This is a genomic window from Photorhabdus laumondii subsp. laumondii (assembly GCF_003343245.1).
GTDB lineage: Bacteria > Pseudomonadota > Gammaproteobacteria > Enterobacterales > Enterobacteriaceae > Photorhabdus > Photorhabdus laumondii.
In genome coordinates, this window is the sequence record NZ_CP024901.1 from 1,787,815 (window position 1) to 1,903,157 (window position 115,343).

Here is a 115,343-nt window from a genome sequence, read left to right on the forward strand (position 1 = left end):
AAGCGGTCTATTGTTCTCTCTAACGCCACGTATTAAATGATGGCTATTTTACGCTGTCATTTTTTTACCACGGAACAGACCGGCGCTATTTAAAAGAGCCGCATGTAATGACTCGCTTAATAGCCTCTTGCGTTATCCCCGTTGCAGGATAATGGTTCAATTATGTAGGGTTTCAAATATGGATGGATTAGTTTTCACCTGCCGAATTGGCGTACTGCCCCAAACCACCTTTCAGGTAGCGCAATTTACTTTACAGGAAGAACTGTCGCAGCTTTATCGCCTGACGTTAAAGGTGGTGAGCTCACGTGATGACATTCCCCTGAATGAACAGCTGGGGGACAGCGCGTCACTGACCATTACCCGCAATGGCGTCACCGAACGGACCATTAATGGCATGATAACCGGCGCTGAACAGGGTAATACCGATGGCCGCAGCACTTTTTATATTTTCACTGTCCGCCCCAAAATGTGGTTGATGACGCTTAATCAGGATAGCCGTATTTTCCATCGGAAGTCTGTACCGGAAATCTTAACGATCCTGCTTAAAGAGCATTATATTTTCTTTGCCCGCGATACGCTCTATAAACGCCATGTCGAACGGGAATACACCACGCAAAAACGCGAATCCGCCTATGATTTCTGGTGCCGGCTGGCGGCGGAAGAGGGCATTATCTTCTGGTTTGAGGAAGAACAGACGTTGTTCTGTGATTGCCGCCTGGGCATGCAGGCGGACATCGATCTGACTTACAATACGCATCCTGAAACGGACGAGACCGATACCACGGCGTACCAGTGGAGTTATGGCGAATACCTGTGTTCGAATGGCACGATCCAGAAAGACCATAACTTTCTTAACCCCAAATATTCTCTTGAGCATCAGAAGCAATCCGACGATAGCGGGCACCATTCGGTGTTTGAAAGTTACGGGCGTTTCCAGTGGGACGAGGAAGGAAAACCTTTTACCCAACTGCGGCTGGAACAGTTACGAAACTACAGCAAAGTCGGCACCGCCAAAACCAATTGTATCCGGCTTCGGCCGGGCAAAATTTTTACCCTGCAATCCCATCCCATAGAGGCCATGAACGCCCGCTGGCAGGTGATCTCTGTCACGCATCATGGGTGGCAACCTGTCGCGTCAAACGACGGAGGCGAAGGGACAACACTGACCAACGAGGTCGCCTTTATTCCCGGAAACCAGGACTGGCGGCCCCCTTACCGCTACAAACCCCTGGCGGACGGTGATGAAGTTGCCACGGTGGTCGGGGTGGGAAGCGAAGAGATTTATGTGAACGAACACGGCGCGATACGGATTCATTTCCACTGGAACCGTTACGATAAAGCGGACGACAACGCGTCTTGTTGGGTACGGGTGGCACAAGGCTGGAACGGCAACGGTTTCGGTTTTATGGCGATACCGCGCGTCGGGCAGGAGGTGATCGTCAGCTATCTCAACGGCGATATCGACCGTCCGATTGTGACGGGGTGTACCTATAACGGCCTCAACCGTCCGCCTCTTGATTTACCGCGGGAGAAAACCCGTACCACTTTTAAAACCCGGACTCTTGGAGGGCAGGGATTTAATGAACTGCGCTTTGAGGATAACAAAGGAAGAGAGGAAGTGTTTATTCATGCTCAGCGGGATATGAATAGCCAGATTCTCCGGGATAAAACCACGCAGATAGGCCATGACCAGCAAACAGAAGTGGCGCATAACCGCACGGCGATAATTAAAAACGATGATGATGAAGCCGTACAGGGCGGCCAGACGCTTGAAGTCGGTCAGAATCAAACGGTGACTATTAAAGGTCAGCAAGCCATTTCCATTGGTAAAAGCCATCAATTAAACGTCGCCGATAACCAGCAAATTACCGTGGGTAAACATATCACGGTGCACTCTGAAAGCGGGCAAATCATCATTGGGAACGCAGGCGGGCAGATAGTTATTGACCCGATGGGCAATATCCGTATCGAAGGGGTCAGCATCACCATGACTGACCATATTACCGGCAAGAAATCCGCCGGTGCGCTGTTTGACTACTCCGCCCGCTATACCCTGCTCAGTGAACAGAGCGGTAAGCCGCTGGCGCATACCCGCTATACCATTACCACTGCTGGCGGTCAGACCCTTTCCGGTAAAACCGATGCGCAGGGCAGAACGGTGACTGTACAGAGTGAGGCGGAAGAAAATCTGCAACTGAGTTCACCGGAAGCCTCACCGAAACCGAAGAAAACCTTATGCGAAGTCGGTGATAACACGCCGGTAGAGTATGTGATGGAATTTATGGAGGAATAAGTATGACGATATCCAACAGCGGCAAGATGTGCCCGGCCGTGACCTCAATTAACTGTACGATGGAAATAGGGGTCTTTCCTGCCGATGAAGATCCCTGTTATCTGGCGAGAAAAGCCGAATACGCTCTGCGCCTGCCGGCAATGATTATCACCAAACTGGGCGCTATTCGCTTTCTTAATCAAGTCATTATGAGTGGGTTGATTAAGGTTGAGGAGCTTAAGCATGACTTCCTGTGGCCCTATAAAGCAGAAGTGGTGTTTGCTATCCGAGGGCCTAAAGATGTACCTCTGCCCATGCTGGCGACCAGTCTGGCCTCTAAACAGCGTTATAGTGATAACTTACCGCAATCCAGTAACCCATTTGCCCGGCCTTCTGCCGACGATGTAGAAAAATTTGGTGTTAAACGTATCCGTCGGCCCGATATTATTTTGGTTAAAGACGAAGTTCTCCGTTGGCCAGGTAGAAATGCTACTTACTTTGATGGCTCCGTACACCCCGATAACCTAAAAATGTTGATTGAGGTGAAATTTCCGGGGGATAAGCTTAGTGAGGATCAAGAAAAAGATTATATCCGGATTGCGACCCGCTCTCGCTTCGGGGTGATGCGTGTCGACGATAACCGCACAGAAGAGCAAAAGCAGTATGATGAAGCATGGCGAAAACTTTATCAGCCCAGTTCCCAACACTATAAAAATCCGATCCCACTGGCCCCGCTGCTGCCCGGTTCGCCTCCTGATGATGAAGCTTTACCCGCTCCTCCCGCAGAGGGTATGCCGGGGACTATTCCGCAGCCGTTGACAAAAAAACTCCCGCTGGTCAGTACTTCTCCCTGGTCTTTTTTACCCAGCTATGAAGACTGGGTTATCCTCGGGCAGGAGGTGGCTGGCCTAACAGAACAAGGGTTGGATTATATCCGCGACAGTACCCGCGAACTCCTTGCTCAATTTGGAGCATGGTTAAATCAAGCTGGGAAGTGGGTGTGTGAAGAGATTATTGACCCGATAAGCCATCAGGCCAGCTATGCGTTTTCCTGGGTCAGTGCACAAACGGGAAAAATCGTGACCTGGACGGAGAGTGAGATAAAAGCCCGGTGGCAGACTGTGCAACAGGGTTCGGACATCACCCTGGAAGAGCTAAAAAACATTAGCTGGATGCAGATATTAAAAGAGGTGGGTGAAGGAATGCTGGAAATGGTAGTGATTATTGCCGGTGTTGCCATTGTTATCCTTGTCACCCTTGCCGTCGCTGCCGCGCTGATTGCACTGGTGGAAATTTTAGCCGCTGCTGCTGCGGTAAGCGCCGCTGCATTGGCCACCGTCTTGGCAATATTGGCGAGTGTGACATTTGCCACCGCTTCATAATTAACGGAGAAAATATGGAAACTGTAGATTACTTTGCCCAACTGAGATCACAACTGACCTCTTTTCTTTTTCTCAATGGCGATGGACTGACTGTTTCCCGCCTGGGTCTCTCGATAACCCTGTTTTTTAAACAGGGTTATACCCAGGAGAAAAAACAGCGCATTCTGGCCTGTTATCACCGCTTTCGCGAAGAGTTTGGTACTCATCTGCGTTTTCACAGTCATTCACTGAAAGGGTTAAGCAAATATTCACCGGAAAATATTATTAAGGTAGAGGAAGGCATTCTCGCCAGGAAAAAAAATCAGCCTTGTGGTTGGGTCGTCAGTGATGCTAAAAACGAAGATGAAGCGCCTCGTTATCTGATGCGTTATCTGGATTCTGATGAGGATGATGGTGACGATAGTAGCGCCTACCTGAGTCTAGTGCTGCCCTGGGATTACCTGAAAGAACAAGAAGGCATGGCTCGTTTTATGGCCTGGCTGGATTTTCTGTGTGAACAGCTTGAACCTGACTGGGGAGATTGTGGTTACTGTCTGGTCTTACCCAAAGACTACTATGATTATTTTCCCCTGGAGTACCAACTGGCCCTGCGCTACCCTTCCCTGCAAGTCAATTCCACTGTTCACACCACACTGGACGATTATGCCCATTCCATACGAAGCATGAATTGGATCACCCTGCTGTCCAAACGATTTGTAAACCGACTGGGTGGAGAATATTGGATACGCTGCACGCTGGCACGCTACCCGGATGTGGTGATCAGTTCTTACTCCAATGGTCTGATAATCCGCGCAGGCAAATACCCTGACTTAACGCCACTACCGGGTAGTGTCCCGGAGAGTTATTTTGCCATTAACCAGTTGATACGCCCGATACGTTTTGTTCCGGGAGAAGGTGATTCACTGCATTTTTATGGAGAAGGTCATTTTGATGATATTTCCACACTGGCTTGGTATGCCCGTTATGACCGGGGACCGCTGCATGTAACCCCTTTGAGAGGTGATCATCCGGCACTGGTCAGCGGGATCTGGCAAACCGAGAGCCTGCCGGGCAAGCAGTACTTCTTTGCTCAGGGGGCGATGGCTTTTGATGTTGAAGGTGCAGAGACAGGTACAACTATCTGGCATCTGATACGGGAAGCGGCAAATATGTGGGAATAACAGATTATCCACCGACTCATCACTTACGGAGAAAATGATGGAAACTGTAGATGACTTTGCCCAGTTGAAATCACAACTGGCCGCGTTTACCTTCCTCAATGGCGATGGGCTGACCGTTTCTCGTCTTGGGATTTCTATCACCTTGTTTTTTAAACAAGGCTATACTCAGGAGAAAAAACAGCGCATTCTGGCCTGCTACCGCCGCTTTCGCGAAGAATTTGGTACTCATCTGCGTTTTCACAGTCATGAGCTGGAAGGACTAAAAAAATATTCCCCGGAAAATATTGCCAAAGTGGAAGAGGCCATTCTTAATCAGAAAAAGAATCAGCCCTCTAGTTGGGTAGTCAGTGATGCTAAAAATATCTATGAAGCCCCTCGTTATCTGATGCGTTATCTGGATTCTGATGAGGATGATGGTGACGATGATAGCTCTTACCTAAGCCTGACACTGCCTTGGGATTATCTAAAAGAACAAGACGGCATGGCTCGTTTTATGGCCTGGCTGGATTTTCTGTGTGAACAACTCGAACCGGACAGTGGTGACTGTGGCTACAGCTTGGCCCTACCCAGAGATTACCATGACTACTTTCCTTTAGAGTACCAGCTAGCGCAACGTTACCCCTCCCTGCAAGTCAATTCTACGGTTCATACTGCGGTATTACAGTATGAACACTCCATCCGTGGCATTAATTGGATCACCCTGCTGTCCAAACGCTTTGTAAACCGACTGGGTGGAGAATTCTGGATACGTCAGGTGCTGCGCCCCTACCGGGATGTGGTGATTACTTCTTACCGTGATGGCCTGATTATCCAGGCCGGTCAATACCCGGACTTAACGCCACTCCCGGGCAGTGTCCCGGAGAGTTATTTTGCCATTAACCAACTGATACGTCCGATACGGGTGATACCTCGTGAAGGCCATTCATTGCACTTCTATGGTGAAGGGCATTTTAATTCAACTTCTACCCTGGCCTGGTATGCCCGTTATGACCGGGGACCGCTGCATGTAACCCCGTTGAGAGGTGATCATCCGGCACTGGTCAGCGGGATCTGGCAAACCGAGAGCCTGCCGGGCAAGCAGTACTTCTTTGCTCAGGGGGCGATGGCTTTTGATGTTGAAGGTGCAGAACCGGGCACAACTGCATGGCATTTAATACGAGAAACGGAAAATACAACGGAGTAAATAATGCGCAGTGTAGTGGAAAGTAAAAAAGTTATCCTTAAAGGTGATACCACAACAACCGGAGGTGAGGTTTTAAAGGGTTCCGATTTGGTAAATCAACAACTATCGGTTGCCTGTAAAGGTGACCCGGTGTTTTGTCCCGCCTGTAAACAAACTGGCGCTGTTGCGGAAGGTTCTAACTTGTTTAATATACAAGGAATACCTGTCGCGCTGGAGGGGCATCTTGTTAATTGTGGTTGCCCGACCGGCGCTTGTCGATTAAAGGTACGGTCATAACTATCAAATGCTAAAGCCTTTAATTGAAATACCCATAAAACCGGAGCAGGTTTTAAACTGTGATTAAAAGTTATTTTTTTAACCTATGATTTTAATCGGTATCTGGTTTTAATCTTTTTTTATCTTTTGGATATTCGATTTTTGCTAAATTTAAACATTATGATATATCGTGGTTTAACGTTTAAACGAACGTTAATCATATCCGATTTATTTTTACTGGCACTGTTTTACCGACATTGTTTTACTGACAATTCTGTGGGTTTTTATAGAACATCACCCTTTGTTTTTTCTTTATTAAATCACTAATAAATAGTTTTCTAAATAACTTTTCAAAATAGTAGAACACTTGGAGGGAACTCAGTCCAATTTTTGCAATCTGATCAATTGTAGATAATCCCAAACCACTAAACGGACTGAGTTATGCCTATCATAGCACCTATACCCCGCAATGAACGACGCCAGATGAAAAAAATTATCCAGAACACCCGAGATAAAGATTATGCTCGCAGGCTCATGGCCATATTGATGCTGCATCGAGGCGAGTCTGTCTCTCTGGTCGCCAAAACCCTTTGCGCCAGTCGTTCTTCTGTCTATCGCTGGATAAACTGGTTGACTTTATATGGTCTGGAAGGACTCAAAAGCCTGCCTGTGGGCAGACCCGCTGTCTGGAATTTAATCCCGCTTTATCCTTTACTGTCTTTTTTATTGCAATATTCTCCCCAGCAATTGGGCTGCCTGCGTTCTCGCTGGAGTCTTGAGTTTTTTATAATTAAAATCAATGAATTATTAAACATAAAATTATCCATCAGTACCTTCTATCGTTACTTACATAAAATGGGTATCGTGTGGCGAAGGGCAGCCCCGACGCTTAAATTACCCGATCCCGAGTACCATGAAAAAATGGCGAAAATTACCGAGGCATTGTCAACGTGTTCAGAAAAACATCCCGTTTTTTATGAAGATGAAGTCGACATCGAGCTGAATCCAAAAATCGGGGCTGACTGGTATTTAAAAGGGCAACAGAAACGTATAGTGACACCAGGAAAAAACCAAAAACATTATTTTGCAGGTTGCCTGAATGTTCAAACGGGAAAAGTGACTTATGCTGACGGGTTAAATAAGAATTCTCAGTTATTTATCAATGTATTGGAAGAACTTGAACGCCAGTATTGTCATGCTGAAACCCTCACTTTGATTTTGGATAATTACAGTATCCATAAAAGCCGACGGGTCAGAGATTGGCTGGCTTGTCATCCTAAATTTAATCTGTTGTTTTTACCTGTTTATTCACCCTGGCTGAATAAAATTGAGCGTCTGTGGCAATCCTTACATGAAACGGTGACACGAAATCATGGCTGTCAGTATATGTGGCAATTGCTTGAGAAAGTGAAAACGTTTTTAAATTCATGTCCCTACAGGAATAGCAGAGAATAAAAAGAGTGAGTGTATTATAATTATGAAAAGTTATTTAGTATAGAGATACCATTAATGTTTTTTTAGGATAAATCCTTTTTAGTGCTTAAATTCAGCTAAATTAATCGTTTTATCTCTTCTTTAATCGCATTTTTATTGATTGCTTCGTAAAATGATAGTGAGAAAATACTTAAATGTCAGTTTATTCTATTGATGTTATTTCACGTTATTATTGCTTTTCAACTCTCGGTTAATGATTAGTAAATTTCGATTAAATGTCATTAATCACGCTACTGAAAAATTTGATTCATTGTGTTAAATCAGTCTGTTGAATGAAGTATTTAACCTCTCCCTGTTTGTGTTTTTAAATAGTCATGGTTGGTTAAGTAAATATAAAATAAGTGAAGGGCAGTATTACTGATTTACCGATATACCCGTCATCTTTCAAGTTACGTTTTCTCTTCCAATGTCAGCATGACATCGGACTTTTTACCCGCTTTTAAAACCACGCTGATAGATAAAAAAGGCTTTTTTTAACAATTGCCTCGTAAATCCTGGCCTAATGCGAGGGTGTCGCAAAAGGCCAGCATTGAAAATAAACCCGCAGAGATTTATTGCCTGTTATTGGAACTCCAGTCTCTGGATGCTACGTAAGGCAGAAAATGCCGCTCTTTCTCCGCATGATAAATAAACCGCAATTTTGGGTAGATTTTTCTGACATCCGGTGTGAATGGAAAGCATCAGTTGTCGTAAATGTCGTCATGAAGGAACCGCGTTTGGAATGGGAGCCTCAATCTTAGCTGATAAAGGAGAGCTTTTGCGGTACCTTCTTTACGGAGGGAACGTCACCCAAGGTTTTGCAGGGTATTCTCTAACGCCTGATGCAATAATTCACGGTCGTGGCGATAGGGAACATCCTGTGCTTCGAGTATTTGCTGAGTAATAATCCGGTCGTTAAGCTCGCTGATATTTGTGCACGGGCCAACAATTACCGCATCAATTATCCGGCTGCCAATTTTGTTTTCCATTATTTCCAGCTTATCTTTCAGTGTCAGTTCAGCGGCCGCGGCACTGAGTTCTTTGCCAAGGTTACCGATATAAATCATATTGGCGTTGCTACGGCGCAGTGCTTGGGTGAGATCTTCAAGCAGAAGCAATGGCATCAGACTGGTGAAGAAGCTGCCAGGGCCGATAATAATCAGATCTGCTTGAGTGATAGCATCCAATGCCTCTTTTGTTGCGGCCGCAGGTGGATAAAGCATCAACTCCTGAGGAATACAATTCAATTGATCAACATTAACTTCGCCATAAATGGTGTTGCCTTGATCATCTATCGCCATCAGGTCAACGGGCTGCTCAGACATTGGAATAAGATGAGCATTAACTTTCAACAAACTGCGGATTAAATTAATTGCCTCAAGGGGTCTGACACTTAGATGATCTAACGCTTTAAGCATCAGATTCCCCAGATTATGCCCTGCCAGTTCGCCATTGCCACTGAAACGGTATTCGAACATTGCCGACGCGACACTGGGTTCGGTAATAAGCTGATTTAAACAATTGCGGGTATCACCCCAGGCAATACCACCTTCTGAACGCCGGATCCTGCCGGTTGAGCCGCCATTATCTGTCGTGGTGACAATGCCTGTTAGGCGAGAGCCTAGTGATGAAAGAGAGGACATAACGCGTCCAAGGCCATGACCTCCGCCTAAGGCAACTACCCGATCTAAATCGGCTAATGTGCGGTTTCGCATAGAATTCCTATTACTGACTGAGCATATATTCGCTGAATAATTTTAGCGTAATTTATTATAAAACACGATTAACCGAACAAACGTTATGATTGGGTACAATGTTTTAACTGATCACAAATAGAAATTGTCCTTGGATTTGCTCCCTTGCTGTCGCGATGCATCTTGAAATCCATAAGGTATATATTCAATTATATAACGAAAGTAGGTATTCGCATTTTTCTTTGTTAAGCGCTAAAATCCATATCACAGAAGGTCGTTTTACATTAAATCATATACCCTATGGAATTAACTCCTAGCCTCTGCATCTAAGTCACTTTTTACACAGCGATATGATGTTTTGGCCGTGACCACTGAGTCACCAGGATGTGAGGCAGAAATGCCCACGTCTCCCATGTTTGGAAAGGTGTTATGGTGAAACAACTCACAGATGCTTTTGCCCGCAAATTTTACTATTTGCGGCTATCAATCACCGATGTATGTAATTTTCGGTGCACTTATTGTTTGCCGGATGGTTATAAACCCCGTGGACATCACTCCTTTTTGACATTACCCGAAATCCGTCTTGTTGGCCGGGCATTTGCCGATCTGGGTACCGAGAAAATCCGTTTGACGGGGGGTGAACCGACCATGCGCCGCGATTTCACCGATATTATTTCCGTCATACGTGAAAATAAGTTGATTAAAACCCTCGCGGTAACCACTAACGGTTATCGAATGGAGCGAGATATTGCTAAGTGGAAAGAGGCGGGTTTAACCGCAGTGAATGTCAGTATGGATTCGCTTGATCCCCGCCAATTTCATGCGATTACCGGGCAGGACAAATTTTTTCAGGTGATGCGTGGTATTGATGCAGCATTTGCGGTGGGTTTTAGTAAAGTGAAAGTCAACGTGGTGCTGATGAAAAATGTTAACGATATCAGCCTGTCGGCTTTCCTGCATTGGATAAAAGATCGTCCGATTCAACTAAGATTTATCGAATTGATGGAAACGGGTGACGGTGGTGAAATGTTTCGCCAATACCACATTTCGGGGGAAATTATCCGGGAACGCCTGCTGCTCGATGGCTGGCATTTGCTTCAACGTTCACGCAGTGATGGCCCTGCACAGGTTTTTAGCCATCCTGATTATCAGGGAGAAGTGGGTTTAATTATGCCTTATGAGAAAAATTTTTGTCAGAGTTGTAATCGATTACGTGTTTCTTCAATAGGTCATCTTCATTTATGCCTGTTTGGTGAACAGGGGATACCACTGCGTGACTTATTGGCGAGTGAAAAACAACTCGATGATCTGAAATTGCGTATTCAGGATGGATTGCGGCATAAACGGGAAACCCATTTTCTTCATCAAGGTGACAGCGGTATCACGCCAAATCTTTCCGTCATCGGCGGTTAATTTACCGTCTGGATATTGTTGTTTTTTCAGGAGCTGAGAATGTCTCAATTAACCCACATCAATTCTACCGGTGAAGCGCATATGGTTGATGTTTCTGCTAAAGCTGAAACATCACGCGAGGCACGGGCAGAAGCGTTTGTTGGAATGAAGCCGGAAACACTGGCGATGATTATTGAAGGTCGCCATCACAAAGGTGATGTATTTGCCACCGCGAGGATTGCGGGTATCCAAGCAGCCAAGCGCACATGGGAATTAATTCCGCTGTGTCATCCATTACTGCTCACTAAAGTAGAAGTCCAGTTGGAAGCTCAGACAAAATATAACCGGGTCAGAATTGAATCCTGTTGTCGTCTGACTGGGAAAACCGGTGTTGAAATGGAGGCCCTGACAGCGGCGTCAGTCGCGGCTTTGACAATTTACGATATGTGTAAAGCGGTACAGAAAGATATGGTCATTGGGCCAGTGCGTTTACTGGAGAAAATCGGTGGTAAATTAGGCCATTTTAAGGTGGAGCAATGATTAAAGTCCTGTTTTTTGCTCAGGTACGTGAGCTGGTAGGTACTGATTCACTGGATCTCGATAATCGTTACACAACCGTTGACAGTTTGAGAATGGCGTTAATATCAAAGGGAGAACGTTGGGCTTTGGCATTGGAAAATGGAAAATTGTTGTCAGCGGTAAACCAATCTCTGGTTCATGGCGGGCACCGATTACAGGATGGCGATGAAGTGGCCTTTTTCCCGCCGGTGACTGGGGGATAATAAATGGAAAACACCCGCATTTTCGTTGGGCCGAAGAATTTCAAGCTAGGGGATGAATATCAATGGCTTGCTCAATGTGATGAAGATGGTGCTATTGTCACTTTCACCGGCAAAGTCCGCAATCATAATTTGGGAGATAATGTCGGGGCGCTGAGATTGGAACACTATCCGGGAATGACGGAAAAAACATTACGGCGTATTGTCACCGAAGCACGCAGTCGCTGGCCGTTGCAGCGAATCAGTGTTGTCCATCGGGTTGGTACATTGTATCCGGGTGATGAGATCGTGTTTGTGGGTGTGACCGGTGCTCATCGTCATATGGCTTTTGAAGCGGCTGAATTTATTATGGATTTTTTGAAAACGCAGGCACCTTTCTGGAAAAAGGAGTTCTTGCCTGATGGTGAACGTTGGGTTGAATCCCGAGAGAGCGATCAGGAAGCCGTGAAACGCTGGTAATGAAAGTATTGGTTAAATTCTGCGAAACGCTTCGAAAAAGGATTGAATAAAAGGATTACTATATGAGTAATTATTGAATAGTGAATTGTTTTGTTTATATTCTATGATAATGTATAAAACTTGAGTGGGTTGTTGGTACTGAACAACCTAGGTCTTTAATATCGTTATAAAAGGTAAGCTTCATGGATCGATATCCACGCTCTAATGGTTCGATAATCCAGCAAGCTGGAACCGGCCTACAAACTTATATGGCCCAGGTTTATGGTTGGATGACTTGTGGTCTGTTGTTAACCGCGTTTGTGGCTTGGTATGTGTCACAAAATCAGAATGTTGTTTTATATATTTTCTCAAATTCAATACTATTTTATGGGTTGATTATTGCTCAGTTTGGGTTGGTTTTCGTCCTCTCTGGCATGATTAACCGCATAGGAGCTTCGTTAGCCACAGGGTTGTTTATGCTCTATTCAGCTCTGACCGGCCTGACGCTTTCCAGTATTTTCGTTATCTATACTATTGGCTCCGTTGCGAGCACTTTTGTCGTGACGGCCGGGATGTTTGGTGCGCTGAGTTTTTATGGCTATACCACCAAACGTAGCCTGAGTGGCCTTGGTAGCTTCTTATTTATGGGGCTGATCGGCATCATTTTGGCTTCTCTGATTAACTTATGGTTAAAGAGTGAAGCGTTGACGTGGGCGGTAACCTACATTGGTGTCGTTATTTTTGCGGGCTTAACCGCTTACGACACTCAGAAGCTGAAAGAGATGGGTGAAGATTTGGATGTGAATGACAAAGAGAATTTGCGTAAATTTTCTATTGTTGGTGCATTGACGCTGTATTTAGACTTCATCAATATGTTCTTGATGTTATTGCGTATTTTTGGCGATCGCCGTTAATTGATATTTTCAGTGTAGCTAAAGTAACTTTAGCTACACTGAGTTTTAGGCTTATTTTCTAATAACAAAGAATTATATTGCTTTATTGATCTAAAAATTCACAATTATACCCTATGGATTTCAAGATGGATCGCGGCGGCAAGGGAGCGAATCCCCAGGAGCATAGATAACGATGTGACCGGGGTGAGAGAGTGCAGCCAACAAAGAAGCAACTTGAAAGATGACGGGTATATATTTTTATGAATTGTGCTGGCGCTTATATTAAAAAAGTATTTATGGAATTAATAATATCTGAATAACAGGTATGGTTATTTTGCATACCGAGTGATTCTTTTAAATTGGTTTAACAGTTGATGGTGAGAAATATCTATGAAGCATGTCTTGAATGCGGATTAACTCCACGTAATTCATATTTAACCTCAGCTTTGTTTAAAAATATCGATATCACAATCCCGTAAATTCAAGCTCGGTTTTTTTAGGTTGGAATGTATAAGCAATTTTAGACATGCCTGAGGATCTCCACTATTTTGTTTTCTTTAGCAAAAGCTTTGATCGTGTCTCAGGCGCTTAATTCCCTTCTTAAGCAAATCTCAGGTTATTTACTGAGACATTATTACTTCAAATATAATAATGTTTTGTTATTATTAAATAAGTAGTGTAATTATAATGGTTAATATGGATTTTATATAAATTATTTATGATTAATTGATTTTTGATTCATGGTAATATAAATTGCTACAAAGGGAAGGTTTATTATATAGGAGCCATGATTCACGATATTCTTACAAGAGAATTCAATGGGGTTTATTATATGAACAATAATAAATTTATAAATTACAAGAAAATTATTAACATCTCAGAAAGTGATTGGGAAAATGCAGAAAATAATAAGATATCAGGTTTAGATGTAAAGGTATCTGGTATAAATTATATGACAGACCAATATGGCCGAGAGTTTCATCATTTCTGTACTACATCATATCTTGGTCTGGATTATCATAAAGATATATTAAATGGTGCTATAGACGCGATAAAAGAAACTGGGTCACTTCGTATACCTAACTCGAAGAATAGGTGTAAACTTTCCATCTTAGAAGATTATGAACGGGAATTGTCAGCGTTATTTAATGCCGAATGTTTAAGTACATTATCATGTAGTTCTGCAAGTTCAGGTATATTGCCTTTGCTTGCATCGGGTGTTTTCACTGGAAACGTAAACCCTGTGATGGTATTTGACAAATATTCTCATTATTCTATGAATCATTTAAAACCATCATGTGCTGATGAAACAGAGGTGATAACAGCCCCACATAACGATATGGGTTATCTTGAAGATATATGTAAAATACATAAGAAAGTGGTTTATGTAGCAGATGGTGTATATAGTATGGGAGGTGTTGCTGACATAAATTCAATAATGTATTTAAAAGAGCGATATGGGTTATTCACCTACTTGGATGATTCACATGCTTTATCTGCTATAGGAGATAAAGGCTGTGGATATGTAAGGTCACATATTAAGGAGCTGGATGAGGACTCCATTATCGTTGCTTCTTTGGCTAAATCATTTGCAGCCAGTGGTGGTTTAGTCATGTTGGGTAGTCGTAATCAAAAGAAACTCATTCATCGCTATGGTGGCCCGAGTAATTGGTCTCAGAGCTTAAATTCAGCGGCAATAGGAGCTGGAAGAGCTTCAATTAGGATACATTACAAGCCTGAGCTTAAAGAGCTTCAGGAAAAATTGAAAAAAAATATACAATTATTTGACAGTTTAATAACTACAGATCAATTTGGCAGTTCGACTGCAATACGATTAATTCAATGTGGTGATGCTTCGTTGGCAAATAAAACGGCTGCATTTCTAGCTGAAAATGGCTTTTTTACATCGTCAGTTTTTTTCCCTGTCGTTCCTCAAGGGCGGGCTGCAATTAGAGTGACTCTCAGAGCTGATATGGATAGTGATTTAATTAAACGATTTTGTTATTTAATTACTGATTTCTTAAGAGAGTCCTTATATCAAGAGAGTGCCACTTTAAACTCCCTAATAAGTGTAGCGTAAAGAAGACAATTTTATTGTGGGGAGGGGATAAAAATCTCATACCCCATATTAAATCTTCTTATTAAAATTATTTTCCAAGTGTACAAGACAATTATCGGTTAATAAAAATGAAAAAAAATTTATTATTAATACCATGTATATCCATTTTTATAGCCCAACTTGGTATGACCATGTATCTCCCTGCTGTACCTGAAATCGCGTCAGATTTACACTTAAATATAAACCATACTTCATGGATGCTTTCATCATACTTAATTGGAATGGCTTCATTAATGCTGGTGTGGGGCGGAATATGTGATATTTGGGGGGGAAAGAAATCAATGTTTTTTGCTCTTATTATATTATTTGCATGTAGTGTTGGTGTGACGCTATCAACTAATATTTATTCTTTGATTTTAATTAGGTTCTTTCAGGGTGTTGGCGCTGGTGGAGTTTCTGTTATTGCCCGATCAATTTTGCGTGATAATTTTAGAGGAGATGAGTTGGCAAAAGCATTATCTTACTTATCTATAGCATTTGTCATTTCTTTGGGCATTGGGCAATCGATAGGTTCTGTTATACTGACTATTCTGGGATGGAAATCTATATTTTATGTTTTGGCTTTTGGAGCATTAATCTCAATGCTGTTGTTATCAGCAAAAAAATATAATCATAGTAAAAATGAAAAAAATTCAGTATATAAATATATCAATTTGTTAAAAAATAAATATTATATATATGCGGTTTTCATTGGTGGAATTGGCTATGGTGCAATTATATCATTCAATATTATGGCTCCATTGATTTTTAAGTTTAATTTTGGTTGGTCGGAAAGCCAATATGGTATTATAGGCATTCCAATCAGTATGTCTTATTTACTTGGAGCGATAATTTTAAATCGATACATAGTATATTGCGGTAGAGCTAATCTCATGAAAATAGGAATAATTTTAATTCTTATTGGTGGTGTGGTTATGTTTGTTGGGAGTATTGTGGGGGGCATTCTGGAGATAATACTATATAGTGCTTATTTCTTAGTTGTTCTTGGACAAGCGATAAACTACCCGATCAGTTTATCTATTGCCTCAGATAAAACACCTGTAACAGGTTCTTCTGTGATGGCATTAATTGGTTTTATTCATCAAATCATAGCCGCGTTTGTTGGTGGTATAACCGGTCTTTTTTCATATAAAGAATCTTATATTCTGCCTTTAACGATAATAGTGTTATCATCATTTTTACTATTTCTGTTTTATAAAGTTAATAAAAAATCTGAGAAATGATCATTGTCATGTATACCCTATGGATTTCAAGATGGATCGCGGCGGCAAGGGAGTGAATCCCCGGGAGCATAGCAAACTATGTGACCGGAGTGAGCGAGTGCAGCCAACAAAGAGGCAACTTGAAAGATGACGGGTATAAGCTAAAGTCTGGTTTCTCCTTAATATCAGCCCAATTGGCTCAATTGGTTAATATCTGTATAAAAATACGCTGACTTTTCGTAGGCTTACAGGTGTCTACCACCGATATTTTGGTGGTAGGTTATATATTTCATTTCTATTCTTTGACTTAAGCAATCTTCCGTCTAAATAACCAATAGGCAAGATTACCGGTTGTGGCAGTAATGGCTAAAAGAGGCCATAGACTTCTCCAGATAACCGTGAAATCGGCATCTTTGAGATAAATTTGCTTGGTGATGTCGTTAAAGTGCCAGATAGGATTAATCCAGGTGATGTCTTGTAACCATCCGGGCATATTTTCAACCGGAGAAATATAACCGGAGATTAAGATAGCGGGCATGATAAAGACAAATACGCCAATAAACGCCTGTTGCTGAGTGTAGCAAAGGGAAGAGATTAACAGGCCAAATCCCACTAGCGATAAACTGTAGATCAGCATAGCGCAGTAAAACAGCGCCAGTGAACCAGAAAAGGGAATTTGATAGCAGAATATGCCAATGGCGAGCACTAAAGTTGCTTGAAAGGTAGCGACAATCACCGCAGGAACGGCTTTGCCAATGAAAATCTGCCAGGTGGTCATGGGTGAAACGAGTAATTGATCCAGCGTTCCCTGTTCCCTTTCGCGCGCAATTGACAGTGCCGTGACTGTTAATATCCCAACCGTAGTAATCAGTGCCACCAAAGAGGGCACGACAAACCATTTATAATCCAAGTTAGGGTTATACCAGTTGCGGATCACCAACTCGCTATTATTGGCTTTCGGCAGGTTACCCATCAGCTCCTGTTGATAGTTAAGGACAATTTCTTGGATATAGCCCGCGGCAATTTGAGCGCTGTTAGAGTTGCGCCCATCCAGCAATACTTGGAGGGAAACCGGGTCATGACTGGCAATTTTAGCACTGAAATCTTGTGGGAACCGTACCAGTAATAAGGCTTTTTGGTGATCGATTACCGGTTGTATTTCTTGTGAATGGTTCAGTAATAGCACGTCAGGAAATGCTTTTGATTTTGCCAACCGTTGGGTGAGTTCAATAGAGGCTTTGCCTTTGTCTTCATCAAAAATAGCAATAGTTGCATTAGTCACATCAAGGGTTGCGGATAAAGGAAATAAGATCATCTGGAAGATAACCGGCATAACTAAGATAGCCCGTGTTTGCGGATCTCTGAGTAGAGATTGCAATTCTTTAATAATCAGAGTGTAAAGACGATAAAACATGCTAATTCCTTCTTAATCCAGACGCCGCTGGGTTTTCCATGCTGTCAGGCCAATAAACACAATAGCGGAGGCGATCAGTAATAATAGATTTATCACCAGTACCGTACTGATATTTCCAGCCAGAAAGAGAGTATGCAAACTACTGACAAAATAACGAGCCGGGATGAAATAGGTCACTACCTGAATAAAGGCAGGCATGCTGTTTATTTCAAAGATGAAGCCGGAAAGCATAATCGCAGGCAGAAAAGCGACATTCAGCGCTATCATTGCAGCATTAAATTGGTTGCGTGTCACCGTAGAGATCAAAAGCCCAATACCAAGGGCCGTAGCCAAGTAAAGGCTAGTGATTGCAGACAATATCCATAACGAGCCTCGGTAGGGGACATCCAGCACAAATATTGCCACCAGCATACAGAGCAGCATGGAGAATGATCCAAGCACTTGATAAGGCAAGAGTTTAGAAAGCAGTAATTCGGTGCGGGTAATTTGAGTCGAAAGCAGGGCTTCCATCGTACCGCGTTCCCATTCACGGGCAACCACCAATGATGTCAGAATGGCACCAACCACGGTGATGATAATGGTTATTGCGCCGGGAATGATGAAATGTTGGCTAATTGTTGCTGGATTGAACCAATAACGAACCTGCATATCAATTAACGGATTAACAGCGTTCCCCTGATCTTGCCCTCTTTGTTGTAGCCAAATCTGCCACACTCCTTTAGCATAATTTTGTACAAAACTTGCTGTATTGGGTTCACTGCCGTCAGTAATGACTTGAATTTGTGCTTTACCATCAGGACGAGCAAGTTGCGCATCGAAATTAACAGGAATGACAACCAGTCCACGTATTTCTCCTGATTGCATCATATTAATTAATTGCTGACGATTATCGCTGATTTTGGGTTCAATATAGGGTGAACCGGCAAAAGCCTGTATTAATTCACGAGCATCTTCACTTTGCTGCTCTACCAGAATACCAAGGCGGACGGTACTGGAGTCGAGATTAATACCGTAACCAAAGATAAACAGCAGAATCAATGGAATGACAATAGAAATTAATCCGCTGGTGGGATCACGTAAAATCTGTTTTGTCTCTTTTACACAAAGTGCTTTCAATCGCCACCAAGAGAAGCGGACAGCTTGCTGTGGAGCATGTTGCGTTGGGCTACTCATTGTTGTAGCTCCTCATCATAATTAACGACCAGATCAATAAATGCCTGTTCCATTGATGGGTCAGGATTTTCATCAGTAGCAACCAATTGTTTCAAGTCATCAGGCGTTCCGGCGGCAATTAATTTACCGCGGAATACCAACCCTATTCGGTCACAATATTCTGCTTCATCCATAAAGTGGGTGGTCACCATAACGGTAACGCCTTTATCTACCATGCCGTTGATATGTAGCCAGAATTCCCGTCGTATCTGCGGATCAACCCCCGAAGTTGGCTCGTCCAGGAACAAAATATCTGGCTCATGCATCAGTGCGCAGGAAAGGGCAAGACGCTGTTTATATCCCAGAGGCAATTGGTCGGTGGTTTGATGTAAAACAGATTTGAGATTGAAAGCGTCGATCATGCCATCAATTTTTTCTTTTTGTTTGCGCCCTTGCAGGCCGTAAATGCCGGAAAAGAATTTCAGGTTCTGTTCAACCGTCAGGTTGCCATACAGAGAAAATTTCTGCGCCATATAACCCAAATGTTGGCGGGCTTTCCCAGAGCTGGTTTTTAGATCCATTCCCAATACCAGCGCCTTACCGCCAGTCGGCACCATGAGCCCGCACATCATTTTAAACGTGGTGGATTTACCGGCACCGTTCGGGCCAAGCAGACCAAAGATTTCTCCACGTTTCACCTGAAAATCAACATGGTCAGTGGCAGCAAAATCGCCAAATTTCTTAGTTAAATCCTGTGCTTCAATAACTGTTTCTGCCGGGTTAGCAGCAATTCGTGGCATGATCTCTGCCAGTTCCGAATGGCGGGTGGAACCCCCACCGAGTAAATCGATAAAAGCATCTTCAAAACGGGGGGCGGCTTTAATGATTTCAGCATCTGGCAGTTCAAGCTGATTAAGTAATTCTTGCGGAGAGGCATCAGGTTTGAGAATAAGACGAACATATTTCCCCTGAATCACGCCATCGGTTACTTGTGGCAAGGTAAGAGCGTGTTGCAGCATTTTTCTACGGGAATCCTGTTTGGCACCAAGCAGAAAAGAACGCCCGGACATCTTTTGGGTCAGTTTTTGTGGTTGTCCGCTGTAGAGCAGTTTTCCTTGATTAAGTAACAGGACATCACGACACTGTTCAGCTTCATCCAGATAAGAAGTACTCCAAAGGATTAGCATCCCATCATCTGCCAGTTCGTGAACCATCCGCCAGAGTTCGCGGCGGGCTATCGGGTCAACTCCAACGCCGGGTTCGTCCAGCAGCAGAACTTTGGGTTTGCCAAGCAGAGTACAGGCAAGCCCCAGTTTTTGCTTCATGCCGCCTGAAAGTTTGCCCGCCAGTCGCCCGGTAAAACGGGTCAGATCAGTAAACGTAAGGAGTTGCTCATAGGTTTTTTTACGCTCGTCACCCAGTACGCCACGCAGATCTGCATATAGATTCAGGTTCTCTAATACGGTTAAATCTTCATACAGGCCAAATTTCTGTGGCATATAGCCCAGTTCAAAACGCACTTGTACGCCATCTTTTATCGGGTCAAGCCCCATTATCTCAATAGAACCGCTATCGGGTTTCAGTAAACCCGCTAACATGCGTATCAGCGTAGTTTTTCCTGCTCCATCCGGCCCGACAAGGCCGGTAACGGAGCCACCGTAGATCTCTGCGGTCAGGCTGGATACCGCAGGATTATTCAGGCTGGGAAAAGTTTTTTCGACTTTCTCTAACCTTATCGTATATGCAGAGCTGCTCATGACAGCCCCTTATTTATCTGAATCAGAAAAATGCAGAGTAACTGGCATACCTTGACGCAGGGCATCATCCGGGTCGGTGACAATAATGCGCAACCGATAGACTAGATCAGTACGTAGATCGGGGGTCTCTACATTCTTTGGTGTAAATTCGGCGGTGGGTGAAACAAAGCCAATTTTGCCGTGATAAGGTTTATCTTTGCGGCTGTCGGTATAAAGTAAAATTTCACGCCCTGGCGTTGCCTGTCCGAGATGGCTTTCAGCGATATAGGCTCTTACCCAAACCGGATCAGTCAGAGAAAGGGTAAACACCGTATTGCCGGCTGACAGCATAGTGCCTGGTTCAATGGCGCGGGTCAGGATAGTACCGGATGAGGGGGAAGTCAGTTGAGTATCTTGTAAGTCCAATTCAGCCTGAGCAACAGCCGCTTCGGCTTGAGCAAGCTGGCCTTTAGCTTCTGCAATTTCTTCTTTACGATAACCGGTTTCGAACTGGTTCAGTTTATCTTTAGCGGCTTGTAAAGCCGCTAATGCTTGATTGTGATTCGTTTTAGCATCATCTAATTCGTTAGCCGAAATAACTTTGCTTTGCCACAAACCTTGCTGGCGTTTGAAGAAACTATTAGCGAAATGCCAGGCAGCCTCGCGTTGTGCCACTTCCGAACGGACTTGGGCAATTTCTTCCGTGCGATAACCCTCTTCCATCATGGCTAAACGTGCTTTAGTGCTATCACGAGTGGCTTTTGCTTTATTGAGGGCGTTAGTAAATGGCCCATTATCCAGTTGGCCGATGACTTGATTGGCCGCAATGGTATCGCCTTCATCAACTTGTAGACTAGCGAGTTTACCACCAACCCGGAAACTAAGATTAACAGTACGTATATCTACATTGCCATAGAGGGTCAAAGTTTTATCACTTTTACCTTGATAATAGTAACTGCCTAAAATGGCACTAAGAATAATTGCGGTCACCAATATTGCCAGAGTGAGTTTTTTGTTGTACATGATATTCCCTGTTATTTTATTTATTCAGATTATGTTTTTTCAGTCCATTCAGTAATAAATCGATATGCTGGATAAGGATCTGATCAATCAATTTATATTCTTCGGGCCCGATATTATTCCAGCCTGTCTGACGTAATAACGTTTCCCTCGCCATGCGGAAAGTGAGAACTTCTCCCATTAAAGCATGAGTGTGTAGCATGGTAGAAAGCTGATGTTCATCGGCATCGATATAGCTGGCAATCAGTTTATTTAATCTGCTGTGAAGAGGTACAAGTGCTTGCTTATGGATTAGGGTATAAGCATCCGTTGGTGCAAGTTGTTCTCTGGCCATTATCCGGCTGATATTAATACTCTCTTTTTCAATCATCAGGCGGTTAATGCCAAGGAATCCTTCATGAATCATCCTCAATATATTTTCTGCTGAGTACGGGGCTGATGATGAAAAAAAATCATCAATTTCCTTAAAAAGATGCGTGAACTCAGTCTTAATTGTGTCAGTAATATGCTGGGCAACTGCCTGATAAAGCCCCTCTTTAGAGCCAAAATAATAAGCTATGGCGGCAATGTTTTGTTGAGCATGTAATGCAATTTCCCTAGTCGTTGCACCGGTCAGTCCTGATTTACCGAAAATTTCAAGGGCTGCTTCGAGTAGCTGTTGTTTGGCTTGTTCGCCTCTGGCGGTTTGGGTGTTGTTGACTGACATCGACATGAATCCTGTTGCAAATAATCAAAAGACTTAAACAAAATATCAATCATTAGTTAACTCTATACTTATAGTAAATCAATGTAAATTGCATAAAAATGTTATGGATCATGAAAATTACCGGGTAAATAGCTATTGTTTTAGTTGCATCATCAGAAAGTATATCTGGTATAATAGCTAAAATATGGAGCATTGCAGTTGTGTTTTTTCCTTTGTGGTATTTACCACGTCTGATTTTCTTCCCATAAAACTGCCCCTGAATAGCGTTCAGGAATGGTGAAGTCTGGAGCATTTCTTATTTATGAATTTCAAATCACTTGGCTTAAGTGCTGATATTTTGCGTGCCGTTGAAGAACAGGGTTATTCAGCGCCGACACCAATCCAACAACAGGCAATTCCTGTTGTATTAGCAGGTAAAGATTTATTAGCGAGTGCTCAAACAGGCACAGGTAAAACCGCAGGTTTTACCTTACCCATGCTGCAACGGTTAAATGATTCCCCTATTCAGATGAAAGGGCGCCGGCCAGTCAGAGCATTAATCCTGACTCCAACTCGTGAATTGGCTGCTCAAGTGGGTGAAAATGTCCGCGACTACAGTAAATACCTCAGACTGCGCTCTCTGGTTGTTTTTGGCGGTGTCAGTATTAACCCTCAGATGATGAAATTGCGTGGGGGTGTGGATATTTTAGTCGCAACACCGGGGCGGTTACTGGATCTTGAACATCAAAATGCGGTTGATTTATCCCGGGTAGAAATTTTGGTATTGGATGAAGCTGACCGGATGCTGGATATGGGGTTTATTCATGATATTCGTCGAGTGCTGAATAAATTACCACCGAAACGGCAAAATTTACTGTTTTCCGCGACTTTCTCTGACGATATCAAAAGCTTAGCCAGTAAGTTATTGCGTGATCCCGTCAGTGTTGAAGTTGCACGTCGTAACTCTGCTTCTGAACAGATTGAACAGCTTGTTCACTTTGTCGATAAAAAGCGTAAAGGTGAGCTGCTCTCTTTCTTGATCGGCAGCCGTAACTGGCAGCAAGTTCTGGTATTTACCCGAACCAAACATGGCGCGAACCGTTTGGCAGAACAGTTAAATAAAGATGGTGTAACGGCTTCGGCTATTCATGGTAATAAAAGTCAGGGGGCGAGAACCCGTGCACTGGCTGATTTTAAAGATGGCCGGATCAGAGTGCTGGTAGCGACAGATATTGCGGCCCGTGGTCTGGACATTGATCAACTGCCTTATGTGGTGAATTTTGAATTGCCTAATGTCGCTGAAGATTATGTCCACCGTATTGGTCGTACTGGCCGAGCAGATGCAACAGGGCAGGCACTTTCTCTGGTCTGTGTTGATGAGCATAAGCTGTTGAAAGATATTGAGCGTTTGTTAAAACGGGAGATTCCCCGTATGGCAATTCCCGGTTATGAGCCAGATCCAACGATCAAGGCTGAACCTATCCAAAACGGTCGTCAGGCACGTGGCGATAATCGGCAGAAAAATAGCCATCGCCGTTCTGGGGCACCTTCGCGTCAGCGTAGCAGCAGTCATGATGTATCCCATAAATCGCCTAACGTCAGAGGTTAATCGATGCGGGTTTTACTGGCTCCGATGGAAGGTGTGCTGGACTCTTTGGTTAGGGAACTTCTGAGTGAAATCAATGAGTACGATTTGTGCATTACGGAATTTTTACGGGTTGTCGATAGCCTGTTGCCGGTAAAATCTTTTTATCGACTTTGTCCTGAATTACGTAACCAAAGCCGGACACCATCCGGCACATTGGTACGGATTCAGCTTTTGGGTCAATATCCACAGTGGCTGGCGGAAAATGCGGCACGAGCGATTGAATTAGGATCCTATGGGGTTGATTTAAATTGCGGTTGCCCGTCAAAAACGGTCAATGGTAGCGGTGGCGGAGCAACGTTGCTAAAAGATCCTGAACTGATTTATCAGGGAGCGAAAGCGATACGTGAAGCGGTACCTGCTCATTTGCCTGTGACGGTTAAGGTTCGCTTGGGTTGGGATAGCGGTGATCGGCAATTTGAAATTGCCGATGCGGTACAACAGGCGGGTGCGACGGAAATGACAGTTCATGGGCGAACCAAAGAGCATGGTTACCGAGCGGAGCGTATTAACTGGCAAGCGATTGGTGAAATTCGTCAACGTCTCTCTATTCCGGTTATCGCTAACGGTGAAATTTGGGATTGGCAAAGTGCGCAGAATTGCCAGAGTGTGACAGGCTGCGATGCGGTCATGATTGGGCGGGGTGCGCTTCACGTTCCTAATTTGAGCCGAGTGGTGAAATATAACGAACCAAAAATGTGCTGGCAGGACGTTGTTCAACTATTGCAAAAATATATCCGATTGGAAAAGCAGGGTGATACCGGGCAATATCATGTTGCTCGGATTAAACAGTGGCTTGGTTATTTGCGTAAAGAATATGAAGAAGCAACAATGCTGTTTGAAGAGATAAGAAAGTTAAAAACATCTGCTGATATAGCGCATGTGATCTCTTTGGTATGATATACCCGTCATCTTTCAAGCTGCCTCTTTGTTGGCTGCACTCGTTCACCCCGGTCACATAGTTATCTATGCTCCCGGGGATTCTCTCCCTTGCCGTCGCGATGCATCTTGAAATCTATTGGGTATATACCCGTTATCTTTCAAGCTGCCTCTTTGTTGGCTGCACTCGTTCACCCCGGTCACATAGTTATCTATGCTCCCGGGGATTCACTCCCTTGCCGTCGCGATGGTAGTTAGTTATTTCTATTCCACTCATCACGAGTTATTTCCCATGTTTCCGAAGGCATTCTTCCGCTAACAAAGTCTCTATTTTCTAGTCTTATTAATCGCATACCACTTTTAATTGATATTTTCTTTGAGGCAATATTGTCGCTGGATTTAGGCGCTCTGAGTACATTGCGATTTAGGGTATTAAACCAAAAATCAGTAACGACTTGGACCGCCTCAGTCATAAATCCGTTCCGGTGCCATTGTGGGTCTAGCCAGAAACCTCTATTATTATTTTCTTGATCATATAGCGATATCATTCCTATTATTATTGATGGTTCATCCCTCCTTCTTATAGTCCAAAACCATGCATTTCCTTTTGCCATTGATGGTAGCGCGATCTTATTTATATATTCCAGGGCACCATCATCTGGGTAGGGCCACGGGGTGCTTGCTACAAGATAACGAACAATTTCCCACTGAGGAAAGATCTTTTGAATTTGTATATAATCCTTACTTTCTAAAGGATGTAATATTAATCTTCTGGTTTCTAACTTTTGGGGTTCCATGTTGGTTTCCTTTTGTGATGTTTTTTTATAAAGAAGTAGCAAAGGATGTTAATTGAAATAATTAATGATATCAATATAGGGAAATATATCCATCCAAAATTCTCAGTGATTAACGCGATTAACGGTATCACTATTACTGCTATCAGCCTTGTAATTGTAGATATGAATGAGTCAAATGTTGATCTTAATTCTGATGGTATTATTTGGTGGTAGTTGGATCTTAATGATGTTGTCATTACTTGGTTTGCTCCAAACATAATAATCGTCGATATGGTGGTTATATGGTTCTTTTCATATACACCATAAATGCACGTTAAGCTACATACCAATAGGATTACTATACTATAAAGATGGTTTTTGTTGTTGTCTTCATTTTTTGAGATTATCCATCCTGATATTGATTGAGATAATAAAATTGCAGAAAATACAATCCCGAAAAAGATGCTGACACCAAGCTCTTCTATGATGTAATTTATTAATGGTTGCCAATATTGGAGGATAATTTGGAAATATAGCAGAGAGGATGATAGAGAAATAGATGTTATGAAAAGATAATTTTTATTATCTTTCAGCATTGCTATTGATGTTTTTATTTCTTTAAGGAATGATAAGTTTGGTTGTCTATTTTTAGTAATTGATTTTGGTAGGAACCATGAAAGGCTTACAGATAGAATAATGCATCCAGAGCCTGCTATTAGCCATACTAATCTGTCATCAAAATCAGTTATTAGAGATCCTATTATTGAGAATATAGCCATGAATAGAAATTGTAATTTATTGCTTTCTCCCAATATTTTGTGGGTGTCATTATCGTTTAATGAGTTATCTATTAGGTATGAATAGAAAACCCCTCCTAATATAGTTAAGGATATTGAATTAAATATTTCTGCGATATAAAATAAATATTTTGAATCTGCAATGCCCGTTATTATTAGCCATACACCACCAAAAGTGGTCGATAAAATAATAGCGAATTTCCTACCAAATTTGTCAGCTAGATATGATGATGGAATATCAAATAAAAAATATATAAATGATTGGATAGTCTTCATCAATCCAATATCAACTAGAGTAAGACCATGATTTAAGATAAATATTGTAGATGTTGCACCCACTAACATCCGCATGGAATTAAATATGACATTATAATATATTATAATTTTTGTTTTTGAGAGCATACGTCACACTTATCATTTTTATGTATTGATTGTTCTTCAATTTTTATGCTTAGTGAGTGTATTCCGATTCTTTTATTAGTACTGAGAATGTTACCAAAGCTTCCAAGGTATTTCATAATATCCCCAAAAGCATAAGATGCTGCGACACCATTAACGCTAGGGAATGTTGCTGCTTTAAAGTCTTTGTTTACATTTTCTATATGCTCTAAAATGTCATCTTTTGGGTGATACTCTGGCATAATGTTTTGACATTTTATGCAGGATGTTTTATTTGGTATATAAAATGGTCCAATAACGGAGATATCATTAATATAACCAATGTTTATATATGCTTGTCGTTCTTTAACACAGAATTCATTAATCCAGTTAATTAATTCAAACGGGTGGTCGGCTGAAACTATGAATAAATCAGAACGAGGTATTTTATATAAATCATTAATTGATGATATGAACATATTAATTGTTTCTATATTTGTTTCAGAATTCCTTTTATTTAATTCTCTCTCTAAAACTTCTGTTTTTTTTCTCCCTATATCATTTTGTGAAAAAAGAACTTGTCTTGTTAAGTTGCTTAGCTCTATTGTGTCATCATCAATAAGTGTAATTTTTCCTACCCCTGATGTAGACAGCAGATATGATATATGGTTTCCAATCCCACCACATCCAATTATAGTAACTGTTGATTTCTTTATTCTATCTTGAACTAAACTAGGTATTGCCCCTGCATATCTATAAAATAAATAGTTCCTACTATATCTGTCATTTTGATTGTATTCATTAAAATCCATCAGAGCATGGTTTTCATCTAAGAATGAGATTATTTCTTTTATTTCATTATCACATATCTCGGGTAAATTTGATTTAATTGTTTCTGTGATTTCTTTTTCGTGAGTCGGTAACTTCAAAAGGCTAGAAACCTTAACTAAATTCTTCCATTTTAAATAATTTTCTATAATTTGTTGTTTCGAACCAACTCCAAAAATCCCACCTGATTTATATTTCCCTACTTGAATATAATTTGCTATTTTCTTCATGATGTCCTCTGTTTCTTTATTCATAATTTTGTCTCTTTTGTGGCGGGGTATTTAACATACCCCGCTGAATTTTTTTAGTTAGATCCACTGCTAATCATCTCGATTCCTCCTATTTTGTTGGGTAATAATGAATTTTACTACCACTGTGTGATTTTTTTGTCAAGAAAAAATTTCATTTGTGTGATAATGGTTACGATAAACGATTTTGGCAGAGGAATGACTCATTAGTAATAAGGTAGGGCAGTAAATGGAACCTTTAATCAAGGTTCCATTTGGTTTAAATTAAAGCAAGAGGCAATACGATGAAATTATTGGATATTATCTTCATCTTGAATAATAGATGAGAAAAGTTTTCTAATATTGCGAGATTGACCATCGTTAATGACAACAATATCATAATCAGTTGGTGGATTAGCACGATCATTAACTACAATAAAACTCATGCCGTACTCTTTGGCATAAGCATCAATATGTTGAAGTACGAGTTTTTCAATTAAACCTGTAGAAGGTTTTAAATCAGGTGCAGTAAAAGGTAAATCAGGCGTAAGTTGAGTGTAATTCTTATCTTTAACGACTGAAATAAAACCGTTAACAATTAAAGTTGATATTGGATAGAGAACCTTGATTTCTTCTAATCCTTTTACGCTCCAGGCTAGGGTAACGATATCTTTACGATTATGGACCCGGAGAAAATGACTTTCATAGCTAGATAGTAATGTTCCATTAAAAACAGATTCACTATAGGATGCAAAAACATCATTACCGGCAGTTGGGGCAGCAAAGGAGGAAATATGAATACGAATATTATTGTTTCCTTTATCAATATAACGTCTCTTTAAATACAGACCAAGCGTAGAGGCCATTACACCGCCTAAACTATGTCCCGTAAGAGTAATATTATGTACTCCTTCTTCCAGAGCAATTTTATCAATTGCCTCAATCAATGATTCTCCATAACCGGGAGGGTTATTGCTCTTTATTTGGTTGATAACATAGTCTAAAGTTATATGGGTTCCTTTTGAAATTTTAGCGTCTTTGGGGGCTTTTGAATCCCAAATTGACCAGTTTTCAGTTGTGCCTACATTGAAATTCTCATCAAACCAGTTCGTCATGGACCATGAACCACGAATAACGATTCGATAATCATTTGGATTTTTGAGATCTTTTACAATGAATAAAACGTGATCATCTTTTTTATCTGTAACGCTTGTTTTATTATTAACACTACCGACACGAAAAACAGCAGGTCCCCAAATGATAGAGAATCTATTTGCTGTCGCTTTACTATTTGCTAATGATTTTTGAATATTTTCTGAAACGATAGCCGGTTCTGGTTGATTCGTTATTATACTTCCCGAGTTAATAATAAAGCCTAACGCAAGATTTATTTTTTGATCTTCAAGAGAAATTGTCATTTTTGTTTCCAATTTTTAATATAATGAATGCTGATCTGATGTGTTAACGCTTAAACACCAATGATCAATACTTTGGGTTTTTATTTAAATAACAGAGTGAAAGTTAATAATAATCTTTAAATCTGTTAAATGAGAGTATATAATTTTTTAAAGTTATTTTATTTAACAAAATAAATTATCTATTATGAACTTTAAAATAAGTGACAAAAATTATGCTATGCCTTTGTAAGATTATATTAGCATTGGTAGTGATAACGTGAAGGATGTAGCTATGGAAAATAATTTATATTGGTATCTACAAAAGTGAGTGATAGTGAATTGCTGTAATTAGTGATAGGCAGGGAAAAATAATTTATTGCAATTAATGGAGCCTTTAATAAAGGCTCCATTTAAATCAAATATATACATAATAAGATAACGTTATGTAATATCGATTTTACCTTTGGTTAGAGACTCGAAGAGATCAATAATCCTTTCGGATAGGCTATCATTAACCACAACGATATCGTGATCATTCGGCGTCACTGGAGCATTCTCAGTTCGAATGAAACTCATGCCATAGCCTTCGGGATATGCATCGATATGTTGATAACCTATCATTTTAGATAAGTTGTCAATGGTGCCTAGAGTCTTTGTAATAGTAAAAGAGCAATCTGGAAAGAGCTGGGTGTAATTTTTATCGAGGACAAAAAGAATAACAGCATCAACAAGTAATTTTATTTCTATATGTGGATAGATATCCTGAATTTTATTCAAGTCTTTGATAGCCCATGCTAAGGGAACGATATCATGGTTATTATGAATTCTCAGAAAATGACTTTCATAAACGTTAGGGCTTAATGTTCCTTTAAAAACAGCGTCAGAATAGGAGGCGAAAATATCATTGCCGGCAGTTGGGCCTGCGAAGGAGCAAGCGTGAATACGTATATTGTTGTTGTTGATGTAGCGCTTTTTAAGATATAAACCAATAGTAGAAGCGAGTAAACCACCCAAACTATGCCCCGTGACGGTAATATTCAGTATCTTATCTTTCCCTTCTTCTGCGATAATTTGTTGAAGAGCCTCGATTAGCGATAGTGAGTCGGTATCCTCATTATTAGGTTTGTCCTTATCAATAGGTTTGCCATTAATAAGCGTGTTTAATGCTAAGTCTGTTCCGTGGGAGATCTTAGCGCCTTTAAATTCTTGAGGGATATCTGTGTCCCACTTTGACCAGTCTACAGTTTTAAATACACAGAGATCTTCATCAATCGCATTAATCTTAGACCAGGTTCCTCGAATAACAAGGCGATAATCATTTGGATTATTTTTATTTTTCACAATCATGACAACGTGATCATATTTTTTGTCATGGTGTTTTTCCTTAATATTGAACACCTCCGGTCCCCAACAGATAGAGAATTTATTTGCCGTTGTCTTACTGCTGTTAAGTGATTTTTTAATATCAGATTTAATGGTTTCTATTTCGTCTGGTTCGCCGTTAATTTCTCCAGAGTTAATAATAAGGCTTAACGCGAGATTTAATTTTTGATCTTCACAAGATATAACCATTTTTACTCTCCATTTTTCATCTGGTAAATGTTGATCTGATGCTTTGGCTAACATATCTAGGGTTTAATTTTTTTGAGTCTTTCGTTTAAATAAAAAATATAGTTAAGTTTAAAGTTAATAATGAATTTTGAATCTGTCAAATGTGTGGAGAGGATTTTTTGATATTATTTTATTTGGTAACATGTAAATTATTTATTATGAAATTAAAGATGGATGATAAAATGAGGTGAAAAATAATTCTACAAAAATACCATTACTTATTTGAACGGTTAGATAAGTTAATTTGTATATAATTCTGTTTATGGAAAGTCATTTATTGCAATGAATGGAACCTTTAATAAAGGTTCCACTTATGTGATAAATAATAAGGTTATGTAATATTGATTTTATCTTTGGTTAGAAACTTGAAGAGATCAATAATACTTTCGGATAGGCTATCATTAACTACAACAATATCGTAATCAGTCGGTATATTTGAATTATCATCAATGGTGATGAAACTCATATCATACTCTTTGGTATAGGCATGAGTATGTTGATTGCCAATATTAGCCAGTAAATTGTCAAACGATGTTATTGGTGAGATTGGAATCTGTGAATGAATAGGGAAATCTGGGAAAATTTGCGTGTAATTCTTATCAAGGACAGAAAGGATAAGACCATTAATTGTGACAGTTAACACGGGATAGATAGCTTTAACTTCCTCCAAACCTTTTATATGCCAGGCTAGGGGAACCACATCTATACTATTATGAATTCTCAGGAAATGACTTTTATAACCGGCTACTGATATGTCATTGAAAATAGATTCGGAGTAGGATGCGAAAGCATCATTACCCGCAGTTGGGCCTGCAAAAGCACAAACATTAATCCGAATATTATTGTTTCCTTTGTCAAGATATCGTCTCTTTAGATATAAACCAATGGTAGAAGATAGTACACCACCCAAACTGTGTCCTGTGATAGTAATATTTTGTATCCCTTCTTTCAGGGCAATTTTATCGATCGCATCAATAAGCGATTCTCCATAACCCGGAGGATTGTTGCTTTTCATTTGATTAATAATATAGCCTAATGCCATGTCAGTTCCGTAGGCTATCTTGGCATTTTCAGGTGATCTTGAATCCCATCGTGCCCAATCTTGAGTTTTACAGACAATAATATCTTCATTAAGCCAGTTAATATCGGACCATGATCCCCGAATAACCACGCGGTAGTCATTTGGATCATGGCGATTTTGCGCAATGAATAGAACATGATCGTCCTTTTTGTCTATAACGCTTTTTTTCACATTAACGTCGTCAACGCGAAACACCGCGGGGCCCCAGATGATAGTGAATTTATTTGCTGTTGCTTTACTGTTTTCTAATGATCTGTGGATATTTTCCGAAACAATGCTCGGTTCTGATTTGCTAGTTTTGATTCCTCCAGAGTTAATAACGAAGCTGAGCGCGAGATTTATTTTTTGATCTTCACGAGAAATAGTCATTTTTACTCCCTATTATTTCATGTAATCAGTGTTAATGTGAGGTATACCCGTTATCTTTCAAGTTGCTTCTTTGTTGGCGGCACTCTCTCACCCCGGTCACATAGTTATCTATGCTCCCGGGGATTCGCTCCCTTGCCGCCGCGATGCATCTTGAAATCCGTAGGGTATATTGGTTTAAATATCAAGATTTAATTCTTTTGCTCTTCCATTTGGATAAAAACAGAATTTAACTTAAAGTTAATGATAACTTTCAAATCTGTCAAATAAGTACATGGGGTTTTTTGATATTATTTAATTTAACAAAAATATAAATTATTTATTTATAAATTAAAAGTAAATGATTGGGGTTATATATTGAATAATTACATGTTAATATTATTGCTATCTTTTGTTATTATATATATTACTTAATGGTAGTGATATGTAAATATCTTTGAGATTATCTCTGTGAATAATATTTTTGGGAATAATTATAAATTGGTGATATTCTAAATGATATATGTAAAAGTGATCTTATTATTATGTTTAAATAATTTTAGTTTAATGGAGCCTTTGCAATAAGGCTCCATTGAATTGAGATAAAATATAATAAATTTATGAGATATTAATATTGTTATCAGGCAGAGATATCCGTAAGAAATAAGCGACGATATCTTGAGATAGATTACTATTAATAACCACAAGATCATCAATAGGTGGTTGAGTACCGTCATTAACCTCCACTAAATTCATGCCATATTGGTTGGCATAGGCTTTAATATGTTGAAAAACAACTTGCTTATTGAGATCCAGTTCTGCAATAGGTGCTGTAAAAGGTAAATCTGGTGTGAGTTTGGTGTAACCTTTATCTTGCACGAGAAGAACAATCTTTTTAAATCTGTCAATTAGTTTCTCATCTAATTTAATTAATGGTTCATAGATAGTTGGGATTTTTGCTAATCCATCCAGATTCCAAATGAGGGAAATAACATCTTTACGATTATATATCCTTAAAAAATGGCTCTTATAGCTAGTTGCTGACGTGTGGTTGAAAACAGATTTAATGTAAGAGGCAAAAACGTCATTACCGGTATTTGGGTTAGCAAAAGAACAAACATGAATACGAATATTGTTATTCCCTTTATTAAGGTATAAGCGTTTTAAATATAATCCAAGGGTAGAGGCGAGAATACCACCTAAACTGTGCCCGGTAATGGTAATATTATGTATGCCTTTTTCCGAAGCAATTTTATTAATTGCGTCAATAAGTGATTCTCCATGACCAGGAATATTGTTACTTTTTACTTGATTAACAATATAGTCTAATGCTATGTGAGTTCCATAAGAGATCTTAGCGTCTTTAAACTCTTCCGGGATATTTTGATCCCAAAGTGACCAATTTACGGTTTCGTGTACAGCAAAGTTTTCAACCTGCCAGTTAACATCAGACCATGATCCTCGGATAACGATGCGATAATCATGGGGAATTTTGCGATTTTTTACAATGAATAAAACGTGGTCGTCCTTATTATCTTTACTGTTTTTTCCATTATCAACACGAAAAACAGCGGGCCCCCAAATAATAGAGAATCTATTGGCAGTTACTTTACTCTTTTCCAATGATGCTTGAATGTTTTCCGCAACCATAGTCGGTTCTGGTTTTTCGGTTATTATACTTCCAGCACCACTAATAAAGCTGAGCGCGAGATTTATTCTTTGATCTTTAAGAGAAATAGTCATTTTTACTCTCCATTTTTATGATATAAATGTTGATATTATGCTTTGGTGAATACATTAATATTCAACTCTTTCAGTACTTAGTGCATTAGGATGTTTTATTTTTCTTGCTTTATCATAAAGAGTTTCAATACATCTTGGGATTGATCTCCTCACATGTTGCTCATGTCCACGATTTATTGACAAGAATGGCGTGCAATATTAGTGCCTATTGGAAAGTAGCTTAATCTTATTTTTAAATAAAAAACAGAGTCGAATTTTAAGTTAATAATAATAATATTTGAACTTACAAATATATTTATTTCATTATTTTATGTCACTCTGATTGATAAAAAATAGTATTGATTGAAGAATAGAGAATTAAATTAATAAATAGGATTGTGAAATATAACGATACGGGAATTATTTGATTGGCTGTTATCTGGGGATCGAAAAATATATCTATTTGTTTATACCCTATAGATTTCAAGATGCATCGCGGCGGCAAGGGAGTGAATCCCCGGGAGCATAGATAACTATGTGACCGGGGTGAGTGCAGCCAACAAAGAAGCAAATTGAAAGATAACGGGTATATATTGAATAATTAAAGGGCATAGAGATGCCCTCAGACCGCTGACAAACCCCATTGAAAATAATGGGGTTTGTTCCTTTCATTACGAATCATAATACAACTCATTTTCCTCATTGACCCGATTCAATCGCCCGTCAGGGCGTTATTTTCGCTTCGCGGGCATTGACTGGCTCGCCCTCCAGAGATAAAAACAACAAAGCATCGCGACCAGCAAGGCTATCTTCTTGATATTTTGGGCAGTTGCCGCCAAAAGACACTGTATTTGCACCTTCTGCAACCCGCGAAAATGGGCATAACGGTGCCCGTGATGTTGCTTCGCATCCGCAAAACTGCGCTCTATTGTTTCCTTTCGTCGCTTGTAAACTTTTTTACCCCATTCCGTTAGCCGGTTTTCTCTGGCCTGCTCTTTACTGGCCTCCCAGATATGACGGGTTATCGTTTTTCCGCCTTTCGCGTGCGTGCAGGCATCACGCTGCGGGCAACACTGGCAGATAGCCGCCGGGGCCTGATAATGCCGGTATCCCTGACGGTCGGTTGTGGTATAAATCAGTTTTTCTCCCTGCGGGCAGACATAACAATCCTGTAGCTGGTCATAGGTGAAATGTTTCTTCTGAAAGGTATTTGGTCCCTTATTCGGCCGGCGATAACCTATGATGGGGATAATGCCTAACTGTTCCGTCAGATAACAAACCGGGGCCGTAAAATAGCCCGCATCCAACCCAACCGCGAGGGGATTGAGAGCAAAACGCTCTAACTGACGCGTCAAACGCTTGATAAAAGGCTGGCTGTCGTGGACATTACCCGGTGTGGCGTAGGTATCGGTGATAATACCGACTTGCCCATCCACGGTACGGTGGTCAAGGTAAAAGAACCCCCTGGGTTTGTTGGTCCGGTGCATAAACCCGCTTTCCGGATCGACGGTACTGACCTTCGTCTTTCTCTGCCGTTCCTTTAGGGCTGGCTTCAGGCTTTTTTTCCAGCTGCCGCCCGGTCTTGAGTGACGGCTTTATCCAGTGCGTCAACATAGGCGCCGGGGGGAACCGACCGCATGACATTCTCCGATTTATGCGGATTGGCACTGGCTTTCAGGTGGGTGCTGTCGGTATAGAGTACGTGTCCGCCCACAAATCCTTTGGCTATCGCCTGTTCAACAATGTGGTCAAAAATCTGTTGGAAGACCGCGGTATGATTGAAACGGCGGCGGCGGTTCTGGCTCAGGGTTGAGGCATCAGGGACCTTTTCTGTCAGTCCGAGGCGCAGAAACCAGCGGTAAGCCACATTAACCTGAATTTCCTGTACCAGACGGCGTTCACTGGGGACGCCAAACAAGTAGCCGAGTAACATCATTTTAATCAGCATGACCGGATCGATAGCAGGACGGCCATTATTGTGGCAATACAACGGGGCGACTAATTCGCGGATAAATTCGAAATCAATGGCAGCATCGACTTGACGGACCAAATGATTTTTAGGGACCAGCTCGTCAAGCGAGAGCGTTTCTGGCGGGAAAGTCTGGAGAGGGGGGGGTCTTAACATGGTGGCAAGCTCCGTTGAGTGAACGGAACTTAATTAAAACAAAATGCCGGATAAAAAACCAGCACTTTGTCAATAATCTGAGGGCATAGAGATGCCCTATAGCATTTAATTATTTTTCAAGTGGTAAGGCTTCATCTGCTCCCCATTCAGCCCATGAGCCGTCATATAAATAAACATCTTTCTTGCCGATGATATCTAAGCCCAGTACCAAAACGGCAGCGGTCATTCCCGATCCACAACTGGTGATAACCGGTTTGTTTAAATCGACGCCTTGTTTATGGAAAATATCGGTAATTTCAGTTTCTGATTTAAAGTGGCCATTCTCTACTAACATGGTCCACGGAATGTTTTTACTACCGGGAATATGGCCCATTCTTAATCCGGGACGCGGTTCTGGGGCCTTAGCTTGAAAGCGGTCTGTCGCTCTAGCATCGACAATTTGGATTTGTTGATCATTTAGCGCACCCAGAATTTGTTCCAGTGATTTCACTTTGTCGGCATTGAAATCGGTATTAAAGATTTGAGGATTGCGCTTCACTTCCCCTGATGCTGTTGGAAATCCTGCCTGTTGCCAGCCTTGTAAACCGCCATCAAGAATACGGACGTTGTGGCTACCGAATATCTTAAATGTCCACCATGCGCGAGGAGCGGAGAACATATTGCCTTGGTCATAAATCACGACTAAATGATTTTCACTAATGCCCATTGCGCCAACAGCCTGACTAAAAGTTTGCGGATCGGGCAGCATGTGAGGTAATCCACTTTGATGATTGGCAATTTTGTCTAAATCAAGAAATTGGGCACCGGGGATATGGGTATTCAGCCAAAGTTTATGACAATCAATTTGTTGAGGTGGTGGTGGGGCGGTTGCATCAAGGATGACGAGATTCTTATCATCAAGATGATCTTTTAGCCATTGTGGAGTGACAAAGTATGCGTTATTCATGAGGTCCCTCACTTGATACAAAGATAAAATATGCCACAGCCCGTTATTGTTGTTGTACCGGTGCCGTGGTGGTTTCTGGTTGTTGGCTGGTTAGTGATTCTATCGGTGTGGTCGAACGGGTATACATATTAAGGCCCGCTAAGAATACGCCGCCAATTGAACCAAATGCAAAGATAGCGATGAAAATGATAAGGAGCTTTTTCATTATTGTTCTCAGGTGTTGTAGAAAATAGGAAGTATGTTGTAGAAAATAAGAAGTATATAGCGTTCTGAATAGCTGACAAGGTGCTCACTAATTTAACGAGCGAGTTGACTGATTATTGCCTCGACATGGAGCTGATTTCATTTCTGCTCTGTGGGACAATAGCGCTCCGATTTCATAGCAGTAGAATCCAATGGCACTTTCCAATTCAATAAAAAATCAGATAAGTCAGTGGTATAAGATATTACCTCAACATATTAATGGTTTTATTTCTCGTGCTCCGCAGCGGCAGATGATTGCCGAAGTTGCAAAAACACTTGCGGATCAGGAAGGTCGTCATTTGGTTATTGAGGCACCAACGGGAATCGGTAAAACCCTTTCTTACCTGCTACCTGGCATTGCTATCAGTAGAGCGGAAAGTAAGCCATTGGTTGTAAGTACGGCGAATGTTGCTTTACAAGATCAGATTTACAGTAAAGACCTGCCACTGTTGCGCAAAATTATTCCCGATCTGAAATTTACCGGTGCTTTTGGTCGTGGTCGTTATGTTTGCCCTCGCAATCTTGACGCTATCTGTGCAACCGATAGCGAACAGATTGATCTTATGTTTTTGGTTGAGGACAAAACAGAGCTTGCCAGTAGTGAAGAGCGGGAATTGTGTCGTCGGTTGCGTAGTGATTACACAACCTTTGCCTGGGATGGGTTGCGTGATCACCATAAATTGGCTTTGTCCGATGCTTTGTGGGGGAAAGTGAGTACGGATAAAGCAAATTGTCTGGGACGTAACTGTCAGTATTATCATCGTTGCCCATTTTTTATTGCTCGCCGTGAGATAGAAAATGTCGATGTGGTGGTGGTTAACCATGCGTTAGTGATGGCGGCATTGGAGAGTGAATCGGTACTGCCTGATGCTAAAAATTTGTTATTGGTACTCGACGAAGGGCACCATATACCGGATGTTGCCAGGGATTCTCTGGAAGTTGAAGGGGAAATCACCCTGTTTCAACTTAATGGTCAATTGGATACTTTTGTTCGTCATGTTGAGCAATATCTGGTGCAATTCCATCCGGCAAAGCCACCACGCTTAGCGAATGCCAGTCGCCTGAATGAACACAGTGAAAAATTACGGGAATGCTTTAGAGAGCTCGCAATTATCACTCAGGCGTTTTTACCGGAAAAGAATGAAGTCGATGAGTATCTGTTTGAGCGGGGTAAATTACCGGATAACTTGCTACTTTGCTGCCAGCAGCTATTTAAACTGACTGATGGTTTACGGGGTTTGGCAGAAGCGATACTGAATGATTTGACTGAGCGGACGGCTAAACAGGATATTGTCAGATTACATCGGTCTATTTTGCATACCAGTCGTGCGCTTGGATATTTTGAAAATATGACTAAGTTGTGGCGTTTGGCAGCGTTGGAAGAGTCATCCAGTGCACCGATATCAAAATGGCTTAGACGCCGTGATGAGAAAAATCAATCGCACCTCTATTTCCATTGTGCCGGTATCAGAGTCAGTGAACAGCTTAATCAACTGCTTTGGCGTAGCATTCCTCATGTGGTCGTGACATCGGCAACGCTTCGTTCTCTGAATAGTTTTTCTCGTATTCAGGAATTGACCGGGTTAACTGAAAAAGCCGGGGACCGTTTTGTCGCATTGTCATCACCTTTTGACCATGTACGGCAGGGTAAATTGGTTATTCCCAAAATGTCATGGGAACCGACACTGCACAATGAAGCCGCTCATTTGCAAGAGATGGCGGGTTATTTCAGGGCTCAATTGCTGAGTCAGCAACATAAAGGCATGTTGGTTTTGTTCAGCAGTCAGAGAGCGATGGATATCTTTCTCTCTTATGTAACGGATTTACGCCTGATGTTACTTGTGCAGGGGGATCAGCCACGTTATCGGTTAGTGGAAACACATTGTCAGCGTATTAATGAAGGGCAATGTAGTGTACTGATTGGATTGCAATCTTTTGCGGAAGGGCTGGATTTAAAGGGAGATTACCTGTCCCAAGTTCATATTCAAAAAATTTCATTTCCGCCGGTGAATAATCCGGTCATTATTACTGAAAGCGAGTGGTTGAAATCACTTAAACGTTATCCTTTTGAAGTGCAGAGTTTACCAAGTGCTTCTTTTAGCCTTATTCAGCAAGTAGGAAGGCTTATCCGTAGCCATGAATGTTATGGTGATGTGGTGATTTATGACAGGCGCTTACTGAGCAAAAGGTATGGCCCAAGATTATTGCAAGCGCTGCCCGTTTTCCCCATTGAGCAGCCGGAAGTTCTTTCAGAGGCGGAAATTGGGGACATGAATACTCTTTTGCAAGGAAGGCAATAATGAAGGCAAATTCAGAAGAGTTAACAATTTTCGTGTCAGTCGTGGAAAACGGGAGTTTCAGTCGTGCGGCGGAACACCTGCAATTAGCAAATTCCGCCGTGAGCCGTTCTATAAAAAAACTGGAAAAGAAACTAGGCGTGAGTCTGCTCAATCGCACAACACGTCAGCTTAGCTTAACCGAAGAAGGTGAGCGTTATTTCCGCCGAGTTCAGCATGTTCTACAAGAAATGGCCGCCGCTGAAACTGAAATTATGGAATCTAAACACACTCCAAGTGGTTTATTGCGTATCGATGCTGCAACACCCGTCGTATTACATTTACTGATACCACTGATTAAACCTTTTCGCGAACGCTACCCAGAAATAACGTTATCACTGATTTCTTCGGAAACGTATATCAATCTGATTGAACGCAAAGTGGATATTGCCATTCGTGTAGGCAACTTAACCGACTCCAGTCTACGAGCTCGACCACTTTTTTCCAGCTATCGAAAAATCGTCGCCTCTCCTGAATATCTGAAAAAATATGGCATACCGCAATGCATTGAGGAGTTGAAAAACCATATTTGTCTTGGCTTTACCGAACCGGTATCACTGAATACCTGGCCGATAGCTTGTCAGGACGGACAACTGCATGAAATAACCGTGGGACTTTCTTCCAACAGTGGTGAAACCCTGAAACAACTGTGTGTAACGGGTAATGGTATCGCGTGTCTGTCTGATTATATGATTGATAAGGAGATTACCAGTGGTGAACTTGTTGAACTACTGGTTGAAAAACGTTTACCCGTCGGGATGCCTTTCAATGCCGTATATTACAGCGATCAGGCTGTAAGCACCCGAATCAGGGCATTTATCGATTTTCTGAGTGAATATGTCAATGACTCCCGTAAATACTTTGGTCGTTAAAGCAAAAATTAATCTTTATAAAGATGATTTCAAGATGCATCGCGACGAGAATCCCCGGGAGCATAGCCGAACTATGTGACCGGGGTAAGTGGGTGTAGCCAACAAAGAGGCAACTTGAAGGATAACGGGTATATTAGTTTATAGCCAAATAATCGGTATAACCTTCCATATTACCACCGAAAAATTTTTCTTTTATCGGCGGGTTTAGCTCTAGCTTATTAGCAAGACGATAGGGTAAATCTGGGTTAGCAATAAAAGGGCGACCAAATCCGATCAAATCCGCCCAGCCTTTAGTTAGCGCTTCTTCCGCTCGTTCCAAAGTGTATTTACCGGAATATATCAACGTGCCGTGATAAAGGAGGCGAAAAGCTTCTTTGAAGGTTACTGGCATGACGGGAGCGTCTTCCCAATCCGCTTCGGCAATATGAATATAGGCTATGCCGATATCATTTAGCACACTCGCGGCAGCCAGATAAGTGGCTTCGGGCGTATCATCTTTTGAACCCATCAGGGTTGTGAGTGGTGCCAGGCGAACACCTAGCTTATCTTTCCCTATCGCGCTAGCCACTGATGTAGCGACTTCTCTCAAGAAACGTAAACGATTTTGTAAAGTTCCACCATATTCGTCATCTCGTAGGTTAGTCTGAGAATCAATAAACTGATTAATAAGATAACCATTCGCCGCATGAAGCTCTACACCATCAAAACCTGCTGCAATAGCATTATTTGCTGCTTGAACATAATCATTTACGATATCTGGAATTTCATCAAGTGTCAGTGCTCGTGGCTGCGAGTGTTGTACCATTTCACCGATACCATGTTCAGGTCCACGGCCTGCCACATCCAGAAAAACTTTTACACCTTTTGCTTGAAGGGCAGAGGGAGAAACCGGCTCAGAATTATTGGGTTGTAGAATCGTGTGTGAAACACGTCCTACATGCCATAATTGAGCAAAAATTTTGCCTCCTGCCATATGTACCGCATCTGTTACTTTTTTCCATCCTATTATCTGCTCAGGCTTATAAATACCTGGCGTCCATGCATATCCTTGCCCCTGTTGGCTGATTTGTGTACCTTCGCTGATAATTAGTCCTGCACTGGCACGTTGTGCATAATATTCAGCCATCAAATCAGTCGCTATACCGTTTGTTCCAGCCCGTGAACGAGTCATCGGTGGCATAACAATACGATTAGATAACGACAGACCATTCAGAGAATAGCGTTCAAAAAGCATAATATTTCTCACTCTTTATTATTCATTGATTTTGATTTGTGTATATGGAGATATTATGCTTCGCAAACTCTTTCTAAAAAGGCTTATTACGACAAAAGACTTTTGCTGTAAGTGTAAAAATGTTCGAGTTTTCTTATTATCTAAGATAATTAAGGGTAATTTGTAAAATCGATTTACTAAGTGAAAATGGAAGCAGCTCCCGAAGGAGCTGAAATAAGCAAGTATGTTTCTGCAAAGCGGAGAGATTACTGAGTTTATTAAGAAGTGGGAGTCATTAATTATCCCATTGGGGAGCAAGTCCTTCTGGATTAACGAGACGTTCGTTGTGATCAAGTGTGGCGATCGCCGCCATGTCGTCTGCATCAAGTTTAAGCACGGAGGCTCTCAGATTACTTTGTAAATTTTCGCGCTTAGTTGAAGATGGGATCACGCTATAACCCAATGCCATCGCCCAAGACAAAATCACCTGCGCAGGCGTGGCTTGATGTTTGGTGGCTATGCGTCTGATAACTTCATCTTGAAGAGCTTTACTATAAGCGAGGGTCATATAGGAAGTGATATGAATTCCATGATCTTTCGCCCAAGCTGTCACGTGGCAGTTTTGTAGATAGGGAGAAAGTTCAATTTGGTTCGTGGTGATGTGTTCAGCACCTACTGCATCGATAGCCTGTTGCATGAGATCAATCGTAAAGTTTGAAACACCGATTTCACGTGTCAACCCCATATTTTTAGCGTCCAGTAACGCATTCATTGTTTCATCAACACTGACAACGTTGTGTGGTGATGGCCAATGAATTAGCGTCAAATCAACATAATCAGTGCGCAGCTTCGCTATACTCTCTTTAAGACTTGGTATCAATTTTTCTTTGCTTAAATTTTCTGTCCAGATTTTTGTCGTGATATAGATATCTTCACGAGCTACACCGCTTTCTTCTATGGCTTGTCCTACTGCGGCTTCATTCTCATAAATTTGTGCTGTATCAATCGCACGATATCCCAATTCAAGGGCATTTTTTACCGATGTGATCACAACATCATCTTTCAGACGAAAAGTACCTAATCCAAATGCAGGAACAGACATAATAAACCTCATGTATACCCGTCATCTTTCAAGCTGCCTCTTTGTTGGCTGCACTCACTCACCCCGGTCACATAGTTATCTATGCTCCCGGAGATTCGCTCCCTTGCCGTCGCGATGCAACTTGAAATCCATAGGGTATAATATTTAATTAAGAAAGGCTTTATTATCATGAGATAAATTGCAATAAAAAAGAGCAGTAAATGCAGAAGTCTTTTGCTGATATGACAAAAATATAATCTATACCCGTTATCCTTCAAGTTGCCTCTTTGTTGGCGGCACTCGCTCACCCCGGTCACATAGTTATCTATGCTCCCGGGGATTCGTTCCCTTGCCGCCGCGATGCATCTTGAAATCCATTGGGTATATACCCGTATTCTAGTTTTTGTGGACGATGCAATCAGCCACCTTATACAACTGCGCTTTGTTAAATCTGAATTAATGTTTACCTACTTCGAGGCTACTCGTGGATATCTGGAAAAACATGATAAACCACGGGTACCTCTGATGCTGTGCCACGACAGTCTGGAGGGATGTAGAAGATGGCGATTACAGGGAAGAGCAGCCTTAAGTTGCTGCTTATACCCGTTATCTTTCAAGTTGCCTCTTTGTTGGCTGCGCTCGTTCACCCCGGTCACATAGTTATCTATGCTCCCGGGGATTCTCTCCCTTGCCGTCGCGATGTATCTTGAAATCCATAGGGTATATATCATCGCCATCCAGACTTTATCATTCCAATCAATCAAAGACTAAGCTATCGTAGCAATATGCGAGAATTGGAACCCTGTTGCTGCAACTACGCTACGCAGAGTTTTGAGTGTTGGATTGCCTTTCGGCGACAGTGTGCGATACAGTGTCTCACGAGAAATGCCTGCTTTTTCAGCAACTTGAGCCATTCCTCCACGCGCCTCTACTACGTGGCGCAATGCCATTAGAAACGCTTCCTGCCCGCCTTCTTCATCCATATCAATAAAAGCCTGATGCAGATAATGCTGCGCAAATTCAGGGTCTTCGCGGAGAAGCGGCACCATCGCATCATCTACAAGCACGATGGTGTAAAGAAAGACGTCTCTTCGCCGGAAAAGAAAATCTCCGGCGAGCATATTTTTCATCATTTGGTTTAAATAAGGTTTTTTAAATCTTCGAGAATGGTGCCTAGCTGATCACGGGGCTGACCTGATAATGACTTGAGTGGAAAGGGAAGACAAGGGGCGGTTACTTTGCCCAGTAACTCAGCGGCGGCTGCGGTGACCCTGAGGCTACCATAGGTTTTGAAGAGCCTCCAGACAGGTTCAAGGGTAGCCGACAACATCTGTACCGTTTTTGTATCATTATCCTTTGCTGCGCGAGTGATAGCCAGTGCAGTTCGCGGAAAAAGTCCACCCATGACAGAGAACCAGACATCACATCCAGCGCAGAGGCCCGTCGCCGCTTGCCAGTCCCCGCTGATTCCGAGCGAAACGTGGCTGGGAAGGCGGGAACGAAGCGCATTCACCTGTTGTGTAGCCAGAGACAGTGCCTGCGGCAAGCGAGCAAGTTTGAGCGAGCTGACAGACGGTAAATTGGCAATGTTAATCAGCAGCTCATCGCTAAATTCAAAACCTGTCGTTGCAGGATTATCATAGACGCAAAGCGGTACGGATAGATAACGGCTGACTTCTTCATAGAGCGAATACACCTCGTCCGGTGTGGGACGCTGGTAAGAAACAGGTGCCAGCATTACGGCGCTAACACCCGCGTGTTGAGCATCTTCAGCAAGGCTGAGTATATCCGCTACACGCAGCGCTCCAATGCTGACCATCACCGGTATACTGTTCGCATGTTCAACAGCCAGTCGGGCGACATGCGCGCGCTCCGATAATGTAAGATAGGCGTAGCTACCCGTCGATCCCAGTGCGCCGATAGAATCCACTCCAGCTTCAACAAGATTTTCAATAAGCGAGATAAATGTCTTCTCATCTACCTTGTTGCCATACAGCGGTGTTAAAGGAAAAGCACTTAGTCCGGTAAACATTCTTTTCTCCTGTTTTTTAATAAAAGAAAGCAGAAAGATCCTTTGAAAATCTTAATGGATCTTTAAGCGCTAAGAAGTGATCTCCATGCTCTTCCCGACCATAAATTATAATTTCCCCTTTTGGTACAGTAGATGAAATCCATTGTTGGCTTTCTATCCAGTCGCTGTTTTCACCTGAAAAAATTAAAGTAGGAACGGTTATTTTATGGGAAATAACATCTCGCCAATCATTTAAAATATGTTCAAATAGTACTGATTTCAAATCATCTATACTTTGTGGAACAAATTCATTGGCAAAGGTTTGTGAATTGAAAAATGCGGGTGCTCCTTCTGTTGTATAATATTTAAGTATATCAGAATTAAAGAACATTTTATTCCCGGGAATTTTTCCACTATAGACGTCTATCAAAGCTTCTGGCGAATTTGTAAAAGCTCCTGCTTTAATTCTTTCTTCCTCTGACCAATCTGCGTGGCAATAAATAGAAGGTGGTTCATCAATCAATGCTATTTTTTTTATTACTTCCAATCCGAAAAGATCAATGTAGCTCCATAGTACCGAACATCCCATAGACCACCCACAGAAATATGCTTTCTTTATATTAACAGCAACAATAAATTCATGAAGATCAGCAGAAAAACGAGAAATTCTATTTCCATAATTTACTTTTTGAGATAAACCATGATTACGCTGATCCAATACATAAACTTCATATTTCTTGCTGAGAAGATATATTATATTTATATATTCTGCACCATGTGAGGACCAACCGGGGATGAATATTAAAGTTTCTCCTTTACCGGCCTTCCAAAAAGAGAGAGATACCTCATCACTTGTTTTAAAAAAACCAATTTCAAGATCTTTCAAATCGGATAACTTCTCTGGAAGTTCTTTAATTGTGTGGGGAAATTTGAAATCACGACCAAAGAACTCTAGAGCTTTATTGTATGTTAACATATTCTAACTTCCGTTTAATTTAACTGTTTGATATGTTGAAATAATATCATCGTGCATAGATAGGTTAACTCATATTTAACCACTCGATGAGCGCTTTGTTCACTTCTTCTGGCTGCTCAAGTGTTGTGGCATGTCCACACCTGTATAATTTAATTAATTTTGCGTTTGGTATCTTTTCAGCCATTTCTTCTGAATATTCAGGTGGAGTTATGGTGTCACTGTCACCGACAAGAACCAATGTAGGTACACTGATATGGGTTAAAATATTTCGATTATCTGTACGATCACCTAAAGCCTTGGATTGACGAACATAAGCATCAAAGCCAGTTTCTTTCCCCATGCGAATAATAGTATTTATAAGATTTTTATCGTGCTGACGAGATTTGTGCACTCCTGTGGTAGCCATATTTTTTAAGATTTCTTCGAAATTTTCCAGAGTGGTTTTATTTAGTAAATTTTCTCTCATCTTTTTTTGCTCTTCTGTCTCTGGACGCGCAGAGCTATTAAGTAAAGCTAATCGGCTTACGCGCTCCGGAGCTAACTTCATTATTTCCAGACAAATGAAACCTCCCATAGACATGCCAGCAAGAGAAAAATAGGAAGGTGCCTTCTGGATGATATCTTTCGCCATTTCTGTAAGACTACTACCTTCCAGTATTGATGGTATTGTAACGGAACTATGCTTCCAAAGATTAGGTATTTGGTAGGCAAATAACTCGGATGTGCATAAATGACCGGGGATGATGATTGTTGGTTCCATATTGGATTTCCTTGCATTAATATTACTGTTTTTTTATACAGTACGGCATATAAAAAGTCAACTTTTTAGTATTTATTAGAAAGCAGTAGCATGCCTACGGTGTGAGCTAAAACGCTGTAAGAAGAGTGCGCTATATTGAGATTGAATGATTTTATAAAAAAATATTTATTTGTTTGGGGATGATTTTAATTGTCCCTGTTTTATTTGTGAATGTTAATTTTTTATATGAGAAAAATTAAAAGACATTAGATTGCCTTAACGATAGTTATAAGCATAGGTATAAAGAAAGGGGGGCGTATCTGTTAGTTCGCTTCGCTTACTGCTTAACAAGGTTGCCCCTGAGCAGCCCTATCCCCCCTTTTTTATCGGCAAATTCAGTAAATAAAATCGATAGAAAAGGCGACTTATCCTACTTTTTTCAGAAAACAGGTTTTCAGTACTAACCCTCTGATTTTATCTGCGTTACATTCGATTTCATCTTCACGATGGGTAAGACGGATATTTTTAATCAAAGTGCCGCGTTTTAACGTTGCTGATGTGCCTTTTACTTTTAGATCTTTGATGACCTGTACAGAATCGCCATCATTAAGTAGGGTGCCATTGCTGTCTTTTACTTCGTTGTCCATTTTGCTATTTCCTCAAGTTATTTCTGAAAATAAGTGTGGATTATAGACAGTTTGTACTGATTTTTAAAGAATATGACGAAATTTATCCGAATGGAGGGCATTTTATGATGTTTTGCCGTGTCGGATCTTGGTAATGAAAGGCTAATGTAAACAGGACCCTGTGTTAATAGGGGCCTGTAAGTCTCAGAGCTCTATACCCGTTATCTTTCAAGTTGCCTCTTTGTTGGCTCCCTTGCCGCCGCGATGCATCTTGAAATCCATAGGGTGCATAATATGGTGGCTCTTTATATTTTACTGCTCAACGCTTGCTTCAATAAACCATAAGAATTTGTCGAGATCACGGGAGGCGGCGGTTAACATATCTGCGGTGTTTTCATCTTCAACTTCGTTCAGCGCTTTGCGGATATCATTAGCGACAACAGCATAACGGTCGGCCAGTGCTTTTAGATGGTCCTGCACGTCATGGATATTTGTTGGGTAGCTTTTCAGTGCTGTGTGTCTATTAACTTCTTGTACGGTGCCGAGAGCTATTCCACCAAGTTGTACGACTCTTTCTGCAAAGATATCTGAATGTTCAATAATTGTGGCACGAAAGGTATCCAGCATTTCATGGATGGAAATGAAATTTTTGCCACGCATGTTCCAATGTGCTTAATAATTTCCCCTGGATGTTAATAATGAGTTTTTCGTTGGCGAGATGAATGTAACTCGATATTAGTCTTAAATCATATAGTTTATTCCTATTAAATCAATAGTTAATTTTTATAGGGAAATATTCACTATAAAATTCTTAGATTAATATTGAAAAGTATAATAATTTATCAGGTAAATCTGCGTGAATAATTTTGTTATGAATGAGTTTCTTTATTTATAAAAAACCGGAGAATGACTTTACTCCTCCGGCTTCTATTTCATTTCGATTAAATAAAATGATTAATCAACTTCGGTGATTTTAGGTTTTCTTTTTATTGTTGATGTAGAACCGATGGAGGCAAAAATAATACAGAACAGCGCCAGCCATTGCGTTATAGTTAAATGTTCATTCAGAAACACAATACCAGATAGCGCACCCAGTGCGGGTTCAAGACTCATTAGAGTACCAAATGTTTGTGCAGGTAAACGGGTTAGGGCAATCATTTCTAGTGTATATGGGAATGCAGTAGACAGAATCGCAATTGCCAGTGCCAGAGGGAGAATTGACATATCAAATAATAGTTCTGGCCCCGTTTGTATTAAACCGACAGGGAAAAATATCATAGCAGCGATAAATGAACCAATAGACACCGTTGCTGCTCCATGACCTGCACCGGCGCGTTGGCCGAAAATAATATACAGTGCCCAGCAAACACCTGCGCTGAGTGCATAAATAATCCCTATAGGATCTAAACTATTAATATTATTATTGCCAATGGGGAGTAGGAAAGCTAAGCCGGCGATAACCAATGCCACCCAAAGAAAATCTATTGGTCGGCGTGATGAAAACATAGCTACAGCCAATGGGCCGGTAAATTCAAGGGCCACGGCAATACCTAAAGGAATAGTTGTCAGTGCCATATAGAATGTATAATTCATCGCGCCAAGAGCAATACCATATGTAAGCAGTGGCATGATGGATTTTCGGCTAAAACGCAGGCGCCAGGGTTTAAAAATAATAAACAGAATGAGAGTTCCAAGACCTAGGCGCAGTGCGGTAACACCCGGTGCACCGATGACCGGAAACAGCGTTTTGGCAAGAGAAGCACCGCCCTGAATTGATGTCATAGCCAGTAGTAACAGTATTACAGGTATTAATGGAAAGGCACTCTTTTGGAGCTTGGAAGGAGACATCCGGGCAAAACCTCAATTAAAATCAAGTGATCTGACCGATAATCTTCGCAGTGAAATGCAGATAACTCAATAGGTTTAGAGAATATAATTTTAGCGAAATATTTTTCATTTATTAGACTATTTTATATGTTTATAGTGAGATTAAATTTCATTATTGGTGTATAATTCTGGTATGGATTTACATTGTATTTTAATATGTTGATAATTTAGGAATTACAAGTGATGAAGGTATTTATTATCATCTGATTGATGCTTGATTTCATATCATAATATACCCAATGGATTTCAAAATGGATCGCGACGATAAGGGAGTGAATCCCCAGGAGCATAGCAAACTATGTGACCGGGGTGAGCGAGAGCGGCCAACAAAGAGGCAACTTGAAAGATAACGGATATAATTAAGAATAAGTTATGATTAATGCTAATATTGAATATGAAAGAAACCGTTTTTATTTTGTTTTCTTGGTATCAGTTTTATAAGTGAGTTGTATGATTGTGATACTAACGTATACCCTATGGATTTCAAGATGGATCGCGACGGCAAGGGAACGAATCCCCGGGAGCATAGCAAACTATGTGACCGGGGTGAGTGAGTGCAGCCAACAAAGAAGCAACTTGAAAGATGACGGGTATATAATCCTATTTTTCATGTGAAGGTAAAGTAACAGGAGCTAAGATAATGAAAAGTATTGCTGTTTATTGTGGTTCAAGTCTGGGTATATCTGAAATCTATAAAGAAAATGTCATTATCTTCGCAAAGGAATTGGTTAAACGTAATCTTACGCTCATTTATGGTGGCGCAAGTGTGGGCATTATGGGAACTGTTGCTAATACGGTTTTGGCAGAGGGTGGGAAAGTCATTGGTGTTATTCCAACATTATTGGAGTCGCGGGAAATATCACATAAAAATCTGACAGAATTATACGTTGTTGAAACTATGCATCAGCGTAAAAACAAAATGATTGAGTTAGCTGATGGTTTTGTTGCTTTGCCTGGGGGTTTTGGCACATTGGAAGAGTTCAGTGAGGTATTTACCTGGAGTCAGATTGGGTTACATACGAAACCTTGCGGTATTCTTAATATTAATAACTTTTATGATCCGTTAATTGCGATGATTAATAAAATGGCTGATGAACAATTCTTACATGAAAAATATCGTCATATGGCAATAATTGAGCAAGATCCTGCTATCTTACTCGATCGTTTTAATACTTATCGGTCGCCATCTATAAAAACATATTAAAATCAATTTCATAATAAAAAAGCGATATCATTGTAATGTGTAAATAAGAAACCAGAAAATAGAATTTAAACTGATAAGAGAATTAAAAATAGTGGCTAGAAGTCACTATTTTAATCAGGTTGAGTTGATTGTATTAGCCAGAATGGAGATATGATCCACTTTAATAAAAGAGAGGGTGGTACAGAAATAATCAGCATTTACCTTTAATTAAGGTAAATAAAAATGTTGTTTCTCGAAATAAATAAACCATTCCTGTTGTATAGATATTAATTAAAATATCTTCTCACAGGAATGGTTGTTAATACTAGTGATTAAGTATTAGCTTACAATCATATATTCTACTACTGGATTATTACCGCCATCTGCTGTATAGGATAAATGTAAATCATCACCTAAATAATCGGTTGAGATTGAATAGCTGCTGCTGCCAATCAAAGGGTTACTCCATGTAATATAGATACTATAGATTTCGCCTTTGCTATCCACAAATACATAAGTACAGCGCCCTGCAACACCACCTATCAGGCTGTTTGAATCACTTCTCCAAATCGCTTTTCCAGGTGTGCTATCATTGCTTCTATTAATGACTTGAGGAGGAAGAGTAGTCCACTCACCTTGATCCAGACGAATAGAATCCTGGATAAGTTTAAGTTTATATGGTGATTTGTTAGTTACTTTTGCAATAACGCTAATTGGTGCTTTTAAAGAAATTACTTCGATCTCTGACATAATATTACCTCTTGTGATTGATTTTAAAAATATAATTAATAAATTCCAGGATTTTAATTCAACCTGTTATGGTTATATAAAATCACTTGGGGTGGAACTAACCTTCTTAGCTATATTGGATAGCTTATTTTTACTTCTTATTAGAATTCCGTTTCTTTATGTTTCCTAAAAGTCAATTTTTATATCTGAGTCTTTTTATTTATCGTTATCACCATTTTATTACCATTTTTAATAATTTTAATAATTTTAATCTTTTAAAATATTAAAATTAAAAGCAAGCTATTTATTCATTGGTGTAGATAAAAAGATTTATTTTGTCTCGATGTTTTTTAAGATACCTTTTCTCTCAGATAAAAGTCAATTTTTTTGATCTTGGTGTTTTATTATAAAATAACAACCGGTTAATTATATTTTCGTACTTAAAAACGTAGATATAAATGATAAAATATGTCTATGTTTTTAATAACTAATATATAAAACAACTATAATGACAAACAAAAATAGGCCGCTGGGTCTATGATGAATGATAATAATTTTATTATTTTTTTGAGCATTAATTCATCATTATATTGATGAGATGTTAATATGTTGTAATATTGAATGAGTATAACTTAGTAACAGATTGTATTTATTTTGAGTAGTTATAAACGCACTAATTTGATAAGTCTTTATTATTGCTAAGAAGTTTACTGATTTATTGATTAGCAAATATTTGGATAATTAGGCAAAATTATATTCACTATAGGGACTATTACATCCTTGATGAAAAAACTGTAAAAAGGAAATTATTGTGAACGTAATGTCATTAATCCCTAATATGTTTATTTGCAGTGTGCCAATATTGATTTCTCTTATTTTCTTCTTTTTGCCTGATTTGAAAGCACATTCCGCATAAAATTAAATCACGATATCGTTTTGTCATTCAGAGTACCAGAATGAATTATTCTATTGATTAGCGGCTGGTGTAATATCTGTTTCAGAATAACGGGTATAGCTCGAATAACGCTCAAAACTCCCCGCGATCTCTTAACACTATTGTGGCATAATGCGCCGTTATCGATTTTTCCGATTTTCCTTTTGTTTCTAAATGTAAGAGCGAACGCAGTGTTAAGTACAAACAACATCACCATGCAGTTTGGCAGTAAGCCCCTGTTTGAAAACATTTCTGTCAAGTTTGGCAACGGTAACCGTTATGGTCTGATTGGCGCTAATGGTTCTGGTAAATCCACTTTTATGAAAATTCTGGGAGGTGATCTGACACCCTCTGTCGGCAATGTCAGCACCGATCCCAATGAACGTATTGGTAAACTGCGTCAGGATCAGTTTGCTTTTGAAGAGTTCACGGTGTTGGATACCGTGATTATGGGGCACACGGAACTGTGGCAGGTAAAGCAGGAGCGTGACCGCATCTATGCCATGGCAGAAATGAGTGAAGAGGATGGCTATCGCGTTGCCGATCTGGAAGTCGCTTATGGCGAGATGGATGGTTATAGTGCCGAAGCGCGTGCCGGAGAGTTGTTGTTAGGTGTTGGTATTCCAGTAGAACAGCATTACGGTTTGATGAGCGAAGTGGCACCAGGCTGGAAATTGCGTGTATTGCTGGCTCAAGCGCTGTTTTCTAATCCTGATGTTCTGTTATTGGATGAACCGACGAATAACCTGGATATTGATACTATTCGTTGGTTAGAGCAAATACTGAATGAACGAAACAGCACCATGATTATTATTTCCCATGATCGTCACTTCCTGAATACAGTTTGTACTCATATGGCCGATCTTGATTACGGTGAGTTGCGTCTGTTCCCCGGTAATTATGATGAATATATGGTTGCCGCCACTCAGGCTCGTGAACGTCTGCTAGCTGATAATGCGAAGAAGAAAGCACAGATTGCGGAATTGCAGTCTTTTGTCAGCCGTTTTAGTGCTAATGCTTCTAAATCAAAACAGGCGACTTCGCGTGCTCGTCAGATTGATAAAATCCAGTTGGAAGAAGTTAAAGCATCCAGCCGTCAGAATCCTTATATCCGTTTTGAGCAAGATAAGAAATTGTTCCGTAATGCTCTGGAATTGGAAGGTTTTACTAAAGGCTATGATAATGGCCCTCTGTTTAAAAATCTTAATCTCCTGCTGGAAGTTGGTGAAAAACTCGCTGTTATTGGTGCTAACGGTATTGGTAAAACAACTTTCTTGAAAACGCTCGTTGGTGAAACAGAGCCAACCAGTGGTGTAGTTAAGTGGTCTGAAAATAGTAGCATTGGGTACTATGCTCAGGATCATGCCAGTGATTTTGACTGTGATCTGACAGTTTTTGACTGGATGAGTCAATGGAAGAGAGAAGGGGATGATGAACAAGCTGTTCGTAGTGTATTAGGCCGTTTGTTGTTCAGCCAGGATGACATTAAGAAAAAAGTCAAAGTATTATCGGGTGGCGAAAAAGGACGGATGTTATTTGGTAAGTTGATGATGCAACAGCCAAATATTCTGATAATGGATGAACCAACAAACCACTTGGATATGGAATCTATTGAATCTTTGAACCTTGCGCTTGAATTGTATAAAGGTACTTTGATATTTGTTTCTCATGATCGGGAATTTGTTAGCTCATTGGCAAGCCGAGTGATGGAAATTAAATCTGATAAGGTCATTGATTTCAAAGGTACTTATGATGAATATCTAAGAAGTCAGGGAATTATTGAGTAATCATCTTGTGGCATAAATCGCCCTGGTTGAGATAACCGGGGCGTGTTATTTCTATTGTTTGTTATTTCTATTGCTTGTTATTTCTATCGGTGGATAAATTAACTGTTGCACACTTCGCAATTGGGATCTTTAAGTAATTTAATATCACGAAATTGCATTGTCATCGCATCAAACAGTAAAACCTTTCCACTGCTGACTTTGCCATATCCAGTAAGGAGTTTGATGGTTTCCATTGCCTGTAATGTACCGATGGTACCGACCAATGGTGCCATAACTCCCGTTTCCACGCACGTTAGATTATTTTCGCCAAACAGTCTGCTCAGGCAACGGTAGCAGGGGGCATTTGGCTGATAAGTAAATGTAGTGAGTTGTCCTTCCATGCGAATAGCTGCGCCGGAAACCAGTGGCGTTTTCCTTGCCAGACACAGGCGGTTCAGTTGCTCGCGGATTGTTACATTATCAGTACAATCCAAGACAACATCATTCTGGCTGATAAGTTCATCTAGCGCTTGATCTTCCAGTAATCCATTAACGGTTTTAATCGTGACATGTGGGTTTATTGCTCGGAGTGTCAACTGGGCTGAATGCACTTTAGCCATGCCGATACGTTCATCTCGATGTAGGATCTGCCGTTGCAAGTTCGAGAGAGAAACGGTATCAAAATCCAGCAGTGTTATTGTTCCCACACCTGCTGCGGTCAAATACTGGGATGCTGCGCAACCTAAACCACCGGCACCAACTATCAGGATCGCCGAAGATTTCAATTTTTCCTGACCGTCAAAATCGAACCCGCGTAGAACAATCTGGCGGTTATAGCGTAGGGTTTCTGCATCTGTTAGTTCAATGGTCATTATTCATTTTTCAGTAAGTGATTGAACAATTCGATTTCAACATTTTCACCAACTTCTACCTGTCCACGTTCACGTTCCAGAACAATGAAGCAGTTCCCCTGACTGAATGAACTAAATATATGAGAGCCTTGATGTCCTGTTGTACGAACTTCTAGTTCACCTTGTTCATTCACCGAAGTAATGCCCCGTTGAAAATCCATTCTTCCCGGTCTCTTTTTCAATGGCGTGGTGACCTTGGCGCGCATACGCATAGGGGGTTGCCATGCCGTAAAACCGGATAGACGCGCGATTAAAGGTTGAACTAATTGATAGAAAGTGAGAACGGCTGAAACTGGATTACCGGGCAAACCGCAGAACCAGGCGTTTTTTAGTTTGCCAAAAGCGAAAGGTTTACCCGGTTTCATTGCCAGTTTCCAGAAACTGATTTCGCCTAATTCATCCAGTATCTGCTTAGTGTAGTCTGCTTCACCTACAGAAACGCCACCACTGCTGATGACTAAATCTGCTTTTTGATCTGCTTGTGCGAAAACATGGCGTAAAGCTTGAGGATTGTCTGCAATAACCCCGAAATCAATAACGTCGCAATCCAGTTTCTCCAGCATCAGTCGAACGGTAAGACGGTTGGTATCATAAATTTGCCCTTCCTTAAGTGGGTGACCGATAGCTTGTAGCTCATCACCGGTCGAGAAAATGGCGACTTTTAATTTGCGAACCACCTCAACGTCGGTGATGCCTAAAGATGCAATTAGGGGTAACTGAGCGGTGGATAATTTGCTGCCTGCCGACAAAACTACTGCACCTTTAGCAATATCTTCGCCAGCCAGACGGATATTCTGACCTTGCTTGGCTGGCTGAGTGAAAACGATGCCATCATCAGTAGTTTCTGCGTGCTCCTGCATAATGACCGTATCAGCGCCTATGGGAATCGGTGCGCCAGTCATAATGCGGATACAAGTTGCAACTGGCCATTCTCCTTGAAAAGGTACGCCAGCCAGTGCTTTTCCTGCCAGAGGCAGTGGTTTATTGCTGTTTAAATCCGCATGGCGTACGGCATAACCATCCATTGCTGAGTTAGCAAAAGGGGGCACATTGATAGGAGAAATAATATTTGTTGCAGTAATGCGTCCTGATGTTCGCGGGAGGCTGACGGTTTCTGTGTCAGTCAGTGGTGTAACTTGCGTCAGAAGTTTTTCCAACGCCTGCTGCAAAGAGATCAATTCAGAGGTATGACAGTGATCCATAATGATGCTCCCAGATAAGGTTTTTCATTAGTGGCATTATGGCAGAGATCATCATATGTGTGAGTGATATTTGACTTTGCTCGTATGTTCCATAAACACGGCGATATTGGTGTTGGTTATCCAAAACGCCGCGACATGTGATAAGTATGTAGAACACGACGATTAACCTGGCGTTAGAAAATTTGCTGCTGTCATAGCCAGGTTAGAAAGCGCGTAAGCGCTTATAAGGTTTGACCACTGTCAACGGTTATGATTTGTCCTGTCATCGATTCTGCTTTTAACAACATTAAGGTTATTTCTGCAACATCTTCTGGCGTTGAAATTCTTTCTAAGGGCAAATAAGTGCAAAGCGTATGCATTTTCTCTTCTCTCCCTTTCCACCATCTTGTTTCAACGGCACCTGGCGCTACGCAGTTAACCCTGACCGATGGAGCCAGTGCCCGAGCTAAGGATTTTGTCAGTCCGTGAACCGCTGATTTGGAAGCGGCGTAGGGGATACAAGAGCCCAGGCCGGTTTCGCCGGCGATACTACCGACATTCACGATAGCACTCCCTGTTCTTGCTTTAAGATAAGGTGCCGCATACCGGCAACAATGAAATGTGCCTTTCACATTAACATCAATAATGGCATCCCAAATATCGCTAGATATGGCATCAAGATCTTCAAATTGAAGTTGCCTAGTTGTCGCCGCGTTATTTACCAGATAGTCGATCCCGCTAAATTTTTCCACGACGGTGTTTATCATGGCTTGTACAGCCGATTCGTCGGCAACATCTGCTTTTATCGCGATAGCTTGCCCCCCATCCTTGATAATGGCCTCTGTTGTTTCCTGCGCTTCAAGTTCACTTTGTGAATAGATCACTGCGACAGCAGCACCTTGTTTCGCCAGCATAATACTGATAGCCCGTCCTATACCGGTTCCACCACCGGTTACAATAGCAGTCTTACCTTGAAATGCTTTATACATAACAATGCTCCTTATTAATATTTGTACATAACATGATGAATCATATCTCTTATATACCCGTCATCTTTCAAGTTGCTTCTTTGTTGGCTGCACTCGCTCACCCCGGTCACATAGTTTGCTATGTTCCCGGGGATTCACTCCCTTGCCGCCGCGATGCATCTTGAAATCCATAGGGTATAGACAAGTTTGTTAGTACTATTTTGGCATTATTGTGTGGACAATATTGTGTGGAAGCTTGGTTAATTCAGCTAATGTTATGTTGTAAAACTCGATTTAACCTTAATAGAGGTAACTGAGTAGAGGTAAAAATAAATAAATGGAGCAGAGGACGAAAATTCATATACTCCGATGTTCCAGATACTGTCATTAATTGCTTACTGACTTTTTATTTATGGGCAGAAATAATTTACGTTTTTCTGGAATTTTGTTAATTAAAAGTGTGTATTTTATTTGATTTTTGTTATGGCTTATGAGAAATAAATTAAAAAAATAACATTTTATGGCTATGAACAATTCAACTTCTCCTCAACAAAGTCACCGCTACCTCGCTTTTCATATCGCAATGAGTGGATTTTTGGCGCTGGTTGTCGCTATGGGAATTGGGCGTACTGCCTTCACTCCTCAAGTGCCTTTAATGATCGCAGAATTCCAGTTTAGTCTAACTGGGGCAGGTATCGTTGCGGCTTTTAACTATTTGGGATATCTGGCTGGTTCTTACGATGCAATGCGGGCGCACCGTTTGATTGAATATCGGCTTTGGGCCGGATTGTGGGGAGCAGTGATTATCACATTGCTCTCTGCACTACTGTATGGGGCGATATTGCACAGTATTGCCCGTTTTCTTATTGGTTGGGCAAGTGGCTGGACATTGGTATTGGTGACATCATGGGCCAATGAACAGTTGGCTAAATTGAATCGTCCTGCGTTGAGTGCTGCCATATTTGCGGGACCGGGAGTCGGGATATTCGTTACTGGTATCCTTGCTATTGGTATTCAAGCATGGCAAGTGAGCGCTGCCGAAGCATGGATGTTGTATGGCATTTTGGCGCTGATTTGTAGTATCTATATTAGTCGGCATTTACCCCGTGGTGGTGAGTTACACCGTTCACAGGCTGAGGTGAAGAAACTGACTTTGACGCCTGCAATTAAGCAGTTGGTATGGAGTTACAGCTTAGCGGGCTTTGGTTATATTTTGCCAGCGACTTTTCTTTCACAAATGGCGAGTGATCGTTTCCCTGGCAGCTTGTTTGCGCAGTTTGTCTGGCCAATATTTGGTGGTGCCGCAGTCATCGGCATTGGTTTTGCTATTCTGACCCGTCATATGCTGACAACGCAAATCCGGCTTGCGATCACTTTATGGATTCAGGCTGTGGGCATTCTTATCGCTGAGATCATTCCGGGAATAGGTGGTCTGGCATTAAGCTCTTTGTTGGTTGGTGGGGGTTTTATGTGTGTGGTGCAAATGGCGTTTCAATATGGGCGTGAATTAGCGCCAGAACATAGCCGTTATATGGCCGGATTGTTAACCACCGGATATGCTGTCGGGCAGCTAATTGGTCCGATGCTGTCAGCGGTTTCTACCACAATAACCGGGAGATTGGAGCCAGCGTTATATGTTGCATTGATTACCTTGGTCATTGCCGGGTTATTGGTTTGTGACCGGGGTGGGTGAGTGCAGCCAACAAAGAGGCAACTTGAAAGATGACGGGTATAATTATGAAAAGCAATCACTGGATAATCACCACGTGCTCATTTACAGTGTGTGCAATAGTTATCTGTTAGTCGTGATTGTTTCAGTGATAGTATTCATGACTTGAATTTTACTACCCGCCAGATGATGGAAAGTAATGTCTTTGGAGAAAATAATGTCATCCTTAAGTAAAGAAGCTGAGCTTGTGCATTCGGCGCTGGAAACTCGTGGCCTTGAAACGCCTTTGCGTGGTCAGGCATTGGTACCGGAAGTGCGCAAAGCGCGGATTGAGGAGCATATGACGGAAGTTATGAAACTGTTGAATCTCGATTTGCGTGATGACAGTTTGGCAGAAACCCCAGGTCGTATTGCGAAAATGTATGTCGATGAGATTTTTTCAGGATTGGACTACAGCAATTTCCCGAAAATCACATTGATAGAGAATAAAATGAAAGTGGACGAAATGGTGACCGTTCGTGATATCACACTCACCAGTACCTGCGAACACCATTTTGTGACCATTGATGGCAAGGCGACGGTTGCCTATATTCCAAAAGATAAAGTGATTGGGTTGTCTAAAATTAACCGTATTGTGCAATTTTTTTCTCAGCGTCCACAGGTTCAGGAGCGCCTGACCCAGCAGATTTTGATTGCATTACAGACACTCCTTGGTACCAATAATGTTGCCGTATCGATTGATGCGGTTCATTACTGTGTGAAAGCGCGGGGTATCCGTGATGCAACCAGTACCACGACAACAACCTCTCTGGGGGGATTGTTTAAATCTAGCCAAAATACCCGTCAAGAGTTTTTACGTACAACTCGCCATGTGTAATTTTTACACCGGGATATAAACATGGCCTGCCAGAGAATTGACTCACTGGATAGTATTCGTGGCTTGGCAATACTGGGGATATTGCTACTCAATATCTCCGGTTTTGCTTTGCCATCCGCCGCTTATTTGAATCCGGTATATAATGGTTCAGCTTCTTTAACTGATTTGATTGTCTGGTCTGTACTTAGCGTCCTTGTTCAGGGAAAGTTCCTGTGTATTTTGGCCTTCTTATTTGGTGCAGCATTGGAGTTACTATTACCAAGGGGCAAAATCTGGAATTATCCACGATTAACCATACTTGCTCTAATTGGAATGGGACATGGTATCCTATTCTGGGATGGCGATATTTTGCTCTCGTATAGTTTAGCAGGTTTTTTCAGTTTTCAATTGATTAGCCAAAATAGCGCCAGTAACCGGTTATTTATGAAAGGCGCTATTTTTTATCTGATCGGATTAGTGCTATTGTTTATTCTCGGCTTTTTTTCCAGCGGCGAATCTAATGATGTTTCTTGGCAGTTGACGGAATTCCAGATGTTATACGAAACATATTGGAAAACGTCTGGTGGATGGCTGGCAGTAAAAGAGCGTTTCAATCAGGTCATGTTGATGATGGTCATGCTGTTTGTTCAGTATGGTTGGCAGCTTATCGGTATTATGTCATGTGGTGCTGGATTAATGCGTAATGGTTGGCTAAAAGGTGAATTTTCAGTGAGCCATTATCGAAATGTGGCGCTAGTGCTGATACCGCTCAGTATTGCTGTTCAGATATTCTCTGTGGTTTTCCAATATATCCATAATTGGGATTACTTTTGGTCAGGTATTGTCGGTTATATCCTTGCTGAGTTGGTAACGCCATTTCAGGCACTGGGGTATATGGCTTTAATATATGGTTTCTGGCCGGTCATTTCATGCTGGCGAATTAATTACTGGTTCAATCAGGTTGGGCGAATGGCGATGAGTAATTACTTGCTACAAACCTTAATCTGCACCCTGCTATTTTATAACTTTGGGTTGTTTGGTCAATTTAGCCGTTTGGAACTACTTGCCTTTATTCTTCCCATTTGGGCGGTGAATATTCTTTTTTCATGCTGGTGGTTACGTCGTCACCCGCAAGGGCCAGTAGAACAGCGGTGGCGTGATATCACGGCGGTGTTGGCCCGGTCGGCTTAAGCTGGGTTTTATCCATTGTCCGTAACTCTTCTGGAGTGACGGCGGGGTAATTAGTCATACCTTTTGGTACCTTATACGGAGCAGGAATAGGGATCAACGGGCCCAAGAAACGAGGTTCGCGTTTCAGAATATAAAGATCAGTCAAAGCACCAAGACGGGCAATGATTTCACGTAATCGAACGGTAATCATATTCTTGGGGGTAGAAACTGCATAACACTGAGCATCAATTCCCATATGCATAGCGATAAACAGGGCTCGTTCGCAATGAAATCGTTGGGTAATAATCGTGAAATCATTAGTGTTAAAAACTTTCCGGGTTCTGACTATTGAGTCAAGTGTTCTGAAACCAGCAAAATCCAGTACGATATTTGCAGCAGGAATACCCGCTTTTACCAAATCCCTGCGCATAGTGACCGGTTCGTTATAACTTTGCTGAGCATTGTCACCACTCAGTAACAAGTATTTGATTTTGTCGCTGTTATAAGCATTAATGGCTCCCTGAATACGGTACATATAGTACTGATTTGGCGCACCAGAGAGGTAATATTTAGCAGTACCAAGTACTATACCCACTTCACGTTCAGGAAGTTGTTTGAGATCATCAAAGACATAGGGGGCTGTTTTCCAACTCATCCAGCGGTCAAGTGCAATAGCTGTCAGTATCAGCATCCCTGTGATGAATAACAGACTTGTTATCAGGCGATTCCACATGCTTTTGCCTTATACACATTAATGACTGGATTTGTTAAAGGCTACTTTACCTGAAATTTCGAAGCAAGTTTTCTCTATAAGAAAAAAGCTTGATAGTAAAAGAGAACTATACCCTATGGATTTCAAAATGCATCGAGACGGCAAGGGAGCGAATCCCCGGGAACATAGATAACGATGTGACCGGGGTGAGAGAGTGCAGCCAACAAAGAGGCAACTTGAAAGATGACGGGTATAACAAGCTTTTTACGTATTTTTAATGATAAAAATCAGAATGAAGTCCGTTTGTACACGCGGTATTCAGGTTTCCAGAAGTTGCGTTCAATCGCTTCATCCAGTGCTCCATCTGAGGTCACAGTGGCAACGCCCTGTATTTGTGCTTCTTTGGCGACTTGTTTAGCAATTTTGCGTGACACTTCTTGAATATCATCGATAAGTGGCAGTAACGGACCTTGACCTTCTTGGGCTAAGGGTGAGCAATTCGCCAATGTTCGGCTTGCTGCCATCAACATACCGTCAGTAACCAGTTTGGCCCCTGATGCGATGACACCCAGACCAATGCCGGGAAAGATATAGGCGTTGTTACATTGTGCTATTGGATATTCCTGATCTTTATATTTTACCGGATTAAATGGGCTACCTGTCGCAACCAGAGCGGCACCATCTGTCCAGTTGATGATATCTTCGGGACGGGCTTCAACACGGGAAGTTGGATTCGATAATGGCATGACGATTGGGCGTTCACAATGTTTATGCATCTCACGGATGATCTCTTCTGTAAACAAACCTGCCTGACCTGAAACACCAATCAATACTGTCGGTTTAGCATTACGGACAACATCAAGCAGCGAGATTGAATCGTTGTTTACATCCCATTTAGCCAATGAGCTGCTTTTCTGCACCAGCTTGTTCTGGAAATCCAATAGATTTGGCAGCTTGTCTGTCAATAAACCGAAGCGGTCAACCATGAAAATACGGGCACGAGCCTGTTCGTCACTTAAACCTTCTGATTTCATCTGGGCGACGATCTGTTCTGCAATGCCGCAACCGGCAGAACCTGCGCCGAGGAAGGTGACCGTTTGATCTTTTAATTGACGGCCAGCCGCGCGACTGGCGGCAATTAAGCTACCTAACGTAACAGCGGCAGTTCCCTGAATATCATCATTAAAGCAACAAATCTCGTGGCGATAGCGATTAAGAAGAGGCATGGCATTTTTTTGTGCGAAATCTTCAAATTGCAGTAGCACATTTGGCCAGCGGCGTTTAACAGCCTGAATAAATTCGTCTACGAATTCATCATATTCTTTACCGGTGATACGTGGGTGACGCCAGCCCATATATAACGGATCATTCAGGCGTTGTGGGTTGTTGGTGCCTACATCCAGGACGACTGGCAGTGTATAAGCAGGGCTGATACCACCGCAGGAGGTATATAAGGAGAGCTTACCGATAGGAATACCCATACCGCCAATACCTTGGTCACCCAAACCGAGGATACGCTCACCATCGGTAACAACGATGACTTTTACATTTTGTTTGGTCGCATTTTGCAGCATATCATCAATATGTGCTTTGTTTGGATGTGAGATGAACAGGCCACGGGCACGGCGGTAAATATCGGAAAAGTGCTCACACGCTTCACCCACGGTTGGGGTGTAGATGATTGGCATCATTTCGTTCAAATGGGCATCCAGCAGGCGGTAGAACAGGGTTTCGTTAGTGTCCTGAATATTTCGCAGATAAATGTGCTTATCTGCATCATTTTTGAAATCAAGATATTGCCGATAGGCACGTTCAGCTTGTTCTTCGATGGTTTCGACCGCTTCCGGTAATAAACCGTGAAGATTAAAGTTCCTACGTTCTTCTTCAGTGAAAGCGCTGCCTTTATTCAGCAGGGGGAATTCCAACAGAATTGGGCCAGAATAGGGAATATATAGTGGACGTTTACTTTCGTGTTCCAGTTCCATGAATCTTACTCTTTGAACTAAATGGATAATAAGGTTAGCTACAGATCCTAAGAGATAGGAAAAATATGTACAGTAAATGTTACTTAATTGGAGGTATGCTCCCGGGGATTCGCTCCCTTGCCGTCGCGATCCATCTTGAAATCCATAGGGTATAACATCCAGAGTTAGATAATAAAATGTTACGGTAATTATTTTTTATAGCGGAAAACCCTCTATCTGCATAGAGGGAAAAATGAATTTTCCACTGAACTCAGAAAGTGTAGTAATCAAATTTGCTGCAACCGAGTGCAGCAAGTATAGATTGAGTCGCACTCCGTTGGGATAAATCACTGTGTTTTCCCTCAACTAACACCGCTCTTTCGATAGCCAGGCAATCACCACCAGAAATGTTCATCAGAATCAGTGCTGCTTGTAATGGGGGCAAGCTTGGGTTAAATGCCGCATTTTCTGCATAACGCCCAGGATAAATTATTCCATCTTTTCCCAGAAGTGCGGTACCACTGTAGGAATTACTGTATGGGGCATAGCTCTGGTTTGCTGCATCTAATGCCGTTAGTACTAATTTATCCGTCGTTTCTAGTTTATAGCCATGATTGACCGGATCCATCAACAAAGTTGTGATGCCCAGATCGTTTGGGCCAAAAGAATCTGGCAGATAGTGATCTAATGTTGAAGATGCCTGTTTTGGCAGATGAATCTCTAATTGTGTGCCACTATTAAGTTCATTCATAAATTGACGGCAGTGGCCGCACGGAGAGTAATTCACAGTAACAGATGCCAGTCTTTTCTCGCCCAATAACCAAGCGTGAGTAATCGCACATTGTTCAGCATGAATCGTTTGCTGTAGTGGTACGCCAGCAAATTCCATATTAGCGCCAAAATAGAGGTTTCCGCTTTCACCGCGGGCAATTGCACCAACATTAAAATGTGAGATTGGTGTCAGGGAACTGGCCGCTGCGAGTGGTAACAGGGCGACAGCCAAGGTGTTATCGTCAAAACCGCAGGCTTTCTTAATCGATTTAGCTTGCTCAGCAGTGAGCATGGCAGGAAAGTCATCGTTTCCTGCGTAAGGTAAAAGTGCATCCTGTAGTTTAGAGGGCAACTGTACCCATATGGGGTGAAAACGAGCTTGCATAGCGTGATCTCCGAAGTAGCTTAAGATCATTCTAAGTTGTCTGATGAGATTTGTAATGTGATAAATATCATATAGATGATGAGAATTATGTAATTGAAGTTAGTAATCGAGTGAATATTATCAAATTTCCTAATAGATAAACTAGCTAAATAGGTATAGCAGCACCGGGAATACAAAAGGGGCTGTTAGTGAAGTAATGATACCGCAGGTCATCAATGCCAATGAGCTGTATGCGCCTTCAACGAAATTGACCTCTGCACAGCGGGCGGTACCCAAAGCATGTGATGCCGTTCCCATTGCTAAGCCGCGGGATGCTTTGGTTTTTACCTGTAAAAGATCGAACAGGTTATGACCAAATATTGCGCCGAGAATGCCGACAAAAATGACGCAAGCAGCACTGATTGCGGGAATACCGCCAATGGCATCTGCAACTGCCATTGCTATTGGTGTTGTGACAGATTTAGGCAGTATCGAAGCGGCCATTTCAGGCGTTGCGCCCATCCACAAGGCAATAGCAGTGCCTGTCACCATAGCGACAATACTGCCGATAAAACAGATGCTAATAATGGACTTCCATTGGGCTCGGATCTGGTGTATCTGCTCATATAGAGGAAATGCCAGTGCAACTACGGCGGGCTGGAGTAGATCATTTAGAATTCGACTGCCGGCAAAATAGTGTTCATAAGGCGTGTGGGTTATTAATAATATTGGAACAAGGACGGCGATAGAAACCAATAAGGGGTTCAGAATGGGAATTTTGCATCGTAGTGAAAGTTTTCTTGCGGTGTAAAATACAATCAATGTTAATGGCAGTGACCACCAAATGTGACTTAACATTTTTATTTCTCTTGTTTCTCTTGTTTCTGTTGTTCATTGTTAATTTCTGATGTGGATCCTACAATCGGACGTTCACGATGAACATAATGGGAACTGTAAGCAACGATAATCATAACAATTGCAGTACTGATCAGGCATGAAAAAACAATCGGAATTATCTGTTGGCTGAGTTGATCGTAATAATTCATTACGCCTACGCCAATAGGCAGAAACAGCAAAGTCATATTTTTTAGTAACAGACTACAGCCTGGTTTTGCCCAATGAGCAGGAATTAGCTGGAAAGCTAATAAAACGAACAAGATCAACATACCGATAATACTGCCGGGAATAATGATAGGTAGTAGGGAAGAAATGGCATTACCTGTCAGCAAACATAAATAAATCAGAACAAATGCTCTTAGATACTGCCAACCAACAATCAGTACTTCACGAAACGACATAACAAAATTCCTAATTCCGGTGAGGTATTCATCATACAAGTGACCTTGGGAATGTGCCATCTTTTCCTTCGAAAGGATGACGGAAATTTCGGCGGTTCTGGATTACAGCCCCGATAAAATGATTAGCAAGATTGGTAATGTGTGGTTTGATTTAATATGAGGTTTTCTAGAAAAAAGTGAACTTTATGATAGCGTTGAAGTCCAACCATACGAAAACATACGCTATGGAAAAAATAGTAATTTAATCAATTGCGGGTTGGAATACAACTCGCAGATATATTATATGGGAATAACCATGCAAATTTGTAGGATGAATTATAACGACCTGTCCGATAATGGACGAAAGGCTAAATTTCATTGTTATGGCGTTGGTATATTTGACGTTTTCTCTGGTCAAGATCCATACGTCAACAAGTCTGAATGTTCTTACATTGAGAAATCAGCAATTCCTCCAGGTCAGTATTGGATTGTTGATCGTCCGGTTGGTAGCATAGCGAACCAAGTCAGAGGCACAGCTCTTGATATGATTCATGGTACTAATCATTCTCAATGGTTTGGGTTATATAGTTTTCAGACAATGAATGATTATATATTCGTGAACGGTGTTCGACGCGGAGCATTTCGTCTTCATCCATTGCGTCCGAATGGTAGCGGCGAGTCTTGGGGATGTATCACCTTTTATCGTGTTTCTGACTTTAATATCGTACGAAACGCTCTGCTCCGTACCCATAAGTTTAAAGTACCGGGCAGCTCATTGATGGCATACGGTAGAGTTGATGTTACGGGGAATACAAATTTTGGTGCGTGTAAAGTTTCTTAGCTTTTTTGGTTATTTACTATGCCTGTTGATCGCACTGCTAGCGTTCCGGCTCATTACTCCGTTAAACTTGGCTGTTTATCAGGTGTATCGTGTGGTAGAACGTTTCCTGAATAGGATAAATTTGGGTTGGTTAGGAGGAAATTACGAGGATAGCTGGATTGAATTGTTTATAGACATCTTTGCACTCTTAATGATAGCTCTAATTATACACAAAATCGCCAGTCGGATCTTTAATAGACTTCGGTAAAATGCCGGATATTCCGGCGTTATTTCTTAGCGCTCTTTCCACGAATCAGAGTAAATGATGTTACCGTCAAGGTATTTCCACGTAATTTTCTCGTATCTGATTTCAACGGATTCTAGATGATTAAGATGTTGATAAGATGGATCTTTTATATTATGCATTACTGGAGAAATTGAAACAATTTTCACTCCGCTCATAAGGATATGGAAATACTCCTCTTCCTGACCTGCATTGTCTATTCTGTACCATTTGATATTGGCAGATTGTAACGTCTGTCCAGTGGCAACAGCTTTATAAAGGTATGGAGATGCCCGATCAAATTCTTTTTCGAAACTCATTGAACCATGTACTCTGGTACCCGTTAGTTTTCCTGTACTACTATCAGTGGGAATATATAGACTATGGTTAAAACTCAGGATTTCAATGCTACCCTCGCGATTTTGTATATCGACAGATCCCTTAATGTCTGCACCACCATCATCTTGCAACTATATATATGCCGGTATGGCCATACTAACCTCCTAATAATTTTCCTACACATTGATTTACTTCAATTCCATTCTAAATTCGATGATAATTTAACTGAATTATCTCACTATAACTAGTGATAATTTTATTAACTACTTTGAACTTACTTTTTATTGAAGAAAATCTAAAGTGGATACTGGAGATGGAAATTTTCCATGTCACATATACATATAATTAACCAATAAAAGAGGATCAAAACCAAGGTACGGTAGTTGATTTGTTCAACACAAAACAGCTAAAAAATCCAGGTGCAGATCTATCTTCTATCGGCCCTTGTTCGACAATTAACGAAAAAGTTTGCCCAGAAAACCGATTCTTAAGACACAAGCTGGATACCAGTCGCCCCAGTAATAGTCCCTACTGATAAGCAGCAAGTATTTTGAAATGAAGACTCTAATTTACTGGCAACTTTCACGCCTTGCTCGCTGGCATGTTGAAAGTGATGCTCTGGATAAATCCAAGATACAAGGATGTCAAAGCTCACATTAAAATAAAGCGGGGACCATTACTGATCCCCGTGGGTAAAAATATTAATGAAATAAATTAACTATTATTTCACTTGCATACCGGGTTGGGCGCCGCTGTCAGGGCTGAGTAAAAAGATATCTTTTCCGCCAGGTCCGGCGGCCATAACCATCCCTTCCGAAATACCAAAGCGCATTTTGCGTGGTGCCAGATTAGCAACCATAATGGTTAAACGGCCTTCCAGTGCTTTTGGATCAGGATAACTGGAGCGAATACCCGAAAATACCTGGCGAGTTTCGCCACCAAGATCCAGCATCAGTTTCAGCAACTTATCTGAGCCTTCGACAAAATCAGCCTGTTTAATAAGGGCGACGCGCATATCAACTTTGGCAAAATCATCAAAGGTAATGGTGTCCTGAATTGGATCTTCTGCCAGTGGACCGCTGACTTTTTGTGGTGTGTTGATGCTCTCTTTAGATGCCACAACCATAGCGTCCACTTTATCCATATCAATGCGATTGAACAGGGCCTTAAAGGCAGAAACTTGATGATCCAGCAGCGGCTGTTCAATACCATGCCAGGTGAGTTCTGTATTTAAGAACGCTTCTGCGCGTTCTGCCAGACTTGGCAAAACGGGTTTCAGGAAAGTCATCAAAACGCGGAACAGGTTGATGCCCATTGAACAGATAGCTTGAAGATCGGCATCACGGCCTTCTTCTTTTGCCACCACCCACGGTGCTTGCTCATCCACATAACGGTTTGCCAAATCAGCCAGTGCCATGATTTCACGGATTGCTTTGCTGAATTCGCGGTTATTAAACTCTTCTGCAATCACCTTTGCCCCATCAATAAACTGTTGGTAAAGCGCCGGATCAGCCAGTTTATCCGCCAGCTTGCCGTTAAAGCGTTTATTAATGAAGCCGGCATTACGGGAGGCCAGGTTAACAACTTTATTAACGATATCGCTGTTAACACGTTGAACAAAATCTTCCAGATTCAGATCGATATCATCAATGCGAGCCGAGAGTTTGGCTGCATAGTAATAACGCAAACAGTCTGCATCCAGATGATCCAAATAAGTGCTGGCTTTAATAAAAGTACCACGGGATTTGGACATCTTCGCACCGTTGACGGTGACATAGCCATGAACAAACACGTTGGTTGGCTTACGATAACCGCTGCCTTCCAACATGGCCGGCCAGAACAGGCTGTGGAAATAAACAATGTCTTTACCGATAAAATGATACAGATCAGCGGTGGAATCTTTTGCCCAGAACTCATCAAAGTTCAGATTTCCGCGTTTATCACATAGGTTTTGGAAAGAACCCATATAGCCGATAGGCGCATCCAGCCAGACATAGAAATATTTGCCCGGCGCATCAGGAATTTCAAAACCGAAATAGGGGGCGTCACGGGTGATATCCCACTGTTGTAAACCGGATTCAAACCATTCCTGCATTTTGTTAGCAACTTGCTCCTGTAAGGCACCGGAGCGGGTCCAAGCTTGCAGCATGTCACTGAATGCGGGCAGATCGAAGAAGAAGTGCTCTGTTTCACGCATTTCTGGCGTCGCGCCGGAGACAGCAGAACGTGGGTTGATTAGTTCAGTTGGGCTGTAGGTTGAACCGCAAACTTCACAGTTATCGCCATACTGATCTTCTGCCTTACATTTCGGGCAGCTACCTTTAACAAAGCGATCCGGCAGAAACATATTTTTCTCAGGATCATATAACTGAGAAATAGTACGATTCTTAATATGACCGTTTTTTTTCAGTTCGAGATAGATTTTGGTTGATAACGTTTGGTTCTCTTCGCTATGCGTAGAGTGATAGTTATCATAGCTCACTGAAAAGCCAGTAAAATCCTGATGATGCTCTTGGTTCACCGTTGCGATCATCTCTTCAGGAGCAATACCCATTTGCTGAGCTTTCAGCATGATTGGGGTTCCATGAGCGTCATCGGCACAGATAAAGTGAACCTCTTTGCCGCGCATTCGCTGAAAACGGACCCAAATATCTGCTTGGATATGTTCCAGCATGTGACCGAGATGGATTGGACCGTTAGCATATGGCAACGCGCACGTCACCAATAATTTTTTTGCGACTTGAGACATAGTAAGGATCTGACTTCCAATAAGTGAAAAAGGGAGTTTGATGTTAACCGATCAAAAAAATTGTCGCTAGGGTAAGGTTTAATATTAATGAGTTTTATCCAGTGCGCCTTGAAACCTAAACCCTTCTGAGGTTGTTAATGGATAAAAATTGAATCAGTGAGCCGGAAGCGGGTTTTTGTCGCTAATTTTATCCGAACGCATTGGGTTCTGTTATGATGGCGAGATGGTTTTTAGCTAATGATAATCATTAAAGGAGCCGGGATGAACTCACAATCCCCCGAGCAGACCAATCCTGACCTGCTGAAATCTCAGGTAACAAAAATACTTGCTACTTTTACACACCTGACACTAGAACGTGATTTGACAACATTGAAGGCGTTACATCACTGCACGATGCTTGATGGTGTCTTGCACATTGAATTACTGATGCCGTTTGTCTGGCAAAGCGGTTTTAAGGCGTTAAAAGCGGCCACCACGGAAGAATTACAGGCGGTAACTGGTGCGAAATCGGTAGCGTGGAAATTGATCCATGATATCAGCACATTACGTCGGGCTAATGATCTGCCGGGAATTAATGGTGTCCGTAATATTTTGGCTGTCAGCTCGGGTAAAGGTGGGGTGGGTAAATCCAGCACAGCCGTAAACCTGGCGCTGGCATTGGCTCAGGAGGGGGCAAAAGTCGGTATTCTGGATGCAGATATCTACGGTCCTTCTGTTCCGAGTATGTTGGGAACCACCAAAGAGCGTCCAACTTCCCCAGACGGGCAGCATATGGCACCGATTATGACGCATGGCCTTGCCACTAACTCGATTGGTTATTTAGTCACAGATGACAATGCAATGGTATGGCGCGGCCCAATGGCTAGTAAAGCATTGATGCAGATGTTACAGGATACATTATGGCCGGATCTCGATTATCTGGTTATCGATATGCCACCGGGGACCGGTGATATTCAGCTCACTTTGTCACAAAACATCCCGGTAACGGGGGCACTGGTGGTAACAACGCCTCAGGATATCGCCTTAATTGATGCAATGAAAGGCATCGTCATGTTCCAGAAAGTGAAGGTGCCTGTACTGGGTATTATTGAAAATATGAGTACACATATTTGTGGTAACTGTGGTCACCTGGAACCTATTTTTGGAACGGGTGGAGCAGAAAAATTGGCGGCTAAATATCACTGTAAATTATTGGGACAAATCCCGCTGCATATTTCACTGCGTGAAGATCTTGATCGTGGTGAGCCAACCGTTATCAGTAATCCTGATAGTGAATTTACCGATATTTATCGCGAAATTGCCGCGAATATTTCAGCACAGATGTATTGGCAAGGCGAGAAGATACCAACAGAAATTTCGTTCCGTGCTGTTTAATGCAGGTATTTGATTGAAGATAACGGGTGGTGGATGTTTTCATTGCCCGCTTTTTGTATGGGGAGATTTTGTATGGGGAGAAATATGCTTGTTCGATTTCCCTCGTTACATGGTTTTTATGCGAAACGCCTCGAAAAAAGTGAGACTTCTCTTGTTTACACTGGAACAGATACCATTAACTCCCTATAATCTCGCCAAACTTAGCACTCATAAGTGCTTTGTTCCCATTTTTTTCTAGAATCAGGTTAATCTCTATTATGGCTGACGAAGCATATCAGTGCACAATTGTAGGAATTTCTGGTGCATCTGCCTCAGGTAAAAGTCTCATTGCTAATACACTTTATCGTGAATTACGCGCTCAGGTTGGTGATCACAATATCGGTATTATACCCGAGGATTGCTATTATAAAGATCAGAGCGATCTATCAATGGAAGAGCGTTATAAGACTAATTATGACCATCCAAGCTCAATGGATCACAATCTGCTCTTTTCTCACCTACAAGCGCTGAAAATGGGTGAATCAATTGAATTACCACAATACGATTATGTTGCTCATACTCGTAAACCAGAAGCGATTCATTTTGCACCGAAAAGGGTTATTATTCTGGAAGGTATTCTATTATTGACCGATAAGCGCTTGCGCCAGGAGATGGACTTCTCTATTTTTGTTGATACGCCACTGGATATTTGCCTTATGCGTCGTATTAAGCGGGATGTGCATGAACGGGGGCGTTCTCTGGATTCGGTGATTGAGCAATATCATAAAACTGTGCGTCCAATGTTCCTGCAATTTATTGAACCATCAAAGCAATATGCAGATATTATTGTGCCGCGCGGGGGTAAAAACCGAGTAGCAATTGATATATTGAAAGCCAAAATTGGTCAGTTCTGCGAATAATAAAACTTTGCTTGTCAGGCATTGATAAGCAGCATCGTATTGGAGAGGAAATAATGCGACTCTGTGACCGCGACATTATTAAATGGCTTGATGAGGGTAAATTGGTCATTGCTCCACGTCCGCCGATTGAACGCATTAACGGGGCAACTGCTGATGTGCGCCTTGGGAATCAGTTTCGTGTTTTCTGTGGTCATACTGCGGCATATATTGATTTGAGTGGTCCGAAAGATGAGGTCAGTGCTGCGCTTGATCGTGTGATGAGTGATGAAATAATTCTGCCTGACGATGAGGTTTTTTTCCTCCATCCTGGCGAGTTGGCACTGGCCGTTACGCTGGAGTCTGTCACATTGCCGGATGATTTGGTGGGCTGGCTTGATGGCCGTTCTTCGCTTGCTCGTCTTGGGTTGATGGTGCACGTGACGGCACACCGGATTGATCCGGGCTGGCATGGTCAAATTGTTCTTGAATTCTATAACTCTGGTAAATTGCCTCTGGCGTTACGTCCGGGTATGGTCATCGGTGCTTTGAGTTTTGAACCATTGTCTGGTTCCGCTGACCGTCCGTATAACCGTCGTCAAGATGCGAAATATAAAAACCAACAGGGTGCGGTGAGTAGTCGTATTGATGAAGATTAACATCTTTATCGGCTATTGAGCTGCATTGACTGTTTTGACAAAAAAAGCTGAGGAAGTCATGAAGAGATTGCTGACAACACTGATTATTTTGCTGGTTGTGATTATTACCGGTCTGGCAGCATTAGTCATGTTAGTAAACCCAAATGACTTTCGGGCTTATATGGTCAAGCAGGTGCAAAAGAAGAGTGGCTACCAACTCGTCCTGCAAGATGGTATGCGCTGGCATGTCTGGCCAAAATTGAGCATCATTACCGGGCGTATGTCATTAACGGCCCCAGGGGCGGCGCAGCCAACAGTGATGGCAGAAAATATGCGTCTTGATGTGGCGTTGTGGCCGCTTCTTTCTCATCAGCTTGCCGTTAAAGAGGTGATGCTGAAAGGGGCGATATTGAGAGTAACCCCGGAGAGCCAGTCGCAGAAAAAAGGGAATACCCCTATTGCACCAACAGGGAGTACAGCCAATCCTGTTGCGAAGGGGGAGGGTTGGGAGCTTGATATTGCCAGAGTTAAGATCGCGGATAGTTTGCTTATTTGGCAGCGAGATGATCATGAGCAGTTAAATGTCCGCGATATTAATCTGCTAATGGAGCGAGATAACCAAAACCATATCAGCGTAGAGTTAAGTAGCAAAGTCAGTAAGAATCAGCAAGACTTGGCTTTTAATCTTAATGCAGATGTCGATATTACTGATTATCCATATCGTGTTGCGGGTAATATTGACTTCTTTGATTATCAACTCCAGGGCGCAGGTATACCTACGGGAGGAATTAGTGGTTCAGGAAAAGTACATGCTGTTTATCAAAAAGAGACGACAGATGAACTGCAAACAATTTCTTTACAGGCGCTAAGTTTCACCGCTAATGAGAGTGAACTGCATGGCAGTATAAAAGCAATGTTGGGGGCTCATGCGGATTATCGGATCGATTTATCTTCCCAAAAACTGAATTTAGATAATCTGATGGGATGGGACTTGCTTCCTAAAGAGGGTTCAGAAGTTAAACGTTATTACCGGATAGAGAATAGTTCAGCTAAACCGGTAATCGCCGTTTCAAGCTCTGCCGAGCCTGATTATAGCGCTGCATTTCTGAATGACTTTAACGCCAATGTGACTATTAATGCGGACAAATTTGTTTATCGAGGAATGGAGATCGATAATCTGATATTGAAAGCGACAAATAATAGTGGTATTGCTGAAATTTCTACTCTGAATGGCAAATTATTTGGTGGTGATTTCTCTATTCCGGTTATTTTAGATGCAACGGGTAATCAACTTAAGTTACACGCAAAACCTTTACTGCGGAATATAGAACTGGAACCAGTACTCAAAGCCTTTTCCTTACCTCCGGCATTTAGTGGCAAATTCGATCTGAATGGGGATCTTTCTGGTAAAGGATATGATGGTTATGCGATTTCGCATATTTGGCAGGGTGATCTTAATTTCAGTTTAGTTAATGCCAAAATGTATGGATTAAATATCCCCCAATTAATCCAGCAATCCGTTGCTCGTGCAACGGATAAAGTGAATATCCCTGATAATATGGATAATTTCACCCGCGCTAAAAAGCTTGATGTTAAAGCGGTACTGAATCGAGGTGATATAAAAATCAGTCGATTGCATGCGGTATCCGATTTGCTGAATATTGATGGGCAGGGTAAGACTAATCTGCTTAAACAAGATGTTGATGTCGCTTTAAAAGTACAGATAACACAAGGATGGGGCAAGGATAATGAATTGGTTAGTCGTCTGCGAAAAATGAAAGTACCACTGCGGGTTTACGGTAATTGGAGTAATCTGCAATACAACTTGGATATTGAGCAATTGCTACATAATGAGTTAGAGAACAAGGTAAAACAGGCTATTAACGATTGGGTTGAACGCAGCAGTAATTAGCTGTATTAATAACTCATGCCTGATTTGACCGCTCAATCCGGCAGTTGACTATTATGCTTAAATGAATGCTTATCGTTGTCTGAGCATAGTTGTTTGAGCAGTCAATTTCAGTACAAAGGTGGATTTCAACTTGTGGATTAAATTTTGATAATTGAATTGAGAAGCTATGGCTTTTCTGTTCTGAATATAAAATTATTTAATCTAGTTATACCCTATGGATTTCAAGATGCATCGCGGCGGCAAAGGAATGAATCCCCGGGAGCATAGATAACTATGTGACCGGGGTGAGTGAGTGCAGCCAACAAAGAGGCAACTTGAAAGATGACGGGTATAGATAAATCATTTAACCGTATCCGCATAGAATTCCGCATATGGCATTAATAGAAAAGATTAAAAAAATCCCGGTACAGTTTAAACTGACCGGGTTTTATTTTGTTTCAGAGGAAAAACTCAGTGATGACAAATATGATGAGTCATCAATAACACTGAGTTATTTTTTATTTTCTTCATTTGACACCAGAGGGGTAATTTTTACCTTATTAATTCGGTGACTGGTTACTTCCAACGGTTCAAACAGATAATTATCAATCTGTAATTGCTCACCTTGCCGTGGAATATGTTGTGAATGTTCCATTAACAAACCTGCTAAGGTTTGATATTCACGTTTTTCATCCAGTTGCAAAGGGACATAAAGGATCAAATCATCCAGCGGCATATAACCATTGGCGATCCAACCCCCATGTTCAGTCGCTTGAATATCATGGCGGGCATCAGTTTCTTCGCCATCTACCGGTAAATTACCCGCGATAGTTTCCATTACGTCGGTCAAAGTCACCACACCTTCCACAGAACCAAATTCATCGACAACAAACGCGAAGTGAGTTTGTGCCTGGCGGAACTGCTCCAATGCCTGGAGTAGTGAAAGCTGTTCAGGGAAAATCAGAGGCTGTTTTATCAGCGAATGTAAATCAAAAGGCTGTTGGTTGAGTTGTTGATTCAGTAGATCAATAACATGGACAACACCTAATGGTTCGTCACTGATATTTTCATCAGTTACCACAATGCGTGTGTGAGGATTTTTATTCAGTATTTGCGTCAGATTTTCAGTTGGTGCATGAATATCAAGGTACTCCACGTCGTGACGGGAAGTCATGATACTGTTAACGTTACGCTGCGCCATGCCTAGAACCCTGGCAATCATTTGACGTTCTTGTGGATCAAACACTTCCTGATTATCAGAAATCAGATTAGATGTATGATTATCCAATTCTGCATTTTCATGCTTACCACTCAGGATACGTAAAACGGCTTCCGCTGTTCTTTCACGTAGTGAACGGGAAGCAGTAAGAAATCTGCGGCGGTTAAATTGAGCAAATTGGTTTAAGGCTTCAATCATAATGGAGAAGCCGATAGCGGCGTACAAGTAACCTTTGGGGATATGATAACCAAAACCTTCGGCGACCAGACTGAAACCGATCATTAACAAGAAGCTCAGACAGAGAATAACGATAGTCGGGTGAGCATTGACGAAAGTGGTCAACGGTTTACTTGCCAGTATCATCAGGAACATCGCAATGGTGACGGCCGCGATCATGATACCGATGTTGTCTACCATACCAACAGCAGTCACCACTGAATCCAGTGAGAATACAGCGTCAAGGACAATTATCTGAACGACAACCGTCCAAAATTTAGATGTTTTACGTTGTTGTCCTGAGTGGGCATCTTTACCTTCCAGCCGTTCATTGAGCTCCATTGTCGCTTTGAACAGTAAGAAAAGACCACCTATTAGCATAATCAGGTCACGGGCACTAAATGGATGTTCCCAAAGCGTAATTAATGGATGAGTTAGCGTTATCAACCAGGAAAGACTAAAAAGCAGTACGATACGCATCAGTAACGCACAACCTAGACCTGTAATTCTTGCTTTGTCTCTTTGTTTTTCAGGAAGTTTATCTGCCAGAATGGCAATAAAGACCAAGTTGTCAATTCCGAGGACAATTTCTAGAACGATAAGAGTAACTAGCCCAGCCCATATCGTCGGATCAGCGATCCATTCCATACAGTTTGTTTTACCTTTTAATATGACGGCTCATGCCGAATAATGAATAATGGGCATTGACTCATCAAATTTCAATAGTTGATTTTTCATCTGAGGAAGTTTTTTCCAAAAAATGGGGTGTCGCGGTATTGATGGCACCAATAACTATCCATTAGGACTCGTCCTGAGTTAACATGTGATCACATTAACAAATTGCGCGCTAATTATTATTGGTGAGCAGAATTATCATCAGACAGGAGTTATTCATGTCCAAGCAGCAGATTGGTGTTGTCGGTATGGCGGTGATGGGGCGTAACCTGGCATTAAATATTGAGAGCCGTGGTTATTCCGTATCTATATTTAACCGTTCAAGTGATAAAACTGACGAAGTGATCGCCGAAAATCCGGGGAAGAAATTAGTTCCAAGTTACACTGTCGAAGAATTTGTCGATTCACTGGAAAAACCGCGCCGTATTCTGCTCATGGTTAAGGCTGGCGAAGCAACCGATAAAACTATTGCTTCACTGACTCCACATCTGGATAAAGGTGATATTTTGATTGATGGGGGTAATACCTATTTTCAGGATACTATCCGTCGTAATCGCGAGCTTTCTGCTCAGGGTTTTAATTTTATCGGTACTGGGGTTTCCGGTGGTGAAGAGGGGGCATTGAAAGGTCCATCTATTATGCCTGGCGGCCAGAAAGAGGCGTATAAATTGGTGGCACCAATTCTGCAAGAGATTGCGGCTAAAGCTGAAGGTGAACCTTGTGTGGCCTATATTGGCCCGGATGGTGCCGGTCATTATGTGAAAATGGTTCACAATGGTATTGAATACGGTGATATGCAGCTCATTGCTGAAGCTTATTCTTTACTGAAAAATGCCCTAAATCTGAGCAATGAAGAACTATCTGAGATTTTCACTGACTGGAATAACGGCGAATTGAGCAGTTATTTGATTGAAATCACGGCTGATATTTTCCATAAGAAAGATGAAGCAGGCCAATATTTGGTTGATGTGATTTTGGATGAAGCAGCAAATAAAGGTACGGGTAAGTGGACCAGCCAGAGCTCTCTGGATTTAGGGATTCCAGTGACGTTGATCACAGAATCGGTATTTGCACGTTATATCTCTTCTCTGAAAGATCAGCGAGTTGCTGCGGCTCAAGTTTTGAGCGGGCCGGATGTACAACCATTTAAAGGTGATAAGGCCGAATTTATTGAGAAAGTCCGCCGTGCGCTTTATTTGGGTAAAATCGTCTCTTATGCCCAAGGTTTTCAGCAATTGAAAGCGGCATCTGATGAGTACCAGTGGGATCTCAATTACGGTGAGATTGCTGGAATTTTCCGGGCGGGTTGTATTATTCGTGCTCAATTCCTGCAAAAAATTACTGACGCGTATAACGAAAATGTGGATATTGCTAACCTGTTGTTGGCACCTTACTTTAAGAAAATTGCTGATGAATATCAGCAGGCGTTGCGTGATGTCGTCTCGTATGGGGTGCAGAATGGTATCCCAACCCCGACTTTCTCTGCTGCTATTTCTTACTACGATAGTTATCGTTCAGCGGTACTGCCTGCTAATTTAATTCAGGCTCAGCGTGATTATTTTGGTGCTCATACCTATAAGCGTACTGATAAAGAAGGTGTTTTCCATACTGAATGGATGGAGTAAGCCCGGTTATCACCGATTGACCAGCAGAGTGGAGAGTTTACATCAGATATGATGTGGTTTTAATTTCTGCGATCTTCTGGAACACGTCGTTGCGGCTTTTCTAACAAATGACCGCAACGGCGTAGCTTAAATTTCAGAATATGATTTATATACTATTTGTAAAAATTGGCTTTTTTTGTGTAATATTTCCCACTAATAATTTATTTATTCCTCATCTTTAGATGTAATATATCCAGTCAATAGAAGAATAATATTCGATGGGTTAATGTTAAAATTAGCATAAAAATACATAAAGTAAAGTTGTTTAAAAATACCTAATTACCTAAAATAAGATATGTAATAATGGAATGGTTGGGTTTTACTATAATTTTCAAAATTAATCGTTAGGGAAGTATTTATCTCAAAGGAAATAGCTTGTGAACATTATTTCTAATGGACCTTAATTTAATGTTCTTTTTAAAGGTTAAGTGACTATTGTAATGATGCTTATATCATAATAAATAAAAAATTATTTATCGCCACGAAATTTTTGCTGATTTATGAATACACCGTTGCGGTTTTTGATGATATTCCGCAACGGTGTTGTTTAAATTTTCAGAACGTAGCTTGTCTGAAAACGGCGGTTAATTATTGTTACATTATAACCGGATTAGTTAGAAAAATCGGTACTGATAATATGAATATCAAAACGATTGCCACCTACATTAACTATTCTGAGATTTTTAGGGAAATTAGCTTTCTCATCAATAGTAACAACGCCGTTCGCATCACGATAGAAATAGAATGATCCGTTATTGATATATACTCCAGTACTGGTATTTCTTATTGCAATGGCAGTAACTAACTCGGTCTCAAATGGCAGTATACCAACCAGTGCATAATCATCATCAGTTGTTGTTTCAACTGGGCCCACGCAATGTGTATTCGTGAACATTGAGAATTTAATACCTGAATAAGTATCATCAATAAGTCTTAATGCAACCAGACAGGTATCTTTTGGTGCCACTTTAAACTTAGATAATCCTCTAATTTCTCTATCAATATCTGGATGATCGTATTCCCATTCACGATAGCGTTGGCCGGGTTCCCAATCGCTCTGATGACGCCATGCATAAACTTTTGATAGCGTTCCAATTCTTACTGAACGGAATCTATCGTTAAGATCATAAGGCAATGGAATAATGATGTCGTTTTCTGGATAATGGTGCGCTTCACCCAGAAAGTATTTTCTATCGAAAAAAGTTGCACCTGTAACTAGCTTATTAGTCATACTTTTCTATTCCTTAAAATTTATTTTGAAAAAACGTCATCTTTCTTTTTGAAAGCGATATGAGAATACAATGAGTGTGGGTTTTTGTATTTAATAAAATATAATGAATAGGCATATGAAATTGTTGTCAATACAACATTAATATAATTGACATGTCATTTTTCACCGATATTTGAAATAAAGGTTCTGAAATTAAAAATAATTGAAAATTCCTATCAAGAAACACCTTTGTTTGGGTAGGGAATTATCCCATAATGTAATTGGTAATTTTTTGTATATGCCTCAATAGTGAATAATTAGATATTCATGGTATTTGATAATTATACCTCTCTGTTTAATGTTTGTATAATGTAGCAATAATAACTTTATCTAGTGATATATACCCTATGAATTTCAAGTTGCATCGCGACGGCAAGGGAACGAATTCCCGGGAGCATAGATAACGATGTGACCGGGGTGAGCGAGTGCAGCCAACAAAGAGGCCGCTTGAAAAATGACGGGTATAAACTTATTGGGGCGGGATAGTTACTATTTTAAATGAGTATATTTAAAATATTATCTTAAATAGCCTATTTTTATAGGCTATTTGACAAATATCATTTTTCGCGATGGTATTTATTCTACTCGACGAAAAATCATCAATTCAGGTTGTGCAATTCGGTGGTAATCTTGGGTGTTAAGAATCACTGAACGTTCAAGGCTGCCGGCATTAAAAGCCAGTTCATCAAAACGTTCAAATAATAAAGGGTCTGCAACCAGTTTCAGATCTGGATGAAAACTAAAAGGTGGAATAGCACCAAATACACATTGAGTCAGTTCAAAAACTTCTTTAGGACTTGCCAGTGAGGCACGGTTGCCACCGATCTGTTTTGCCAGTGAAGAGAGGTCTGCTTGTTGATCCGCAGGCAGTACAGCGAGTACATATTGACGGAATCCTTCCCCTTTAACATGGCAAACTAACCCTTTTGCCCCTTGCCCAAGTTGTGTACCACGGATTTTTGCAACTTCTTCAGAATGTCCGGCGGTTGAATGTTCCATCACCCGATAGCTGGCATGATGATTATCCAGTAATGTGGTCAGGCGGTTAAATATTTCGTTAGAGGACAAAATAAACTCCTAAGTAATAATTTGGTGAATTGATATATTAATCTTCTCGATTATTGTATTTATTATATTGCCAATGGAATATATTACCAAGAGGGAAAATTATCAAATATCTATTTTAATAAACCTTATCTAACTCTACCGAGATATATTTATATTTTTTGAATTATGTGGTTTAAATAGAGCTATTATTTATGTTTGTTGCAAGAGCAATGATCTGTAGTTCCATTAGGTGATTTTTCAAATTTTACTTTTTATACCTTAAGGATTTCAAGATGGATCGCGACGGCAAGGGAGCGAATCCCCGGGAGCATAGATAACGATGTGACCGGGGTGAGTGAGTGAAACCAACAAAGAGGTAACTTGAAAGACAACGGGTATATATATTTTCATTCTAAAACTATTTTAATATAAGGAATTATCAATGATGACTACGACTTTTTTTATGACATCGGTAAATATGTTTGGTGCGGGTTGTTTGGTTGAAGCGGTAAATACGATGAAAGGTGATGGTTATAAGCGAGCATTGATTGTGACCGATCGTGTTTTAAATGAAATTGGGGTGGCAGCAAAAGTTCAAGCTTTATTATCTGATGTTGATATTGAGAGTACGGTTTATGATGGTACTAATCCGAATCCGACGACAATTAACGTTGAGGAAGGTTTGGATATTCTGCGTCAGCATAATAGCGATTGCGTTATTTCTTTAGGGGGTGGTTCGCCACATGATTGTGCAAAAGCTATTGTGTTGGTCGCTGCTAATGGAGGCGATATCCGGGATTATGTCGGTATTGGCCGTTCATCTAAACCGCATTTGCCATTAATCTCAGTCAATACTACCGCGGGTACTGCGTCAGAAATGTCACGTTTCTGTGTTATTACCGATACTGAAAGCCATATTAAAATGGCCATTGCTGACAAGAAAATAACACCTGTTTTGTCTGTGAACGATCCGGAATTAATGGTAGGAATGCCGAAAGGGTTAACCGCCGCAACTGGAATGGATGCAATGACTCATGCGGTTGAAGCCTATGTTTCTCCTGCGGCTAGCCCAATAACGGATGCTTGTGCATTGAAAGCAATCTCAATGATTAGTCACTCTTTACGCCAAGCAGTTGCAGATGGGAGCAATATAGAAGCACGTGAAAACATGGCCTATGCACAATTCTTGGCGGGGATGGCGTTTAATAGTGCATTACTGGGGTATGTACACGCCATGTCTCACCAATTGGGCGGTACTTATGATTTACCACACGGCATATGCAATGCTGTTTTATTACCACACGTTCAAGAGTTCAACGCTAAAGCGGTTGCGGGTCGTTTGAAAGATATTGCCGCTGCGATGGGGGTAGATGTAAGCGCTATGAATGATCAGCAAGGGGCTGCGGCATGTATTGCTGAAATTCGTAAGTTGTCAAAAGATATTGGTATTCCGTCGGGTCTAGCGGAACTGAATGTCAAATTAGAAGATTTACCAGAGTTAGCAACTAATGCCTTGAAAGATATATGTTGTTTGACTAATCCCACTCAAGCTACCCATGAAGAAATTGTTTCGATCTTTAAAGCGGCCATGTGATTTATAAACGTTCATTTCGTGTAGATACCTATGCCTAATTGGGCGGGGAGCTGTCAAAAAGGCGACGTAGACGTCTATGTCGCCTGATAGTCGTTTTTCGTATGATTGGTTTTTGCCTTTTTATCTACCGGAAAAGCGCGGTGGATCACGGGCATATACCCAATGGATTTCAAGTTGCATCGCGGCGGCAAGGGAGCGAATCCCCGGGAGCATAGCAAACTATGTGACCGGGGGGAGGGAGTGCAGCCAACAAAGAGGCAGCTTGAAAGATGACGGGTATATCATCTTTCCCGTAATCGACGAATGACACAACTCAGATCCAGCTCTTGATCCTGTAGTAGAACCATCAGGTGATACATCAGATCTGCTGCTTCATTCGTTAGCTCTTCTCTATTATTCACTGCCGCGGCTAAAGCGGTTTCTAACCCTTCTTCACCCACTTTTTGAGCGATTCGTTTAGTACCGCTGGCATATAACTTCGCTGTATATGAATGGTCAGGGTCGGCTGTTTTGCGACTTGCCAGCAATTTTTCAAGCTGATAGAGAAATCCCCATTCAGTTTGTGCCGGAGCAAAACAACTGTGTGTACCAAAGTGGCAGGTAGGGCCGATTGGGTCTGCGAGTGCCAACAGGGTATCGTTGTCACAATCAGGATAGATATTGACCAAATTAAGAAAATGGCCGGAGCTTTCACCTTTGGTCCATAGACGTTGTTTACTGCGGGAAAAGAAAGTGATTTTGCCTGAACTGATAGTAATATTCAGTGCTTCTTTATTCATATAGCCCATCATGAGGACATCGCCGGATATAGCATGTTGCACAATAACCGGCATCATATAAGCGACTTTTTCCCAATCCAGTTTTTCGATTTGTTGTGCGGTTAGCAAGTTCTTATCTCCACGCCTTGTTGTGAAAGGTACTGTTTTAATTCACAGATATTAATAATGTGTTTATGGAATACAGATGCAGCGAGTGCACCATCGACATTTGCCTGTTTAAAGGCATCAAGAAAGTGTTCTGGTGCGCCTGCACCACCAGAGGCAATGAGAGGAACATGACAAACGTCACGCACCTGTTTTAGTTGAGTCAGATCGTAGCCATTGCGGACACCATCCTGATTCATCATATTGAGTACGATTTCACCTGCACCACGGTGTTGCGCTTCTTTTACCCAATTGAGGGTTTGCCATTGAGTGGCCTTTGTGCGTTTTTCGTCGCCGGTAAACTGATAAACTTGATAGCGACCTGTACTTTCATCAAACCAGGTGTCAATCCCTACGACAATGCATTGAACACCATAACGATCGGCCAAACGAGTAATTAAGGTTGGATCAGTCAGTGCAGGGGAGTTGATAGAGATTTTATCTGCCCCAAATGAAAGGATTTGCCCTGCATCTTCGACAGTTTTAATACCACCAGCGACACAAAAGGGAATATCAATCACCTCCGCAACTTTGGTGATCCAACTTTTATCGACTACCCGTCCATCAGATGAGGCAGTGATATCGTAGAAAACCAGTTCATCTGCACCTTCTGTTGCATAACGTTGGGCAAGTGGCACAATATCGCCGATAATTTCGTGATGACGAAACTGAATGCCTTTAACCACTTGCCCGTCACGAACATCAAGGCAAGGAATTATGCGTTTTGCCAGCATTGAATTGCCTCCTTCAGGGTAAATTTCTCATCAAGTAATGCACGACCAATAATAACCCCGGCTACACCGCTGGTAGGCAGAGAAGCGATATCATTTAACGTGCCGATGCCCCCCGAAGCCTGAAATACGATTTGTGGATAGTATTGGCAAATTGCCCGATATAATTCGACATTTGAACCAGTTAGCGTGCCATCGCGGGAGATATCTGTACACAGTACATATTTCAACCCGCAAGGCAGATATTGCTCAATAACCTGTTCCAGAGTGACGGAGGAATTCTCCTGCCAGCCATTGATGGCAACCTGTTTCATGCCTGTATCATTGATACGAACATCCAGCGCCAGCACAATATTTTCGGCACCATAACGTTTAAACCATTGGGTAACGAGTGCCGGTTGTTTTATGGCGATAGAGCCAATCACTATCCGGTTGGCACCCGCATCAAGCAATGTTTTCACATCTTCTTCTGTACGGATGCCGCCGCCGACCTGAACAGGTATAGAAACTGCTGCAAGTAATTTGCGCAGTAAAGGGATCTGGCGGGCGGATGGATCTTTAGCGCCGGTCAGGTCGACCAGATGGAGCAATTTTGCTCCCTGTTGTTCATATTGTTGAAAGTGGGACAAAGGATCGTGTTGATAATCCCGTTGTTGAGCATAATCCCCTTGATGTAACCGTACTACTTTGCCATCTATCAAATCTAATGCGGGTATAATCATTGTGCCTACATCTCCAGAAAATTCTTTAATAGTCTGGCTCCGGCAGCACCGGAACGTTCAGGGTGAAACTGTACGCCGAAGAAGTTATCTTTGGCGATTGCGCTGCTGAAAATATTGCCATATTCAGTTTGCGCAATGGTGTAGGTATTCAGCGGGATCGCGTAGCTATGGACAAAATAAAAATAGGCATGGTCTTCAATACCACGGAATAGCGGGTGCCCGGCTTTTGGCAGAACTTGGTTCCAGCCCATGTGTGGTAATGGAAGCCCATGCGTAGCCATTTTTTGGACGGGGGAAGCCATAACTTCGAGTAGGGTGACATTATTACCTGCAACATTATCGCTTTCTTCGCTGGTGGCAGCGAATAGCTGCATGCCAAGGCAAATACCTAACACAGGTTGGCTGAGTACTTTAATTAACGGTATAAGTTCCCGTTGTTTCAATTGATCCATTGCGGCACTGGCAGTGCCGACACCAGGTAAAAGTAGTTTATCTGCTGCCAGGATCGTTGCTGTTTCCTGACTGATTTCAGGTTGATAGCCTAATTTTCGGATGGCATAAGTTACCGATGACAAGTTAGCGCAGCCAGTATCAAGAATGACAACTTTCATCACAGAACCCCTTTGGAACTTGGCAATGTATCGCCTTCTACCCGAATTGCCTGACGTAGTGTTCGGCCAAAGGCTTTAAATAGGCTTTCTGCTCTGTGATGATCGTTGCTGCCTTTCGTTTTCAGATGTAGTGTACAGGCCATTGCATAAGAGAGTGAACGAAAGAAGTGCTCAATCATTTCAGTGCTCAGATCACCCACCCGCTGGTGTTTGAATTCAGCTTTATATTCCAGATGAGGGCGACCAGAAATATCGAGAGCACAGCGGGCAAGGCATTCATCCATTGGCAACACAAAACCAAAACGGCAAATGCCCCGTTTATCTCCCAACGCCAGTTTCAATGCTTCCCCCAATGCCAGACCGGTATCCTCAACGGTATGGTGATCATCAATACAGAGATCGCCTTTAACCTGAACATGCATGCGGAAACCACCGTGGGTAGCAATCTGATCCAACATATGGTCAAAGAACCCGACACCGGTATTGATATCGCTGCTACCTTCATGATCAAGCCAAACGTCAATGTTGATGGATGTCTCTTTAGTGATACGTTGAACATGAGCGTGACGGTCTTGACGGGTTAGTTGTTCACAGATAGCGAACCAGCCAAGGTTTTTCGGATGATAATGTAACCCCTGAATGCCCATATTTTTGGCCAGTTGCAGATCGGTTTCCCGGTCACCAATCACATAGCTGTTCGCGGTATCCATCAAGCCTTCTGTTAGATATTTTTCCACCAGTTTTATTTTTGGCTTACGGCAATGACAGTTCTCTTCTGGCTTGTGAGGGCAGATTAAAACTTCATCAAAATGGATGCCTTGAGAACTGAAAATCTGCATCATCAGGTTATGTGGCGGTTCAAATTGTTCTAATGGAAAACTATCTGTGCCAAGACCATCCTGATTAGTGATCATAATCAGCCTGAACCCCGATTTTTGCAGGGCAAGCAGAGCAGGAATAACCTCGGTTTCCAGTGCCAGTTTATCCAGACGATCAACTTGAAAATCTGTTGGCGGTTCAGTGATCAGCGTACCGTCCCGATCAATAAACAGGAGTTTCTGGTTCATCAGTTTGCTATCTCCTTTGGTTGTTCATTTACAGTGGAAAGGGCGCTGATGGCTTCAACCACTCGCTCACACTCTTTACGGCTGCCGATGGTGATCCGCAGGCAACCCTCTAAACCGGGCTGTTTGCGTTGGTCGCGCAGGATGATGCCCTGATGCCATAATGTTTTGAAAACAGTTTCTGCGTCATAGAATTTCACCAATATATAGTTGGTTTCACTGGGGAATACTTTTTCTACGATGGCTAATTTATTCAGCGCCTGTTGCAAGTCATTGCGGTTTTCCCTGATCTCAACGACACGTTTTTGCATAATTGCGATATTTTCTGCTGTCAGTGCCTGTGCTGCAATATCTGCAACAGGCGTGGAAAGCGGGTAAGGTGCAATCACTTTTAACAATAGAGTGATGATATCCACAGATGCGAGAGTAAATCCACAGCGTAGACCGGCTAAAGCAAAAGCTTTCGAGAGGGTTCGCAAAATGACTAAATTTGGATAGTTTTTTAGCCAGCTTGCGATACTATTTTCCGGGCAAAATTCAATATAGGCTTCATCGATAGTGACAATGGCACGATTGGCGGTTAGTTCCAGAATTTTACGCAATGAATCAGGATTTATTGCGTTTCCTGTTGGGTTATTAGGGCTACAGATATAGATTAATTTTACCCGGTCGAGGTTATTTTCGATCGCTTCGATATCCAGTTGCCAATTTTCCAGTGCGGTAATTTTCTTTTGTTCGACACCAAAAGTTTCAGCGCTGACACTGTACATACCATAAGTCGGAGGGCAAAACAGCACTACATCTTGTCCGGGTTCACAAAATACGCGGATTAAAAGTTCAATGGATTCATCAGCACCACGGCAGGCTAGTACTTGCTCAGGTTGTAAGCCTGCATAGGCGGCATAACGGCGGATAACCGAGGCTGGCTGGCAGTCAGGATAACGGTTTAATGTTTGCTCAGTGCATTGGAAATCAGGGGCTAGTGGGTATTCGTTGGCATTCAACCAAACATCACCCTTGCCGCCAAGGCGACGAGCAGACATATAAGGTGTTAATTTGCGGATATTTTCTCGTGCCAACAGATTGGCATCGAAAATGTTATTCATATTCACCCCTTGACCGGCAATATTCAGCGCCGCCACACGTAAAGTGAGCGCGTTTTTATGAGCGGTCAGTTGTTCTGCTTGCGCCAGTGTTTCAATGGTCTGAGATAGGTTCAGTAGTCCTTGCGGCGTCAGTTGTTGAATTGTCATACGTTTTAGGAAATCTGCCAGACCAAGGCTGGAATAGGTTGAAGTGTAGCCATAAGTTGGTAATACGTGATTGGTTCCTGATGCGTAATCTCCCGCAGATTCTGGCGACCAGTCACCGAGGAAAACAGAACCGGCGCTAGTGATTTTTTCAACCAGTTGTTCTGGCTGGCGGGTTTGGATAATCAGGTGCTCTGGGCCATAGCGGTTGCTGATTTCTACGCATTGTTGCAGGCTTGTTGTCACAATAATCCGGCTATGTGCTAATGCCTTGGCGGCAATCTGGTTGCGGGGAAGACGGGTAAGCTGTTTTTCGATTTCCGTTATCACTTTTTTGGCTAACGCTTCATCAGGTGTAACCAATATCACTTGTGAGTCAGGGCCATGTTCTGCTTGTGAGAGTAAATCGGCAGCTACAAAGACGGGGTTTGCTCCCGCATCGGCGATAATAAGCAGTTCCGATGGGCCAGCAGGCATATCGATGGTGGCACCATCTACGCGCTGACTAACTTGTCTTTTGGCTTCGGTAACATAAGCGTTACCCGGACCAAAAATCTTATCTACTTTGGGGACGGATTCTGTTCCAAATGCCATAGCGGCAATGGCTTGAGCGCCACCAATTTGGAATATTTCCGTAATTCCACACAGTGTGGCTGCATAGAGGATTTCATTGGCAATCGGTGGTGGAGAACAAAGTACAACTTTATGGCAGCCCGCTATTTGAGCAGGTGTTCCGAGCATCAAAACGGTAGAAAGTAATGGTGCAGAACCTCCGGGGATATAAAGCCCAACCGAATCAATAGGCCGTGTTACTTGTTGACAATAGACTCCTGGTTGGGTTTCTACTTCGATCTTTATCGGCTTCTGCGCTTCGTGGAAAACGCGGATATTATTCATTGCCTGCTGCATTGCCTGTTTAATGTCATTATTCAGACTGTTTTCTGCGGCGGCTATCTCTTCCGGCGAAATACGGATATTTTCAATAACCGTTTTGTCGAAACGGCGGCTGAATTCACGCAGAGTGTGATCGCCATACTCTTTCACCGCATGCAGAATTTGCTCCACTGTACGGGAGATTTCTACGGAAGCTGAAATTGCAGGGCGTGTCAGTAAAGCGTTTTGCTGTTCATCATGGCACTCCTGCCAACGGATCAGGGTATCGAAATGGTCAGTCATTTTCGTTTACTCCATCATCTTTTCAATCGGCAATACTAAAATGGAGCTGGCACCAAGGGCTTTAAGTTTCTCCATCGTTTCCCAAAACAGTGTTTCACTGCTTACCATATGCATGGCAACGCGGTTCTGATCTCCCACCAGCGGTAGAATCGTTGGACGTTCCGCCCCTGGTAGCAGAGCAATCACTTCTTCGAGTTTTGCACTTGGTGCGTGCAACATGATGTATTTGGATTCACGGGCCTGAATCACCCCCTGAATGCGGGTCAACAGTTTCTCAATCAATTGCTGTTTATCGGCGGGCATTTCACCATCACGTTGAATAAGACAGGCTTTGGAACGGTAGATAATTTCTACTTCCCGCAGACCATTTGCTTCCAGTGTTGCGCCAGTTGAAACCAGATCACAGATGGCATCGGCTAACCCGGCACGGGGAGCAACTTCAACTGAGCCATTGAGCAGACAGGATTTAAAGAGGATTTTTTTCTGATCGAGATAACGTTTTAGCAGGTGAGGGTAAGAGGTTGCGATACGGGCATTTTGTAAACATTCGACGCCGGTATAGTTGTAGTCTAGAGGCGCGGCCAGTGAAAGGTGACAAGTACCGAAATCCAGACGGCGTAAGGTGAAATAACGAGGATTTTCTCCTTGAGCGCGACGGCTTAATAGCTCCTCTTCCAGCACATTTTCACCGATAATCCCCAGATCGACGACGCCATCCATAACCAACCCTGGAATATCGTCATCACGTACCCGCAAGATATCAATTGGCATATTTTCCGCGAATGCAATTAGGCGCTGTTGTTGCAGATTAATTTTAATACCACAGCGAGCCAGTAATTCTTGTGAATCTTCGCTTAATCGGCCTGATTTCTGCATTGCGATACGTAAACGTGATTTATCTAACATTTTTATCCCCACTTAAAATCGGAAACATAAAAAAACCCCCGGAAGGATCCTTCCGGGGGTTTTTATCGCATTCATGCCACCGGAAGACCCGTTAAACGTCTTCCAGCACACAACCGCCTGAAAGACTAATCAGGATGATGATGGTGGTAATGGCTAAATTGAATGCGGATCATAATGGTTTCTCTTTATTTGTTATTGCTGCCAGTTGCTTTTATTCACTGACCAACAGAGATTAAATTTTTTGCTTGCTATTCAACCTATACGATTTGATGGACTAAAAGCAATCTATTTTTTTAACAGTAAATTTATATTGTAATAATATTTTGTTTTTACTTGAAATATTGTTTTCTATGGGAGAAATACAGTATCAATAATAACAGTGGCTTAATGTTCGGATTGTTTGCATAATCAAAGTAATATCAGGCATAGAAGGGGTGGTGATGAAAAAAGTTTCCATTATCGGTCTGGGTTGGTTGGGGATGCCATTAGCCAAAGCATTGAGTCGCAGTGGTATGCAGGTTGTTGGCAGCAAAACGACGCCAGATGGTGTAGAGGCAGCACGTATGTCTGGTATCGAATGTTATTTGTTACAACTGGAACCTCAGATCAATTGCGCGCTTGATGATTTAGAGCAACTGATGGTAGCTGATGTGCTGATCATCACTTTACCGGCAAGCCACACTGCGGGTGGCAGTTATAACTATGTTAGGGCAGTTCAGTTAATTGTCGATACTGCTCTCTCATACTCTGTGCCAAGGATTATTTTCACCAGTTCTACTTCTGTTTATGGTTTTGTTGCGGGCAATCTCAATGAAGATGCGCCTTTTTGCCCTGAAACACGTTCTGCTCAGGCATTGGTTGAATTAGAGAATTGGTTGCACAAACTGCCAAATATTTCTGTTGATATTTTGCGTTTAGCCGGTTTGGTCGGCAGTGGTCGTCATGCCGGGCGTTTTCTGGCGGGAAAAAAGGGAGTTAAAGGAGGGAATCAGCCGGTTAATTTAGTTCATCAGGATGATGTTATTTCAGCCATTAATTTATTAATTCAGAGGACTGAAGGTGGGCATATTTATAATTTATGTGCGCCTGTTCACCCAACCAAAGCTGAATTTTACCCTAAAGCCAGTAATCAGCTTGATTTAGTTCCACCTGAGTTTTTCAGAGAAGAGACTCAGATGGGAAGCAGAATTGTTGATGGTAGCCGTATTTGTCAGGAGTTGGGATTTAAGTATCAATACCCCGATCCTGGATGGATGCCAATGAGCTGATTTTTCTCAACTTAACTCAATCATGACAATTTTTTTGAACGCTGGTCTTTCTGCCATTAACTGATACCAGCGTTCAATATTTGGCAGAAATGGTCGTTTGATTGGAATATTAAGCCAAGGATAAATCATGGGTCCTAATGCAATATCAGCCATGCCAAATTTATCGCCAGAAAGATATTTCTGTTCTGCCAGGGTGTCATCGAGCACTTTCATCAATTTTTCGATTTCAGCCAAGGTTTGTTCTATTTGTTTTTGATCCCGCTCTGTTTCAGGTGTGCGAATAAAACCTATCATGAGTTGTCTGATATGAGGAAACAGATGTGAAGCAACCCAATCCATCCATTTATCTGCATTTGCTCTTTCCTGTAGGTCTTGTGGATAAAGTACCTCTTTACCAAATTTTGCTGCAAGATAACGAACAATTGCGTTAGATTCCCACAAGATAAAATCGCCTTCTTGTAAACAAGGGATTTTTCCATTTGGATTCATTTTCAGATATTGTGGGGCATCCAGTTTGCCAAATTTACCGCCAATATCTACTTGATTATACGGTATATCGAGTTCCTTCAGACACCAGAGCACTTTTTTTACATTGGAAGAGTTTTTACGGCCCCAAATGGTCAGCATGAGTTTTTCCTGGAATCGGGATGATAAGAAAATTGTCTATTTGTTACCAATATACCCGTCATCTTTCAAGTTGCCTCTTTGTTGGCTGCACTCGTTCACCCCGGTCACATAGTTATCTATGCTCCCGGGGATTCACTCCCTTGCCGTCGCGATGCATCTTGAAATCCATAAGGTATAACCGCTATCAGATTAAATGAAAACTAATGATCAGCACAATCTTTATCCTATTTATGTTGGTTTCTTGTCGTACAACATTTTATATTAATATACCTGTCATTTTTCAAGTTGCTCCTTTGTTGGCTGCACTCACTCACCCCGGTCACATTGTTATCTATGCTCCCGGGGATTCGCTCCCTTGCCGCCGCGATGCATCTTGAAATCCATAGGGTATAAGAATTTGACATTTTTTCTTATTAAGTAAAGGGGAACGATGATGAAGAAAAATTTGGCGATGGCGATAAAATGTGTTGTTGCGGTGCTGACAGTGGCATCAATGGTAAGTGCCCGTGTTTATGCATCGGATGAACCTGTCGTTCCGCCAGTGGATGCGAGAGCTTATGTGTTAATGGATTATGACAGCGGTAAAATTCTGGCGGCAGGTAATCCCGATGAGCGGCTTGATCCAGCCAGTCTGACAAAAATTATGACCAGTTATGTTGTCGGTCAGGCGATAAAAGCGGGAAAAATCACGCCGGAAGATATTGTTACTGTGGGAAAAGATGCTTGGGCGACGGGAAATCCCATACTGAAAGGTTCTTCTCTCATGTTTCTTAAACCCGGTGACAGGGTAAAAGTGATTGATCTGAATCATGGTGTTGTTGTTCAGTCTGGTAATGATGCCAGCATTGCTTTAGCTGATTATGTGGCGGGTAGTCAGGATGTATTTGTTAGTCTGATGAATAATTATGCAAAAGCACTTGGGTTGACTAACACCCATTTTCGTACGGTTCATGGATTGGATGCTGAGGGCCAATTCAGTACTGCTCGTGATATGGCGGTATTGAGTCAGGCCATGATCCGTGATGTTCCTGATGAGTATGCTCTGCATAAAGAGAAAACATTCACCTTTAATAAAATCCAACAGCCTAACCGTAACCGATTGTTGTGGAATAAGAATATGAATGTCGATGGTGTGAAAACAGGATATACCAGCGGTGCCGGTTATAACTTAGTTGCTTCAGCGACAGAGGGACCCATGCGGCTGATTTCTGTTGTGCTAGGAGCACCAAGTGATCGGATTCGTTTCGTTGAAAGTGAAAAATTACTTGCATGGGGACTCCGTTTTTATGAAACAGTGACGCCCATTAAAGCTAGCGAGCCGTTTGTTTCGCAAAAGGTTTGGTATGGCGGGCGCTCAGATGTTGCTCTTGGCGTGGAAAAAGATGCTGCGATCACCATTCCTCGTGGGCAGTTAAAAAATCTGAAAGCCAGTTACACATTAAATCAAACTCCATTAACAGCGCCTTTGACGAAAAATCAGGTTGTTGGTGTGATTAATTTCCAATTAGGGGATAAGGTAATTGAACAACGCCCTTTGGTGGTTAAAGAGGCGGTAGAGGAAGGTAGCTTTTTTAGCCGTATTTGGGATTTGATTGTGATGAAAGTGAGTGGTTGGTTTAAGGCGATTTTTGGTTGATTTGACATCAATATAAGGTTTATGTGGTAGGTTGGGTGGCGTTATATTTTTTTGATTTAGGGCGCGGCATTTTGCCGCGCACGCTTTATACCCGTTATCCTTCAAGTTGCCTCTTTGTTGGCTGCACTCACTCACCCCGGTCACATCGTTATCTATGCTCCCGGGGATTCGCTCCCTTGCCGTCGCGATGCATCTTGAAATCCATTGGGTATATACCTATTTTTTTTCATCTAAAGAGCAACATTTGCTATTTTTTACAACAGATCCGTTGTACCGGCCTTTGAATAACAAGACACCATCAGGTTTATCTTGCCAGTAAGCCCATAATTCGACCTCAGTTTTAACATGATGGCCGATATTTTCGTAACGAATATGCGTCGGTGATAAACCTCGATAGTTGCGGGTTGATGTTCCTTCATATCGGAGTTCATAGCTAGTAGCGAATCCTGTTAAATCGCCATTTCTGAATAGAATACAGGTTGCTACGTCATGAAACTCTACCCATCCGTTAAGTGGTTTATTTTCACCTTCAGTTTCTATTTCAAAAACAATGACATTTTTGCCAGTTTCAGTTTTGCCAAATACCATTAGTTTTCCATCTTCGATGGAGCGTAATAAGGATATTGAATTCTTTTCTGGATCTATAATTAAACCACCATATTCAACCCCATTGACATTGGCTGTGTAATTGGGAAAACGACTAACATTGCCTCCGCCGAAAATAACAAGAGGTTCCTGAGGATTTGAAACATCAAGTTCACCGGCAAAAGGTCGGACGGCATCACCGTCAGAAAAAATTTTTTCACTTTCCCCAGTGCCGATAGCGCCATATATTTCTATTTTACTGTTCCAGGCAACTTCATCTTTTGCTATGGGAACAATAATGAGGTTCTCAGAAACTAAGATTGGTGGGGATTGGTAAGTAATCCCCTCAAAGATAACATCGTAAACATCAAAAAATTCAACACTGCCCTCAACAAATTTGACCGCCCTATGCCATGCTCCATCGTAGAAATGATCTGTTGCATAACCTGAGGATGGCTTTTTAATACGTTGGCTTTCTTCTGACATTTTATCACCTATTATGAAGAGAAGTGAGTGAGAGAAATAGATATTCAAGTATTAAAAATAGTAGTAAGCGTTATTGATATTTGTCAAGAAAATGGGCTTTAATTGGGTTTTTTATTATTTTACAGGTAATATTAGATAGGAGGATAATTTTTGATAAATTAAAATAGTAACGTTCAAAAATATATTTAATACAATTGTTTTAATACGTTGTTATTGAGGTGTTAAATGTATGATCAATAAATTTATTGTGGTTAATTTTAGGGCTATTATTGTCTTTTTATTATTTTTGTAGGTTTTTATTTTCTATTTGAAATAATGTTTAAAGTCATTAAATATAGATTGATGACATTAAAATAGCATTATTGAAATAAGGTGTTATTTATTAATTACCGTGAATTTAAAACGGTGTTGCGAGAACAGGCAGAACCCTGTGGTTAAGGTTCTACCTAGAGAGGGGAGTATATGGTAGAAAATGTTTTTAGCTTTTACTCAACATTAGCTTTATTCTACCAGATAAATGCTATACCCAATTTATATTTTAACAATAAGGAATTAGGTGGAGCTATTTAACAATTTATGACTTTATCTTAAGAAGCCAATAATGTTGCGTTGTAGATATAATTGTAACCACCAGGAGAAACCGCTGATGAAGAAGTTATATTTACACGTTTGTTACTACTGCAAGCGCTCAGAAGAAGATGATACAGTGCTGCACCTCTGTAGTCCTGAGCATTCCACCATAACAGATAGTTAAATTTGCCGTTAGGGAATTGCATAGTGACAGTCACTTGCAATTGGTTTTGATCAGGTGCAGCCTGAACTGAAGTTACTGTACCAACCGCAAAATAGTAATTAGGGTTTGGAGAAGTCTGTTCAGGTTTATTTTCTGTTACCACTTCATTAGAAGAAGGATTTGTATAGTTCATCGTGTTAACCTTTTAATTTAACGTAATTGAAAAATAGAATTCTTTACTAAAATGTACGGAGCAGTCATTTGTCCGCCGAAGAAATATAAGGTAATTGGTAATTGTAATCTATATTAAAAGTTTATCTATATTATATAATTATTGATGCTGTTAAAAAGTCGCCAATAATATATTTCCTCTAAATGGTTATAATAATCAAATGTATCACTCTAATCAAAAAATAATATTGATATTTATTTCCTGTTGTTGAAATTGAGAAATTAACAATCTGTTCCAGTAAGTATTATTTATGCAGGATATTCTTATTAATAGAGTATGGGTACGGAATGGGCGGCAGGAATTGAAGCGTACTAGCAGTATGTGGTGAATGATTTAAATTTTAATTTTCTAGTTGATATTTAAATAAAACATTATGAAATTATTCTTATCCTATAGTATCTTGCATGGAGATATATGACTGCAATCTCTGAAATTAATTTATTTAAATCTATTTTAGATTTAATAATACCTGGGTGTATGATATTTAATTAATAATTACAATATGGAAATATTATTGATGTAATTACATATGTTGTTAAGTATTCACTGTGTGCAATAAAGAGGCGTTGTTCTACCCTGTTTTTAAAGATTGAGCGGATGGTATGTGCTATTATTAAAAATAATTCCTAAAAGAAATTTTTTGAGTGAAATTGAATTTTGATAATAATTTATTGATATTTTTATGTGAAATAGATAACCTGGTTAATTGATTTTAATTTATTGAAAGTTTGTTTTATATTATTTTTATGATTTTCTGTTTTTTTTATTAAATGTAGTTATGGCAGGCAGAGCGTTAATATTACGCTCTGCCTTAGATAGGGTAGAATGTGCCGTTATACCCGTTATCCTTCAAGTTGCCTCTTTGTTGGCTGCACTCGCTCACCCCGGTCACATAGTTATCTATGCTCCCGGGGATTCACTCCCTTGCCGCCGCGATGCATCTTGAAATCCATAGGGTATATAAAAGTCAGCTTCATTATACCAGAGAAATGTTGTGCCAAATTCCTATCACAACAGTACTGTATTTTGCGATCAATGAGATCGCTTTAATCAGATTGAGTCTCTATTAGGAGTCTATTATTTGGCTCAAGCATTTCAACAATCAATTATTTTACATAGAGATTTCTACGCAATTAATGTAATCGCAGCCGAGAGGACCTACTTTTCCTACGGTGCTAATTTTCACATCTTTCTTAGCGCAAAGCGCTTCCATCAGAACTTTATAAATCGCCATGCCTCTATTGTCTAGCAGATTCCATTTCAAAAGCATTTCTTCACATACGCCATCATGCATTAATACAGTCACCATAACTTGCATAACTTTGTCTGGCATAACTTTCATTGCAATGATTTTACAGCTACGTAGCATTACGTCATCTACTATATCTTTATCTTTAATTAAAGAAGGATGCATGTCATTAATCATAATGTAAACTCCAAAATATAATGTAATTAATTGATAAATAAGCCTATATTATCTCAGAATAAATAACGGAAAATCGTCCGTTTGAGAAATATAAGGTGGTTGGTACTTCTACTATAAAAGCAATCTACATAAGAAATTTTTTTTGCGCTAAAAATATAGGACAGTTAACGTTTTTAATTGGCATATAACATTTTCTCTAACACATATAACTATAGGTGCCATTTATAAGTTGTCAAATAAATTTGAAAAAAATATGTAATTAATTGATAAGTAGAGTCATATTGCCAAAAAATAGAAAATAAATTGTTAATGTGATAAATATAAAATAACCGGAATTTTTTGTATTTCATATAATTATATTAAATTAAAATGTTATTTGTAATTTATTTATTTTGAATGATTAGTTTGATAATTAAAAATTTAAATTATATTTTTAATTATTGTAAATAAATATGGTTAATTTATTTATTTGAAATTTATATAAATATTAATGCAAATGAGATGTTGTATGTGTTTTTTATAAAAAAAACTTTTATTTATGAAGTATTGGTCTATTCTTTAAAAAACTCAATAATAAATAAAATAGCCATATAAATAACTATTTCAATATTAAGGATAAATTGTATTGGAGTAATTTTATATTTGTTAATAAAAGAATGTTATTAGAAATAAAATAATTAGAATTCACTATTCTATGATGAAAAGGTGGTTATATGTCATATCTTGATCCGTTAGCGCTTTCTATCCGTTTTGGAAATCGTAATAATTTAGGTGATGACAAACGGTGGGCGGATAAACCTAATCCTCTCCATAAGCTTAATCAGGAGCAATTTACTTACATTTATGAGGATAGTCTGCACTTTCTTTATGGTCGATATAGATTCAATCCAAGTAATGGACGAGATAACATTTTGACAGATATGCAGGTGTCGAAAATCAAGACCGGGAGATATATTGATCAATATGGTCATGATGAACAGTATGAGGTTCTTGGTCTCCTTGGTGGTATGGGGACATTTCCTTTACATTCAATATTCGGTACGTTTAGAACAGAAGAAGTAGATCTGATTAGTTACTATTTTTATATTGCATATGTATTGACGGGTAACTATTCAATTCATAATCGTTATTTTTACCAAGGTTATCCAATGGGGCCTAATAACGATGAGGGGTTAGATTATCTTCTTATGTGGAACGCCGTTGATATCATTCCATCACCGTATAAGCCGGGTTTGCCGCGATATTTCCCGTTGATTAACGGTTATATTCTCTTTCCTTCAGCAACTGAGGCGGTAGTTATCTCTAATATTTCTACCGATGCCAGGTTTATCCGTCTTGAAGAGGCTGGCAATAGGTTTCCTTTTACTGGAGAGATTGTGACCAAGACGCCTTATATCCTGACAGATAAGTTGCGGCAACAATGGGACGAAGAAGAACAGCAAGGGGTACCAATAGACGAACGTGGATATTTTAACGAAGACGATTTGTGGCAATATGATGAACAGCAGGGGAATTGGGTGAAGTGGGTAGTGTAGTTTAAATTTTTCCGCTAGCTAGCTCATGTCGTTATTCGGTTGCTGCCCGCTTGAAGAGAACAGCAACCAAATGTTTATTATGCAAACAGTGAGTAGAGGACAGCAGAGATAGCAACTAATCCCATAAAGACGACAAACAGATTACTCAGCTTGCCGCTATATTTGCGCATTGCAGGAACTTTGCTGATTGCATACATTGGCATAATGAACAACAACATTGCGATAATAGGACCACCTAATCTTTCGATCATTTCCAAAATACTTGGGTTCAGAGTAGCGACAATCCAAGTCGTTACTAACATGAAAATGGTAGTGATACGATTCAGCTTTTTAGGCTCAATAGTTTTACCTTGGTCACGCAATGTCTTAACCACAATACCATTAAAACCTTCACGTGCACCCAGATAATGGCCAAGGAAAGATTTGGTAATTGCTATGAATGCAATAAACGGAGCGATGTAGGCAACCACTGGTGTATTAAAGTGGTTAGCCAGGTAAGACAGAATAGAAATATTTTGTGCTTTGGCTTCTGCCAGATTTTCTGGAGACAGGCTTAATACGCAGCTGAATACGAAGAACATCACGGTTACAACCATCATGATATGGGCGTAAGCTAGAATGCGGGAGCATTTTTTCTCAGCATGCTCACCATATTCTCCACGTTTTGCCACCGCAAATGCCGAGATAATTGGCGAGTGGTTGAAGGAGAACACCATTACTGGGATCGCTAGCCATAGAGTAATGAGCAGCCCATGACTTGCACTCGATGCAGAAACGCTGATGTTTTCGAAGATTGCGGTATTCCAGTTAGGGATCAGATAAAACGCCAGTAGCATCAAAACGGCAACAAATGGGAATACCAGCACGCTCATTGCCTTAACAATAGCCTGTTCACCAAAACGGATGATGGTCATTACACCAGTAATTAGGATCAGAGCCAGCAGAGCACGAGGAGGTGATGGCAGGTGTAATTGGTGAACAATAAAGCTGTCTACGGTGTTGGTAATAGCAACGCTGTAAACTAAGAGAATCGGGTAGATAGCGAAGAAGTAGAGCAGAGTAATAAGTTTACCTGCCAGGTTGCCAAAGTGTTCTTCTACGACTTCGGTAATATCTTCGCCAGGGTTTTTACCTGATAGAACGAAACGACACATCCCGCGGTGGGCGAAGAAAGTCATTGGGAAAGCCAGTAGCGCCATTACCAAAAGAGGTAGTAGGCCACCAATACCAGCATTGATGGGTAAGAATAATACACCGGCACCAATCGCAGTACCGTATAAGCCAAGCATCCATACTGTATCTGATTTACGCCAGGTTTTATAATCGCTTGGGCTGGTCGCCTGCGATGCGATCGTACCTGTTTGAGTCATATCCATAGTTATCTCCGAGAATAACGCGGTAAATTAAAAAATGAAATTACAATGCCGCAAGTATGCAATAAATGCAAATACATGTGGCCTAACTCTTTCTTTATAAAAAATAAATTTTCTAAATATCTCTGGTGGTTATTTAAACGTTTTTATTACCACATTAACATCTTGGTCGAAAATTGGACTTTAAATTAACAAGCCAAAATTTTCGCTTTACTTTCTTTTTTGAAAGAAAGTCTGGAAATTTTAAGACCAGACTTTTGATAGCGGCAAGATAGCGATTTTTAGTGAATAGTACCGTGATCATAGTCTCAAATGCGGAATACATCCCGAAAAGTCATCATGTTACGAGATTTAGTGTAATTGTTGTCTAAATATTGCGTATTTCAATGAGGTCAAATTATAACCTCAATTTGCCCATTATTCAACTCTTATTATTTTCTTATGTTTTTGTTATTTCCTGTCTATTTATTTACATATTAATGAATGAAAATGGCAAATAGAGTAAATGGTTAATAAATTGATAAATATCAATTTTTTACCAGATTTTAAAATAGATATCTCTTATGTAATACTTGTATCTTTGTGAAAGATATAGATAAAACCAGAATAATAGATTAATAGCATCAATAATATGAATGAAAGATGTGCTAGCCATTCTTTGATCAAATTTTAATAATCTCTTTCGTTATATATCTATTTACATAGTGATTTATATAGATTTATTGATTTATATGAAAATCGTTGAGTTGAATTTAAGCGCAAATAAATGCTAGATAGGGTACAGGATATTACCCTGCTGGTTAACTCATATCCATTTTGGCATGTAAAATTAGTCAATAATTTCTAATAAAAAGACTTTGGTTGAGATAGCGTTCGTTTATCTCAAGTCACTAAGTTGCATTTATGTTGCTAACTTTTTATCCAGCCTTTACGGATAGGAAAAGCGCAGCAATGTTGGTACAGACTGTTCAATCTTTTTTGTAAACGTTCACCAAACAGGCTCCATATTATTTGCGCAAAAGTGCATCCCATTAGGCTGACGATAAATGCTCCGACCATATCCATCGGCCAGTGAACGCCTAAATAGACTCTGGCCCATGCAATTGCCAGTGCAATTGCCATCATACATAAGCCCGGCCAAATCCTGTGCCAGAATAAAAAGGATAAAGCGAAAGTGAAGACGGTTGTTCCATGATGACTTGGGAATGAGGTTGTTGGCGCGTGAGGAAGAAAGTTATAACCGAAGCCTTCTGCAAAAGGGCGGTCGTGAGGGCAGAGTAAACCGATACAGTATGAGGTTAGCATAGCAAAACAGAAGGCAATGGTGGTTTTACTGACGATAACCCGATGATAAGGGCGAGTACGCTCTGAACCCCAGAACCAGAAACTAGCCAATATTAGAGGGAAAATAAGAACCAGGTATTTTGCAATGAACGTCGCCATTGCAATCATGGCTGGTGATGATTCAGGCGTAGCATTGAAAAAGGTAAACAGATCATGATTTATTTGTTCTAACAAATCGGGCCTCACATATAGTCACTTATGTACATCACGATAGTCGGACGCAAGAGAGTAAAGTTGGCTGACCTGAGAGTAAAGCGTAATTGTCTTAATTATTGGTGTTATTTATTTTTGGTTTATCTTTCCGTCAAGGAAACATCAGGCAGTCATCTGGACAAAAAATAAATAACACATTGATATATATTATAATAATCTTAAGATCAGCGTGTTGATAGTACCGGTGGTTGATAGGTTGATCATCTGTAGAATCGGTTATGTGTTTGTGAACGGTATACTCTTCAGACAATAAAAAAACCCGATAGTCTCGAACCAAAATGGATTGACTATCGGGTTCCTCAATATGGGGATATCAAAGAAAAGCAGTGGCATTAATTCAGACTGCGGTTTGGCAAAAAAGTTCTTCGTGATAAGAAAAAAAAACAGATTTTTTTCAATTTGATGAAAATAACATTTTTTGCACAAATCAACCGAGTCCACTGTGATTAATAATCAATCGCGGTTTTCACCGCAACGAAAGCAAAACGAGAAGTTCGATTGAAGTTCGATTATTGTAGCAATTGGTGTTCTTTTACGTACGCTTCGAAGTCAGTGCAGCCACCGATATGTTTCTCATCAACAAAAATTTGCGGGACAGTTTCTACCGGTTTACCAACTGTTTTTTCCAGATCAGCTTTAGTGATACCTTCTGCGTGAATATCAACATAACGGAAGTCAAAGTCATCACGCTGCTCTTTCAGTCGTTCCGCCAGCTCTTTCGCGCGGACACAGTACGGGCAGCCAGGACGACCGAAAATCACAGTAAACATATAAATTCCTCTTGGTTATATTAAAATAATGCGGTGTGATGTGTTACTCATGCTTATTTGATGGCTACTATGCCTGTACTGATCGGTAAAAAAAAGCAGAAATTACCTTTTGTTTTAATTCATCATACCAATTTTGGTAACAGTGTTTCCGGTAGTATAATGTCGCATCAGGTTGTTAAGAGAGGATACGATGAAAAGTCATCAAGGCAGTATGAGTTCATTGGCAGATATGCCAAAACAGGTTATCCTGCTAGAAATTGTCGGCATTTTAGGCTTGCTCCTGGCATATTTGACTATTAATGATATTGTCATCTTAACAGATTTACTAATGACGCCAGAAGCACATGTTGTTATGATTTTCATCGGCATAGGTTGTTTGGTTCCTGCTGCGGTTAATATCATTTGGCGTGCAGTGTATGGCCTCTCTTTTCTGGGAGTTGATCATAAAAAAGAGAGCAAAAATAAGGTAGAAGGTAGTGATAACGGTAAGTAAAAATAATTTATCAGTTATTGGTGATAGCGCGATAAAGAATTATTTCGTAAGCTATAGCGCTTTTTCATTTTCCGTTGTATGGGGTTGTTAGATGAGTTCACTTGTCATTCCTGACTTATCAGTATTGCGTGAGTGGTTGGATCAGCTCAAAATTTCCTACTTTGAGTGCGATTCATGCCAGGCGCTGCATCTCCCTCATATGCAGAATATTGATGGTTTATTTGATGCTAAAATCGATCTGTTGGACAATGTAATCTTGTTTTCTGCGTTGGCTGAAGTTAAACCAACCGCCATTATTCCTTTGATGGCTAATCTAAGCCAGATTAATGCCAGTTCGCTGACAATCAAGGCTTTTCTTGATATTCAGGATGAAAACTTACCGAAATTGGTGGTGTGTCAATCTTTCCTTGTTTCAGCCGGGCTGACTTTTTCCCAGTTTTCTCATTTCTTGCAACAAAGCGAAGAGCAGATTGCGGGTGTGATTTTTGAAATTCACAGTAATAACTTGTTGTATATTAATCGTGATATCGAAATCGAGGGTGACATTGAAGAGGAAGAGGAGTCACAAGCTCCTGTTAAGGCACCGACTTTTACTTTGCACTAATATTTTCAACACGGTCATCCAACAATGCAATGTGCGCATTATTCTGCGGGGCACTGTCACTCTTGTCAGTGGCTCGAAAAACCCTATTCTCAGCAGTTAGAAGATAAGCAGCAGAATTTAAAGCAGTTATTACCTCAAGCTATTGTGAAGCAATGGTTACCTCCGATTGCCAGCCAACAAGATGCCTTTCGTAATAAAGCTAAAATGGTCGTCAGTGGCAGTGTAGAACGCCCATTGCTAGGCATGTTGCATCGTGATGGCACGGCGGTTGATCTGTGTCATTGTCCCCTCTATCCAGCGCATTTTCAGCCTGTATTCGATGTTGTTAAATCGTTCATTGCGTGTGCCGGGTTGACACCGTATAACGTTGCTCGTAAACGAGGTGAACTGAAATATTTGTTGCTGACAGAAAGCCGTCATAGCGGTGAAATGATGTTACGTTTTGTACTGCGTTCTGAAACAAAAATTGCTCAACTGGAGCGTGCTTTACCCCGGTTGCATGAGCAATTGCCACAGCTTACGGTGATCTCTGCCAATATTCAGCCAATCCATATGGCGATTTTGGAGGGGGAAAAAGAGATTCTGTTTACTGAACAAAAGGCGTTTAAAGAGCAGTTCAATGGCATTCCCCTTTACATTCGTCCACATAGCTTTTTCCAGACTAACCCGAAAATGGCTTCTGAATTGTATGCAACAGCAGGGCGTTGGGTTCGTGAACTGAAAATCAGTAGCATGTGGGATCTATTCTGCGGTGTTGGGGGCTTTGGTCTGCATTGCGCAGATAAAAATACCTGTTTAACCGGCATTGAAATCAGCTCAGAAGCCATTGATTGTGCTCGCGATTCGGCGAAAACACTGGGTTTGGAAAACATCGAGTTTCAAGCTTTGGATTCAACTCATTTTGCTGTAGCAAAAGATCAAATTCCGCAATTGGTTTTGGTCAATCCGCCTCGTCGGGGAATTGGTAAGGTGTTGTGCGATTATCTCAGTAAAATGGTGCCGGATTATATTCTTTATTCAAGCTGTAATGCTCAGACAATGGCAAAAGACATTGCTGCACTCGCTAACTATCGTGTAGAAAAGACACAGTTGTTTGATATGTTTCCTCATACCGAACATTATGAAGTTTTAACGTTATTGGTATTAAATCATAACTGAATAACGGAAGGATGTGTGGGGATGGGGCTCCAAAAGAGAGCGCCCTATCCCGTTTAGTTATGGCGCTCAAAAGCAAGTGCACGGCGTTCAATTATCCGCATCAGCAAAGTCAGGATACCGTTAACACATAGATAAATCACCCCTGCGGCTATAAAAGCCATCACATCATAATTGCGGCCAAATAGAAGCTGACTGTATCCCATTACTTCCAGCAAAGTAATCGTACTTGCGAGAGAAGTACTCTTGAAAATCAATACAACTTCGTTGGAATAGGAAGATAACGCCCGTTTAAAAGCATAGGGTAGCAAGATCTGCATAGATTGTGCTTTAGACATGCCTAATGCCTGACAAGATTGCCATTGACCCGCAGGAATAGCTTTTACTGCGCCATAGAATAGCAGAGTCGAGTATGCCGCACTGTTAAGCGCCAGCGTTACCATTGCGCACAGCCAAGGCTCAGACAGTAATTGCCAAAGCCACGGGTACGCTTTTATGGCTGGAAACTGCCCAGGCCCGTAATAAATGAGAAAGAATTGCACGAGCAAAGGTGTACCGGTAAACAGGGTAATGTAGGCTTTTACCAGTTGTGTCAGTACCGGCAATTTCATGGTCAGAACCATAGTGAACAGAACAGACATCATGAAAGCAGCAAGGAGCGCTGTGACGGTCAGGCTTAGACTGGTTTGCAGACCGGGTAAAATTTGTTGAATATACTCAAGCATCAGGGAGCACTCCGATCAAAGCGAGTGGTATGCATCTCAATTTTCTTTAGAATAAACTGACTGATCAGAGTGATAGCCAGATAGATAAGCGCCACAATCATATACCAGGTAAAGGGTTCCTGAGTGCGTGTGGCAATGCTTTTGGTTTGCTGCATGAGATCATTCACACTGATAAGCGATACCAGTGCGGTATCTTTCAACAAAACTAACCATTGGTTACCGAGCCCTGGTAGAGCATGTCGCCACATTTGAGGCATGATCAGGCGGAAAAATATTTCAGCGCGACCAAGACCTAATGCTTGACCGGCTTCCCATTGGCCAATCGGAATGGCTTTTATCGCACCACGGAGTGTCTGGGATGCATAGGCAGAGTAGAGTAGGGAAAGTGCAATGACACCACAAAGGAATGGGCTGACATAAAAGTCTTGGATATCTATCTGAATTCTGGAGTGCCAGAAGATAAGATTAATGTCAAAGCCATCAGCCAGTGTCATGAGAAGTTGTGATGCACCGAAGTAAACGAACAGCACGACCAAAATTTCTGGCAATCCTCTGAACAGAGTGACCCAACAGGTGCCAAGTATGGCGAAGGGTTTCCAACGGGCTGATTCCCAGGCAGCAAATAGCATCGCTAAAATCAGACCAAGCACTAATGCAGACACGGCAAGGCCGACGGTGATGCCGGCGGCGCTTGTTAGAGATTGGAATTCATTCATGGAGATTCGGCTACTTATTTAAACCATTTTTCATAGATGATGTCATAAGTGCCATCTCGTTTGATGTCAGCGAGTGCTTTATTCAGCTTATCTTGTAGATCTTTGTTACCTTTACGCACTGCAATACCTAAGCCGATGCCAAAGTAATTTTTGTCAGTGACTTTGTTACCTACGGTACTTAAGTTTTCATTCTTTTTCAGCCACTCGTTAACAACGGCAGTGTCACCGAAAACGGCATCCAGACGGCCATTTTTCAGATCCAGAATTGCATTTTGATAGCTGTCATAAGGAACGGTTTTAATCTCTTTTCGTTGTTCCATCAGATACTTCTGGTGAGTTGTACCATTCTGGATACCCACAAGTTTGCCTTTCAGCTCTGCGGTGCTGGAGACTTTGCCTTTAACGGAGATAAAAACCGCGGAGTTATCGTAATAAGTGTTAGTAAAATCAACCTGCTTTTGGCGTTCAGGGGTGATATCAATCCCTGCGGCTAAAGCGTCGAAGCGACGGAATTTCAGACTGGGGATTAAGCTGTCAAAGGATTGGTTAGTGAAGGTACATGTTGCATTAATTTTCTCACAGATGGCATTGGCCAAATCGACATCAAAACCCTGAATTTTATTATTTGCATCGATGAACTCAAACGGAGGGTAAGTGGCTTCTGTGGCAAAACGAATGATCTCTTTTTCCGTGGCGGTTGCAGATAAAGCTACGGTGCCTAAGAGGGCTGCAAAAAGTAGTTTTTTCATCGCTATATCCTATTAATAGTTAGTGTGATAGATAATTAGCAAAGGCTTTGGTTTGTGGTTGCGTAAAATGGCTGATGTCACCTTGTTCTATAATGTGGCCGTTTTCCATATATACGACACGGCTTGCGGCCTTACGGGCGATTTCCACTTCATGGGTAACGATAATCTGTGTAATACCCGTAGCGGATAATTCATGGATGATATTGACAACCTGTGCTGTAATTTCTGGGTCCAGCGCTGCTGTTGGTTCATCAAATAATAAAACTTGTGGTTCCATCATTAATGCTCGTGCAATAGCAACCCGTTGCTGTTGCCCTCCAGATAAATGTTGTGGGAAGCGGCCAGCAAAATCATCTAAGCGCAAACGGGAAAGGAGCTTATCCGCTTTTTTCTGCGCTTGTTGCTTGGATAAACCCAGTACGCGACAAGGCGCTTCGATCAGGTTATCCATAACAGTAAGGTGTGGCCACAAGTGATATTGCTGAAAAACCATACCTACGTTCTGGCGTAGAGAACGAATCTCCTTTGTTCCCGGTGTTTGTTCGAAATCGAATTGATGATTAGCAATATGCAACTGGCCGGAGCGAGGTATTTCTAGCAGGTTTAGTACTCGTAACAATGTACTTTTACCTGCACCACTTGGCCCGAGCAAAACCATCGTTTCCCCTGAAGAACATTCAAGATTAATATCAAACAGTGCCTGATGGACACCGTAATAGCAATCGATGCTTTTTAATTGAATACTCATGCTTTAATTCTGAATAGTCAGTGATTTAGTCCGATGCTAAACCCGTTAGTATAATTATGCAATATCTTATGCACAGAATATTATTAATTGATATTTCAATTACATGTCTGATTAACGCGCTCTATTCTCTCCTTAGTGCAATTTGTCAATAAAAGCTTATTTATTCTATTGTCATACTGCGAAAAGATGAATAGGTCACAAATGGTCAGCATTAGGATAAGTAACTACTGTTGACGACTTATGACCATGAAGCGCCCGAACTGTTATTTATGACATCAAGTATTATTGTGGCTCAAATTCTGGTTAAGTAAAGAATGCGATCAGTAAAGGTGCGAGCAAACTCAGGATGAAACCGTGAACTATCGCTGCTGGAACAATACTGACGCCACCGCACCGTTGTAATATTGGCAAGGTGAAATCCATCGAAGTGGCACCACTTAATCCTAGAGCGCTTGAGCGATATCGATTGATTAGAACCGGAATTAGCATAATTGCCGCCAGTTCGCGAGCCAGGTCATTAAAGAATGCAGCACTGCCGATGACTGGTCCGTAAGCATCAGAAAGTAAGATGCCAGAAAGGGAATACCAACCGTAACCGGAAGCCAATGCTAAACCTGTTTTCACTGGCAGCCCAAGAATAAGTGCGGCAATTGCACCTCCGGTAAGCGCACTGACAGCAATGACAATTGCAATAATGGTACCGCGGCGGTTTAGCAATATCTGTTTCAGGCTCATACCATTGTTACGTAATTGAATACCGACGAGTAACAATAAAACGATTAAAGCAATTTCACTGGCATGATTGGAGAAGTGCAACCATGACCAGCCAGTGAGCCCAAATAGGAAACCTAAAATCAGTACACCACATAATTTCAGTGATTCAAAAATCATATGTAAACGGGAAGGGGGTTTGTCCTGTTTATGCGGACTAACAACCCAAGGATCATGTTTTTCAAGCAGGAATAACGCTAGCATATTAGCTGTAAAAATACATAAAAAAAATGTTATCGCATATTGAAAGATAGAGAAGAGGTTACGGCCTAAATCGTCCAACAAAGCCAGGCTAATTCCCATTAAAAACAGGATGATATAGACCATTGCGTTAAGAAGGTGATGAACAGCACTTAACAGTGTCTTATTATTTAAATGGGTAAGATAGCCTAGCGTTAACGGCAAAAGAATGATCAGTAGCCCAGAGTACATAATTAACATCCTTTAAAACGATTAACGTCTTTTTATCCAAATTTAGTATAAAAATCGATTGTAAAGAGTATAAAAATAAAAGATAACAATTTTTTTACATTAAGAGAATAGCCAGGATAGAGTGAAATATGTTGTTGCTCAAAGAATTTTTTTATTCTTAAGATGAGTATGTTATTAATGAATTGCAACGGGTATAAAACGTAAAAAGAACGGCATCTATCTGGAATGGAATGAGTGGAAATCCTCGGTTTTCAAAGTATTGCAAGAAAATCAGTTTTTACCGTTTCTCTGAATCTAATGCTTAATATGGTGATATTTAAATGAATTTTATTCGTTCGAAACGTCGATGGATTGTGTTGTTAACTATTGTGACAGTTATCACATTGGTTCTGGGTCATTTTCTGCGTGGGCCAGAAACAATTAAATATCAGACAGTCCCTGTCATTAAAGGTGATTTGGAAAAAAATGTATTGGCAACGGGGAAACTGGATGCGGTCAGGAAAGTGGATGTTGGTGCACAGGTGAGTGGTCAGTTGCAGAATTTGCATGTTGAAGTGGGCGATAAGGTGGTAGAGGGCCAGCTACTGGCTTTGATTGATCCTAAGCCTGCACAAAACCAAGTAAAAGAAGTTGAAGCTACGATCAAAGAACTCAACGCTGATCTGATAGAAGCCAAGGCACAATTGAAATTAGCACAGCTTACATTAAAGCGTCAGAACAATCTGGCAAAAGTGCAGGCGGTCTCTCTCCAGGAATTGGATCAGGTTAAAACAGACGTTGAAGTGAAAAGAGCGAAGATAGAGAATTTGCTGGCACAAATCAGTAAAAATCAAGCAAGCCTTGATACTGCTCAGACTAATTTGCAATACACCCGGATTACCGCACCAATGGATGGCATTGTTGTCAATATTAAAACGCTTCAGGGGCAAACAGTCATTGCGGCACAGGAAGCCCCGACCATTCTGACATTAGCTGATCTTGGCACGATGTTGGTAAAAGCGGAAGTTTCGGAGGCGGATGTTATTTACCTGAAACCGGGTCAGAAGGCCTCTTTTACCGTATTAGGCGCACCGGATAAAAATTTTCCTGGTGTGTTGAAGGATATTTTGCCGACGCCAGAAAAGATTAATGATGCGATTTTCTTCTATGCGCGCTTTGAGGTGGCTAATCCCCAGCAACTTTTGCGTTTGCAAATGACTGCGCAGGTGAAAATTCAACTCGATTCCTATCGTGACACATTAATGATCCCGCTTTCTGCTTTGGGTAAACAGATTACACCGACTCGCTATGAGGTGGATATCCTGAATGGGGGTAAAGAAGAGAAACGGGAAGTGACTGTTGGTGTACGCAATGATGTAAATATACAAATTCTGTCTGGTCTGAAAGAGCATGAGCAGGTGATTACCGGTCATAGTGAAGCAGGGGATGAGTAATGAATGCGTTACTTGAGCTGAAAGGTATAGAGCGCAGCTATCCCGCTGGGGAGCAACAGATAAAAGTACTGGATGATGTCACCTTGTCTATTTACGCGGGAGAGATGGTCGCGATTATTGGTGCGTCAGGCTCGGGTAAATCGACACTGATGAATATTCTTGGTTGTCTTGATCAACCCAGTAACGGTGAATACCGGGTCGCGGGACAGAATGTTGCTGAACTGAATAATGATGAATTAGCAGCGCTGAGACGGGAACATTTTGGCTTTATTTTTCAGCGTTATCATTTGCTGACTCATTTAACCGCGGAACAGAATGTGGAAATTCCCGCTATTTACGCGGGAGCCGCTAAAGCAGCACGTCGCCAGAGAGCAATAGAGTTGCTTGGTCGTTTAGGGCTTGAAGATCGAATCTACTATCAGCCAGGGCAACTTTCTGGTGGACAGCAGCAGAGAGTCAGTATCGCCAGGGCATTGATGAATGGTGGTCAGGTCATTTTGGCTGATGAACCAACTGGGGCGTTGGATAGCCACTCCGGCGAAGAGGTGATGGCTATTCTCAAACAACTGTGTGAACAGGGGCATACCGTCATTATTGTCACTCATGATCCGAAAATTGCGGCGCAGGCACAACGAATTATTGAGATCAAGGATGGTCACATTATGAGTGACTCTGGTACGCAAGTGAGTAGAAAAATCACTCAAACTCCGTCGTTAACATCAAAAATATCGTCGATACGCCAGATCTTTGGGCGGTTTAATGAAGCTTTATTCATGGCATGGCGGGCAATGGTTGTCAACAAGATGCGTACCTTACTGACCATGTTGGGGATTATTATTGGTATTGCTTCTGTTGTGACTATTTTGGTTATCGGAGATGCGGCTAGGGCATCGGTGTTATCCGATATTAAAGAGATTGCCACGAACACCATTGATATTTATCCGGGAGAAGATTTCGGCATTGATGATCCGGTCAGTAAGCAGGCGTTGAAAATAGCGGATGCAGATGCGATTAAAGTGCAGCCCTATATTCTGGCTGTTTCTCCTGAAATTGAGGGTCAAATGCGTCTTCGCAAAGGGAACATTGATGTCTCTTCGAAAGTGACTGGTGTGGGTGATGAATATTTTCAGGTTTATGCTCTGCGTTTTGCCCAAGGGATAGGGTTCTCATTGGATATGATACGCCGTCAGGGGCAAGTTGTGGTTATTGATAAAAATACCCAGCGTAAGCTGTTTCCTCATCAGAAAAATGTGATTGGGGAGGTGATCCTGGTGGGTAATATGCCGGCCACGATTGTGGGGGTGATAGCTAACAGAGAATCTGCATTTGGTAATAGCAAATTACTGCATATCTGGTTGCCTTATAGCACAATGACCAGCCGTCTGATGAACCGAAGTTATCTGGACTCAATTACTGTTAGAGTAAAGGATGATTATAACTCTAAGGATGCAGAAAAGATGATTGTTCAGTTGCTGACTTTACGCCACGGCAAAAAGGATATTTTCACCGATAACGTGGACATGTTGGTAAAAGCTGCGGAAAAGACGGCCCATACTTTACAACTGTTTTTGACGATGGTGGCAGTAATTTCACTGATAGTTGGCGGTATTGGCGTCATGAATATTATGTTAGTTTCGGTGACTGAACGTACAAGAGAAATCGGTATCCGTATGGCGGTAGGGGCCAGAACCAGTGATGTGAGGCAACAGTTTTTGATAGAAGCTATCTTAGTTTGTCTGGTTGGCGGTGTTTTAGGCATTGGGTTGTCTTATACGATTGCATTTATTGCTCAACTGGCACTACCCGGTTGGCATTTTGTTTTCCAGCCCATTGCATTACTCAGTGCGTTCGCCTGTTCTACCGCAATTGGGGTGATATTTGGGTTTCTACCGGCCCGTAATGCTGCTCGTCTTGATCCAATCGAAGCGTTGGCAAGAGAATAAGCGGAAATAAGATGACGCCGCAGGTAATTGCCTGCGGCGTATGAAAATAATACTTGGTTATGACCCACAGGCCAGGCTATTTAGCCTTTGGGTTCGTTTTCAAGAGGAACAATAATACTGGCATGATTTCCCTTTGGTCCTAGGTGAACGCTGAAATTCACCTTTTGGCCCGCTTTCAGCGTCCGGTAACCGTCCATCTGAATGGTTGAGTAATGAGCGAATATATCTTCTCCGCCGCTTGCCGGGCAAATAAACCCAAAACCCTTAGCATTATTGAACCACTTAACAGTACCTGTCTCCATACTTCTACATCCCTCGTTTAATGATTTCGGTTGAGATGAGCCATTAATATAACAGTCGTAAACAATCACATGTAAACAGTGACATTATCTATGTTTGTTCACAAAACATACTGTAGTAAAAATCAAATTCTCGTCAAGCACAGAACAAATGTCTGGTTGTTTTGAATGACTAAAGTTTGATATAGATAACGATATGAGTTTCGTTCATGCACTTTTATGCTGAGTTTTCATAGGGGAATAGTCTGTGGTAAAAGGAGTTGCCCAGATAATGATAAGATAAGTGGCAACATAATTTATTTGCTGGCAGTGGCTGGTTTTAGAGATTAATCCGTTGGGAAAATAATGAACGAGTATCATAACAGTTTGAAAAGTAAGGAATCTGTTAAGGATGAGCGACAGCAAAAATTGCAGCCGCCGTCAATGTATCAGGTCATTCTTAACAATGATGATTACACTCCGATGGAGTTTGTAGTTGACGTATTACGAAAGTTCTTTTCTTATGATATTGAACGGGCAACGCAATTAATGTTGGATGTCCATTATCAAGGGAAGGCTGTTTGTGGGGTTTATACTGCTGAGGTGGCAGAAACTAAAGCAGCCCAGGTAAATATGTATGCCAAGGAGTATGGGCATCCATTACTTTGTACGCTGGAAAAAGTCTGACCAGGTATACTGATTTTTAGGGGGAGGTGCTTATGCTCAACCAAGAGCTTGAACTTAGTCTTAATATTGCCTTTGCTAAAGCACGGGATAACAGACACGAGTTTATGACCGTGGAGCACCTATTGCTGGCGTTGTTAAGCAATTCATCAGCGCGTGAAGCATTGGAAGCCTGCAAGGTCAATCTGGCTCAATTGCGTAAGGAGCTGGAGAATTTTATTTCACAAACGACACCGTTGTTACCTGAAAATGATGAGCGGGAGACTCAGCCAACGTTGAGCTTCCAACGTGTTCTTCAGCGCGCGGTATTTCATGTTCAATCCTCTGGGCGTTCAGAGGTTTCTGGTGCTAATGTGCTGGTGGCTATCTTTAGCGAACAGGAGTCTCAAGCGGCTTATTTGCTGCGTAAACATGATGTGAGTCGTCTGGACGTGGTTAATTTCATTTCTCACGGAACTCAAAAAGAGGACTCGGAATCGGATCATCAGGAGACGGGCACGCAATCAGCAGAAGAGCAGCTTACAGGAGAGGATCGGTTGGAAAATTTTACAACTAACCTTAATCAACTCGCTCAAAGAGGACAGATTGATCCATTGATTGGCCGCCAGGATGAGTTAGAAAGAACAATTCAGGTATTGTGTCGCCGCCGAAAAAATAACCCATTGTTGGTCGGAGAGTCGGGGGTTGGTAAGACAGCCATTGCAGAAGGGCTGGCGTGGCGGATTGTGCAAAAAGATGTACCGGAAGTGATGGCTGATTGTACGATTTATTCGCTGGATATTGGTTCATTGCTAGCGGGAACTAAATATCGTGGCGATTTTGAGAAGCGCTTCAAAGCATTGTTAAAAACCCTTGAGCAGGATAGAAAAAGTATTCTATTTATAGATGAAATCCATACCATTATCGGTGCGGGGGCTGCGTCAGGGGGGCAGGTCGATGCGGCTAATCTGATTAAGCCATTGTTATCCAGTGGACGTATCAGAGTGATTGGTTCTACGACCTATCATGAATTCAGTAATATTTTTGAAAAAGATCGGGCGTTAGCGCGTCGTTTTCAGAAGATTGATATTGTTGAGCCTTCACCCGAAGAGACGGTACAGATTATTAGAGGGTTGCGGCCAAAATATGAGGCGCACCATGATGTACGTTATACCACGAAAGCTATCCGTGCTGCGGTTGATTTATCGGTGAAATACATTACTGATCGCCACTTACCGGATAAGGCGATCGATGTGATTGATGAAGCTGGGGCGCGTACCCGTCTGGTGCCGATTAGTCGCCGTAAAAAAACGATTAATGTGTCGGATATTGAATTCGTCGTTGCCCGGATTGCCCGGATTCCTGAAAAAACCGTTTCTGCCAGTGATAAAGATGTTCTAAGAACATTGGATGAGCGGCTGAAAATGTTGGTATTCGGTCAAGATAGCGCGATTGCGGCATTGACCGAAGCCATTAAGATGAGTCGTGCAGGGTTGGGGCAGGATAATAAACCGGTGGGTTCTTTCCTACTTGCAGGTCCGACAGGCGTAGGGAAAACGGAAGTCACCGTACAGCTTGCTAAGGTGTTGAATATCAAATTATTGCGTTTTGATATGTCAGAATATATGGAGCGCCACACAGTAAGTCGTTTAATTGGTGCACCACCGGGATATGTTGGTTTTGATCAAGGAGGATTGCTTACGGATGCGGTGATTAAACATCCTCATTCCGTATTGCTGCTTGATGAGATTGAAAAAGCACATCCAGATGTATTTAACCTGTTATTGCAAGTCATGGATAACGGTACGCTGACTGATAACAACGGGCGCAAAGCGGATTTTCGTAACGTCATTTTAGTCATGACAACGAATGCGGGGGTACGTGAAACACAACGCAAATCCATTGGATTTAAGCAGCAGGATAACAGCTCCGATGCAATGGAAGAAATTAAGAAAGTGTTTACACCGGAATTCCGTAACCGTCTTGATGGTATCATCTGGTTTAATACGCTTTCTATTGAAGTCATTCAGCAGGTAGTTGATAAGTTCATTGTCGCCTTGCAAGCACAATTGGATGAAAAAGGCGTTTCGCTGGAGGTCAGTGCGGATGCTCGTCAATGGCTATGTGATAAAGGCTATGATAAAGCAATGGGTGCTCGCCCAATGGCGCGGGTCATTCAGGATAGCTTGAAAAAACCGTTGGCAAATGAACTCCTATTCGGCTCATTAGTTCACGGTGGCTCGGTGAGTATTGGCCTGGATAAGGCAAAACGCATACTGACCTACGATTTCAGCAATGCTTATAAGCAGAAACCGGAAGATGTAGTGCACTAATAGAAGAGCGACACCACAGGTGAATACAAAGTTGTAAGATACAAAGTTGTAAAATACAAAGTTGCTACCTGTGGTGTAATACCTAAAAACGGTAATGAATCAGCGGCTACGGAAGACGATACGGCCTTTGCTCAGGTCATATGGGGTCAGCTCAACTGTAACCTTGTCGCCTGTCAGGATGCGAATATAGTTTTTACGCATTTTACCTGAAATGTGAGCAGTGACTACGTGCCCGTTTTCTAATTCAACGCGGAACATAGTGTTTGGTAGTGTGTCTAGCACAGTACCTTGCATTTCAATATTGTCTTCTTTGGCCATCTAATCCTCTAAGTTTAATAACCATCGTTTTTAACGGGCAAGATAATGCCGAAAAACCCTCATTATGTAAAGGAATGTTGTATTTTAACCCGCTATTTTGCAAATAGTGCATAGTGATATTTATGTTATCAGCAACATGAATCGGTCAAATGTTGATTATAATTCCAGTACTTGTTGTAACCAGCAACCAGCTTTTAATGACCGATTTCTGAATTGATAAAGATACTGAATAAATTCTTCTCTGGGGATCTCTTTTGCTCCCAGTGAAGCTG

General features: G+C 41.4%; 101 protein-coding genes, 2 pseudogenes, 1 riboswitch and 1 other annotated feature (1 of these 105 running past the window's edge). Of the genes and pseudogenes, 39 read left to right on the forward strand and 64 right to left on the reverse strand.

Annotated elements, in window-relative coordinates; all coding sequences use genetic code 11:
• Positions 1-178 precede the first annotated feature (178 nt).
• The 6 genes from PluTT01m_RS07795 (at position 179) to PluTT01m_RS07820 (ending at position 7,707) form a co-directional block, all read left to right on the forward strand.
• Positions 179-2,293 (forward strand): type VI secretion system Vgr family protein, encoded by a 2,115-nt coding sequence (locus PluTT01m_RS07795; RefSeq protein ID WP_041380006.1) that lies wholly within the window; start codon positions 179-181, stop codon positions 2,291-2,293.
• A 2-nt stretch (positions 2,294-2,295) separates the two neighbouring features.
• Positions 2,296-3,654 carry a VRR-NUC domain-containing protein gene (locus tag PluTT01m_RS07800; protein ID WP_011145795.1) on the forward strand — a complete coding sequence of 453 codons (1,359 nt, stop codon included), beginning with the start codon at positions 2,296-2,298 and terminating at the stop codon, positions 3,652-3,654.
• A gap of 14 nt (positions 3,655-3,668) precedes the next feature.
• Positions 3,669-4,814, forward strand: coding sequence for a DUF3396 domain-containing protein (locus PluTT01m_RS07805; RefSeq protein WP_011145796.1), 1,146 nt, complete (start codon positions 3,669-3,671; stop codon positions 4,812-4,814).
• Between the two features lie 37 nt (positions 4,815-4,851).
• Positions 4,852-5,997 carry a DUF3396 domain-containing protein gene (locus PluTT01m_RS07810; RefSeq protein ID WP_011145797.1) on the forward strand — a complete coding sequence of 382 codons (1,146 nt, stop codon included), beginning with the start codon at positions 4,852-4,854 and terminating at the stop codon, positions 5,995-5,997.
• A gap of 3 nt (positions 5,998-6,000) precedes the next feature.
• Positions 6,001-6,273 carry a PAAR domain-containing protein gene (locus tag PluTT01m_RS07815; RefSeq protein ID WP_011145798.1) on the forward strand — a complete coding sequence of 91 codons (273 nt, stop codon included), beginning with the start codon at positions 6,001-6,003 and terminating at the stop codon, positions 6,271-6,273.
• Positions 6,274-6,693: 420 nt separating this feature from the next.
• Positions 6,694-7,707: an IS630-like element ISPlu10 family transposase gene (locus PluTT01m_RS07820; RefSeq protein WP_011144854.1), complete on the forward strand. Its 1,014-nt coding sequence runs from the start codon at positions 6,694-6,696 to the stop codon at positions 7,705-7,707.
• Between the two features lie 824 nt (positions 7,708-8,531).
• Here PluTT01m_RS07820 and yvcK read toward each other — a convergent pair.
• A complete protein-coding gene (gene yvcK / locus PluTT01m_RS07825; RefSeq protein ID WP_011145799.1) occupies positions 8,532-9,440 on the reverse strand; it encodes a uridine diphosphate-N-acetylglucosamine-binding protein YvcK in 909 nt (302 codons plus the stop codon).
• A gap of 277 nt (positions 9,441-9,717) precedes the next feature.
• Positions 9,718-9,862: riboswitch (molybdenum cofactor riboswitch) on the forward strand.
• Here yvcK and moaA point away from each other — a divergent pair.
• The 7 genes from moaA to PluTT01m_RS07860 all read left to right on the forward strand — a co-directional run bounded on the left by moaA (position 9,849) and on the right by PluTT01m_RS07860 (position 16,263).
• A complete protein-coding gene (moaA, locus tag PluTT01m_RS07830; RefSeq protein WP_011145800.1) occupies positions 9,849-10,832 on the forward strand; it encodes a GTP 3',8-cyclase MoaA in 984 nt (327 codons plus the stop codon). Its footprint overlaps the riboswitch before it by 14 nt.
• Positions 10,833-10,871: 39 nt before the next feature.
• Positions 10,872-11,351 (forward strand): cyclic pyranopterin monophosphate synthase MoaC, encoded by a 480-nt coding sequence (gene moaC, locus PluTT01m_RS07835; RefSeq protein WP_011145801.1) that lies wholly within the window; start codon positions 10,872-10,874, stop codon positions 11,349-11,351.
• Positions 11,348-11,593, forward strand: coding sequence for a molybdopterin synthase sulfur carrier subunit (moaD, locus tag PluTT01m_RS07840; RefSeq protein ID WP_011145802.1), 246 nt, complete (start codon positions 11,348-11,350; stop codon positions 11,591-11,593). Before moaC ends, moaD begins: the two co-directional genes overlap by 4 nt.
• Positions 11,594-11,596: 3 nt before the next feature.
• Entirely contained in the window at positions 11,597-12,049 is a 453-nt protein-coding gene (gene moaE, locus PluTT01m_RS07845; RefSeq protein WP_011145803.1) for a molybdopterin synthase catalytic subunit MoaE, read from the forward strand.
• A gap of 182 nt (positions 12,050-12,231) precedes the next feature.
• Positions 12,232-12,942, forward strand: a complete 711-nt coding sequence (locus PluTT01m_RS07850) for a Bax inhibitor-1/YccA family protein (protein WP_011145804.1) — start codon at positions 12,232-12,234, stop codon at positions 12,940-12,942.
• Positions 12,943-13,753: 811 nt separating this feature from the next.
• Positions 13,754-15,001, forward strand: a complete 1,248-nt coding sequence (locus PluTT01m_RS07855; RefSeq protein ID WP_049789825.1) for an 8-amino-7-oxononanoate synthase family protein — start codon at positions 13,754-13,756, stop codon at positions 14,999-15,001.
• Positions 15,002-15,108: 107 nt separating this feature from the next.
• A complete protein-coding gene (locus PluTT01m_RS07860) occupies positions 15,109-16,263 on the forward strand; it encodes an MFS transporter (RefSeq protein WP_011145806.1) in 1,155 nt (384 codons plus the stop codon).
• Between the two features lie 286 nt (positions 16,264-16,549).
• On the opposite strand, the gene PluTT01m_RS07865 is transcribed toward PluTT01m_RS07860, so the two are convergent.
• The 5 genes from PluTT01m_RS07865 to PluTT01m_RS07885 are packed head-to-tail and all read right to left on the reverse strand — an operon-like array spanning position 16,550 to position 22,270.
• A complete protein-coding gene (locus tag PluTT01m_RS07865; protein WP_011145807.1) occupies positions 16,550-17,656 on the reverse strand; it encodes an ABC transporter permease in 1,107 nt (368 codons plus the stop codon).
• Positions 17,657-17,668: 12 nt separating this feature from the next.
• Positions 17,669-18,829, reverse strand: a complete 1,161-nt coding sequence (locus PluTT01m_RS07870) for an ABC transporter permease (RefSeq protein WP_011145808.1) — start codon at positions 18,827-18,829, stop codon at positions 17,669-17,671.
• Positions 18,826-20,565, reverse strand: coding sequence for an ATP-binding cassette domain-containing protein (locus PluTT01m_RS07875; RefSeq protein WP_011145809.1), 1,740 nt, complete (start codon positions 20,563-20,565; stop codon positions 18,826-18,828). The genes PluTT01m_RS07870 and PluTT01m_RS07875 overlap by 4 nt, the downstream gene beginning before the upstream one ends.
• A 9-nt stretch (positions 20,566-20,574) precedes the next feature.
• Positions 20,575-21,567, reverse strand: coding sequence for a secretion protein HlyD (gene hlyD, locus PluTT01m_RS07880; protein WP_011145810.1), 993 nt, complete (start codon positions 21,565-21,567; stop codon positions 20,575-20,577).
• A gap of 16 nt (positions 21,568-21,583) precedes the next feature.
• On the reverse strand, positions 21,584-22,270 hold the full coding sequence (locus PluTT01m_RS07885; RefSeq protein ID WP_041380007.1) for a transcriptional regulator: 687 nt from the start codon (positions 22,268-22,270) through the stop codon (positions 21,584-21,586).
• Between the two features lie 301 nt (positions 22,271-22,571).
• On the opposite strand from PluTT01m_RS07885, the gene rhlE reads away from it, so the two are divergent.
• On the forward strand, positions 22,572-23,858 hold the full coding sequence (rhlE, locus tag PluTT01m_RS07895) for an ATP-dependent RNA helicase RhlE (RefSeq protein WP_041380009.1): 1,287 nt from the start codon (positions 22,572-22,574) through the stop codon (positions 23,856-23,858).
• A 3-nt stretch (positions 23,859-23,861) separates the two neighbouring features.
• Complete coding sequence (dusC, locus tag PluTT01m_RS07900) at positions 23,862-24,794, forward strand: tRNA dihydrouridine(16) synthase DusC (RefSeq protein WP_011145813.1); 933 nt, start codon at positions 23,862-23,864, stop codon at positions 24,792-24,794.
• Between the two features lie 233 nt (positions 24,795-25,027).
• Here dusC and PluTT01m_RS07905 read toward each other — a convergent pair whose 3' ends face one another.
• From PluTT01m_RS07905 to PluTT01m_RS27100, 10 genes are all read right to left on the reverse strand, one after another.
• The gene (locus PluTT01m_RS07905; RefSeq protein WP_011145814.1) at positions 25,028-25,570 is read right to left on the reverse strand and encodes a GNAT family N-acetyltransferase; all 543 of its coding nucleotides are present in this window, start codon (positions 25,568-25,570) and stop codon (positions 25,028-25,030) included.
• Positions 25,552-26,748, reverse strand: coding sequence for an MFS transporter (locus PluTT01m_RS07910; protein ID WP_109791423.1), 1,197 nt, complete (start codon positions 26,746-26,748; stop codon positions 25,552-25,554). The genes PluTT01m_RS07905 and PluTT01m_RS07910 overlap by 19 nt, the downstream gene beginning before the upstream one ends.
• Positions 26,724-27,806, reverse strand: coding sequence for a HesA/MoeB/ThiF family protein (locus PluTT01m_RS07915; protein WP_041380010.1), 1,083 nt, complete (start codon positions 27,804-27,806; stop codon positions 26,724-26,726). Before PluTT01m_RS07915 ends, PluTT01m_RS07910 begins: the two co-directional genes overlap by 25 nt.
• A 284-nt stretch (positions 27,807-28,090) precedes the next feature.
• Positions 28,091-29,197: a lipase family protein gene (locus tag PluTT01m_RS07920; protein WP_041380011.1), complete on the reverse strand. Its 1,107-nt coding sequence runs from the start codon at positions 29,195-29,197 to the stop codon at positions 28,091-28,093.
• A gap of 420 nt (positions 29,198-29,617) precedes the next feature.
• The gene (locus PluTT01m_RS07925) at positions 29,618-30,802 is read right to left on the reverse strand and encodes a lipase family protein (protein WP_232507906.1); all 1,185 of its coding nucleotides are present in this window, start codon (positions 30,800-30,802) and stop codon (positions 29,618-29,620) included.
• Positions 30,803-31,118: 316 nt separating this feature from the next.
• Positions 31,119-32,237, reverse strand: a complete 1,119-nt coding sequence (locus PluTT01m_RS07930) for a lipase family protein (protein ID WP_011145819.1) — start codon at positions 32,235-32,237, stop codon at positions 31,119-31,121.
• A gap of 594 nt (positions 32,238-32,831) precedes the next feature.
• A complete protein-coding gene (locus PluTT01m_RS07935) occupies positions 32,832-33,956 on the reverse strand; it encodes a lipase family protein (protein WP_011145820.1) in 1,125 nt (374 codons plus the stop codon).
• Between the two features lie 710 nt (positions 33,957-34,666).
• Positions 34,667-36,060 (reverse strand): IS5-like element ISPlu14 family transposase gene (locus PluTT01m_RS07940; RefSeq protein WP_109791427.1). Its coding sequence is split into 2 segments (ribosomal slippage): positions 34,667-35,493 and positions 35,493-36,060, totalling 1,395 coding nucleotides; the frame shifts between segments, so codons are not numbered across the junction.
• A gap of 109 nt (positions 36,061-36,169) precedes the next feature.
• Complete coding sequence (gene sseA, locus PluTT01m_RS07945) at positions 36,170-37,006, reverse strand: 3-mercaptopyruvate sulfurtransferase (RefSeq protein WP_011145821.1); 837 nt, start codon at positions 37,004-37,006, stop codon at positions 36,170-36,172.
• Positions 37,007-37,049: 43 nt separating this feature from the next.
• Complete coding sequence (locus PluTT01m_RS27100; RefSeq protein ID WP_164488463.1) at positions 37,050-37,211, reverse strand: hypothetical protein; 162 nt, start codon at positions 37,209-37,211, stop codon at positions 37,050-37,052.
• A 190-nt stretch (positions 37,212-37,401) separates the two neighbouring features.
• Here PluTT01m_RS27100 and dinG point away from each other — a divergent pair, with 190 nt between their 5' ends.
• Positions 37,402-39,549: an ATP-dependent DNA helicase DinG gene (gene dinG, locus PluTT01m_RS07950; RefSeq protein ID WP_011145823.1), complete on the forward strand. Its 2,148-nt coding sequence runs from the start codon at positions 37,402-37,404 to the stop codon at positions 39,547-39,549.
• A complete protein-coding gene (yafC, locus tag PluTT01m_RS07955; RefSeq protein ID WP_011145824.1) occupies positions 39,549-40,457 on the forward strand; it encodes a DNA-binding transcriptional regulator YafC in 909 nt (302 codons plus the stop codon). The genes dinG and yafC overlap by 1 nt, the downstream gene beginning before the upstream one ends.
• A gap of 133 nt (positions 40,458-40,590) precedes the next feature.
• Here yafC and PluTT01m_RS07960 read toward each other — a convergent pair whose 3' ends face one another.
• From PluTT01m_RS07960 to rhtA, 9 genes and pseudogenes are all read right to left on the reverse strand, one after another.
• A complete protein-coding gene (locus PluTT01m_RS07960) occupies positions 40,591-41,691 on the reverse strand; it encodes an alkene reductase (protein WP_041380012.1) in 1,101 nt (366 codons plus the stop codon).
• Between the two features lie 274 nt (positions 41,692-41,965).
• Entirely contained in the window at positions 41,966-42,772 is an 807-nt protein-coding gene (gene dkgB, locus PluTT01m_RS07965) for a 2,5-didehydrogluconate reductase DkgB (protein WP_011145826.1), read from the reverse strand.
• Positions 42,773-43,518: 746 nt separating this feature from the next.
• Positions 43,519-43,872, reverse strand: coding sequence for an addiction module antidote protein (locus tag PluTT01m_RS07975; protein ID WP_049789763.1), 354 nt, complete (start codon positions 43,870-43,872; stop codon positions 43,519-43,521).
• A 17-nt stretch (positions 43,873-43,889) separates the two neighbouring features.
• Positions 43,890-44,783: a dihydrodipicolinate synthase family protein gene (locus tag PluTT01m_RS07980; protein WP_011145828.1), complete on the reverse strand. Its 894-nt coding sequence runs from the start codon at positions 44,781-44,783 to the stop codon at positions 43,890-43,892.
• 16 nt (positions 44,784-44,799) lie between these two features.
• Positions 44,800-45,738 carry an alpha/beta fold hydrolase gene (locus PluTT01m_RS07985; protein WP_011145829.1) on the reverse strand — a complete coding sequence of 313 codons (939 nt, stop codon included), beginning with the start codon at positions 45,736-45,738 and terminating at the stop codon, positions 44,800-44,802.
• 64 nt (positions 45,739-45,802) lie between these two features.
• Positions 45,803-46,498, reverse strand: coding sequence for an alpha/beta fold hydrolase (locus PluTT01m_RS07990; protein ID WP_011145830.1), 696 nt, complete (start codon positions 46,496-46,498; stop codon positions 45,803-45,805).
• 404 nt (positions 46,499-46,902) lie between these two features.
• Positions 46,903-47,124 carry an alkylphosphonate utilization protein gene (locus PluTT01m_RS07995; RefSeq protein WP_011145831.1) on the reverse strand — a complete coding sequence of 74 codons (222 nt, stop codon included), beginning with the start codon at positions 47,122-47,124 and terminating at the stop codon, positions 46,903-46,905.
• Positions 47,125-47,415: 291 nt separating this feature from the next.
• Positions 47,416-47,775, reverse strand: a pseudogene (gene dps, locus PluTT01m_RS08000) (DNA starvation/stationary phase protection protein Dps); the annotation flags it as partial.
• A gap of 282 nt (positions 47,776-48,057) precedes the next feature.
• Positions 48,058-48,951: a threonine/homoserine exporter RhtA gene (rhtA, locus tag PluTT01m_RS08005; protein WP_011145832.1), complete on the reverse strand. Its 894-nt coding sequence runs from the start codon at positions 48,949-48,951 to the stop codon at positions 48,058-48,060.
• A gap of 679 nt (positions 48,952-49,630) precedes the next feature.
• Between rhtA and PluTT01m_RS08010 the strand changes: the two genes are divergently transcribed.
• Positions 49,631-50,194, forward strand: a complete 564-nt coding sequence (locus tag PluTT01m_RS08010) for an LOG family protein (RefSeq protein WP_011145833.1) — start codon at positions 49,631-49,633, stop codon at positions 50,192-50,194.
• A 318-nt stretch (positions 50,195-50,512) separates the two neighbouring features.
• On the opposite strand, the gene PluTT01m_RS08015 is transcribed toward PluTT01m_RS08010, so the two are convergent.
• A complete protein-coding gene (locus PluTT01m_RS08015; protein ID WP_011145834.1) occupies positions 50,513-50,923 on the reverse strand; it encodes a hypothetical protein in 411 nt (136 codons plus the stop codon).
• Between the two features lie 1,104 nt (positions 50,924-52,027).
• On the opposite strand from PluTT01m_RS08015, the gene PluTT01m_RS08020 reads away from it, so the two are divergent.
• A complete protein-coding gene (locus tag PluTT01m_RS08020) occupies positions 52,028-53,623 on the forward strand; it encodes an ABC-F family ATPase (RefSeq protein ID WP_011145835.1) in 1,596 nt (531 codons plus the stop codon).
• 98 nt (positions 53,624-53,721) lie between these two features.
• Here PluTT01m_RS08020 and moeB read toward each other — a convergent pair whose 3' ends face one another.
• The 3 genes from moeB to PluTT01m_RS08035 form a co-directional block, all read right to left on the reverse strand.
• Positions 53,722-54,474, reverse strand: a complete 753-nt coding sequence (gene moeB, locus PluTT01m_RS08025; RefSeq protein ID WP_011145836.1) for a molybdopterin-synthase adenylyltransferase MoeB — start codon at positions 54,472-54,474, stop codon at positions 53,722-53,724.
• On the reverse strand, positions 54,474-55,715 hold the full coding sequence (gene moeA / locus PluTT01m_RS08030) for a molybdopterin molybdotransferase MoeA (RefSeq protein ID WP_011145837.1): 1,242 nt from the start codon (positions 55,713-55,715) through the stop codon (positions 54,474-54,476). Before moeA ends, moeB begins: the two co-directional genes overlap by 1 nt.
• Positions 55,716-55,936: 221 nt before the next feature.
• Positions 55,937-56,683 (reverse strand): SDR family NAD(P)-dependent oxidoreductase, encoded by a 747-nt coding sequence (locus tag PluTT01m_RS08035; RefSeq protein WP_011145838.1) that lies wholly within the window; start codon positions 56,681-56,683, stop codon positions 55,937-55,939.
• Positions 56,684-57,188: 505 nt separating this feature from the next.
• Here PluTT01m_RS08035 and PluTT01m_RS08040 point away from each other — a divergent pair.
• From PluTT01m_RS08040 to yeiB, 3 genes are all read left to right on the forward strand, one after another.
• Complete coding sequence (locus tag PluTT01m_RS08040) at positions 57,189-58,355, forward strand: YbfB/YjiJ family MFS transporter (protein WP_041380759.1); 1,167 nt, start codon at positions 57,189-57,191, stop codon at positions 58,353-58,355.
• A 193-nt stretch (positions 58,356-58,548) separates the two neighbouring features.
• Positions 58,549-59,208, forward strand: a complete 660-nt coding sequence (gene folE, locus PluTT01m_RS08045) for a GTP cyclohydrolase I FolE (RefSeq protein ID WP_011145840.1) — start codon at positions 58,549-58,551, stop codon at positions 59,206-59,208.
• Positions 59,209-59,229: 21 nt separating this feature from the next.
• On the forward strand, positions 59,230-60,378 hold the full coding sequence (gene yeiB, locus PluTT01m_RS08050; protein WP_041380013.1) for a DUF418 domain-containing protein YeiB: 1,149 nt from the start codon (positions 59,230-59,232) through the stop codon (positions 60,376-60,378).
• Here the strand turns inward: yeiB and sanA are convergent.
• The 5 genes from sanA to PluTT01m_RS08075 all read right to left on the reverse strand — a co-directional run bounded on the left by sanA (position 60,350) and on the right by PluTT01m_RS08075 (position 65,466).
• Positions 60,350-61,090, reverse strand: coding sequence for an outer membrane permeability protein SanA (gene sanA / locus PluTT01m_RS08055; protein ID WP_011145842.1), 741 nt, complete (start codon positions 61,088-61,090; stop codon positions 60,350-60,352). The genes yeiB and sanA overlap by 29 nt on opposite strands.
• A gap of 266 nt (positions 61,091-61,356) precedes the next feature.
• Positions 61,357-63,054, reverse strand: coding sequence for an NAD-dependent malic enzyme (locus tag PluTT01m_RS08060; RefSeq protein WP_011145843.1), 1,698 nt, complete (start codon positions 63,052-63,054; stop codon positions 61,357-61,359).
• 250 nt (positions 63,055-63,304) lie between these two features.
• The gene (cdd, locus tag PluTT01m_RS08065; protein ID WP_011145844.1) at positions 63,305-64,189 is read right to left on the reverse strand and encodes a cytidine deaminase; all 885 of its coding nucleotides are present in this window, start codon (positions 64,187-64,189) and stop codon (positions 63,305-63,307) included.
• A 141-nt stretch (positions 64,190-64,330) separates the two neighbouring features.
• Complete coding sequence (locus PluTT01m_RS08070; RefSeq protein WP_011145845.1) at positions 64,331-65,026, reverse strand: CidB/LrgB family autolysis modulator; 696 nt, start codon at positions 65,024-65,026, stop codon at positions 64,331-64,333.
• Between the two features lie 2 nt (positions 65,027-65,028).
• Complete coding sequence (locus PluTT01m_RS08075) at positions 65,029-65,466, reverse strand: CidA/LrgA family protein (protein ID WP_011145846.1); 438 nt, start codon at positions 65,464-65,466, stop codon at positions 65,029-65,031.
• Between the two features lie 295 nt (positions 65,467-65,761).
• Here PluTT01m_RS08075 and PluTT01m_RS08080 point away from each other — a divergent pair, with 295 nt between their 5' ends.
• On the forward strand, positions 65,762-66,286 hold the full coding sequence (locus PluTT01m_RS08080) for a DUF2778 domain-containing protein (RefSeq protein WP_041380015.1): 525 nt from the start codon (positions 65,762-65,764) through the stop codon (positions 66,284-66,286).
• Positions 66,287-66,559: 273 nt separating this feature from the next.
• Here PluTT01m_RS08080 and PluTT01m_RS08085 read toward each other — a convergent pair whose 3' ends face one another.
• The 3 genes from PluTT01m_RS08085 to metG form a co-directional block, all read right to left on the reverse strand.
• Positions 66,560-67,018 (reverse strand): Hcp family type VI secretion system effector, encoded by a 459-nt coding sequence (locus PluTT01m_RS08085; RefSeq protein ID WP_011145849.1) that lies wholly within the window; start codon positions 67,016-67,018, stop codon positions 66,560-66,562.
• A 232-nt stretch (positions 67,019-67,250) separates the two neighbouring features.
• On the reverse strand, positions 67,251-67,385 hold the full coding sequence (locus PluTT01m_RS28225; protein ID WP_157852127.1) for a type I-F CRISPR-associated endoribonuclease Cas6/Csy4: 135 nt from the start codon (positions 67,383-67,385) through the stop codon (positions 67,251-67,253).
• 223 nt (positions 67,386-67,608) lie between these two features.
• Positions 67,609-69,636 carry a methionine--tRNA ligase gene (gene metG, locus PluTT01m_RS08095; RefSeq protein WP_011145851.1) on the reverse strand — a complete coding sequence of 676 codons (2,028 nt, stop codon included), beginning with the start codon at positions 69,634-69,636 and terminating at the stop codon, positions 67,609-67,611.
• Between the two features lie 261 nt (positions 69,637-69,897).
• Between metG and apbC the strand changes: the two genes are divergently transcribed.
• The 4 genes from apbC (at position 69,898) to asmA (ending at position 74,435) form a co-directional block, all read left to right on the forward strand.
• On the forward strand, positions 69,898-71,010 hold the full coding sequence (apbC, locus tag PluTT01m_RS08100; RefSeq protein WP_011145852.1) for an iron-sulfur cluster carrier protein ApbC: 1,113 nt from the start codon (positions 69,898-69,900) through the stop codon (positions 71,008-71,010).
• Between the two features lie 257 nt (positions 71,011-71,267).
• Positions 71,268-71,909, forward strand: a complete 642-nt coding sequence (gene udk, locus PluTT01m_RS08105) for a uridine kinase (protein WP_011145853.1) — start codon at positions 71,268-71,270, stop codon at positions 71,907-71,909.
• Positions 71,910-71,962: 53 nt separating this feature from the next.
• Complete coding sequence (gene dcd, locus PluTT01m_RS08110; protein WP_011145854.1) at positions 71,963-72,544, forward strand: dCTP deaminase; 582 nt, start codon at positions 71,963-71,965, stop codon at positions 72,542-72,544.
• Between the two features lie 58 nt (positions 72,545-72,602).
• The gene (gene asmA / locus PluTT01m_RS08115; RefSeq protein ID WP_011145855.1) at positions 72,603-74,435 is read left to right on the forward strand and encodes an outer membrane assembly protein AsmA; all 1,833 of its coding nucleotides are present in this window, start codon (positions 72,603-72,605) and stop codon (positions 74,433-74,435) included.
• A 490-nt stretch (positions 74,436-74,925) separates the two neighbouring features.
• On the opposite strand, the gene PluTT01m_RS08120 is transcribed toward asmA, so the two are convergent.
• Complete coding sequence (locus tag PluTT01m_RS08120; protein WP_011145856.1) at positions 74,926-76,497, reverse strand: TerC family protein; 1,572 nt, start codon at positions 76,495-76,497, stop codon at positions 74,926-74,928.
• Positions 76,498-76,742: 245 nt separating this feature from the next.
• Here PluTT01m_RS08120 and gndA point away from each other — a divergent pair, with 245 nt between their 5' ends.
• Positions 76,743-78,149, forward strand: a complete 1,407-nt coding sequence (gene gndA, locus PluTT01m_RS08125) for an NADP-dependent phosphogluconate dehydrogenase (protein WP_011145857.1) — start codon at positions 76,743-76,745, stop codon at positions 78,147-78,149.
• A 649-nt stretch (positions 78,150-78,798) separates the two neighbouring features.
• Here gndA and PluTT01m_RS08130 read toward each other — a convergent pair.
• Positions 78,799-79,419: a beta/gamma crystallin domain-containing protein gene (locus tag PluTT01m_RS08130; protein ID WP_011145858.1), complete on the reverse strand. Its 621-nt coding sequence runs from the start codon at positions 79,417-79,419 to the stop codon at positions 78,799-78,801.
• 615 nt (positions 79,420-80,034) lie between these two features.
• A complete protein-coding gene (locus PluTT01m_RS08135) occupies positions 80,035-80,526 on the reverse strand; it encodes a YbaK/prolyl-tRNA synthetase associated domain-containing protein (protein ID WP_011145859.1) in 492 nt (163 codons plus the stop codon).
• A 421-nt stretch (positions 80,527-80,947) separates the two neighbouring features.
• Between PluTT01m_RS08135 and yiaY the strand changes: the two genes are divergently transcribed.
• Entirely contained in the window at positions 80,948-82,099 is a 1,152-nt protein-coding gene (yiaY, locus tag PluTT01m_RS08140; protein WP_011145860.1) for an L-threonine dehydrogenase, read from the forward strand.
• Between the two features lie 281 nt (positions 82,100-82,380).
• Here the strand turns inward: yiaY and hisIE are convergent, their stop codons facing one another.
• The 9 genes and pseudogenes from hisIE to hisL form a co-directional block, all read right to left on the reverse strand.
• Positions 82,381-82,986, reverse strand: a complete 606-nt coding sequence (hisIE, locus tag PluTT01m_RS08145; protein ID WP_011145861.1) for a bifunctional phosphoribosyl-AMP cyclohydrolase/phosphoribosyl-ATP diphosphatase HisIE — start codon at positions 82,984-82,986, stop codon at positions 82,381-82,383.
• Complete coding sequence (gene hisF / locus PluTT01m_RS08150; RefSeq protein WP_011145862.1) at positions 82,980-83,756, reverse strand: imidazole glycerol phosphate synthase subunit HisF; 777 nt, start codon at positions 83,754-83,756, stop codon at positions 82,980-82,982. Before hisF ends, hisIE begins: the two co-directional genes overlap by 7 nt.
• Entirely contained in the window at positions 83,738-84,475 is a 738-nt protein-coding gene (hisA, locus tag PluTT01m_RS08155) for a 1-(5-phosphoribosyl)-5-[(5-phosphoribosylamino)methylideneamino]imidazole-4-carboxamide isomerase (protein WP_011145863.1), read from the reverse strand. Before hisA ends, hisF begins: the two co-directional genes overlap by 19 nt.
• A gap of 5 nt (positions 84,476-84,480) precedes the next feature.
• Positions 84,481-85,086: an imidazole glycerol phosphate synthase subunit HisH gene (hisH, locus tag PluTT01m_RS08160; protein ID WP_011145864.1), complete on the reverse strand. Its 606-nt coding sequence runs from the start codon at positions 85,084-85,086 to the stop codon at positions 84,481-84,483.
• Complete coding sequence (hisB, locus tag PluTT01m_RS08165) at positions 85,086-86,153, reverse strand: bifunctional histidinol-phosphatase/imidazoleglycerol-phosphate dehydratase HisB (RefSeq protein WP_011145865.1); 1,068 nt, start codon at positions 86,151-86,153, stop codon at positions 85,086-85,088. Before hisB ends, hisH begins: the two co-directional genes overlap by 1 nt.
• Positions 86,153-87,256 (reverse strand): histidinol-phosphate transaminase, encoded by a 1,104-nt coding sequence (gene hisC / locus PluTT01m_RS08170; protein ID WP_165828666.1) that lies wholly within the window; start codon positions 87,254-87,256, stop codon positions 86,153-86,155. Before hisC ends, hisB begins: the two co-directional genes overlap by 1 nt.
• A pseudogene (hisD, locus tag PluTT01m_RS08175) lies at positions 87,257-88,576 on the reverse strand (histidinol dehydrogenase); the annotation flags it as partial.
• 6 nt (positions 88,577-88,582) lie between these two features.
• The gene (gene hisG, locus PluTT01m_RS08180; RefSeq protein WP_041380016.1) at positions 88,583-89,482 is read right to left on the reverse strand and encodes an ATP phosphoribosyltransferase; all 900 of its coding nucleotides are present in this window, start codon (positions 89,480-89,482) and stop codon (positions 88,583-88,585) included.
• Between the two features lie 26 nt (positions 89,483-89,508).
• Positions 89,509-89,632, reverse strand: a sequence feature (His leader region).
• Positions 89,608-89,655, reverse strand: coding sequence for a his operon leader peptide (gene hisL / locus PluTT01m_RS28230; protein WP_109791964.1), 48 nt, complete (start codon positions 89,653-89,655; stop codon positions 89,608-89,610). Its footprint overlaps the feature before it by 25 nt.
• A 267-nt stretch (positions 89,656-89,922) precedes the next feature.
• Here hisL and PluTT01m_RS08190 point away from each other — a divergent pair, with 267 nt between their 5' ends.
• Complete coding sequence (locus PluTT01m_RS08190) at positions 89,923-90,750, forward strand: SDR family oxidoreductase (protein WP_011145868.1); 828 nt, start codon at positions 89,923-89,925, stop codon at positions 90,748-90,750.
• A gap of 6 nt (positions 90,751-90,756) precedes the next feature.
• On the opposite strand, the gene PluTT01m_RS08195 is transcribed toward PluTT01m_RS08190, so the two are convergent.
• Positions 90,757-91,377: a glutathione S-transferase family protein gene (locus tag PluTT01m_RS08195; RefSeq protein ID WP_011145869.1), complete on the reverse strand. Its 621-nt coding sequence runs from the start codon at positions 91,375-91,377 to the stop codon at positions 90,757-90,759.
• Positions 91,378-91,870: 493 nt separating this feature from the next.
• Between PluTT01m_RS08195 and PluTT01m_RS08200 the strand changes: the two genes are divergently transcribed.
• On the forward strand, positions 91,871-93,013 hold the full coding sequence (locus tag PluTT01m_RS08200; protein WP_415881254.1) for a serine hydrolase: 1,143 nt from the start codon (positions 91,871-91,873) through the stop codon (positions 93,011-93,013).
• A 216-nt stretch (positions 93,014-93,229) separates the two neighbouring features.
• On the opposite strand, the gene PluTT01m_RS08205 is transcribed toward PluTT01m_RS08200, so the two are convergent.
• The 3 genes from PluTT01m_RS08205 to PluTT01m_RS08215 all read right to left on the reverse strand — a co-directional run bounded on the left by PluTT01m_RS08205 (position 93,230) and on the right by PluTT01m_RS08215 (position 96,475).
• Entirely contained in the window at positions 93,230-94,084 is an 855-nt protein-coding gene (locus PluTT01m_RS08205) for a hypothetical protein (protein ID WP_011145871.1), read from the reverse strand.
• 587 nt (positions 94,085-94,671) lie between these two features.
• Positions 94,672-95,010, reverse strand: coding sequence for a hypothetical protein (locus tag PluTT01m_RS08210; protein ID WP_011145872.1), 339 nt, complete (start codon positions 95,008-95,010; stop codon positions 94,672-94,674).
• Positions 95,011-96,160: 1,150 nt separating this feature from the next.
• Positions 96,161-96,475, reverse strand: a complete 315-nt coding sequence (locus PluTT01m_RS08215) for a hypothetical protein (RefSeq protein ID WP_011145873.1) — start codon at positions 96,473-96,475, stop codon at positions 96,161-96,163.
• A gap of 713 nt (positions 96,476-97,188) precedes the next feature.
• On the opposite strand from PluTT01m_RS08215, the gene PluTT01m_RS08220 reads away from it, so the two are divergent.
• The gene (locus PluTT01m_RS08220) at positions 97,189-98,010 is read left to right on the forward strand and encodes a hypothetical protein (protein ID WP_011145874.1); all 822 of its coding nucleotides are present in this window, start codon (positions 97,189-97,191) and stop codon (positions 98,008-98,010) included.
• A gap of 77 nt (positions 98,011-98,087) precedes the next feature.
• On the opposite strand, the gene PluTT01m_RS08225 is transcribed toward PluTT01m_RS08220, so the two are convergent.
• The 3 genes from PluTT01m_RS08225 to PluTT01m_RS08235 form a co-directional block, all read right to left on the reverse strand.
• Positions 98,088-99,386, reverse strand: a complete 1,299-nt coding sequence (locus PluTT01m_RS08225) for an HAAAP family serine/threonine permease (protein ID WP_011145875.1) — start codon at positions 99,384-99,386, stop codon at positions 98,088-98,090.
• 906 nt (positions 99,387-100,292) lie between these two features.
• On the reverse strand, positions 100,293-100,901 hold the full coding sequence (gene ybjG / locus PluTT01m_RS08230; RefSeq protein ID WP_011145876.1) for an undecaprenyl-diphosphate phosphatase: 609 nt from the start codon (positions 100,899-100,901) through the stop codon (positions 100,293-100,295).
• A gap of 548 nt (positions 100,902-101,449) precedes the next feature.
• Positions 101,450-101,710 carry a GrxA family glutaredoxin gene (locus tag PluTT01m_RS08235; RefSeq protein WP_011145878.1) on the reverse strand — a complete coding sequence of 87 codons (261 nt, stop codon included), beginning with the start codon at positions 101,708-101,710 and terminating at the stop codon, positions 101,450-101,452.
• A 190-nt stretch (positions 101,711-101,900) separates the two neighbouring features.
• Here PluTT01m_RS08235 and PluTT01m_RS08240 point away from each other — a divergent pair, with 190 nt between their 5' ends.
• The 3 genes from PluTT01m_RS08240 to rlmC all read left to right on the forward strand — a co-directional run bounded on the left by PluTT01m_RS08240 (position 101,901) and on the right by rlmC (position 103,965).
• Positions 101,901-102,203: a YbjC family protein gene (locus tag PluTT01m_RS08240; RefSeq protein WP_011145879.1), complete on the forward strand. Its 303-nt coding sequence runs from the start codon at positions 101,901-101,903 to the stop codon at positions 102,201-102,203.
• A 91-nt stretch (positions 102,204-102,294) separates the two neighbouring features.
• The gene (locus tag PluTT01m_RS08245) at positions 102,295-102,807 is read left to right on the forward strand and encodes a type III secretion system chaperone family protein (RefSeq protein WP_011145880.1); all 513 of its coding nucleotides are present in this window, start codon (positions 102,295-102,297) and stop codon (positions 102,805-102,807) included.
• Positions 102,808-102,831: 24 nt separating this feature from the next.
• Positions 102,832-103,965 carry a 23S rRNA (uracil(747)-C(5))-methyltransferase RlmC gene (gene rlmC / locus PluTT01m_RS08250; RefSeq protein ID WP_011145881.1) on the forward strand — a complete coding sequence of 378 codons (1,134 nt, stop codon included), beginning with the start codon at positions 102,832-102,834 and terminating at the stop codon, positions 103,963-103,965.
• A 53-nt stretch (positions 103,966-104,018) separates the two neighbouring features.
• Here the strand turns inward: rlmC and artM are convergent, their stop codons facing one another.
• The 5 genes from artM to PluTT01m_RS08275 form a co-directional block, all read right to left on the reverse strand.
• Positions 104,019-104,687 (reverse strand): arginine ABC transporter permease ArtM, encoded by a 669-nt coding sequence (gene artM / locus PluTT01m_RS08255; RefSeq protein ID WP_011145882.1) that lies wholly within the window; start codon positions 104,685-104,687, stop codon positions 104,019-104,021.
• Positions 104,687-105,403 carry an arginine ABC transporter permease ArtQ gene (gene artQ / locus PluTT01m_RS08260; protein ID WP_011145883.1) on the reverse strand — a complete coding sequence of 239 codons (717 nt, stop codon included), beginning with the start codon at positions 105,401-105,403 and terminating at the stop codon, positions 104,687-104,689. Before artQ ends, artM begins: the two co-directional genes overlap by 1 nt.
• 14 nt (positions 105,404-105,417) lie before the next feature.
• A complete protein-coding gene (gene artJ, locus PluTT01m_RS08265) occupies positions 105,418-106,152 on the reverse strand; it encodes an arginine ABC transporter substrate-binding protein (protein ID WP_011145884.1) in 735 nt (244 codons plus the stop codon).
• 19 nt (positions 106,153-106,171) lie between these two features.
• Positions 106,172-106,900 (reverse strand): arginine ABC transporter ATP-binding protein ArtP, encoded by a 729-nt coding sequence (gene artP, locus PluTT01m_RS08270; protein ID WP_011145885.1) that lies wholly within the window; start codon positions 106,898-106,900, stop codon positions 106,172-106,174.
• 303 nt (positions 106,901-107,203) lie between these two features.
• Positions 107,204-108,103: a LysO family transporter gene (locus PluTT01m_RS08275; RefSeq protein WP_011145886.1), complete on the reverse strand. Its 900-nt coding sequence runs from the start codon at positions 108,101-108,103 to the stop codon at positions 107,204-107,206.
• Positions 108,104-108,423: 320 nt separating this feature from the next.
• Between PluTT01m_RS08275 and macA the strand changes: the two genes are divergently transcribed.
• Together macA and macB are read left to right on the forward strand one after the other, a co-directional pair.
• Positions 108,424-109,536, forward strand: coding sequence for a macrolide transporter subunit MacA (gene macA, locus PluTT01m_RS08280; RefSeq protein WP_011145887.1), 1,113 nt, complete (start codon positions 108,424-108,426; stop codon positions 109,534-109,536).
• A complete protein-coding gene (gene macB / locus PluTT01m_RS08285; protein ID WP_011145888.1) occupies positions 109,536-111,479 on the forward strand; it encodes a macrolide ABC transporter ATP-binding protein/permease MacB in 1,944 nt (647 codons plus the stop codon). The genes macA and macB overlap by 1 nt, the downstream gene beginning before the upstream one ends.
• A gap of 80 nt (positions 111,480-111,559) precedes the next feature.
• Here macB and cspD read toward each other — a convergent pair whose 3' ends face one another.
• Complete coding sequence (cspD, locus tag PluTT01m_RS08290; protein ID WP_011145889.1) at positions 111,560-111,781, reverse strand: cold shock-like protein CspD; 222 nt, start codon at positions 111,779-111,781, stop codon at positions 111,560-111,562.
• Positions 111,782-112,123: 342 nt separating this feature from the next.
• Here cspD and clpS point away from each other — a divergent pair, with 342 nt between their 5' ends.
• Positions 112,124-112,444, forward strand: coding sequence for an ATP-dependent Clp protease adapter ClpS (gene clpS / locus PluTT01m_RS08295; RefSeq protein WP_011145890.1), 321 nt, complete (start codon positions 112,124-112,126; stop codon positions 112,442-112,444).
• Between the two features lie 32 nt (positions 112,445-112,476).
• Positions 112,477-114,753 (forward strand): ATP-dependent Clp protease ATP-binding subunit ClpA, encoded by a 2,277-nt coding sequence (clpA, locus tag PluTT01m_RS08300; protein WP_011145891.1) that lies wholly within the window; start codon positions 112,477-112,479, stop codon positions 114,751-114,753.
• A 99-nt stretch (positions 114,754-114,852) separates the two neighbouring features.
• Here the strand turns inward: clpA and infA are convergent, their stop codons facing one another.
• Both infA and aat read right to left on the reverse strand, forming a co-directional pair.
• Complete coding sequence (gene infA / locus PluTT01m_RS08305; RefSeq protein ID WP_002211347.1) at positions 114,853-115,071, reverse strand: translation initiation factor IF-1; 219 nt, start codon at positions 115,069-115,071, stop codon at positions 114,853-114,855.
• A gap of 156 nt (positions 115,072-115,227) precedes the next feature.
• Positions 115,228-115,343, reverse strand: partial view of a leucyl/phenylalanyl-tRNA--protein transferase gene (gene aat, locus PluTT01m_RS08310; RefSeq protein ID WP_041380764.1) — the final stretch only. It continues 577 nt past the right edge of the window; 116 of the gene's 693 nt are visible here — the last part of the coding sequence; its start codon lies beyond the right edge, outside the window; the stop codon is at positions 115,228-115,230.

Bases quoted from the DNA above. Each gene is read 5' to 3' on its own strand.
- PluTT01m_RS08275 (WP_011145886.1), bottom strand. From the start codon at position 108,103: ATGTACTCTGGGCTACTGATCATTCTTTTGCCGTTAACGCTAGGCTAT.
- dcd (WP_011145854.1), top strand. From the start codon at position 71,963: ATGCGACTCTGTGACCGCGACATTATTAAATGGCTTGATGAGGGTAAA.
- PluTT01m_RS08240 (WP_011145879.1), top strand. From the start codon at position 101,901: ATGAAAAGTCATCAAGGCAGTATGAGTTCATTGGCAGATATGCCAAAA.
- PluTT01m_RS08245 (WP_011145880.1), top strand. From the start codon at position 102,295: ATGAGTTCACTTGTCATTCCTGACTTATCAGTATTGCGTGAGTGGTTG.
- PluTT01m_RS08205 (WP_011145871.1), bottom strand. From the start codon at position 94,084: ATGTCAGAAGAAAGCCAACGTATTAAAAAGCCATCCTCAGGTTATGCA.
- hisH (WP_011145864.1), bottom strand. From the start codon at position 85,086: ATGAAAGTTGTCATTCTTGATACTGGCTGCGCTAACTTGTCATCGGTA.
- PluTT01m_RS07935 (WP_011145820.1), bottom strand. From the start codon at position 33,956: ATGACTATTTCTCTTAAAGATCAAAGAATAAATCTCGCGCTCAGCTTT.
- hisG (WP_041380016.1), bottom strand. From the start codon at position 89,482: ATGTTAGATAAATCACGTTTACGTATCGCAATGCAGAAATCAGGCCGA.
- gndA (WP_011145857.1), top strand. From the start codon at position 76,743: ATGTCCAAGCAGCAGATTGGTGTTGTCGGTATGGCGGTGATGGGGCGT.
- dusC (WP_011145813.1), top strand. From the start codon at position 23,862: ATGCGGGTTTTACTGGCTCCGATGGAAGGTGTGCTGGACTCTTTGGTT.
- PluTT01m_RS07995 (WP_011145831.1), bottom strand. From the start codon at position 47,124: ATGGACAACGAAGTAAAAGACAGCAATGGCACCCTACTTAATGATGGC.
- PluTT01m_RS08120 (WP_011145856.1), bottom strand. From the start codon at position 76,497: ATGGAATGGATCGCTGATCCGACGATATGGGCTGGGCTAGTTACTCTT.
- hisB (WP_011145865.1), bottom strand. From the start codon at position 86,153: ATGAACCAGAAACTCCTGTTTATTGATCGGGACGGTACGCTGATCACT.
- PluTT01m_RS08220 (WP_011145874.1), top strand. From the start codon at position 97,189: ATGTCATATCTTGATCCGTTAGCGCTTTCTATCCGTTTTGGAAATCGT.
- artQ (WP_011145883.1), bottom strand. From the start codon at position 105,403: ATGAATGAATTCCAATCTCTAACAAGCGCCGCCGGCATCACCGTCGGC.
- yiaY (WP_011145860.1), top strand. From the start codon at position 80,948: ATGATGACTACGACTTTTTTTATGACATCGGTAAATATGTTTGGTGCG.
- PluTT01m_RS08130 (WP_011145858.1), bottom strand. From the start codon at position 79,419: ATGACTAATAAGCTAGTTACAGGTGCAACTTTTTTCGATAGAAAATAC.
- hisC (WP_165828666.1), bottom strand. From the start codon at position 87,256: ATGAATAACATTTTCGATGCCAATCTGTTGGCACGAGAAAATATCCGC.
- rhtA (WP_011145832.1), bottom strand. From the start codon at position 48,951: ATGTCTCCTTCCAAGCTCCAAAAGAGTGCCTTTCCATTAATACCTGTA.
- hisA (WP_011145863.1), bottom strand. From the start codon at position 84,475: ATGATTATACCCGCATTAGATTTGATAGATGGCAAAGTAGTACGGTTA.
- apbC (WP_011145852.1), top strand. From the start codon at position 69,898: ATGAACTCACAATCCCCCGAGCAGACCAATCCTGACCTGCTGAAATCT.
- folE (WP_011145840.1), top strand. From the start codon at position 58,549: ATGTCATCCTTAAGTAAAGAAGCTGAGCTTGTGCATTCGGCGCTGGAA.
- dkgB (WP_011145826.1), bottom strand. From the start codon at position 42,772: ATGTCTGTTCCTGCATTTGGATTAGGTACTTTTCGTCTGAAAGATGAT.
- PluTT01m_RS07905 (WP_011145814.1), bottom strand. From the start codon at position 25,570: ATGGAACCCCAAAAGTTAGAAACCAGAAGATTAATATTACATCCTTTA.
- moaC (WP_011145801.1), top strand. From the start codon at position 10,872: ATGTCTCAATTAACCCACATCAATTCTACCGGTGAAGCGCATATGGTT.
- PluTT01m_RS08060 (WP_011145843.1), bottom strand. From the start codon at position 63,054: ATGGAACTGGAACACGAAAGTAAACGTCCACTATATATTCCCTATTCT.
- PluTT01m_RS07985 (WP_011145829.1), bottom strand. From the start codon at position 45,738: ATGTTAACATACAATAAAGCTCTAGAGTTCTTTGGTCGTGATTTCAAA.
- PluTT01m_RS08235 (WP_011145878.1), bottom strand. From the start codon at position 101,710: ATGTTTACTGTGATTTTCGGTCGTCCTGGCTGCCCGTACTGTGTCCGC.
- hisF (WP_011145862.1), bottom strand. From the start codon at position 83,756: ATGCTGGCAAAACGCATAATTCCTTGCCTTGATGTTCGTGACGGGCAA.
- PluTT01m_RS07810 (WP_011145797.1), top strand. From the start codon at position 4,852: ATGGAAACTGTAGATGACTTTGCCCAGTTGAAATCACAACTGGCCGCG.
- PluTT01m_RS07980 (WP_011145828.1), bottom strand. From the start codon at position 44,783: ATGTTTACCGGACTAAGTGCTTTTCCTTTAACACCGCTGTATGGCAAC.
- PluTT01m_RS07930 (WP_011145819.1), bottom strand. From the start codon at position 32,237: ATGACTATTTCTCGTGAAGATCAAAAAATAAATCTCGCGCTCAGCTTC.
- PluTT01m_RS08200 (WP_415881254.1), top strand. From the start codon at position 91,871: ATGGTAAGTGCCCGTGTTTATGCATCGGATGAACCTGTCGTTCCGCCA.
- asmA (WP_011145855.1), top strand. From the start codon at position 72,603: ATGAAGAGATTGCTGACAACACTGATTATTTTGCTGGTTGTGATTATT.
- PluTT01m_RS07795 (WP_041380006.1), top strand. From the start codon at position 179: ATGGATGGATTAGTTTTCACCTGCCGAATTGGCGTACTGCCCCAAACC.
- cspD (WP_011145889.1), bottom strand. From the start codon at position 111,781: ATGGAGACAGGTACTGTTAAGTGGTTCAATAATGCTAAGGGTTTTGGG.
- rhlE (WP_041380009.1), top strand. From the start codon at position 22,572: ATGAATTTCAAATCACTTGGCTTAAGTGCTGATATTTTGCGTGCCGTT.
- moaD (WP_011145802.1), top strand. From the start codon at position 11,348: ATGATTAAAGTCCTGTTTTTTGCTCAGGTACGTGAGCTGGTAGGTACT.
- PluTT01m_RS08015 (WP_011145834.1), bottom strand. From the start codon at position 50,923: ATGTCAGAGATCGAAGTAATTTCTTTAAAAGCACCAATTAGCGTTATT.
- yafC (WP_011145824.1), top strand. From the start codon at position 39,549: ATGAAGGCAAATTCAGAAGAGTTAACAATTTTCGTGTCAGTCGTGGAA.
- sseA (WP_011145821.1), bottom strand. From the start codon at position 37,006: ATGAATAACGCATACTTTGTCACTCCACAATGGCTAAAAGATCATCTT.
- PluTT01m_RS07975 (WP_049789763.1), bottom strand. From the start codon at position 43,872: ATGCTCGCCGGAGATTTTCTTTTCCGGCGAAGAGACGTCTTTCTTTAC.
- PluTT01m_RS08080 (WP_041380015.1), top strand. From the start codon at position 65,762: ATGCAAATTTGTAGGATGAATTATAACGACCTGTCCGATAATGGACGA.
- artJ (WP_011145884.1), bottom strand. From the start codon at position 106,152: ATGAAAAAACTACTTTTTGCAGCCCTCTTAGGCACCGTAGCTTTATCT.
- PluTT01m_RS07865 (WP_011145807.1), bottom strand. From the start codon at position 17,656: ATGTTTTATCGTCTTTACACTCTGATTATTAAAGAATTGCAATCTCTA.
- artP (WP_011145885.1), bottom strand. From the start codon at position 106,900: ATGAGTATTCAATTAAAAAGCATCGATTGCTATTACGGTGTCCATCAG.
- moeB (WP_011145836.1), bottom strand. From the start codon at position 54,474: ATGACCATTGAACTAACAGATGCAGAAACCCTACGCTATAACCGCCAG.
- clpS (WP_011145890.1), top strand. From the start codon at position 112,124: ATGAACGAGTATCATAACAGTTTGAAAAGTAAGGAATCTGTTAAGGAT.
- PluTT01m_RS07855 (WP_049789825.1), top strand. From the start codon at position 13,754: ATGAACAATAATAAATTTATAAATTACAAGAAAATTATTAACATCTCA.
- PluTT01m_RS08075 (WP_011145846.1), bottom strand. From the start codon at position 65,466: ATGTCGTTTCGTGAAGTACTGATTGTTGGTTGGCAGTATCTAAGAGCA.
- PluTT01m_RS07815 (WP_011145798.1), top strand. From the start codon at position 6,001: ATGCGCAGTGTAGTGGAAAGTAAAAAAGTTATCCTTAAAGGTGATACC.
- hlyD (WP_011145810.1), bottom strand. From the start codon at position 21,567: ATGTACAACAAAAAACTCACTCTGGCAATATTGGTGACCGCAATTATT.
- PluTT01m_RS08195 (WP_011145869.1), bottom strand. From the start codon at position 91,377: ATGCTGACCATTTGGGGCCGTAAAAACTCTTCCAATGTAAAAAAAGTG.
- infA (WP_002211347.1), bottom strand. From the start codon at position 115,071: ATGGCCAAAGAAGACAATATTGAAATGCAAGGTACTGTGCTAGACACA.
- PluTT01m_RS08210 (WP_011145872.1), bottom strand. From the start codon at position 95,010: ATGAACTATACAAATCCTTCTTCTAATGAAGTGGTAACAGAAAATAAA.
- metG (WP_011145851.1), bottom strand. From the start codon at position 69,636: ATGTCTCAAGTCGCAAAAAAATTATTGGTGACGTGCGCGTTGCCATAT.
- PluTT01m_RS08225 (WP_011145875.1), bottom strand. From the start codon at position 99,386: ATGGATATGACTCAAACAGGTACGATCGCATCGCAGGCGACCAGCCCA.
- PluTT01m_RS07915 (WP_041380010.1), bottom strand. From the start codon at position 27,806: ATGAATAAAGAAACAGAGGACATCATGAAGAAAATAGCAAATTATATT.
- yvcK (WP_011145799.1), bottom strand. From the start codon at position 9,440: ATGCGAAACCGCACATTAGCCGATTTAGATCGGGTAGTTGCCTTAGGC.
- sanA (WP_011145842.1), bottom strand. From the start codon at position 61,090: ATGTGGAATCGCCTGATAACAAGTCTGTTATTCATCACAGGGATGCTG.
- PluTT01m_RS08190 (WP_011145868.1), top strand. From the start codon at position 89,923: ATGAAAAAAGTTTCCATTATCGGTCTGGGTTGGTTGGGGATGCCATTA.
- yeiB (WP_041380013.1), top strand. From the start codon at position 59,230: ATGGCCTGCCAGAGAATTGACTCACTGGATAGTATTCGTGGCTTGGCA.
- PluTT01m_RS08010 (WP_011145833.1), top strand. From the start codon at position 49,631: ATGAAAAGTATTGCTGTTTATTGTGGTTCAAGTCTGGGTATATCTGAA.
- PluTT01m_RS08035 (WP_011145838.1), bottom strand. From the start codon at position 56,683: ATGTATAAAGCATTTCAAGGTAAGACTGCTATTGTAACCGGTGGTGGA.
- PluTT01m_RS07920 (WP_041380011.1), bottom strand. From the start codon at position 29,197: ATGACAATTTCTCTTGAAGATCAAAAAATAAATCTTGCGTTAGGCTTT.
- PluTT01m_RS07850 (WP_011145804.1), top strand. From the start codon at position 12,232: ATGGATCGATATCCACGCTCTAATGGTTCGATAATCCAGCAAGCTGGA.
- PluTT01m_RS07885 (WP_041380007.1), bottom strand. From the start codon at position 22,270: ATGTCAGTCAACAACACCCAAACCGCCAGAGGCGAACAAGCCAAACAA.
- PluTT01m_RS07960 (WP_041380012.1), bottom strand. From the start codon at position 41,691: ATGCTTTTTGAACGCTATTCTCTGAATGGTCTGTCGTTATCTAATCGT.
- PluTT01m_RS07800 (WP_011145795.1), top strand. From the start codon at position 2,296: ATGACGATATCCAACAGCGGCAAGATGTGCCCGGCCGTGACCTCAATT.
- PluTT01m_RS07925 (WP_232507906.1), bottom strand. From the start codon at position 30,802: ATGTTAGCCAAAGCATCAGATCAACATTTACCAGATGAAAAATGGAGA.
- moaE (WP_011145803.1), top strand. From the start codon at position 11,597: ATGGAAAACACCCGCATTTTCGTTGGGCCGAAGAATTTCAAGCTAGGG.
- PluTT01m_RS08215 (WP_011145873.1), bottom strand. From the start codon at position 96,475: ATGATTAATGACATGCATCCTTCTTTAATTAAAGATAAAGATATAGTA.
- PluTT01m_RS08040 (WP_041380759.1), top strand. From the start codon at position 57,189: ATGAACAATTCAACTTCTCCTCAACAAAGTCACCGCTACCTCGCTTTT.
- macB (WP_011145888.1), top strand. From the start codon at position 109,536: ATGAATGCGTTACTTGAGCTGAAAGGTATAGAGCGCAGCTATCCCGCT.
- artM (WP_011145882.1), bottom strand. From the start codon at position 104,687: ATGCTTGAGTATATTCAACAAATTTTACCCGGTCTGCAAACCAGTCTA.
- PluTT01m_RS07875 (WP_011145809.1), bottom strand. From the start codon at position 20,565: ATGAGCAGCTCTGCATATACGATAAGGTTAGAGAAAGTCGAAAAAACT.
- PluTT01m_RS07990 (WP_011145830.1), bottom strand. From the start codon at position 46,498: ATGGAACCAACAATCATCATCCCCGGTCATTTATGCACATCCGAGTTA.
- PluTT01m_RS07820 (WP_011144854.1), top strand. From the start codon at position 6,694: ATGCCTATCATAGCACCTATACCCCGCAATGAACGACGCCAGATGAAA.
- PluTT01m_RS07910 (WP_109791423.1), bottom strand. From the start codon at position 26,748: ATGCTCTCAAAAACAAAAATTATAATATATTATAATGTCATATTTAAT.
- dinG (WP_011145823.1), top strand. From the start codon at position 37,402: ATGGCACTTTCCAATTCAATAAAAAATCAGATAAGTCAGTGGTATAAG.
- clpA (WP_011145891.1), top strand. From the start codon at position 112,477: ATGCTCAACCAAGAGCTTGAACTTAGTCTTAATATTGCCTTTGCTAAA.
- PluTT01m_RS08070 (WP_011145845.1), bottom strand. From the start codon at position 65,026: ATGTTAAGTCACATTTGGTGGTCACTGCCATTAACATTGATTGTATTT.
- moaA (WP_011145800.1), top strand. From the start codon at position 9,849: ATGGTGAAACAACTCACAGATGCTTTTGCCCGCAAATTTTACTATTTG.
- PluTT01m_RS07805 (WP_011145796.1), top strand. From the start codon at position 3,669: ATGGAAACTGTAGATTACTTTGCCCAACTGAGATCACAACTGACCTCT.
- PluTT01m_RS07870 (WP_011145808.1), bottom strand. From the start codon at position 18,829: ATGAGTAGCCCAACGCAACATGCTCCACAGCAAGCTGTCCGCTTCTCT.
- PluTT01m_RS27100 (WP_164488463.1), bottom strand. From the start codon at position 37,211: ATGAAAAAGCTCCTTATCATTTTCATCGCTATCTTTGCATTTGGTTCA.
- moeA (WP_011145837.1), bottom strand. From the start codon at position 55,715: ATGGATCACTGTCATACCTCTGAATTGATCTCTTTGCAGCAGGCGTTG.
- udk (WP_011145853.1), top strand. From the start codon at position 71,268: ATGGCTGACGAAGCATATCAGTGCACAATTGTAGGAATTTCTGGTGCA.
- macA (WP_011145887.1), top strand. From the start codon at position 108,424: ATGAATTTTATTCGTTCGAAACGTCGATGGATTGTGTTGTTAACTATT.
- PluTT01m_RS07860 (WP_011145806.1), top strand. From the start codon at position 15,109: ATGAAAAAAAATTTATTATTAATACCATGTATATCCATTTTTATAGCC.
- rlmC (WP_011145881.1), top strand. From the start codon at position 102,832: ATGCAATGTGCGCATTATTCTGCGGGGCACTGTCACTCTTGTCAGTGG.
- cdd (WP_011145844.1), bottom strand. From the start codon at position 64,189: ATGCAAGCTCGTTTTCACCCCATATGGGTACAGTTGCCCTCTAAACTA.